Raw genomic sequence first — 115,343 nt, forward strand, 5'->3', positions numbered from 1 at the left:
GCGAATGCTGACGTCAACTTCGGCAGGCCACCATGTCAAATATTTCATCCCGTTAGCAGCTGCACTCGCTAGTGCAATCTCACTTCCAAGATCAGATGAACTATAGGAAGGAAAGTAGGACTGTGTTCCATCGGCATTAGACTTTGCACCAAGTACACTCCACTCATTCTCACGTGCATAGCCGGACTCATTACCAACCCAACGCACATCGTTACCTGAAACGGCGATAACTGCATTTGGTGCAAGATCACGAATGAGAGAATAATAGCTATCCCAATCATAGGTCTCTGATCGGTTGGCCGGAATATTTCCTTGCGAGCCGTCAAACCATACTTCATCGATTTCTCCGTACTCCGTTAAAACTTCATAGAGTTGATTCAGCATGAAGGAACCGTAATCGGTCGCAGGCAAGTTAAATGTCGGCAATGTCTGTTCCCCGGCTCTATCGTCTCCCTCAACAAGCGTTGGTATCGCTCGCTGTTTGCGTGGACTATTATTACCGAAGACGCCTTTAGTGTATTGATTATGATCGGCTGGAGATAGGTACACGCCAATTTTGATTCCGTATTTGCGCATGGAATTCACGAATTCACGAAGAACATCGCCATCCCCATCTTTCCATGTGCTGCTCGCTACACTGAAATCTGTATACCGCGAAGGATACAGCATGAAGCCGTCATGATGCTTCACGGTAAGGATCGCCATCTTAAATCCACTTTCCTTAAGCGAACGCGCCCATTGATCGGTATCTAGAGCGGTTGGTTGGAACATGTTCGGGTCTTCGTTAAAACTACCCCATTCAGCATCATAATAGGTGTTAATTCCATAGTGTAGGAATGCCGTCTGCTCATACTGCTGCCAAGTCACTTGTCGTGGATCTGGACGGACGAGAGATGCTTTGGCTGAGAGTGCAGCAGAACACTCGTTAGCAGTAATAGCGATCTGATGACCAGCCTCCAGATCATCCGGAAGTCTACATGGATTTCCAGACAAGCCTAGTAGATTGCTTCTAAAATCACCTGTTACTTTACCTAAAGCAACACCATACACCTCACCTGCGAGATTCACGCTCGCAGTTCCTGCGGCATCTCCTGCATAAATAACGGAGTTGCGGGTCGCACTTGGAAGTGCATTCAACGTGATCGTGTTACCCAACTGTTCTTGGCCCCACCATAGCTTTATCGCAGCTGTACCGTTCCCTAAGTCGTCGTATATAAGTGACATTTGGATGGAATCTCCTGTAAGTTTCCCTGTTAGATCGATTGTTGCAGTGACTGCATTACCAACCACCACTTCAACGGACTCTCCTGTAGTCCGACGTAATTTCACAGCGCCTGCCAAATCGATTAATATCGCACTCGGTTTGATCGCAGAAGGTGCAGTAGCTATTTCTGCTACATAATCTCCTGCAAGAACGCCATTCTGTAGTAGTGATGTATTCGGAGTGAACGTAATGCGAGAGTTATTCCCACTCATACTTAAACGCCCAAGTCCAGAAATTTGCCCGCCTTGTACCTCAAGATTACCGACAGCCAGTTCACCTGTAGATTTTGTGTACATATTGTCCTTCAACGTACCAAGCCCTTGCACCATTAGACTTCGTTCTACCGAATTTAACTCCATGCTCTTCAGCATCGAAGAATTAAATTCTCCCTCGAAATTGGTCACAACTGATCTCGATATGGAACCTTTGAAGCCACGAGTGAGCGCGGATGTATGAACTTCATTACCAAAACCAAATTTACTATTACTACTGCTACTAATCGCAGCGCGTCCATTGCTCGAAACCGCTGGACTTAGCTCTACGCCATCGAGGAAAGCCCGCATTATTGCACCGGTTGTAGTCGGAGCATACGCGACAGCAATCGTATGCTCCTTGTTAACCTCAGGTGCTGCAACAGTTCCCTTATACTCTGTCCATACGTTGTTGTTATTCACTGCGAATCCATATTCTACTGTGGTTGCCGACTGATATCGCACATACATGTTACCCAGGACACCGATCAACGTACCTAACGTGTTTTGAGACGCTTGTGGCTTAAACTTTGCTTCAATGATAAGAGATTTATCAAGGGTAGTAGTTCCGAACGAATTAGGAGACTCAAATTGAATCCCGTTGCTACCTCCTGTTAGGGAGACTCCCTCCCCGAAAATAAGTTGTTCGGTTCCTGTACGCCGACTTACATCGCCATACATTATTTCTCCAGTTGCTGAGGTATAGCCCAGTTCAGTAGAGAAAGCTCCACCATATCCGATATCAAGTAGAGAGTTGCTGTTTGTTGCTGCTACAGATACAGATGACGATACTGGGAAACACACAAATACCAACGCGATAGTTACCAAAATGAATAATGCCCGATTCTTCATAATCGTTTCCTCCTAGAACCCACAGTTCGAAAAAATTATTGAAGTATTTTTTGAGCAATAGATGCAAGATCTGTTATATCAATTCGACCGTCGCTATTTACGTCAGCGAATTTCACTTTCTCCCAATCTGGACTTGTTGAATCTTTACCGTAATTCGCTGCCACAATAGCGAGATCTCCGATACTCACTCTACCGTCATTATTGATATCTCCTGGGATGCCTACTGTACCAGGTGTCACTTCAACACTAAGCGACGACGGTGCTGCTTGTGTTTCCGATCCATTCTCATCTCCGAACTCTGCTATCGTAACTTTGATTGTTCCAGTTATAGCTTCAGTTACTTCCTTCGCCTTAAAGCTAAGGCCAAGTACATCAGCATTTCCCGTCACAGCATGACCGCTACCTGCGCTTGCAATAAGGAAACGAAGGCTGCCCGGTACGTTCTTGACCGTTTCAATCAAGTTGACTCCATCAATTAATGAATTAGCTGTAGTAAAATCAGCGACAGCGTGATCGTAAGTGACAGTGATATCCTGAGCGTAAACACTCTGTGTCACATTACGTAAGCCTAATTGCACATCGAATGCTTGCCCGGAAGCAACTTGACTTGCTCCTGTTAAACTTGTTGCAGCACCTTGCACTGCCGCTGTTCCTGATACTACTTGAGTATGAAGTTTGCTCGTGTCCGCTTGTGTTGAGAACTCATTCCCAGAAACACCGTAAGCTTTAAGATTTGTGCTAAATGCTACATCTAATGGGTACGTGCCTGAAGCTATCTCCGGGAATGCCGTCTCAAAGATGAACTCTGTACCCGAAGCATTTTGGCTAACCAATTGGAAGACAACCTCTGTAGTACCAATTGTCCCTTTCAAACTTCTATCACCGCTTAACATCATGTAGCTGTCGAATACCGTTTTGATCCGTAACTTATCATTCGCTTTATATCCATCCGGCTTAGAATCAGCCAACGCGATTGAGTTTAGGTTAGGTACAGAACTGTCAGTTTGACGCTGCCATTTGAGATACTTCGTATTAAATTTAATGAAGCTCATCTCTGCGCTTCCGGTCCCTTCATAGAATAGACCTATATCTCCATTGGATAGATTAGATAGACTTGAGTATGCATAAGTGCCTTCTTTGACCAATTGCGAGTATTTCCAATCAAATGTGTATTTCGTTCTACCATTCGAGTAAGTTCCATTTTCTTGGATCAGACCTACTTTTACTGTACCGTTTATTCTGCTTGAAGAGACTCCAGGGCTTGCGAATATGACCGCTTCTTTACCATCGATCTGTCCGTTATATCGAATCGCTGTCATCTGACAGTAAGCCGCAATCAATCCTTTCTCAGTTACAACCTCTGAATCCCACGTTTGCCCACCATCAAAGCTTGTAGCGATTTGGGCATATCCCGAATAATTTCTCATGAATAGCTTGAGCTGACCATCTGGCATTTCCAATACTTGTGATTCTGTAAGCTCATTGCCTGTAGATGTTCTTTCATTCATGGTTACACCATTTACTATGCGTCCTTCGTTTGGTGATTCGCCACGATGCCAGGTAGCTCCATGATCATCGCTATAGATGACTGCACTATTTTGCGAGCCGTTCTCGTTGGTGAAATATACAGGATAAACAAGTCTTCCAGCATGAGACCCCTGAATCATCTGTATCCCCGTACCCGGACCTGCACCTAGAAATGCCATCCACTCTTCCTTGAGAAGTCCATTCAAATCCGTTGGCCCTTCCCAAGTTAACCCTTCATCATCGCTGTGCCACAGCTCAAGATAAGAAGTCATATGTGCCTTTAAAGGTGAATTACTAAGGAAAATATTGCTGATCTGTACGTTGTTGTTGAACAGATTTCTTAATTTATCCACCTTGTATGTTGTTTTTACGTTTAAGTCGTCATACACTTCGCCATTCTCTCTGATCGTGTACTCTTTTTTATTTGCATCAAATAGAACCATATATCTCTTCCCATTGACTGTTTTGAAGCCGCTGCCTTTTACCGAAGTCGGGAACCCTCCACCATCTGGAAAACCAAGTACTAAAGAGAAAATTCTATTTGTCTCCCGATCTTCCAATAACGCTTGGTCAATATTCGATGCATTACCTGGATAGTTATTAATGAGAACACCATTCGTCTCCCACGTCTGTCCCTGATCCAAGCTTCTTCTTACCAACATATCAATATTCGCTGGGGAATCTCCCCCATGATTAATACGCTTATCTATACCTGCTATTAACGTTCCCGCTTCTGTGTACAACAACGCAGGAATACGGTAAGCATTAGATCCGTATAGACCGGGATAAAATACCGAAGTAGGTTGAGTAATTACGGCACCTTCCGGCAATGGATTTTGTATAGGCTGTTTTTGGGTTACTCCAGTTATGGAGATGAGATCCTGATCTGCTAGTGGACGTCCATATACCTCAGCAAAGTCGATATCACCATTAAATAAGTATTCATTTCCAGACGATCTATCCGTACGTCCTAACTCAGCAGTATTAGGAGCATAAATATTACTTAGAAATTTTCTTGCAGATGTTGTATCTGTTTTCACCAATTTCCCATCAAGAAAGTATTTATATCCTTGAGATTGGTCTACAACCATCGCAAGAGTATGAACTTCATTCGCCTTAACCGTAATGTCGGTTTTAACATGTGTATTGACACTTGTCTCCCCGGCCTTCTCATAACGGTTCTCACTGCCAATAGCTGATGGGCTGATGTACAGTTGGAAGTGTCCATTAGCCACAGTGTTATTACTAAGGGAGAATAAAGACATAATTGTAGTCCCCGTATATCGGAACCTAGCGATAATCGTCCCTTCATTTAATGCTTTTAACGCATCCATTTTATCGTTCAGATTCGTATAGTTAGCATTGTGAATTTGTTGATTATCAACTCTAAATACTAAACTTGGGTCCGTTTCTACCTGTACTTCCGGATTTGCATTCGTTGTCGTTGGAAAAATGATTATGAACATAATAATAGCTAGAAATAATGACGTTATTTTCCTCAATGAAATCTCTCCTTTGTTATTCAATGATTTTCTTAGCCACACGAGATAAGTCACCAATATCAATTGTGCCGCTACTATCGAGATCCATATGTTTGATTTTATTCCAATCTGGACTTGTGGAATCTTTGCCGTAATTAGCTGCAATCATAGCTAGGTCACCGATGCTGACTTTACCATCACCATTGATATCGCCTTGAATTCCTTGGTCTTTAGCTGTCACCTCAATGTTGATTGATAATGGTGTAACATCTGATTCCACGCCATTCTCATCGGCAATCGTCACAGGTGAAGCTTCTATCTTACCTATAGCTGGCGCAGAAAGTACCTTTGCCTTAAAACTAAGCTCTACAATTTGCGCGTCGCCTTTAAGAGCGTTACCTGCCCCTTCACTAGCCAAGAGCAACCGCAGTTTTCCCGGTGAAACGGTATTAGTATCGATCAGATTCACCCCATCGATCAACGATCGAGCAGACACAAAATCCATAATAGATGAATCAAAGTTAATGATGATATCTTGAGCGAATACATTGTTTGTCATATCGGTAATACCAAAACCTACAACGAAATCTTCTCCTGTCATCACACTACTCTTGGCGGTCAATTGAACCTGAGGCGAAGAGACCGCTTGCTCTACATGAAATACCGTAATCTCAGCTGCAGAAGCAAACTCACCTACACCCTCGGTCGCTTCTAGCTTGATATAGCCCGCTTTGATTGGGGTGAAATTAGCTTCTTTTAACAGTTTATTACGTGCCCATGATCCGCTCGTCACTTTCGTAAATGTTAGACCATCGACACTTGTGTACACGTTGTATTGGGTAATCGTCCCATTGCCCTCATCTGGTCGAGGTAAGTAACCAAGCTTGCTAATTTCGTACGTCCCACCCAGATTTACAATGATTGACTGTGGAAGTGGGTCAACGTTGAACCATTTTGTATGCCAATGCGTGTCAGGATCGCCGTCAAGTGCGAACTTTGGATCGTTACTTCCCGCTTGTGAACTTGTTGCCGAAGCACTCATCTGGCTTTGTGGGATTTCCACAATATTCGTTTGTCCCAATACAGTCACTTCACTTGTTGCTGTAAATTCACCGATCACTGTAGTAACTGTTATCGTTGTCGTTCCCTGCCCCTTCGGTGTAACCATACCGCTACTATTCACGCTTGCTACCGCAGGATTGCTACTCTTCCAAGTGAGAGTTTTATCCGTTGCATTCTCAGGCTCCACGGTTGCTATCAGCGTAACCGGCTGATCGAATACATTCAGTGTAAGTGTTGACTGATTCAATGTAACTCCTGTAGGCTTCTGTACCTCATTTAACGGAATACCAAATAATTTGAATTCTCGGATACTCGCCTTAGTGTTAGTATCTGGAAGTCCAGTTACCGTAATTCTTGCGTATCTACCACGGCTACCGAAATTATTGGTTAGAACAGCTCCAATGTCCGAATTGTTTGAGCGGTCTACGACTGTAATCCAATTCGAGCTGGCATTCTCACGAACTTCGATTTTGTATTTATACAATTTATCGCTGTGCTCAAATGAAACATCCGATGATTGAATCGAATACATACTACCTAGATCTACGTTCCAAGCATAATTCAGACTAGCATCGGCTGCTGACCAACGCGTGGCCGGATTTCCATCATTCGCGCCAGATGCCGGATATGCTGAATCCACACTATCTGCCGTTGCAGTCTTACCTTCTGATATAAGCTTCATTACTGGAGCTTCCTCTGGAGCATTATATACATCTATTTCCGCCGCCGATGCGAATCCTCCGAGGGCAACTACTGCTTCCAACTTCACATATCGAGCTGAAATAGCATCGAATACGACGTATTTCTTCAGATTATTTCTAACCCATGTTCCATTGGACACTTTCGTATAAGTCTGACCGTCTGTACTTACATATAAGTTATACGATGTAATCGTCCCATTACCCGCATCTGTACGTGGCGCATATCGGAATTGATTGATCTTATGAGCACTACCTAAATCAACAATAATCGATTGCGGCAATTTATCAGACCCATCCCATTTGGTATGCCAAGTGGAGCTGATATCTCCATCTATCGCTTTAGAGGCTTCAGCCCCTGATTGAAAGCTAACAGCTGTCGCTTTCATCTCCTTCTTTGGAATAGGTGTTGGCGCTGGCTTCGTTAGATCACGGTAAATATTAACTTCCGCAGCTGAAGCAAATCCGCCTTCACCATCAATCGCTTCCAATCGAATATAAGCAGCTTCAACTGTATCGAATGTGGCTGTTTTCTCCGATTTATTTGCATTCCAGTTCCCGTTCGTCACCATGTCGTACTTGATGCCATCTAAGCTGACATACACGTTATATCCTGTGATGTTACCGTTCGTACCACCGTACTGTCGTGGTAAGTATTTAAGCTTATTCACATATTGTTTGATCCCCAGATTCAATGTAATTGATTGAGGAAGAGCAGCACTTCCATTTAATGAAGTACTCCAAATGGTTTCAAAGTTGCCATCCAGCATATTAGTTGCTGGAGTAGAAGCGTCAGCATTCGTAACTGTCGCAACCATATCCTCTTGTGGAATCCGGCTTGGATCCGTATCCACCTCAGGTAATTCAATCTGAGTAGCATCGAGAAGAGGTGTTGTATCTGCTGTAAAGCCAGATACTGTTAATTCAAAGCTTGTATTTGTCGATAGATCCGGAGTCTTTATATAGACAATGCCTCCCTTGTCTGCTGTATCATAGAACCATCCGCTAACTGCTTCATCCCATGCCTTCTTCGTCGCTAACTCTGTGTATGGAGACGCATCAATAGCAACTGCTGAAGGCTTATTAGGCATATGAATCATAAATTGATTCGTACGAGATTCAAGCTTTCCTGTGTAATCGCCGACGCTCGCACCCACTTGAACGACTAGATTACCCGTTCCTTGTTCCGGGGCAATCGACGTAATCAACGTTTCCGCATACTTTCCATCGCGATGTTCTTTCGTTACCCCATCATCTTCATACATCGTGAAGCTTGACTTCTTATAAGGATAAATATCATAAGTAATTGGATTCGGCGGTACTTCACCGTCATATAGCGATTCTGGATACATTGGAATAATGGCTCCTGCTTTGACAAGCAGTGGAAGACGACCTAGTGGAGCTTCATATTCATCTAGCATTTTAGATCCGTAATGTTCTTTCCCTGTCCAGTAATCAATCCACTTTCCTTTAGGAAGATAAATGCCGTTTCTCGTTGTGCTATCGATATATACTGGTGCTACAAGGAATGATTCACCAGACATAAATTGATATTGCGTTAACGTCCCTTTGGAATTCGGATCATTCGGATATTCATAAATCATCCCTCTAACTAAAGGCGCCCCTGATTCGTTCGTCTCATTCAAATAGGTGTAGAAATAAGGGGTCAATTGTTGTCTTAATTTCAAAATATCACGATTGTGGCTAGTATACGGCTCCCCCCATACCCAAGGCTGTTTATCCTTTGCAGCCCAACCGGAGATACTCATCAAGATCGGGGTAAATGCCTTCCACTGTAGGTCACGTACATACGTTTTGGCGCTTCCACCAAATATACCGTCAATATCACCTGTCGAATAAGGCATCCCTGAAAGCCCCGCACCGATCATCGAAGGAATATGGAATCGAATATACTCCCAATTTCCATATTGATCCCCTGACCATACGGCGGAATACCGCTGCGTACCTGCCCAACCTCCAACGGACCAGACATACCCTCTACTATCCGAGTTATTCTCAATCCCTTGATAGGCTTGCTTACTACCATTTAAAGCGAAATCATATCCTGGTCCTACCCACGCTACATCAAGTTTGGCAAGTCTAGTACCATCAACGCCAACCTCTTGGGCAATATGCTCAACACCATTCTGAGTCCATAATCCCGTGTGGAAACCTAATTTATCCAGACCATCAACTGTTGTACCTAAATTCGAATAGCCACATCCATAACCATCATTCGGAAGTATCCAAGATCCCGGCATATCATGATCGCGATAGGCTTTACCAATCAGGTCGATAACGTCCGTTGTTGTACTAGGTGCTTTGTTATAGCAATTCGCATCCCCTAGTCCCATACCCCATCTTGGAATTAATGTTGGTTTCCCCGTAAGATCGGTATATCCTTTCAGAATATCCTTCATCGTTTCACCGTAAAAATAATACGCATCAAATCGATTTTCATTGTGAGTCAAATTGACCGTACTATCGAAATCGTAAGTACCATTTTGAAATGTATTACGAAGTACCCCATAACCGGCAGTACTTATATAAAAAGGGGAAGGATTCGATACCGTGCCGCTACCCCAATCGCCATAATTGGTACCGATCGTAATTTTGCGATCACGATGATTAAAGAAACCATTCTGCATCCCACCGCCATAGTAATATTCGTCCTCACCCCGTACGATCTTCTGAGTTGTAGCTGTGCCATTATAAGATAAGCTAGCTGCTTCTTCCCACACGACAGTCTTATTATCCTTCTTATACATTGCGAATTTCATGGGACTCTTGTAAGCACGCAATATAAATTTCCCAGTCTCCATCTTGTAATAAGAACCTTCATCAGACCAAGATACATCTACGGGTCCGAAGCTATCACTTACCACAATAGGTTCAGCTGGCTGTGCAGAAGTTTTTCCTGCTAAGCTAGTAAATTGACCTCCGACACCGAGCCATATACGTACCATATCCGCTTTGTTAAAGATGACTTTGACCTTATCGTTACCCGTCGTAATCAAAAAGGTCTTATCATCACTTTTCTCAAATTTCGTAATATCTCCCACCGCAGCCGCTTTAACTTGATCTGGACTAACTATGAACATGATGATTGCCACTAACATCATACAAGTTAACGAAATACTCCAGCGGTATTTAGACATACACCAATCCCCTTTATAAATGATTTGTTGAATATTGAAAAACAAGATGCATGTTGTAAATTGCTACATCACACATCTTGAGTTGACAGTATTAGACTTACTTTATCTACTCCAGTATTTTTCTTGCGATGAATGCAAGATCGATAATATCTACTTTATTATCCTTGTTGACATCTGCCTTTTTATATTGATCCCAATCCATATCTCCCAACTTTTTGCCATATGCTACAGCGACTTTAGCAAGATCTCCAATTGAGATTTTTCCATCTCCATTAAGATCAGCTGATGGTTCTGACGGTTCTTGGTTCGCTGAAGCGTTGAATGTATGAAGTGCAACATTCAATTCGGTAAATGCTTGATCTACCTGCTCCTGGGTAGCGTTAGAATCATTAACTACGATTTGCGCTTTATCAATTGCTGCTTGAAGTATAGCTTTACTTCCCAATGGATATTGACCAACCTCAGTACCTTCCACAGCAACACTATACTTTTCTTGCGCATTTGTGATTAATTGAATTAACGAAGCTTTATCTATGCTGTCAATAATTTGAATGATTTGAATGTCATGCGAAGTACCATCAAGCTTCGTTTCCACTCCAAGACCATTAGCGATGATCACATTAGAGAGCGAAATCGTTGCCGTTGCGGATACTTCTGCTGCTTTAGCTTTAAAACGTAGTTTCAAAATATCTCCGGATACCTTATTCCCTTGCGTATTAGCAAGAATCAATCGAACCTTGCCTAAGGTATTAACAGTATCGATTATTTGGTTATCACCATCCGCCTTATCTGCGGAGACAAACTCTAGTTGATTCGAATCGTACGTAAAGGTCAGATCCTGACCATAAGCTTCATGCGTCAAATCGCCTAAGCTATACGTCAATTCGAATTCCTCTCCCGAATTCACTTCCAAAAGCCCAGAAATATGAAGACCCTCTATCGTTTCCTCTACTTCACCTTTCACAAGCCTAGCATCGGCCCAATCTCCATGGTCTTCCGAATTCCCATCGCCATTATCGTTAACAACGAGCCTTAATTTATGAACACCTGTAACGTCCAAATTAATCTCTTTAGCCACTGTCGTAGATTTCATCATCCCGCTGTCATACGCTTTAACTCCATCAAGGAATACCTGGAATACGATCGTATTACGGTCAGCGGTTGTGCTAGTAACCTCCTGATCAACACCTACTGTTGCTAGAAAAGTTTCGAAATTCTGCTCTGTAAGATCATATATAATTTCTGAGTTGGCATGTGTACCGAGACCTTTCCCGTAGGTTACTGCTCCGTCTGGTCCACGCAAGATAATCGATTTGCTTTCTATACTCTTATCCTTCTGTACGTTCAACCAACCGGTTGTTGCACTCACCCATTCCATATCGCTCAAGTAATTATCTACGACTTGGAATTGAATTTCGTAGGTTTTAGAGACAAGTCCGTCAGCAGAGGATACTTTAATGATTGTTTTACCAGATAGATCAGCAGCAGGTGTTATTTGAACAGTTACAGTCTCACTTGTCGGTACTACTGTAACTGTCGGTACCTTATTGCTTCCACGTTTCACATTGTACGTATAACTCAGTTTCTCTGGATCAAATTTATCCAATGGTTCTCCGTTCACTTTAATGGATTGCACAAGCTGAACAGTCGAAACCGCTTTGCTTAGACTCATTAGATCAGTCGTATTAGCTGGAATTGGTCTAAGTGTATAGCTGTAGCTGTAGTCCTTATTTGAATACAGCATATATGGAGCATGAGGTGTTGCCCCCCAACTATTGTCACCCCCTACACCCATTTGCTTATAATTAAGTCGTAGCGTAATATCGTCGCGATAGTTCAATTCGTAAGGGTGTCTAGGACCATCCAAGTCATCCGGTGTGTAATGTAAGGCATTGGCTTCCATCGTCGGTGCACCGATTGCCATTAATCCTGCTCCATCTTCGTTCGTCAGGGCTACCCAGCGAACATCCGTTTTATTACCTGTTTCTGAAGGTTCGATATACGAGAAGAATTGATCATCCACAGTGCTGCTGTAATGCCCTACGTCTGATCCACTCTTGCGGTCCTGATAGTTTTCAAGTGGTCCACGTCCATACCAGTCTATGTTTTCGAACTGTTGAGGGATGGTCATAATATTTCCTACCTCTGGAATTTCAGGAAGATTTCCTGCTCCTGGCTTCATTTCATTGGCTACCTTAATATCGCCATTTCCAAAGATCGTGTACGACGTTTTAAAGGTAGAAGCTGTTGTTGTCGGCAATAGGCCTTCTACATCGATGCGTAGGACCTTTTTGCCAATCTTCGAAACGTTGACACTGGTAATACTTCTGTTCTTACCGGCATTCTTCCATGTCGCCGTTCTAGAACCATGTCCGTTTCCTTTATCATTATCGTTCGGTGCTCTCCAGAAATGAGGAGCAGGACCTTCTTCAATCAGGTCAACACCATCATAGCTGAAAGAATCAATAGTTCCTGTTGTTTTGTTAAAGATAAGATCCATATCATCAGTGGTTACCGTTACCTGCGTATCCTGTTCTTCCACAACCAATTCTGGCATCGTGGCGAGATCTTCAGCCAAGGGTGAGCCAGCCTCGATCGGAAGCTGAAATTGCTGCTTCGCGATTTCATGTCCTACCTTTGCCCACGACGTGTCTGACTTAAGCTGGAAACTGATGTTTAGCCAATACTCTACTCCCGGTTCTGCATCCGGCAAGGTGTATGGCAGTATCACTTGCTTTGTAGTCAACCCGTCAATATTCAAATGTGCAGGCTCGATCGTGCCTTGCTGGATAACGTCGTTATCCGCTTTCAGCTCCCAGGTTGCCTCGTATTCATTCACATTCGTAAATAAAAATTCGTTCTGGATCTCAACCTTTCCTTTTGCAAGATCTACCGCTTTGACATGGATGTCTTGGTAAACTTGCTTAACCTCCCATAGTTCAGGCTGTACAGTGCGGTCTGCCGAGACCAGTCCATTAGCCATAAAGTTTCCGTCATTTGGTGAATCACCAAAATCTCCACCGTAAGCAAAGTACTCTTGCGATTCAAGCACTTCCGACCGAGCGTCAACCGTGTTGAAATCCATCCACAATACTGCGTTATCGTCCTTAGTGCGAGTAGTATCGTTGAGCTCTGTCAAAGTTAAGCTCCGATTGTATATACGAACTTTATCGAAGCTCATATTAGAGGTTCGACCTAGCTGTGTATCCTTTCCAATAGCCATCTGATAAGAATTGGCAGTAATAGCTCCCGTTACAGCTTTTGTCGCAACGAATTGACCATCGAGGTACAACTTCAATTCCGTTCCATTATAGGTACCGGCAACATGATGCCAGTTATTGAGCCAATTTGCTGGTAAATCAGCGATAGCAGAGTTCCATGTTCCATTACGGTAGATGAAAACCTCCAATTTGTTCGTACCATTCATCTTTAATGAGAACTGTGAATCTCCCTTAGTGATGATTGGGCTATTCGCAACGTTCGATAAAGGCTTCACCCAAGCTTCCAGTGTTAAGGAGCCTGTGAGATTGAATTTCGAATCATTGGGTAACATAACGCTTGGGGATGTCGTATTCTTCGGCTGAAGTACGCCCATCACATCGCCGTCTGCTCCGACAACTTCCCCTGTATATTCCGCTTCAAAAGAATGATTCGTATCCGTTAAATATGTTCTTTCAGAAGGTGTTTGTGTACGAACCGCCTGATCCACCCAGTCCCAAATATAGGCACCCTGCAAATTCGGGTATTTACGAATTACATCCCAGTATTCCTGCAGATTACCTACGCTGTTACCCATGGCATGCGCATATTCGCACAGAATATATGGTCTTGGGTCGCTACTCTTCGCATAGGTCTCCACGGTCGATACACCTGCGTACATATTGCTGACCATGTCTGTTACACGGATATCATTATATCCCTCGTAATGAATAGGTCGTGTAGGATCAAGACTGCGGATATATTCCGATTGAGCAATAAAATTTGACCCCTGTCCCGATTCATTTCCTAAGGACCAAATAAGAACAGAAGGATGATTTTTATCCCTTTCTACCAAGCTCGCCGAGCGATCCTTGACGTTTTCCAACCACTCTGCTTTATTCGTAGGCACTGACCCCCACACGCCGTGAGTTTCAAGATTCACCTCATTCATGATGTACATCCCATATTTATTAGCCAGGTCATACCAGAAAGGATGATTTGGATAATGCGAAGTTCGTACTGAATTAATATTGAACTGCTTCATCAATTCAATATCTTGAACCATGAGTTCTATATCTAATGTGCGACCGGTATCTGGGCTTGTTTCATGACGATTTACACCCTTGAGTAGGATCGGCTTGCCATTCAACTTCATTTGCTGTTTATTAGTGCCATCTGACATAAGTTCAATATCGAACTCGCGGAAACCAACTCGTGTTCCTGCTGCTTCGATTACGCTACCACTTGCATCCTTCAGACTGAACACGAGTGTATACAGATTCGGGTCCTCCGCTGACCATTTCAGCGGATTCGTGACGAGCTTGGAGCTACTTACTTCAACCTCGGCATTGCCGTTAGAATTGACAGTCATTATTACTGGCTGTGCAAATACCTTTTGCTCATTCGCATCATAGAGCATAGCTTCTACCGTATGAGTACCTGGATCTGCATCTGTTACATAACTGTTGACATCAACACTCAGATTCAACTCCGCATCCTTATATTCGGAATCTAAATCTGTTACCACAGTGAAATCGCGAATATGAACCGGAGGTGTATTGACCAGGTATACATCGCGAATAATGCCACTTAGTCTCAGGAAATCTTGATCCTCCAGCCAACTGCCATCTGACCAACGGTACACCTCAACAGCAAGTGTATTCTCGCCTGCCTTTAAATAAGGAGTAATATTAAAGTCTTTAGCCGTAAAGCTATCCTCGCTATATCCGACTTTCTGACCATTTACCCAAACGTAGAATGCACTTTCTACACCTTGGAAGGAAATGAATGTTTGGCGTCCATCCCAATTCTCTGGAATTGTAAAGGTCCGTTTGTATGAACCCACTGGATTATATTGTGTTGGAGCAATGGGTGGCTGTACATTTGTACTGTTGCCGTTGCCCCAGAATGGATAGGTTACGTTGGTATAAATAGGAAAGTCATAACCCTGCAACTGCCAATCTCCCGGAACCTTTATTTCCTCCCAGGCACTCGTATTATACGAGTCCTTATAGAAATCAACTGGACGTGCTGCAGGATTGTTTGCGTAATTAAATTTCCATTGTCCATTTAACGATTGGTAATTAGACGAAGGGTTTTCCAGCATCGCTGATATCATATCTGCGCCTTTTAGTGCAGAAGCTGCGTCCCTGTAGGGAATAAAGGATGCATGCGCCTCTTCTCTATTTACCTGAAAGATATCAGGATTGTTGTTCCACTCTGGATATCCATTAGTAGGTGCCGCAAGTGAAACAGTCTCTAAGAAGCTTGCCGAAACTATTAACAGTGTTAGAAGAGATACTAAAATGCGTTTACTTGTTGTAGTGACTTTCATGTTAACCCTCCAATTTCCGATGAGATCTGTACGTTGTTTATGTACGACAAGATACATGATAAATTGAAATATGTATCATGTATCTTGTCTTCACCACCTTAGATGACTCTTTAACTATTCAAGTATTTTTTGAGCAATGAGTGCTAGATCGTTGATATCAATCTTGCCATCGCCGTTCACGTCTGAGCGCTTCACTTGATTCCAATCCGAATCAGTATTTGTTTTACCATAGTTTGCTGCTACAACTGCCAAATCGCCAATGCTCACCTTGCCATCTCCGTTAATATCTGGGGACAATTCTACAGGTACACTCTCGAATGCAATCTCAACAGAAGAAGTAGCTGCATCTGTTTCAACCCCGTTTCCATCACCAATGGAGGCCTTAACAACCGTAATTGCACCGCTAGTCGGTTGATCTCCTTGCTTCGCCTTAAAGGTAAGTGATGCAACTTCAGCATCACCGGAAATTCCGTGTAATTCACCTTGGCTAGCCAAGATCAACCGAAGTGATCCTGGACTATTCTTTGTCTCCATAATTGCTACACCATTAACCAACGAATCCGCTGAGACAAATTCCATAAGGTTTGCATTATATTGGATCGTAATGTCCTGTGCATACACAGTCTCCGCTACATTTTCAAAGCCAAATTTTACGGTAAACTCTTCCCCATACTTAACCGTACTTGGAGCAGTTAATGTTGTTGATAAAACTTCTGAAGTCGGAGCAACAACCGTAACCATACTAACCGCTGTAAAACTTCCCACTTCAGTAGTAACCGTAATATTTGCGCTACCTGCAGCAATAGCCGTTACGTTAGCTTTACCATTTACTATTTCAACCGTAGCCACTGATGTATCGCTACTCACCCATGTCACTTTTTTATTCGTCGCATTTGCTGGCAACACCGTCCCTACTAACTCTGTCGATTCTCCTATTGCCAAACTTATAGACTCCTTATCCAACGTAACACCGCTTACACTTACTTCTGAAACATTATTGGCATAGTTAATATCATCGAAAGCCGCAATCGAGGTTCCGAATACTCTTGCTCCCATTTTCCCTGCCCCAGTAGGCAAATTAGCTAACGTACCTTCAAAATAAGAAGTACCATTTACATAGAGTGTAATTTTGCTACCTTCATACTTGACTTTAACGGTCGAGGTTACATCTTTCTGTAAAGCCGCTCCCACATTTTTCGTGACCTCTCCCCATTGGTCTTGTGCATTTACCCAATACCAACCACTACCATCGAAGCCCATGGAAGCCCATGATGTTGCACTAGCGTATCGAAAAATAATACCTTCCCGGATAACCGTGCTTTTCGGCGTTATCTTAAATTCGATTTCACCATCTTTAATACTTGGAGAATTCTGATCTATGAATACGTTGTTAGTACTATTCGCTGTTAATTGCAATGCATGCTCGGTTGCATTGGCTGGTGCATTTACGATTGCCATACTTCCAGTTCCAGTGGTATGTTCCCATCCCCCAAGCGAATTATCCTCAAAGTTCTGCGAATATCTTATTGGAAGATCGACATCAGCCGCCTGTGCTGAGTTAGATTCAAGTAAACCGATCGAACCGATCATTAGCGTAAAAGCTAGCGTAAAACTTGCAATAAGTTTATTAGTTCTCAATATAATCCCTCCAAATTTGCTTTGTATTGAATGACAAGATACATAATGAATTATCATGTATCTTGTCTTTTCAGCCTTTTACAACAGATTAACTACTCCAGTATTTTTTGAGCAATGATTGCAAGATCCGTTATATCAATCTTGCCATCGCCGTTCACATCTGCCCGCTTCGCTTGATTCCAATCCGAATCGGCAGAAGTTTTGCCGTAATTCGCAGCTACAATTGCAAGATCGCCAACACTCACCTTGCCATCGCCGTTAATATCTGGTGACATTTCCACAGGTTCAGATTCGAACATAATTTGAACGGAGGAAGTAGCCGCCTCTGTTTCAACCCCGTCCCCGTCACCGATAGTGGCCTTTACAACCGTAATTACACCAATAGTCGGTTGATCTCCTTGTTTCGCCTTAAAGGTTAGCGCCGCGATTACGGCCTGATCTGTAATCCCGTACTCTCCGCCTTGACTAGCAAGGATCAAACGTAAGGAACCCGGACTTTCCTTTGTTTCGATAATACCAATACCAGCAACCAACGAGTCTGCTGATACGTACTCCATAAGGGTTGCATTATATTGAATTGTAATGTCCTGTGCATACACAGAGCCGACTACACTCCGAAGACCGTAGTTAACAGTAAAGTCCTCCCCATAGCTAACTGCACTTGGTGCAGTTAAAGTTGTGGATACCGATTTCGCTGTCGCTGGAACAACCGTTATTTTACTGACTGCTGTGAAACCTCCAACTTGGGTAGTAACCGTAATGTCGGCATTTCCTTCTTTAATAGCCGTAACAACTGCCTTACCCTTCACTAACTCAATCTTAGCCACCGATTCATCGCTGCTTGCCCATGATACTCCTTTATTCGTTGCAGCTCCTGGTACTACGGTTGCAACCAACTCCATCGTTTCTCCTTCTTGCAAACTGACGGTGCCCTTATCTAACTTAACGCCTGTTACTTGGATTTCATCCACATTATTGGCGTACAGGATATCATCAAAGATCGCCACTGACGTACCAAATACTCTAGCTCCCATTTTGCCCGCTTCAGTAGGTAAATTGGGTAAAGCACCATCATAATAAGTCGTTCCATTTACAATGAGCGTAATTTTGCTGCCTTCAAACACGACTTTAACCGTCGAAGTTACATCTTTGCGCAGCGCAGCCGCAGCGTTATTCGTCAGCAAACCGTAGCTATCTTGTGCATTCACCCAATACCACGAACCATTATCGAAGCCAATTGAGGCCCATGAATTCTTATCCGCATATCGGAAAATAATACCTTCACGTATGGCCGTGCTTTGCGGTGTGACTTTAAATTCAATTGCACCATCTTTAATACTCGGGGAATTTAGATCTGCAAATACGTTGCTAACGCCATTCGCAGTCAGTTGCATCGCATGCTGGCTTGTATTCCCCGGCCCATCCACAATGGACATACTTCCAATATTTCCGCCTGTAATTTGTTCCCATCCGCTCAGTGAGTTATCTTCGAAGTTTCGTGAATATCTTACGGGAGGCTCAACAGGGGTTACATCATTCGGGTTAGCTGGATAAACCTCGAATTCATACAAGGAATACCCGTAAGTTCCATTGCGTTTGATCCCCAACATTCGCACGTATTGTGCATTTTCAACAGCCTTGAAGCTTATGACCTCTACACCCCCAACGCCCGAGTTCGTCGAGTACACATCACGCCAAGTTTGCGCATCGTCCGAGACTTGAATCTTATAACCCGTTGCATAGGATGCTTCCCACTTCAGAATGACTTTTTTGATGTCATAACTTTTTCCCAGATCAACATAGATCCACTCGTTGTCCGTAGTTCCTGAGGACCAACGAGATGTTTTAGATTCATCCTCATCAAAAGCTAAGTTAGCTGAGAATTGACTTACTTCAAGAGAGGAAGCTGTTGCAGCTTTATGAGCCGCAATATTGACCGTCCAAGTCGGAGAACCTGCTGCTATAGCAATCTCCTTGCCTGTCAATATGCGATCGTATATCTTGAATTCATCCAACATCCCTATGAAGGATTTCGTCTCACTTCCGATCATTGCGGAAGGAAGCAACGTCGTTTCGGTTAACTTACTTTTTAGTTCCCCATCTACATATAAGGAGGTACCTGTTAGATCCCCTTGGAACGCAACATGTACCCAGCGTCCTGTCGGAATAGCCGCACTGAAATTGAAATCAAAGCCTTCCCGTGAAAACCCTGCGTTGTTGCTACCCTTTTGCTTCAGCTTAAGCGCACCATACTGTGATTCCATAAGTACAGCTTCTTCTGAATTCGAGCCTTCATCTAACTTCACCCAAGCAGCGGCTGTCCATGGGAAGCCCTTCGTCGTTAAACCTGTCGTAATATGGTCTGCGCGTCCGTCGAACACGACCGCTTTACCAGCTACTCCTGCTTCAGTCCATGACACACCATTCAAGGTACCATCATAGGCATTTCCAGATCGATCTGCTGTCGTATTAGCTGCACCTTCTTCAAAAGGATAATCAGCTACTACCTCTCCTACTGACTCGACCTCATGGAAAAGATTGACGCCAGGCCCTACACCAAGCAGACTGCTAAGTTTATCGAATTCAGCAAATGTAGAGTCACTTGATTGTCCTCTCCACATTTTTTCTGCTAGAACAGGCATCGCCTCCTTCACTCGATCATGGATATCAGCAGCGCTTACTTTCTTGCCAAGTTTATCGTTCCATACTGCAAACATTCCGCCTAGTAAGTTCGGTTCCCCTTCCTGCAAATTATTGTTTCCACCGAAATAAGTAGGTGTCCAGTTCTCATACAGAAATTTCTTATTCAAATAATCGTAGTAATAGCCTGCTTTTGGCACGATGTAGAGGTAGCCATCCACCGTATTAATAATTTTATATCCTTGTGCGACTGCATCCTTTGGATTTTGCCATCCATTATTCCAAGCATTGATGACAATATCCGTATCAACTGCCGTCGGCCCAGGGAAATTCGTTAAGCTACCCCACATTTGAGCCTTTTTACCTTTACTCTTAATAAACGCATTCATTTGATTCAGATATTGTCTGTATACATCAAAGTTCGTTCTGTCATTGCGATCAAATTCATCTGCACCGAAATGAATTGTCTCTGAATCGAACCAATTACCATCCAAATATTCGCTCCATACATCCTTCACAAAGTCGATCGTTTCTTGGCGTGTAATGTCGAGGTGATCTACAGGTAAATTATCCTTTACCAGATCCGGTCTCACTTTCGTAAAAGGTAATGCATGTGCAGGCGATTCGAATTCTGGCGTTATATTTAACCCTCGAACTGCTGCAAGATCTTGAAGCTCACGAAACTCTTGTTTCGTATAATGTCCATCCTTGGCGGTCAATTCTGGATATTTTGTGCTTTCCAGACGAAATGCAGCGTATTTACTCCAATTCTCTCTGCTATTGTCCGAGAAAATTTCATTATCGGACAGATGTATTTGGAAATCGTTCATTTTATAGTAAGACATAAATTTCACGTATTCCTTGAGATCACTCATGGGAATAAACTTGCGTGCTACATCCAGCATAAATCCGCGCTCTTGATATTTAGGAAAGTCCTTTGCGACCCCTTTAACGATGTTCGACTTTAAAGGGTCCTGCTCTAAAATTTGTAAGGCAGTCCTTGTGCCATAGAACACGCCGGTAGTCGTATTCGCGCGAATCTTCACGTAATCCCCTACTTCGAAGAAGTAGCCTTCATCACCAATCGTACCCTCAGCTGTCGGATTCTTTGTAAGTAGGAAATCACCCTTTACCGCAGAATTTCCTTTTATGATCGGAATATGTCTTCCTGTCATTTCTTTCAGATCGGCTTGAAATACCGATGCAGTCGAAGCCAGCATATTATCCATGTCTAGCACAATCCGAGAACTAGATGTCAAAGTGAATGATCCGGTTTCCCCTGTCCACTCTTGCAGACTCGGAATAACCTTTGGCTTGGCATTAACAGTTACTTCCGCAGCTTCTACGGAGTTCATTGGAATCGTAGATAGTGTCAAGAAGAAAATACAGATGAGACTAATTAATTTCCTCAATATTTAATCACCTCGAATTTTAATAAGTTACGATTAAATGAGAAAGACTAGACCCTCATGTGATGGAACAAAGTGACATGATGGGCCTAGTCTGGTTAGCATTACTTATTCAACTATTTTCTTAGCTACAATAACCAGATCCTTCAGACCAATCTCGCCATCGCCATCCACATCCGCTTTCTTCACTTGCTGCCAATCCGGACTGGATGCTGTCTTACCATAATTCGCTGCGATGATTGCAAGATCACCGATACTTACTTTACCATCGTTATTAATATCGCCTGAGATAATCGGTGTCGTAGCGATCTCAATCTCAATGTTGGAAACAGCCGCTATCGATTCTTCCCCTTGACCATTAGCTATGTCCGCTTTAGTTACCGAAATCGTACCAATTACTGATCCCGTTACTTTCTTCGCTTTGAAAGTCAGAGCAAGAACATCCGCATTACCTGTTACCGCGTTCGCTTCACCTTCACTAACGATAAGGAAACGAAGTTTACCTGCTGGACTGTTCACTGTCTCTACGATTTTCACTCCTGGAATCAAAGAGTTAGCACCTATGAACTCCATAACATCCGAATTGTAATCGAGCTCAATATCTTGCGCGTAGATGTTCTGCGTAATATTCTGTAACCCTAACTTAACTTCGAATTCCGCTTCACTAACTACACTACTAGGAGCTGATAAATTCGTAGTCGGATACAACTCACTATCTGCCTTTTCAACAGTAATCCGGCTAGTTGCAACGAATCCTCCATCAACTGTCGTTACGGTTACATCTGCTGTACCAACAGTCAATCCCATTACGATAACACGACCATCCTCCTTGACTACCGAAGCAATTGCTTCGTTGCTGCTGGCCCATGTTACATCTTTGTTCGTCGCATATACAGGCAGAATTGATGCAGTGAGCTCCGTCGTTTCACCTTCCTTAAGCGTAACTGTCGCTTTATCTAGCGCAACACCTGTCACAGCCGTTGTTTCTGCATCACCTAACTCTTCGTACACATTAATCTCTGCTGCAGATGCAAAATTACCTACACCTGCCGTTGCTTCCAATCTGATATACGATGCTGTTGTTACTCCAAATCGAGTCGTTTTGACCTTATCATCTTGAGCCCATGAGCCGCTCGTTACCAATGTGTAATTTACGCCATCTGTGCTTGCGTACAAGTTGTATTTAGTAATTGTGCCATTCGAAGCGCCTACTCTTGGCTTATAATCCAATTGATTTACCGAATAATTGCCTCCAAGATTCAGTGTAATGGATTCAGGTAAATGAGCAGGACTCCATTTCGTATGCCATATCGTCGCTGGATCACCATCAATCGCATTTGAAGGTTCATCACCAGGCTGATAGGTCGATGCTGTAACGGTCATTTGGGATTGTGGAATGAGTGTATTCTGTCCATGAACATTTATCGTAGCGGAAGCACTTAATTGACTTCCATCTTTCGTAGTAGCCGTAACGATAGCTGAACCCGTCTTGTGCGCAGTTACTTTTCCCGTTTGATCCACAGATACGATCTCAGGATGGTCAGAACGCCATTCTAAGGAACGATTAAATGCATTTGCTGGTCCAACAAGAGCCTTGATCTCCGCGGATTGACCTTTATTCAAATCTAGTGATTGTGGTGTGAATGTCACACTCTTTACGAGAACTCCTTCGGTAGGAACGATCGGACCTTCATCATCCACACGAATGTCATCGATGACGAGCGTACCTGTTAATTCTTTCGCATTATTTAATGAATTTTTGATAATCGCTAGATAAGCATCCTCTGCACCTTCCGTTGAGAATGATAGATCTAGGGTATTTACCCCATTGTTTAGTTTCTGCGAAGCCAAGTCACGTACGACACCATTCTCTTTAACACGAATAGCCGCCGTATACATATCTTGTTCGTCAGAGTTGTATTTCATGGTCAAATGATAAAGGTTATCCTCTTTCATCCGAAGAGTCTGTGGCAATGTTCTTAACCATTCGCCTGTTCCCTCCTCATTCGTTTTGAGGGACCATTTACCATCTAGTACATAGGTTTGAATCTGATTTCCGCCTTTTTCAACCAAATGAGTTCTTACTGGACCTGTTTTCGAATAGACAAATGGTCCCCATCCCTCATCAACATTCTCAAAGTCTTCATACAATACAGAATCTCCAGCGTCTGTCTTCGTTGGATTCTCCCAGACGCGTACATCGTCTAACAATACTGTCGAAGTACCTTGCGCTACTTTCAAATACAAGGTCGCCGTGCTGCTTACAGCATCAAAGGAAACATTAATACGTTGGTAACTCGTGTTGAAATATTTGTGTTGTTGGGAAAGATAAGGATGCTTTGTATCTTCCAAATAGTTATTGACGTCAGTATCACCTTGCTTCACACCGATCTCAACTTTACGTTCTCCGTCCACGTTCACCCATACGGAAGCGGAATACGTTTTGCCAGGCTCAAGCCCTGTAATAACCTGTTGAATCGTTGCATCACTCGGACCTTTCACCTGAAGTAAATCGTCCGCGTTGTTATTTTTAACAAATTGAACATGATCGGTAGAATTAGCTGTCGATGATTTCTTCCAAACATCGAAGCTTTGGCTATCAAAGCCGTTATCTTTAACTGAGCTACCCTCGCCCCATTCCATCGCATCTGCATCTGGCGCTGTCGTTTTGTAAAGTGCGTAACCCATGCCTTTTTCCGCTGTAATCGTTACTTGCCCGTTAGATACTGGAACACTTCCTACATGCTCGCGACCGAGATCCGTTAACTTATACAGCTGTGCCGTTGTAACACTGCTCCATGAATTCGGAAGTGACCAAGTCGTTGAACCGCCCGCAGGATTCCAATGATAGATTTTCTCTTCATCTTCAGGACTCCATGGAATAAAGACTGTACTATTGCTGATTTCACTGCTGTCTGTCATAATCGCGATATCTTTGCTATCTTTGCTTAGATGAATTTTTCCGTCTTGACCGCGTTGTACGACTACGTTGTTCTCGAAATCAACGCGATTATTGGTCATTTTTATAATAGGGAAATGCTGCATATATTTCGTTGGCAAGTTCTGATTAAAGAATGCCGCTGTTGTTTCTTTATAACTTGAGAAAAGTGAACTACTTTGCCAATAACCAACTCCGACCTGCTTATTTCCTTTCAACAAGGGAGTACTTAGGAATCCGTCAACCACATCGTTACGAAGGAATCGGATGATTTGGCTGCTGTTTCCTTGGTTTGGATACCCAGGATCCGTTCCCCAATGTACCCAAGCTGCTTGCTCATGTAATGGACCTGCAAATTCCGTACCTAACATCCACCCATTTCCATTAATATAATCTGAAAGTTTCTTCGCATTGTAGTCAGCACCACTGTAGACATCTACGTATACAAAAGATAAATTGTCTCCCGTATCAGCCTTCAGCATATCAAGACGACGTTTAAGCTCTCCTGATTCTACATCTTTAGTCTGATTTACATAGAAGGCTTGATCGAGCCATCCCCATCCTTTGGACAAAGGTTGATTCATGTTTTCCATTTTTGTTTCATAAGCGTCAAGCATATATTCCGTCGCGTTAATATGAACGCCTCCACGGATGTTATACTTTTTACCTTCACTTAGAACATAGTTGAAATCTTCAATTCCACCCTGCCGAATACCGATATGACCACCGAAATCCGGATGAGAATCATCATGGCCTTCGGCTTGATACCCTTTGTACAATACAATCTGTCCGAAACCATCGGTTAGATTCGAAATTTTCTTCGCATTATCAAAAGCACGAAGGAAAGGCGATGATGTTGTTGATCCAATATTCATACTAATATACGATATATTGTCGCGAATCATTTCGCTTCCATAAGGTGCCTCAGCGTTCTGGCGATACATGATTGCACCATCTTGCCAATCCACGACGCTATCATTGTTAGCATCTGGTGTTATAATAACTTCTGCCGACGGCAATGGTTCAGGATCTAGCACCGTGCTGCCACGATACGTCCAACTACCGCCTGAGAGCGTAGCCTTCTTCGTACTAATTGTCGTATCCGTTGATACTTTCACACGTACTTTATCACTGGCATTCACAACGTTCGTGACCATAGTTGCTGCTAATTTATCATTATTAAGAAATGCATACGTTCTACCGCCACTAAGATCTGCTGTTGCAGCTGCTTTGATATCGGTATATTCCTCGCTAATGGTGTTCCAAGCACCCGTTGCCAAAGCGGCCGTCTCTTGAGCTTTTGGCTCATTGGCAAGAACCGATACTAGGTCATGATTCGGGAATTCAATCGTTTTCACTTTCTCTGTTCCATTTTCTTGAATACTTACGATGTTGAAATGAAGGATGTTTGCCTTTAATTGCAACTCTACACCTAAATTTACATTAATCTCTGGAAGCTGCAGTGTATAAGCCGCAGTTTCTCCTTTAGATGCGGTTGCTGCGGTTTTCACAAAAGTAGTTGCAGATGGGTAATATGATTTTCCATTGATTTTCAATTCATTAATACCGTTTAGCTGACCGTTTATTTCTGCACCCGTGCTTTTCCAGCTATATTTCTTCACGCGTGGAAATTCTTTGTCAATTTCAACGGTCAATTGATCCGAGGCCAGTGTATCCGTGATTGTAATTGGCTTAGGCGTAACTGTACTCGTTATTACTTCCTTCACTTTAAGATCATCGATCGTGAAATTTTTATTAGCGAACCAACTGCGAAGTCCTATCTTACCAGCATTAGTTGGCACGCTTGGTAAGCTTGCTGTAAGGATACTGTTACCGTCAATCGACAGCTGTACGGTATCTTTCTCATAATGAAGCTTGAAAGTGTACTGTTGACCCGCTACAAATGTTGGACTGCCTGTAGAAACAAGGTTACCGTATGTCTCAGTCCCATTCTTCACTGCGTCCCAGCCCCAGCTGTTCGTGTCGTATTGGATAACATTATAGTTATTGCTGTCAACATATCGATATACGAGTCCAAATCGTGATGGTGCTTCATTATTAAACTTCAACTTCACTTCATAGTCACCATTCGCAAATTGTGGAGATTCTTGATCGAATAGAATAACAGCACCTGTAGTAACTGCCTTGACGGCGCCGTTATCCGCAGTGAATGTAGCTGCTGTTCCCTTGCCTGTAGCCCATCCGCTAATGATGCCATCATTGTAATCCTTAAAGTAAGCCCCATCTTGTTCAGCAGCGAATATTTCTGCCGGAGGTATACATAATTGCAATCCTAGTATCATCGTTAATAGAATACTAAGTGATTTAAAGCTTTTCTTCATTTTTATACCCCACCTTTTTTTGATGTAAATACTACTTCATCTCAACCTAAACACACTAAACACAGTGTTATAATCAGATAAAAGTGTACTTGAAGAGGTGCATTGGACTTTGTAATGTTAGGTAGACGTCATGTAATCACCTTCAATTTGATGACGATTACGCTCCTACCCATACATCACTTCCAATGCAATAATTAATTTCCCTCTACAATTATCGTTACACTAGGACCCTGCTAGTAATCTCTTAATTACAACAGCAGCCTCTGCTCTAGTTGCATGTTCCTTAGGAGCGAACAAACTTCCTGATCTACCCTCCATTAAACCCGAAGAGATGGCGAAGCCTACAGAGCCTTTTGCCCATTCGCTAATCTTGCCTTCGTCATTAAATTTCTTTAACGAAAAGTTTGGAAGCGCTTCCACTTTTGTTCCCGTGGTATATGATTTCGCTCGCATCAGCATTGTTGTCATTTCCTCACGTGTAATACTCTTGTTCGGAGCGAATACGTTACTGGAAATCCCAGTAATGATACCTGCATCATAGGCACTCTTTAGGGTGTCGTAATACCAAGCACCAGCCTTAACATCGCCAAACGGTTGTTTAGTACCTTCCTTAAGTTTTAATGCTCGAGATATCAAAGCAGCAAACTCTGCCCGTGTTACATTTTTATTTGGAGCAAAGTGATCGTTATCTACTCCTGTTACGACACCTTTAGTCACCATCTCCATAATATTCGCTTTCGCCCAATGACCTGCAATATCACTGAATATTCTTGTGAATGTCGCAGATTTATCCAGTGTAAAGCTCTGATCTTTCAAATTGTGATCCAATATTCTGAACGATGTCCATTTCACTGCAGAGGACCCCGCTTTTTTCGCTTTAAAAGTAATCTTTGTAATATCCATGTTTCCTTTTTGTCCATCCACATTTCCTATCTTGGTGTGTGCAATGGTAACCACGTTACCCTTGATTACTGGAGATACAGAAAAACCTTTGATTGTTGTTTCTGCTTTAACTACCTCCATCAAGTTGGGGTCAAAGTTAAATTTAGCTTCATATGCGTATAAATCCTTAATATTTTTCCCATTCAATGTAATCGTAAATTGCCCATTCACTGATTCTATATCAGACGTATTCATAGAAAAATCCGATACTGCTTCCGCATTGATTGTTGTGATCCATACCATCGTACAAAGCATACAAATCAATGTGCTCATCATCATTTTACGTTTCATTTACTAACCTTCCCTTCTAATTTTACACCTGAGATTGGCATGAAAGACTTAGTTAAAATTAAAGACCCACCCATATCCTAACCTCCCCCTGGTGACTTATTCTTTTATGATACAAACAATCGAAGAGGATACACATGATTTATTTTGAAGTAACAATGATCATTTTTGATTTGAATTTTAAATACTTTAGGCGTTACGCGCATTTATCTTTCAAACGCTTTACGATAGGCTAACGGACTAAGTCCCGTCACTTTTTTGAATATCCGGCTGAAATGTTCCGTGTTGACGTACCCTACTTTCTCGGCCACGTCATAAATTTTCAACCCGTTCTCCAGTCCTTCTTTTGCCTTTTTAATCCTTAAGTTTGTCAAAAATGGAATGAAGTTAATACCGATTTCTTTAGCGAATTGCTTACTGAGATAACTTTCACTAACACCAACAATCTCGCTTATATTCGATAACAGAATCTCTTCATAATAACTTTCTTCCAGTATTGCTTTTGCTTTAGCAACAACAGGGCTTAGCATGGCAACAGAGTTCTCGCGTTTGGGATGTAGTTCTTCATAAAGAGTATTTAAATATTTCTCTACCCATTGAACTGTCTCTTCCAACGTCTCCAGTTGGCGAACTTGTTCAAACGGAAAAGGAAATCTTTCGTTGAGCTTTTCCGAAAACATACCTTTCTGATAAATTAATGATCCTGCCTTCCAGATTAGGTCGCTCAAAGCGGATTTGATCTGATCAGGCGATGAGGGAAAACTCTCGGCGAGCCGCTGGAAACCATGCTGCATCTGTTGTTTCCAAAGCGTATTGTTATCTTCCTTTAACGCTTGCAGTAGTTCCGACTTGAAGAGAGACCACTCTTCCTTCCAATCTTCTGTTTGCATATTTATTGGTCGTTCTGCTTCAGGATAAAATAAAAAGTCGTACCCATTATAGTAGCTGAGGGCAGAGAGCCTTTCAGCTTGTTGGAACAGACGATTCCACTGCGTGAAGCCATTTGCGATATCACTAATACCGATAGATAGATTCAAATTCAGGAACTGACGAAGCCTAATGTTCACATCCGTCAAAATTGAATGGGTTAGGCTACGCATTGCCATCATACTTCGTTGCTCTGGAAACGAGAAAAACAAAATGTAATGCCGGTCATCATGTCGACAAACAAAGCAGTTCCTCACATGTTTGTCCTTATTCAAAACGGTCAGAATAGTCTGTGAAATGTTTCTGTGGATATGCTCGAATTGTATAGTCTTAGATAGTCTAATGAGGGCTACTCCTTGATTTTTCTCCCCCATATGTTTCCTCACGAAATTCAATCCCTGTTTCAAATCTTCATTTTTTTCATAATCTCTGAAATCAGTGCTATCTGACACTGCAAGCCGGTGCAACATAGAACAGACAGCTTCATCTTCATTCAGTGAAGGTACAGATACAGAGGCTCTTTGTCGCCTCTTCAATTCCTCTACTGTCTTTTGCAGCACTGGCGTAATATAAGCCTCGTCTAATTTTGCTTTCAGCATATAATCGAATGCACCAAGAACAAATGAGTCTCTCACGTAAGCGTAATCATTATATGCGCTAAGCATAATGATCAATGGCTCTCGAGAATATGATAATTTACGAATGGCTGTGAGAAGTTCCACCCCATTCATCCGCGGCATTTGAATATCGGCTAGTATAATATCAATTTCCTGATGTTCCTGAAGAAAGGTTAATGCTTCTTCCCCATTACACGCCTCTCCCACAACTTCAATGTCAGTTGAAGTTAATAGAATATACTCCCGAAGTGCTAATCTTGCCAAAGGTTCATCATCAACGATAATAGTTTGAAATTTCGTAATTACCCCCCCCTTTAATATCAGCTAATAATATTTATTTATGATATTTGGTAACAGATTTGATACGAATTCTATCACACCTATTTTTCTTTAACAATACGTCTTCACGCCTTTAAATTAGCGGGATTTCGGGGTTTTCAAGGTGCGACAAATAGACGTATTTTTCGAGTACTTTAGCAGTATCCATGCCCCCTTCAACTTGTTCAAATGCCTACAACTTACGACATATTATTAGCCATATCGAATGATCATATCGTCCATTTAAGAGGCTGTTAGCCGGACGAAAATAAATGAAAGAAGCCCATCGGTCAAAGCCTCAGACGAAATCGTTAGAGGTTTTGACCAATGGGCTTCTTATAATCAAGGGGAACTGTAGCATTCAGTCTTAATGATATTATTTGTCAAACAATGTTGGAATGTGAATATCTATGGATTGTAGTGCCTTACTCCAATTTTCATTCATTCTTTTTTGAATATCCTCTACCGATGCACCAGCAAAAATTTCTTGTGCCATTTTCTTCTCATCGTAATGAGCTGCTTTCTTAATGATCGCAAATTTCTGAGATATGCCATCATACATAAAAGGTTCGAAAGGATGTTTATTGTTAACTTTATTAAAGAATGCGGGACTAGAGGATACATCCGTTAGGGTTGACGAGTTCTGTGAATTGAGAATATACGACTGATAAACAGTGGGACTAAACACCCATTCTAGGAAAGCTGTCGCTTCTTCGGTGTTCTGGGAGTTTTTATTAATGGCCATATACTGATCGGGTATTGTAACAGCTTGTAATCGTTCTTCTCGCGAGGCTCTCCAAGGTAAGGCGAATGCATCTAAATCCTTATCAGTGCCTACTTTAGAGATATGATCAGAATAATACCATTGCCCTATTGCAATCATTGCCGCTTGATTATATTGGAACAATTGCGTAGCCTGATCAAAACCGATTCCAAGCGCATCAGATCCGGCAAGTTGATTGTCTCCGATCTTTTTGAGTATATTCGCAGCCTCTTCAAATGCTGATCCCTCCCCGAAGGGCTCTTTCATATTTGAGATGTTTGATAAATAATTCTCATCTCCCTTTAACATTGGGGGACCAAATTCCATAAAAGGATAAAAGGTCCAGTCATCTTTACCACCTATCGCGATGGGTATATATTTCCCATGCGATTTAATTTTCTCAAGCACACTCATAAACTCGGAAAGTGTTTGAGGTACCTCAACGCCTACCTCCTGAAAAATACTCGGATGATAATAGACGTATTCAGTGAAAGAAACAAGCGGTAAACCAAGTATTTCACCATCCAACTCTGCGGGGTATCTATTTCTGCTAGTCGCATTCAATTTATCTAATGGCTGAAGAGAGCTTTGATACGTCGGTAGATGCGTAGCCTTCAAGTAGAATACATCTGGCAAATCACTTACAGCCAAACGCACCTTCAGATATTGTCCGCTATTATCTGGAATCATTTCTACTTGAACCGTTACATTCGGTTTAATATCGGAATATTCTCTTACTTTTTTCGTCCAAAACTCGATATCTGTCTTCGTTTCCCAGATTCCAAATTTAATTTTCACTGGTTGATTAAGATTAGATACTTGTTTGGATTGCAGCATTTGAACGCTATTTATCATTTCGAATCGCTTATATCCGATGTATACTGCAAGAAAACCTATAACAATAAGGATAACAATTAAGGCGGAACCTGTCCCTACTCTCATTTTCATCAGGATATCTCCCTCGTATTATTGGCCAGTTCTTCATCATCCGGTACAATAATCAAAGGCAATCGAATCCTCACCTTTGTTCCCTGAGGATAATTAGGCTCATATTGCAATCCGTAACGTTCGCCATAGTGCAATTGAATCCGTCTATGCACGTTCCTATTTCCCATACCACTAAATTTATAAATAGGTGTGCTATCATCAGACTCAGTCATCGCATCTTCTGGCATACCTGCTCCATTATCTGAAATAGTAATGATCAAATCTTCTTCTTCCGTTTTAATGATAATATCTATTCTTCCTGGATAATTCACTTCTTTCAAACCATGAATAATACTATTTTCCAGAATCGGTTGTATCAATAGCTTCAACAAATAATGCTTAGAAAGTTCACTATCTATATCCCATTCCAACTGAATAGGTCTACCAAAACGTATCTCCATAATATAGAGGTAATGCTTTAAGTGTTCAACTTCTTCCGCTATTGTTGTGAGTAGTCCCCCCCTATTAAATGAGGAGGCCAATAAATTAGTTAGCGCATGTGTCATATTTCGAATGTTATCCGCTTTGCTGATTAGAGCCATGTATTTGATAGTATTTAAAGTATTGATCAGAAAATGGGGGTTAATTTGAGACTGAAGCGCGGCAAACTCTGCTTTTCGCTTCTCTACCTCTTGCCTCTTATGCTGATCAATTAACTCCTGAACCTGATCAGTCATCAGATTAAAGGATTGGCCTAAGCTTACCATTTCCAAGCTTCCTGAACCCGTATACCTGCTCTTTAAGTCTCCTTCGGTAACACGAACCAATTCACGGATTGGCTTGGTGACAATGGATACAAAATAAAAGGAAATGAGTACAAAAGACGAAATGATCAAAATCGCAAGAATCCATACAATTGAATTAACATTCCTGTAATTTCCCATCAAATCCGAATATGGAATAATTTGTACGATATACCAATTTGTATTTTTTACTTTAGCATAAGTCATCAATTCCTTGCTATTCTCTATATCACCAATGAAAGAGCCTTTAACATCTCGTCCAATTTCTGTACGCAATTTATACGGGATCAAATTTCCTCTAGTCGTAATTGTATTTGATGCGATAATTTCACCATTCTCATTTACAATATGTAGAACTGATTCCGAATTATCACGTGATTGCAGGATCGGATCGAATGTGCCACTTTCAAATGTAAACAGGATCATCTCCAGTTTATTCATTTGATTGGTATCACTGGGAGAGAAGGCAGTAGCCATCATATATGGACTATAATTACCGTAAATTGCATTGGGTAACATGCCCAGGAAATTCGCAATATCAGGTGTTCTTAGGGTTTCACTGTACCACGCTTGTTGACGAATCAAGGTCTGTTCATTCATTAAGTTTTTCAAATAGGAATATGTTACTCCATTATCAAAAAGAAAGTTGACCGAAAGAACACGGCCCGAAACGGATGCTGTATACTTTTCTATCACAACTTCCAACTTATTATTGGCTAATTGTTTCTCAAAACCACTCTTATTATGTACATCAGATATCGCTAATTTCACATCCTGATCCAAGCTGATCGAAGCGAACAAACCTTCCATCCGATTGATTTCCTGACTTACGGAATAAGCAACTGCTTGTGATGTCTGTAAGGATCGCCCCGTATTTTGCTGGAGAATATCTCTTTCATATATGTTTAATATGAACGTGCAGATCAAAATAACCGGTACGATAACAACTAAAATAATAAACGATCTTAATATCGTGGACATACGCAATTTTTTATGCATAATGGCTCCTTGATTCGCAGGAATGTGGCAACGTCATCGTGTCTCCTACTTGGATGCAGTCCCTTTTGTCAGTCTTCCAAACTCATACTGATTGCATTGATAATGACACCGTCTGGCAAATCTTCCTTCGACACACTAATAAGGGCCCTTACAGAGACTTGCCCTTTCATTTCTTTATCCGAATTATTTTCATTACTCACTGGAATTACCTCGATTGTTAACGTTGGATCATCCTCTGTATATACATCCGGTAATCTTAAAGATTTAATCTTAAAACCCTCTGTTACAGATTCCTTTTTTCCAATACTCACACATATGTAATATGTTGTTTGCGTTTCTTTAACAATAAATCCGCCAGGAACTGAATTCTTATAATCTTCATAATTCTTTATTATTTCTTTTGGTAGGTCTTCCACATTACTCGACTCCCAAGTAAAACGCGAAGAATACTTTGTATATACGAGTTGTTTGTAAGGAATACTCTTCATACTTTTATTAATAATCACTTCTGTTTTTGTATTTGCGGATGGATTTTCATTCCCCTTTAATTCTGTGCTACAAGCTATCTGTAAACCCAACAGAATGATGATTACACATAATCCAGGCAGTTTCTTAAACAATGACAATCCTCCTTAATATCTAACCACATTTATATTATAAGTAATACTTATTTCCGCTTCTTCCCAGCATCAATATCCTTCGATTCAAGTCCCTCCCAAATGTTAGGTAGATCGACTTGCTCAGGATGTTCAAAGACCAAAAAAGCTGTTGGAAGATATCGTTCACCATACTGAGACGATGGATTATTCACAATCTCATTATCCTTTACCAACACGGTAGAGGATCCTCCATCCAAATTGGCTGCAATCACAGCGTCGTGCTTAAGTAGAATTTGTTGCACATCATACAAGTTCGCGCCTACACTTCCCACCTGTCTTCCATCAATGACAACAAATAATATCGTCCCATCCGCGCGTTGGCCCATAGCCGTTCTTGGTGCAAACCCCCAACCTTCGCCTGCATTCTTAATAAGACCTTTCCCGTTGACTATCAAACGCGGCTGGAATGTAACTGCCTCTTGAACACCGAGTTCTGTTAATTCTTTAAGCGTGTAATTACCCGCAATCATTTTCCCTAATCTATCTAGACCTACAATCTGTGTGCTCTTCTTTCCCCCACTGCCGTTATAATATAGCTGTCCTTGCGAAATAACGACACCAATCGGCTTGAATCCGTTCCCTTTCCCATTGGGATCAGCGAATCCACCCCCATTGACTCCAGCAATCGCTCCAGTTCGCTTAACCATATCAGATACCTTTTCCCCGATACCCACTTTATTCGGTATACCTAGACGGACTTTCGTTGGATCATTGACGATCATGACATATCCGGTATATCCACTACCTGTAATATTCTCAATTTCGACTAGTGGCTTTTCCTTCTCTTGCACAACAGGTTGAATGTTATGTGTATCTACCTCATCTCCCATTTGCTCAAACCGGACATTATATTCCGTCACCCTTGTCTTCAATTCATCTTCTCCAATAATATACTTAGCCATATCACGATGTTGGGTAGTTATAAAAGTATCTGCAATCAGATAGCGTAGGTTTTGAGCTGAAGGGGCAAAATACAACCAACTACCGGCAGCAATAAGCAATATAAATACACCCAGAAACACCCTAGTTAATATATAGAAGAACGACTTTTCCTTCCTCTTTTTGTTTGTCTTCATCTGTCGGCGCACTGTTGAACGCTTGGGTAATGATGATGGTTCCACTTCTTTCTTTGCCTCCCCGTCTTCTCTTCCAGATAATCCCTAGAAAATTATGTAATATCTTTTATAGTAGACGTAATGAAGAGAAACAAAGTTTCAATATTTTAACTATTACTATTAAATTTACCTTAATAAATGAGTAAAAGGACAACGTAACACGTTGCCCTGAACTGTGACCCGAATCTTGACCTCTCATTCACATACGACATGTGCTCACTCATTGATGTCTTTCTGAGTGTTTATATATCTTTTACTTTTCCTTCCCCTTCCTATCTCCCTTTGATTATTTTTAACATAGCGTTTGCCTTTGCCTGAAACTCATAGGATGCGTCAACTTCTTCAACGATGCATCCCATGTCTTCTAGATATTTCACTAACTTATCTAAATGTTCATATCTTTTCCCTTCCAAATCCACTAAAGGAAAAATACGAATTTCTTCTTTAGTCACTCTTAATAACTCATTTAACGTTGTTATATGAAATTCATAATCTAAGCGCTCCGCATATGTAAAAAGGAAATGAGCAGATAGAAGAATATCGAATTCTCCATCTTTAAACGGTAACATAGGTAACGTTACAGGAATGTACCGCTCACTAAATTCTTTCATATCATTAGTACAATCATTTAAAGCGCTTTGACGATTGTTTCTGAGACTGTTTATATCCTTGAAATAATCCCATATATACTTTTCTTTTACGTTCTCCAAGTGTTCCATTGTATGTATTATATCTTGTAGTCCTTTATTTACTAAGTCTTCCTGAGCGTGATAATAAGCAATATCACATGCTGTAATATCTAATCCTAATTTGTTACCTATTGCTGTAAAAGAACATGCTCCTGCTGGACAATCCAGTATTTTCTTACCTTTCAACTCGTCCTCTGATAGAGAAAACATGTCTAGATATTCCTTATAACTCCTCCCTATAAAAACAATTCTTTCTATCTCTAATTTAGTCCTCTGCTCAGCTCTACTCATCTAAACACACCTCTTCATTTTATTAATAAATTCATAACTAATGATCTTTATTCTATGTCCACATGTGGACAGCGAATTCTTAATTCATTTAAGAACGTTTCTTGATCTATTGGAGATACATGAACAAAATCAAATTTGCCGTATTTAATTTCAACTCTGTGACTAGAGGTAGCCATACTCGACATCCAAGATCGAACCGGCTTCACATGAGTAATGCTGTCGTATGATATAGATTTGGTTAACGGGCCCATCCGAATGAACAATTCTGTTTCTAATAACTTATAGACTATCCCCAACCATATCCAAGCCATGAAACCAGCCATTCCCATGGAAAATAAGAAAAAAATAATTCCACCAATAATATTGGTACCCTCTTTCAAAAGTGGAAGCACACTTGCAAAAGCCAATATAGCGATACTAAACCACACGGTAATCATTAACCAAAGGTCTCTTTTCGTAATAAATTTCAAGGGAATTCCCTCCTCTTGTCTGAACCACGAAACATAGATTTTGCATAATGATTTTCTAATAATATATTAGGTTCCATTAAATGGAAACAATGAATATTATTCCTCCCTCGGTCAAACTTCCATTAACCGTGTCATTACTAGTAACTTACTTAGTGTTCTCCAATTGCGGACTGTCACCGGCCCGCCAAGTTTATGTAAATGATTCGCAAGCTTCGAGTTCCGTATACTATTACGGAATAATAAATAGACGTCTCGCCCTTCAACACAATATTCATCATTAATGCTGCTATATACGCTTAGCCCGTCAATAGCTTCTTGAACCGGTACTTCTACCAACATAGCGACATAGAGACTCTCTCCTACAGATGTTGCCTCTGCTTCCGCAAGAACATCTTCCGAGAACGGGCAATGATTGATAATCCGCTCCAATTCCGTAGCCGTTCTCAGGATCACATTGACTGAGAATCCAAAAACCGTTTCAATTTCATTTTCGATTTGTTTGACTAATGGCTCCTCTAGCTGATTGGATTGAAACAAAACATTCCCACTTTGGATATAGGTCTGAACATATTGTAACCCCATCGTTTCGAACATTTGCTTTAACACTGCCATTTTAATCATATTCTTTCCACCAACATTAATTCCTCGTAGGAACGCGATATACGTAGTTATTTGACACCCTCCTTACCCAGATCCTAATTTTCCTTCTTCACCTTGAATATCCATGTCCAATTTAAGATTTTATATTTGAAACATTAAATCAATTCAATTATACAAAACAGGGAGGGCGATATACAATACTTTGGTATCCACCCTGTACTTCAATTGTATCAACTCATTTACCATTGTAGTCATTAGTTATGACTGCTATAATATTCAAAACATTCCATTTAAAACAACATAAGGGCTATGCTTTTCTGGCAATCTCGGAGACAACCCACATGACGAATAGGGTTGTTTTTGTGTTTTGTTTTATATTGATAATGGAGGGTTTAACCATGACAATAACAAATGAGACAAGAGTCATTTTAACCAAAGCAGATCTAATCCAACAATTCAGGACCTGTGGACTAGCAGAAGGGCAGACTATATTTGTTCATACATCTTTAAAAAGTCTGGGATTTGTTGTTGGTGGCGCAGAAACAGTAATACGCTCACTTCTTGAAATCGTAGGAGAAGAAGGTACATTAATGATGCCCTCTCAGACATGGAAGAATCTCGACCCATCCACGGGCGTACATTGGGAAGAACCCATAGATTGGTGGCCTATAATTCGTGAACACTGGCCCGCCTATGATAAAGAGATTACACCTGCCATTAGTATGGGTATTGTGGCTGACATGTTTAGAAGCTGGCCTGGGGCATACAGATCTGACCATCCGGCAAGGTCAATTGCAGCTGTCGGTAAACATGCGGAATATATAACAGCAAATCATGATTTAAGCAATATTTTTGGGATCAACTCTCCTGTTGATAAATTGTATGCCTTAGATGGATATGTACTGTTAATAGGTGTCGGATATGATAAGAATACCTCCCTTCATTTAGCAGAGACAAGAGCAAACTTTGCATCAAAAATTTTTACAGATGAAAGTAGCGCGATCATGATAGACGGAAAAAGACAGTGGATAACTTATCATACTCAAGCCGTCGATGATGCAGATTTCATTCAATTAGGTCGTCTTTATGATGAAGTAAACAACATTGCAATTCATAAAGTAGGTACCGCGGAGGTACGCTTCATGAAACAAAGACCATTAATTGATTGGACTGTTGATTGGATGGAAAAGAATAGAGAGTAATTAAGGTTAAGAACAAAAAAGATGAGAATCACGAAGGATAACCTTCGTGGTTCTCATCTTAAAGATCCGAACTAACTCTTTTAGCCTCTACCGGTACTACGGAATTTTTGTGTATAGGCCTTAGCATCATTTACATTCTTGACGCGATTGCGGCTCCATTCCAGTAGAATACGGTCAATATAACGGAAATGAACCTTCCCAGCAAATACAGCCTCTTTCAAAGCCATAAGAATGAGTTCGTCAAGGTATTTGTCTTGATCTAGCCATCCCGATATCGTCTCACATTCCATCGGTGACAATGGCCGTCCAAATTCCTTCTCGAAAATGGTAAACATATTACGTTCAGCTTCAGGCTCACCTGCAGCTGATATGGTTTTTTCACGTTGAATAGACGCTTGCTTAGCCTTATTCTTAGCATCATTTGCCATACATATGCTTAACTTATCATAGAGTCCGGAGACATTATAACGTTCATATTGTATACCATTTTCTTCATCGAACTCTTCATCAATACTGAGAAATCCATCCTTCATGAGCTTCTGTAGAGTCAAAGAAATGGATCCTGTCGTTCCCCCTGCAAGTTCCTGCATATCTTCCAATGTAGGGAACTCTTTATGCTCTACCTGCTTAAAGGACATCAGATGCATTAACAATACTAATTCATTGTCACTTAGCTTCAATCTGCGGTAGTAACGAAACAGCGCATAAGGTATAACAGCTACCCCTGATCCCATTCCTGATGAAGCTCCTTCTGCCCATGTTCTCCATCCATTATTATCCATGAGCATCACCTCTTAACTTAAGGATAAAGACGATACAACGTACGTGGGAATGCAATCGTCTCACGCACATGATCAAGTCCACAAATCCATGCTACAGTACGCTCTAGACCCAGACCAAATCCAGAGTGAGGTACTGATCCATATTTACGTAAATCCATATACCATTGGTATGTCTCTAATGACAAGTTATGGTCTTTGAAACGTTCTTCAAGCAACGCTTGGTCATCAATACGTTGCGATCCGCCAATAATCTCACCATATCCTTCTGGTGCAATCATATCAGCGCATAATACGACTTCTGGTCGCGTAGGGTCAGGCTTCATATAGAATGATTTGATACCTACAGGGTAGTGTGTGATGAATACGGGTTTGTCATGACTCTCAGCGATTGCCGTCTCATGAGGAGCACCGAAATCATCACCCCAAGGAATTTCGAAACCTTTTCCATGTAGAAATTCAATAGCTTCATCATAAGTAATTCGAGGGAATGGCGCTTGAATCTGTTCCAACTTAGAAATATCTCGACCCACTGCTTCTAGCTCTGTACGGCAATTCTTAACCACAGATTGTACAACATAACTAATAAAGTTTTCTTGCACGCGTAAACTTTCTTCATGATCTGTAAAAGCCATCTCAGGCTCAATCATCCAGAATTCAATCAAATGACGACGTGTTTTAGATTTCTCTGCACGGAAAGTAGGTCCGAAAGAATATACTTTTCCTAACGCCATCGCTGCAGCTTCCATATATAACTGGCCACTTTGAGTTAAGTAAGCATCCTCATCGAAATATTTCGTATGGAACAGGTTTGTTGTTCCTTCCGCAGATGTCGGAGTAAGGATCGGTGGATCAACCAATGTAAACCCATTTGTATCAAAAAACTGACGTACCGAACGAATGATTTCCGCACGAATAATAAGAATCGCACGTTGTTTGTTAGAACGCAACCATAAATGACGATGATCCATTAAGAAATCCACACCATGTTCTTTCGGAGTAATGGGATAGTTCTCCGTGATATGTATCACTTCAATCCCAGTGACAGACATCTCATAACCAGATGCGCTACGTGGTTCTTCACGAATGATCCCTGTTACATACAGCGAACTTTCTTGTGTAAGACTCTTAGCAGCATCCCAGACTTCTTCGCTCACTTCACTCTTTACGACTACACCTTGAATATAACCGCTACCATCACGTAGTTGTAAAAATTGAATCTTCCCACTTGATCGTTTGTTATTGATCCAGCTTCCAATGGTCACTGTTTCGCCAACATGCTTAAATACATCACGAATCACACTTTTGTTGGACATGCCTTAATCTCTCCCTCATTGACTGACCTTCGATATTATATATTCAGGATAAAGAACAACTATTTCATTTCACTAACAATGCGGTACGTATCACGTGCAATAACCAATTCTTCATTCGTTGGAACAACAAGAACCTTCACTTTCGACTGATTTGTAGAGATCAATCGTGGTTCGCCTGAACGAATGGCATTCAGTGCATCGTCGATTTCCACCCCAAGATAAGTTAAATTCTCGCAGACTTTCTCACGGACAACTACGGAATTCTCACCAATTCCCGCTGTAAATACAATCACATCAACACCATTCATAGCCGCAGCATATGAACCTATATATTTACGCAAACGATATTCGTACATTTCAAAAGCAAGTATACAATTCGCATCGCCATTTGCCATACCATCTGTAATTTCTCGCATATCACTGCTAATACCAGATATCGCTAGAAGACCACTGTGTTTATTCAGCATAGAGTTCACTTCATTCACAGTTAATTCTTCTTTATTCATAACAAAAGGTACAATCGCTGGATCAAGGTCTCCACTACGAGTTCCCATCATCAAGCCTTCTAATGGAGTCATACCCATTGAAGTATCTATGGAATGTCCTCCTTGAACGGCAGTTAGACTTCCTCCGTTCCCGATATGACAAGTAATAATCTTCAGATCCTCAATAGCTTGACCAAGAAACTCAGCTGCTACCTGGCTAACATACTCATGTGATGTGCCGTGCGCGCCATATCGACGAACTTTATACTTGTTGTATAGGACTTTAGGAATAGCATACAAATAAGCCTTCTCAGGCATAGCCTGATGAAAGGCAGTATCGAACGCAACAACCTGCGGAACGCCTGGCATGTTAATTTCTGTTGCTGTTATCCCCATCATCGCTGCTGGATTGTGAAGTGGTGCTAAATCGAACAACCGGCGAATTTCGGTCTTAGCAGGATCATCAACAAGTGCAGATGCCTTAAAGGATTCTCCCCCATGGACAACGCGATGACCAACAGCCTGAATTTCATCTATCGATTTAATAACACCATGTTCTGGATCTATTAGCATCGATAATACTTTTCGAATGGCAGTATTGTGCTCCAGAATCTCTTTGACTTCCGTAACTTCCTGACCTCCAGTAGGTTTATGATTCAGTATGGAAGAATCCATCCCAATTCTTTCTACAAGGCCTTTAGCTAGTACTGACTCGTCTCTCATATCGTACAACTGATATTTCAAGGAAGAACTTCCTGAATTAATAACTAATACTTTCATACCCGGTCACCATCCTTGTCATACTTGAAGAATCCTTCACCTGTTTTAACGCCTAAATGCCCAGCACGAACCATCTTCTTAAGTATGGTAGACGGACGATATTTCAATTCACCAAATTCACGGAACATTCTTTCAAGAGCTGCAAGTACAGAATCAAGCCCGAAACGATCAGCCATTTCTAGAGGACCATTCTGGAATTGATAGCCTATACGCATCGCATCATCGATATCTTCTGCAGATGCTACGCCTTCTTGAAGAATATGAAGGGCCTCATTAATTAATAAACAAATTAACCGAGAAGAGACAAATCCAGGAGATTCGTAGATCATAATTCCCTTTTTGTTTACAATTTCTTCTACGAAACGTTTCGTTTCTAAGAAGGTAATATCCGATGTCTTCAATCCACGTATGATCTCAACTAGATCTACTTTTCCTACGGGATAAATAAAATGCATTCCTATGACACGTTCAGGATACATCGTAGTGCTGGCAAGTTCCGTCAAACTCAACGTCGATGTATTACTCGCAAGAATAATATTGTTAGGACACACTTGGTCCAATTGTGAGAATATTAGTTTTTTTGCTTCTATATCTTCAGAAATCGTCTCAATAACCATATCACAAGAGCCAAGCTCAGCGAAATGGACTACTTTTTGGATTCTGCTCAAAATAAGTTTCTTCTCAGCTTGGGTGATTCCCCATTTCTCAAGCTGTTTGTCGAGACTCGTCTCAATCATATGATAAGAATAGTTTAATTTCTCTACGGATTTCTCAACCAACAAAACTTCAATACCCTTTGCAGCAAGCATTTCCGCGATTCCTTGTCCCATCGTACCACCACCGATGACACCAATCTTTTTAAATAACATAAGGTATGCAACTCCTCTTCTGTGTCTAATATTCGCTATTGTACCCTGTCTGTCGAAAAATACGATCTTCCACTCCAACATATAATAATATCTTAGCATGGAACAAAAGTAAAAAAAAATAACCAGCATCATATTTTATGCTGGTAAACGTGAAGTTTCACGAAATAGACATCGAAATTGCTCCCCCGATAAGTTTTCCTCTGTAAGAAGAATTTCCAATGATTGATCAAAGATATGACGATGTTGCTCTAATGTAATTCGAGTACGTGTCATTAATTGTTCTAAAATGACATTATTCACTTTCATTAACTCTTCTGTCGTCACCATATCTATATTAATAATACCCAAGGAGGTTAACCCTGACTTCATCATGGTTTGTACAATATTTAGTGCCTGTTCAAAGTCATTGCTAGATCCAGTACTACGACCACCATAATATATTTCTTCCGAAGCTGCTCCACCTAATGCAATCATGATCTGTTCTTCTAGAAATTCCTTCGTATACAGGTACTGTTCTTCTTGTGGATTGTGACGAACATACCCCAAAGCCTGACCACGTGGCGTGAGTGCAACTTGACTCACACTTTCAGGTCGAACAATTTCAGCCATGATTGCATGTCCTAATTCATGAATAGCGACTCTTTTCTTTTCTTCCTGGGTAGACTCGCGATCAGTCTTTTCACCCATCATGACTTTATCAATAGCCATCGACATATGTCGTTGTTCAATTTCAACCTTTTCTTCTCTCATCATATAAATGGCGGCCTCATTCATCACACTTTCAAGTTGTGCCCCTGAGAACCCATATGATTCTTCCGCAATTTTATCCATGTTAGCGTCTTTATGAATCGGTTTATTCTTAGCATGTATATCAAGAATATGCTTGCGCCCTTTCTTTTCTGGAAGATCCACTTGAATATGCCGATCGAACCTTCCTGGACGAAGAAGTGCACTATCCAGCATCTCCTTACGATTTGTTGCGGCAATGAGGAGTATTCTTGGACTATCCGAGTTATATATGCCATCCATTTCAGTTAATAATTGATTTAAGGTTTGGTCATACTCGCGTTGTTGCCCACCTTCACGTTTACCTCCAATGACATCAATCTCATCAATGAAAATAATTGCGCTTTGTTTGTTCTCCTTTTGCGCACGCGTACGCGCATCTCTGAACAGATCACGGACTCTCCCCGCTCCCACACCTACATACATCTCAACAAATTCACTCCCTGAAGCTGCCACAAATACAGAATCAGTATAATGACTAGCCGCTCTTGCAAGCAATGTCTTTCCTGTTCCTGGTGGACCTGTAAGTAATATCCCTTTCAATGGGCGAATTCCATATTTCTGGATTTCTTCGTGTCGAATGAGAAAATTGAGTGCTTCCATCAATTCCTCTTTAGGATGGTCTTGGCCTCCGATCTCATCAAAGGTCAGCATACTAGGCCCCCCCTTCTTACGTTTACGATCAGAAGATGCACCTACCGCAATCCCACCACGCATCTTAGCAAAAATAAGAAGACCAGCCATTAATCCCCCAGCAAGGAGAACCGGAATAATATTCACTCCAATAAAAGCAAGAAAAATAAGTAATACTGGCACGAAACCAATCAATATTTCTTTTAATATCTTAGGCATTTTTCCACACCCCCAGCACGTTTGGATCACGTGGTAGAATGATGAATTTACTTCCCTCTCCATCAGTTAGACTAATATACACATTCTGATCATCCATTTCAGTTTTCACTTTTACATTTGAACCTTGTTCCATTTCTTTCAATTTATCTACAATCTGTGTATAGCGTTTATTCTCCATAGCCTCAGCAACTGGAAACATCGCCTTATCCCAGAATTCATTTATATTAGCTGTCGTATGTTCCTTCACATCTAGCTTCAATGTGCGTTTACCAAGGATCGACTTTCCTTCTGTCTTTAATTGTTGAACCAAACCGGGCAATCGAGTACCTGGTTCAACGTCTAGTTTCACAATGACCTCATCATTTGTAATGTTCAGTCGTGCATTATTAACGCCTTCGTATTCGGTTGCTATATTTTGAAGCGGGTTTTGAACCTTCACTTGCTTATAAATGAACCATCCACCAAACAAAAGCGAACCTGAGATAACAACCGTAAGTGCAATTGGCAAGATACGAAACTTCATATAACAGTCCCCTTTCGAAAGTCAGCAGGTAATTGTATACACAATAAGTACACTAATTAGTATATCATACTATCCATACTATTATATCGATAATATATGGATATTCAAATTTTCATATATATAAATAAAACCGACTTACCCATCCTAATATGAAGTGCTCCCTGTCAAGTGGACAGTGTAAAAAACAAAAATAATTAGATTCGATTCCTCAGCTCGTTTGTACAGTGCTGAGGTTTTTGGTATGCAGTTCGTCGGTATTCGTTAGGTGACAAACCACCTAAACATTCTGTATAGCGATAGTTGTTGTAATAGCGAATATATTCGCTAACGTCTTTAAGGACGTCTTCATAGGTGTGAAACTTTGTAAGATAATAGCTTTCTGATTTGTAAGTACCCCAAAAGCGTTCAATAGGTTGGTTGTCCAAGCAGCGACTCACGCGAGACATGCTTTTCATAAATCCGTATTTTACATGGAGTCGATTATACTCATGCGACGTGTACTGGAAGCCTCTGTCGCTTTGGAGGAGTGGGGTTACACTGGGGTTCTTCTCATAAGCCTTCTTCAGCGTATCCATCACGAGTTTATTGTTGTTGGAATGACTTAATACCCATGAAACAATGGCGTTATCATATACATCAATAATGGCACTTAAATAGGCTTTGCGACCATTCCCATACTTCAGTTCGGTGACATCTGTACACCACTTTGAATTAGGAGAGTTGGCGTCAAAGTTACGATTCATTATATTCTCAACGACATGGATCTCAGAGGCTTTCACGTAATGTGGTCGCTTCTGGCGGATGACTGCTTTGAGTCCGAGAGCACGCATGATTCGATAATAACGTTTTTTGTTGTAAGCCTTTTTGAGTTTGCGGTTTAATTGAGTACGCATTTGGCGATAACCAAGTATCCCTTTTCGCTTGTCATAACGAAGCTTCACTTCTTTAGCTAGCGCAAGAACTTCACGTTCCCTGATAGATGGTGTCCAATGTAACCACTTGTAATAGGCAGATCGAGCAACCCCTGCTAACGCACACAACTTTGTAATTACGTAACCTTTTTCTTTGTTCAGTTCTTGAATCGCATGATACAAGTTTACTTGTCGAACGAGGGTTAGCGAGTATTTCGTTGCTGATCTGTGCCAACTTTTTTGCGAAGGCATTCTCTATCTCTAAGTATTCGTTTCGAGCTTCCAATTCCTTAATCCGCAGCTTAAGACGTTCATGCTCATCTAATTCCTCTACAGGCTTATTGCGACCACGATTGTCCTTGAGCGCATTCTCGCTGCCTACTTGGTATCTCCGAACCCATGCATATACTTGCTGATAAGATACACCGTACTTTACGATCGCTTTCTGATAATCCAATCCATTAGCGATGGTATATTGTACAATTTCAATGCGTTCTTCAAACGTTGTTTTACGTCCTTTATTCATACGAGATAGTCCTCTTCCTTTACGAGTAGGTTTCAATTCTATCTCACTAGTATACTTGGAAATCCAATTCCGTAGGACACTCGTACTTGAAACATGGTGTTTTTTTGTTGCTGCTTCCAAAGAGCAATGACCCGATAATACATCATGTACAGCAGCAAGCTTCAATTCTTCTGAGTATGTTTTCCATGTATTTGATTTCTTTAACCCATCCAAACCATCTGCTTCATATTTTCTTATCCAGTCCTTAACAGTTCCTTTGCGAACTCCGAGCTGTTTTGCCTCATAGTTAGGATTTGACTTGTGCTCAAGGCATCGCTGTACGACATGTAATTTTAATTCTCGAGAAATTGGACTTCTTTTAGACATTAGAAAAACTCCCATCATTGTAGCAGTAGAAGTTTTTGTTTTTTCTACTGTCTACTATGATGGGAGCTTATCAATAGGAATGAGTCCGTCGGTTTAAATTGCGAATGGATAATCAAGACAAGATCATACTTCATTTTGACTTCAATTAACCATTATATTTATCGATTTGGTAAAGTATATTGTTCACCCAACTGTGTACCATCGCTGAATTTATAGAAACGATAATAATAATGATCTTGCTCCCTATAAAACAGTTGCCACACATTATTTCCGTTGAACAAACCAAGTTGCAAGCGAATCTCTTTTATGTTTGGCAGCTCATTTAGGATCTTAGCTTTTATCTGACTCTCCGATAATCCATTCTCTAATAATTCACTGTGAATGGCTCCAGATGTTTCATCAACTTTGTATTCACTGTCTTTAGCTCCAGATGTTTCATCATCTTTATAAGCTATTGTGAATGGTACCCAGACGAATAGACTTCGATCATCTTTATCTTTACCTTCGATGACCCAAACTACATTATCCCAGACAGACTTTTCAGTTCTAGTCACTTTTATTAAATCACTATGTTGTTTCGCTGCAGCGATAGCCATTTCTTCTTCGCTCCATTGATCTTGCATAGTATATATGTAATAGCGATAGAGTCCGAATAATATAACAATAAAAATTGCAATAGCCAATAAAATAATATTCTTCTTGTTCTTCAACCTGAACTTCCTTTCCTATACTCTTACCGATTTAGTAAGCCCTCGAAAGCAGATTGAGCTTCACGTCGTATTCGTTCCTCATCTAAAGTCAACAAAGCACCATTCTTGACCACTTGCTTGCCATCGACCCATACATGCTCTACATCTTTACTGCTAGCGGAGTAGATAGAATGAGAGATAAAGTCCGTATGAGGTAAGAAATGTGCCTGATCGGTATTGAGTGCAATGAAATCAGCCTTCATACCTGGTGCCAAGCTTCCTACTTTGTCTAGAAACAATGATTTTGCTCCATATGTTGTACCCATCCGAAGTGCTTCGGCAGCAGGTATAGCTGTCGGATCACCCGAAATCCCTTTGTGAATCAGTGCTGCAAGTCTCATCTCTTCAAACATATCAAGATTATTATTACTAGCTGCACTATCTGTCCCAAGTGATACTGTTACGCCAGCCTTCATAAGATCTGTTACGCGAGCAATACCACTTGCGAGCTTCAAGTTACTTCCTGGATTATGTGATACACCAACATTATGAGTCGCTAATATTTCGATCTCTTCATCAGTCAAGTGCACACCATGCGCAATAATTGACGGACGCGTAAACATGCCAAGCTTCTCTAAATGTTGCGTAGGACGAAGACCGTAATCAGCTACATTCTGTGCAACTTCACTGAGCGTCTCTGACATGTGTGTATGCATTGGAAGGTCTAGATCATGAGCTGCCTGCACAAACTTCTCAAAGAAGGCTGGAGGGCATGTATAAGGTGCGTGAGGCGACATCATCGTCGTGATCCGTCCCTCAGCCTGACCGTTCCAATCTTTAGCAAAGGTGATTGCCTCTTTAAGTTTATGCTGTTGCATCTCTTCTGAACAAAAACCGATTACGCCTCTGGTAAGAACAGCACGCATACCTGATTCTTGAACTACTTTTGCCACTTGATCCATGTGATCATACATATCTAGAAAAGTCGTTGTTCCACCCTTTAACATTTCTAACACAGATAATGACGATCCCCAATAAACATCTTCAGAAGTGAATTTCTCTTCCATAGGCCACATTTTTTCTTGCAACCATACTTGAAGTGCAAGATCATCGCCATAACCTCTTAGCAACGACATAGCTGCATGTCCATGTGTATTCACAAGACCCGGTAAGAATAATAAATGTGTCCCATCAAATACTGGAATATCATCAGAGCAATCAGGTTTATCTTCCCCGATATATGTTATTAGATCATCTTCAACAAGCATATAACCCTTCACAACGGAATGTTCATTATTCAGAACAACAAACGTTCCATTCTTAATGATCCACTTCTGTGTTTGATTGTTTAGCATCATCCAAATCTTCCTTTCCATTATCCAAATAATAAGCAAGGCTAATCATATCCGTTGTGAAATCAGCAGCATGAACGCGAACATTCGCCGGTGTTCTCAATATAATCGGAGCAAAATTCAAGATAGCTCCAATACCCGCTTCTACTAGTTTATCAGCAACTTGCTGCGCTTCATGTTCAGGAACGGTTATAATACCGATCCGTATATTGTGTTGTTGGATGGTTGTGGAAAGTTCCTCCATGGGTTGAACCTTTAATGAATTGATGAGCGTTCCAACTTTTGGACCGTAGGCATCAAATACTGCAACTATCTTTAAATTTTCTTTCAAGTACATATTATAATTTGATAACGCTTGTCCTAAGTTACCCGCGCCAATTAAAACTACATTAATTTGTTGATCAAGATTTAGGATATGACGAATTTTCTCTATAAGATATGCCACATCATATCCGATACCTTTACGTCCGAAATCTCCAAAATAAGCAAGATCTTTGCGAATTTGTGCAGGATTCAGATCAAGCTTTTGACCTAGTTCCTGAGAAGAAACTGTAGCCACTTCTCTTCGCTGAAGCCCCGAAAGATACCGCAAGTAAATGGGTAATCTTCGAACCACAGCTTCTGAAATTTTGTCAGACTTCATACTTGCTCCCCCTAATTATTAGCTATAACATCCGCTTTTAGGATTTATCGCCTTCATGTAACCACTCTGATATCCTTGAGACCATTTGATTGGTCGGCATATGTTCCATTTTTGGACCAGGCAATGAGTAAAGGAAATGTTTACCATAGTATGATTCTATCACACGCGTATCATAAACAATAACAATTCCTCTATCGTTTGCTGTTCGCACCAGCCGACCGAATCCTTGTTTAAATCGAATCACTGCCTGCGGAACTGACAATTTCATGAACGGGTTTTTCTTCTGCTGCTTGAGTAGTTCACTCTTCGCCTCCACAAGTGGATGGTTGGGAGGTTGGAATGGTAAACGAACAATCGCTAAACAAGTCAATGCTTCCCCGGGGATATCTATCCCTTCCCAAAAACTACTTGTTCCTAATAGCACCGAGGCGCTACTATCCTGGAAACGACGGATCAATTTACTGCGACTCCCACTATCAACGCCTTGGCCTAATATGGTGATATCACTTGAGGATAAGGCGCTACGTAGCGGTTCATACACTTGACGAAGCATCCGATAGGATGTAAATAACACTAACATTCGACCTTTAGTAACGATAGCCGTATCAGCCAATGACTTCACAAGTGTCTCTACGAAGAGTGCATCACCAACACTACCTTTCACACTTGGAAAGTCGCGTGGGATAACAAGCAACGCCTGATCGCGATAGCGAAAAGGAGATGGAAGCTGCACTGTCACTAATCGTCCATTATCCGACGCTTCTTGAAGCCCCAGATTCTCAATCATATACTGGAAAGATTTCTCGATAGATAATGTAGCCGAAGTGAGAATAATGCTTTTCTTTTTATCGAAAAATACTTCTTTCAGTTGCTTGCTTACATCTACTGGAACAGCATACATCTGTAGAGATTTACTTCGAAAATGGCCATTGGCCTCCATCCAGTATACATTGCCTATATCGCTTAGCGCCATGAACATGTGAAGATCTTCACGTTCATTTGCTAAATCTTTAATTAGACCGCTTATATCCGTTATTAGGCTGTCTGAGCTGAAATCATCTAGATTATCTTTAATGTCGTTTAACATTTTCTCCGCTTTACGAACTACCTCACCTAAAGTTACGTAGATCTGATTCTCAATCGCAGCTAATACATCCCAATCCTGAGGTTTCTTATTGGGCTGCAACCGTAGAACAAACTGTCCTGTATCACCAGGAGCCGCATCACTACGCTCAGGAAGTAGTGCAAATAACATATCGTTTAGTCTGTCCCAATGTTCCTTCACTTCAACCAATTCACCACATAATTTGTCGATCACAACTGCCCAATCTGAAGCTTTCTCATCACTGGAAGAACGCAATTGTTGTATTAGTGCCGGAAATTGCCCATTTCGGTTATCTTTGTAAAGTCGTGTAAGTGTATGAACCACGGTGAAGTACTTCATATGAAGCCCCAAATGTTTACCCGCAACTTCCTCTAAATGATGTGCTTCATCAATCACTAAATGTTCGTAAGCAGGTAATAACTGATGTCCAGCTTTTACATCTGTAAATAACTTAGAGTGATTAGTGATCACTACATCAGCAATTCCCGCTTCATGCTTAGCACGATGATAATAGCATTTACGAAACCAAGGACAAGCACGTCCAAGACAGGAATCGGAGTCACTTGAAACCGTTTCCCAGAAATCTCCACCACGACCACCCAGATTCAGTTCTTCATCATCGCCGGTCTCTGTTTGTGCCAACCATACAATCATTTGAGCAGCTAAGATTACATCTTCCTTGGGATTGGCGAAATCTCTCTTATTTATTTTATGTTCAAATTTTCTCAAACACAAATAATGCTGTCTCCCCTTGAAAATGGCAGCTTTAAATTGAAAAGGAACGACCTGAGTTAATAGCGGGATATCTCGTTCACGTAACTGCTCTTGAAGGTTAATCGTATGTGTACTTACCATAACTTTTGACTCACGTTTCACACTCTGATAAATCGCAGGTATTAAGTATCCTAAGGATTTCCCCGTACCCGTACCTGCTTCAATAAGTAGATGTTTATCATTCTCAAGTGCATTCATGACCTCTCCGAACATCATGCTCTGTGATTCTCTTGCCTCATAATGTGGCATAATTGCACGAAGCCGTTCTTCAATCTCTGCAAGAAATTGTGGGAAATCCATGGATTTAAGAGGATTGTCATCTTCATCATTCCGGGGTGTGGAAATATCCGACCAATCTTCAACAGCCAAAGCCAATTGACGATAAAAATTGTGAATCTCAAGGTCTTGTGCAGGCTCTTTTTCCTTCTCCCTACATAAACCGTCGAAATACCATGCCAAGTCACTATCCTCATCAGCAAATAACTCACTAAGCCTTTGGAGCGTAATAAGTGGTAACCCAATCAATTCGTCTAGGCATTTCAATAATACGTGTGCTGTTGCCAACGCATCGCTATCGGCTTGATGTGGTCGATCATGCACAATACCGAATTGTGTAGATACTAGACCTAATTGATATGTGGTTAACGATGGAAAACATATTTTCAGGAAATCTATTGTGTCTAGAATCCGTCCGCTGTATGGTAAATAACCGCATCGATCAAGTGCATTCTGTAAAAAATTAAAATCAAAAGAAACATTATGACCGACTAATACAACATCATCTAGCATCGGAACTAACTCCATCATCATTTCTTCTAAAGAAGGAGCGTTCTCAACGTCACTGTTCATGATCCCTGTTAAATTAGAAATAAACGGCGGGATTGGAATCCCTGGATTAACATATGACCCGTATACTCGGGATATCGATTGATCTTCTTCAATAATGGCAAGTCCAACTTGAATAATTTCATCGGCGGACTGGTTGCCTGTTGTTTCAAAGTCCAGTACAGCAAATTTCATAATTAAGTATTCCCTTTCGATCCAGTCTCTTTAACAGCATAACAGAAGATCAGAATTTATTCATTAATCAAGTAGAAGCAGCATGCTGACCTTTTTCAAAGTCAGAACCCGTCTCGTTAGAAACATAAGAAATAGAGTATCAATTGAAACGCATACTTGCTTATATTTCAAGTAAAGAAAAGACGATACTCGTAGCTTTCGCAGGAACGGGCATCGCCTTAATTTGAGTCATCATGCTAAATTAATGAAGTAAGCTGACTTCCATACTGGAGTTGACCGCGATTTTGATTGCAGACTTGCAGATTAATAAGTGGATCAGGCAGTGTCGGATCATTTTGCAATGACAACGTAAAATATTCCTGTGCTTTGCCCGTATCCGCAAGTTTAGCCTGTATACAGCCTAATGCATTATAGATCATGGCTCTTAGCTTCTTATGCTCTGCTAATGGAAGAATCCATTGGAAATGTTCTAAAGCTTCCGACGTCTCCTCCAGATGAAGGTGCGCCATTGCAATATACATTCGAGCAAGTAAGCTGTCAGGATAATCATAAACGATTTGGGAAAATTGCTGTATGGATTGACGATACATCAGCAACTTAAAGTACCCTTGGCCTCTAACAAATGACTCCATTCCCATTTCAGGTGTATCACCTAGAGGAAACATAGGGGGTAACACCGTATGTTCTCGGAAAGAACCCATCTTGTCTTCAAACGATAGCCATTCTTCAATAATCCCATCACTCATGGCCTTAAGCATGTTCCATCTCTGAATCAGAAGCTGCTTTTGGGACTCTTGCGCAGTTGGGTAATGCTTGACGATTTCCTCTAACATGTGGTTCATTTCAGCGAATACATGTTGAAACATGGCCTGCATCCCACCCTTAACAATAATGAAATCAGTGCGTCTACCTGTCTTCATTTTTTGTTGAATCGGAGCTTTTCATTCGCCATCCCATACATTACATATTATGATGATTTCCTTTGAACTTTTAATTAGCGAATTGTCGCATGAACTTCTTTATCCATGAATTCAACAGGCTGATTCTTCTCATCTACAAATACAACTGTAGGCTTATGGGCACTTAGATTTTCTTGAGATATGACCGCATAAGAAATAATAATAACTACGTCGCCAGGTTGAACGAGTCTGGCTGCAGCTCCATTAAGACAAATGACTCCACTGCCGCGTGGTCCAGGAATAACATAAGTTTCTAGCCGAGCACCATTATTATTATTCACAATTTGAACCTTTTCGTTCTCAAGTAAATCTGCAGCCTCCATAAGACTTTCATCAATGGTAATACTACCCACATAATTTAAATTCGCTTCCGTAACCGTTGCACGGTGAATTTTGGATTTCATGATATGTCTAAACAAGAAATACCGCCTCCTTTGGCGTAAGTAACATATTATCTATAAGTCGTGTATTTCCAAATTTAACTGCCACTGCCATGATTAATTTCTCTGTAACATCATTAAGTAGGACATCATCGTTTATACGATTTAATGTTGGAAATGTCAATACTTCAACATAATCAATAACAGCCATCGGCGAGAGTTGAATCAAGCTCATTAGCCTTTCACGAACTTCAGAAGCCTTTACAGACTCATCATTTACCATAGTCTCATTTACTTCAAAGAGAGAACGAGAGAGCACTAATGCTTGTTTACGTTCTTCTGAGCTAAGATACACATTCCTTGAACTGAGTGCCAATCCGTCTTCTTCTCTTACAATGGGACATGGTACAATCTCAACATTCATATTTAAATCATGCACCATCTGTTGAAGCACAGCGACTTGTTGTGCATCTTTCAAACCGAAATAGGCTTGATCTGGTTGTACGATATGAATCAACTTACTTACAACCGTAGTCACACCATCGAAGTGTCCCGGCCGAGATGACCCACACAACAATTGGGTGACTTCACTAACCCTAATTTTGGTCAACGTTTGAGTGGGATACATTTCTTCTACTGTGGGTATAAATACAATATCCACACCTTGGCGATCAGCCAAAGCTAAATCTTGCTCTTCATTCCGAGGATAGGTCTCATAATCTTCTCCTGGACCAAATTGTATCGGATTCACAAATATACTAAGGACAACCAGGTCACTCAGATCATGGGCACGACTCATTAAGCTCGCATGACCTTCGTGTAGGTAACCCATTGTAGGAACTAACCCTACTCTGCACTCGCCATTACTTTTCACTCTATATTGCTTCAGTTCTTGTCGGAGTTCAACAATATTCCGAATGATTTTCATGATTTATCCACCTTGTTTAAGCCAGTTCCATATAGAGAATCCAGTACATCATCCTTAGCTACAAACACATGATTCTCTGCAGGAAAGATGCGTTCTTTCACTTCTTTCACATAATTCTCTAATCCTTCTCGGACTAATGTACCGATATCACCATACGTTTTGACAAAACGTTTATTTATATAAGGCGATGCATATTGAAAAATATCATGGAATACGAGCACTTGTCCGTCACAATAACGTCCAGCTCCAATGCCTATCGTTGGAATAGACAATTCCTTAGAGATGGCTTCAGCCACTTGCTCCGTTACTAATTCCAATACGATACCAAAAGCGCCCGCTGCTTCTAGGGCTTTTGCTTCTTCCATCAACCTTTGCGCATCAGCCGCATCTTTACCCTGAATCCGATAGCCACCAATTTGGTTCACCGATTGTGGTGTTAGACCAATATGCCCAAGTACAGGGACACCGGATTTAACAATAGCTTCTACCGTAGGACATATTTCCTTGCCGCCCTCCATCTTAATGGCTTGAGCATGTCCTTCCTGCATGAGCCTTCTCACACCTCGTAAGGTCTCATCTATATTGCCGTGATACGTCATAAATGGCATGTCAGCAACAATAAAAGTATGCTCTGCCCCTCTTGCAACAGCGCGGGTATGATAGATCATATCCTCCAACGTAACTGGAATCGTAGAGTTATATCCAAGTACTACGTTACCAAGGGAATCACCCACGAGTATGATATCTACACCAGCTTCATCAGATAGCTTTGCTGTAGGGTAATCGTATGCAGTTACCATACTTAACGGTGTACCTTCCGCCTTCATTTGTTTCATTTTCACAATGTTTAGTGCTGACTTCTTTGTCATGATAATTGTGCCCCTCTCCATTTTGAAAAAAAATTCGGAATTCAAGGATAGATTCTCCCCGTTGTTGAATGTTAGATATGGAATTTCATATTTAACACAACAAAAAAACCTTTTAGCATGTTCACTAAAAAGGTCCGATAGTCAAAAAAGAGTCACTTTCGATCGTCCCTTCTGTCTCGGTCCTTTCGGCTCAGAGCAGAATCCAACGCCACTCACTAAAATAGTTAATTAGTAAGTGTAGTTTTTTGAAAAATCCTAAACTTTTGATCAAGTGCAGTTCGAGTCATGCTCGATGCCGCCTCACAAACAGTATACCAAATAAGATGGCATATTTCATTATTTAAGTTTGACATCTCCAGAGATAACAGGAACGATGTTCCCCATTCCCGTATCCACAAGCAATGCGCCACTAGGATCTAAACCGACAGCCAGACCCTCTCTGAGCCCTTGAGTGGTGTTAAATACAACTTCCTGATTGATCGTTACCGATAGTGCCTCCCATAACGATGCGATAGGTAAGAAACCCTCCTGAGCATATAACTGGTACAATGTTTCGAACTCTTCCAGAATAGCAGCGATTAATAAGCTGCGATCCACTGTAGCTCCACTTTCTGCCTTTAAAGAAGTAGCGATGTCTCGTAAATCTTCAGGGTATTCTTCTCTATCTATATTTACGCTAATCCCTATTCCAGCAATACAATAACGAACAACCTTATCCTCAACTGTTGATTCAAGCAAAATACCACATACTTTGCGTTGATTCATCAGAATATCATTTGGCCATTTGATTCCAACATCTAATCCTGTCCTTTTTCTTATCGCCCTACATACAGCCACGCCTGTAAGAAGAGTGAGTTGCGATGTAAATTCAAGCGGTTGCTGTGGACGAAGTACTAGGCTCATCCAGATTCCTTTACCGTATGGTGAGAACCATTTCCGACCCAATCTTCCTTTACCACCCGTCTGTTCTTCAGCGATGATGACAGTTCCTTCAGGAGCTCCTAATTCTGCTCGTTGACGTGCTTCCTCTTGCGTAGAGACTGTACTCTTGATGATCTCAAGGACGGAACCCATCATGACAGTATTTAGCGCATTGTTTAATGTTAACTTGTCTAAGTTATCTGGCTTGATAAGAATACGATACCCTTTATTAGACACTGCCTCAAATTCATATCCTAACGTTCTTAGCTTGTTAATCTGCTTCCACACGGCTGTACGGCTGATCGATAGTCTACGACTCATTTCTTCACCCGATACAAATCCATTGGGATCTTCAAGCAGAATATTCAACAATGTTTCCTCAGCCATGATTTATGTTCACCCGCTTTATTTCCTCAATTAAACAATTTTTATCATTTGCAACGATACCCGCTGCTACAGATAACAGTAATTGATGTAACAACTCACCCAGCCAAGAACCCGCAGCAATATTATTTATCTGCATGACTTCTCTACCTGATATATTCAATTCTTTGAGATGATGTATACACATCTGGTGTTCCCATCTAGCAAAGAGGTCTAACCATTGCAGTGGGAATACCTGTCTGTGTTCTGGAAGTGTTCTTTGTAACTTAAGCCAATTCAGTGTCGTTGATCTACCACGATCAAGAACCACTCTGATCCATAATAACCGTCGTTCTTCCGTAGAAATCTCACTATCCTGAATTCGGATAACCTGCTTCACCTGTTCGTCTAATCGCAGAATATTGCAAATTTCATCCTTATCCTGATTACTAAATGTCCATTTCCGCAAGAGTTGCCCTGCTTCGTCGGAACTAAATCCACCCGCATACAGAAGCAGAGCCCATTTAAGGCTATTGGGTTCATGCATCACATCATTTAGTCCCATGATGATATCTGAATCGAACCTCGTACATAATACGGGAACCTTAGCGAAATCCAAAAGCTGACTGCGACGAAGTAAACCAAGCCCTCTAATCGGATTATTGCCACTCATAACCTTTTCCAACTCAACCCGAATTCTCTCCAACGCAATAAATTGTAAGTTAGCACGTTGAGACAATAATCCCTTCCAGGTATCCTTAGCGATCGAGTAACCAAATACGGATGCAAAACGCACACAGCGAACCATACGCAGCGCATCCTCATTAAATCGTTCAAGAGGATTCCCTACACATCGAATAATACCCTTTTCTGTATCTTGTCGACCGCCAAAAGGATCAATATATGTACCGTCCACTGCTCTAGCAATTGCATTCATCGTGAAATCTCGCCGCTTTAAATCCTCAGAGATTTCTTTAACAAACGTAACCTCGTCAGGTCGCCGATGATTCTCGTAAGTACTCTCTACACGGTAAGTAGTGACTTCAAAAGCGTAGCCTTGTAACATTACTGTTATCGTCCCATGTTGAATTCCCGTTGGAATCGTATGTTTGAACAAACCTACGATTTCTTCAGGAAGAGCTGATGTCGTCATGTCCATATCATGGACGGCGCGCCCTATCAATTCATCACGAACACAACCTCCGACCCAATATCCTTCGAATCCTTGTCCTAGTAAGGTTCTTAGAAGGTTTTCACTTTGTTCAGCCATACCAGCTTCCGCATTATTCCACTTCACCATTTAAACAACGCCCCCACACTTTGGAACATACAGCCTACCTGCATAATTTATCTAGATGATCGGAACTCGGAACTTCTCTTCCAAGAACACGGTAATAAATGTCTTCATAATTTTTCGTAATCAACTCATCGCAGAAATTCTCGCGTGCGCGCTTAAGAGATGCATTTATGAATTTCTCAGATAAAGCTGGATCACTTAGGAGACGAATCGTATAGTCTGCCATTTGATCTACATCTCCAATGGGAGCTAAGAACCCTGTTTCGCCATGAATAACTAGTTCAGGAATTCCTCCGGCCTCAGAACCTACTGTCGGCACCCCACATGCCATCGCTTCTAACGCAACTAGACCGAAACTTTCTTTTTCAGAAGGTAGTAATAATACATCTGCCAAAGAAATCACATGAGCTATCTCATCTTGTTTGCCGAGAAAATGAACCTTATCTCCGAGTCCTAATTCATTTATTTTACTTTGTATTTTGGGTAGATCCGGTCCTTCTCCTACGAACAACAATTTGGAAGGAATCACTTTATTCACTTTAGCAAAAATATCCACAACATCCGACACACGTTTAACAGGGCGGAAATTGGAAATATGCATCAGTATTTTCTCATCTGGATTCGCAAAGTCTCCACGTAAAGAAGAAGTGTCGCGAGGATAATACACTCGCTTATCCACAAAATTATATGTCAAATCAATATCTCGGCTAATATCCAAGACATCTCTAGTTTCCCTGATTAGATCATTTGATACCGCTGTGACCGCATCACTCTCATTGATAGCTAACCGAATAAGATCCTTAAGCGATTCATCCTGTGCTAAGACTGTAATATCCGTCCCATGAAGAGTTGTAACTACCTTCAGCTTCTCTCCTACCATCTGTTTGGCAAGAAATGCACATACCGCATGAGGAACAGCATAATGGACATGGAGAATATCAAGATTCTGCATTTTGGCTACCTGTGCCATCTTAGTAGCTAATGATAAATCATATGGCGGATAACGGAATACATAATAGTCACTTACTTCCACTTCGTGATAAAAAATATTTTTTTGAAACTTCGTACCTAACCGAAATGGAATGCTTTGCGTAATGAAGTGTACTTGATGACCCTTTTCAGCCAAAATCTTACCAAGTTCTGTCGCCACAACTCCTGAACCACCAAGAGATGGGTAACAAGTAATTCCTATTTTTAATGATCGACCTTGCTCCATAACGACCGCCCCCTTTCCTTTTCACACTCACTTACCTATATTATGCATGGTAGGAGACGAAATATATAACACTGGAATTCACAAATGGTTTAACTAGTAATATAGATAATTAAAAGTGTTCAACTAAGAAAGGACTCTTCGTTGCAAATCCTTCAGCAAAGGGTACCAATCTGCGTTGACCCACCAATCTGTCTCTCGATTTCACTCGCTCAATATATCCTTGATTGAGCGGTGTGACTACCGTTTCTGTTGCTGACTTTTCAAACTGGGAACGATAACAAGACAGCGCCTTTTCCTTCACATCATATTGCTTCGAAATATCCACAATAAGATCAGCTTTCCCTAGATCGTTAATGAAATAGAAATATAATTGTTCCACATTCACAAAAGGATGCTCCGGCATATACCTCCGGAGTTTTGCATTAAACACAGCCTCTTCTACTAGCTTACTACAAGCGACATGATCTGGATGTCTATCCTCCCAGTAGGGAGCAAATATCATCCGAGGCGCACACGCACGAATTTCTTCCGTTACTGCCTTAACGTTATCCGGAGTCAAGTATAATCCACGGTCTGGAAGTCCCAGATTACTCCGTGAAGTCAACTTCAACACCTTACCCGCTTCTTCAGCCTCCTGCTTACGTGTCTCCACAGTCCCATTGGAAGACATCTCCGCAAAAGTCAAATCACAAATCCCTACACGATAACCTGCTTCAACATGTTTGTAAATCGTACCTGCCATCCCAATCTCTGCGTCATCTGCATGTGCACCGAACACGAGGATATCAAGTTGCTCTGTCATAGCTCTTCACTAATCGGCTTGTACTTATGTACGAGGTCACGCCACGCAAAATCGCCGCGATCTAATGCTTTGACCAGAATTTCCGCTGTTGCAATATTCGTTGCAAGAGGTATACCCTGAACATCGCATAGACGAAGAAGTGCATTAATATCCGGCTCATGAGGTTGTGCCATGAGTGGATCTCTTAAGAATATAATAAGGTCCATCTCATTTTGGGCTACAAGTGCACCAATTTGTTGATCGCCACCCAGTGGACCAGACATGAAGCGATGAATTTTCAAATCCGTGTTTTCCATAATTCTTAGTCCGGTGGTTCCTGTTGAATATAATTTATTACCCTCAAAAACACGTTCATAGGCAATTACGAAATTAACCATTTCTTCCTTCTTACGATCATGTGCAATAAATGCAATTTTCATAGTTTCTATCACTCCTAGTTAGTCGATGAATTGATCAAATCCGTATACTAGTCCGGTGTACTCCATAACTTTTTGAATGCCTACTTTTACCCCAGGCATATATCCAGCGCGTTCATATGAATCATGACGAATTTTGAGTGTTTGGCCATATCCACCGAATATCACTTCCTGTTGAGCAAAGACCCCTGGTAAACGTACGCTATGAATTCTAAATCCATTATAGTAACCGCCACGTGCTCCTTCAATAACTTCTTCTTCATTCGGATTTCCTTGGCGAAGCTCCTGACGATTCTCAACGATCATTTCTGCTGTTTTGATAGCTGTTCCTGAAGGTGCATCTAACTTCTGATCACCATGAGTTTCAATAATCTCAACATGTGGGAAGTACTTACTAGCTTGCGCTGCAAATTTCATCATCAAGATAGCCCCAATTGAGAAATTCGGTGCGATTAATCCACCAATCTCCTTCTCTATACACAGCTTGTCCAGATCCTTGATTTGTTCCGGTGTAAATCCCGTCGTTCCAATCACCGGACGTACCCCATGTTTAATCGCCAATAACGTATTACCATACGCTGATTGTGGTGTAGTGAAATCAACCATAACATCCGGTTTATGTTCTACAAAAGCAAGTTCCATATCTGAAGTAATTACAACACCACATGCTGGTAGTCCCACTAGGATACCAGCATCCACTTCCCCTGCAGAGCGATCCACAGCTGTAACTAATTCAAGTTCTTGATCCTCCAGAACCAACTTAACAACTTCTCTCCCCATACGGCCTCCTGCACCTACGACCGCTACTCTAATTGGTTTTGACATTGTCCCATCTCCCTCTTGTTCTTACTCAATTAATGAATCGTTTATATACTTTCTAAATCTTTTTTTTAATTGTTCTAACAATTTATCAAGACCCTGTTCTGCTGGCATGAGATAGAGACCTTCTTTTAAAGTCGAGATCGCAGCCGCATGTTCATTCAGCTCACTATAGGTTAGAGCTAACCATACGTACGCTTCAGCATTTAAAGGATCCAATGTTATAGCTTCCTTTAACAGAAACACGACTTGATAAAGATTGACAACAGAAGTACCACTCATCTTATCCATTTGTTTCTTGGACTCATGAACCAGTTGCATAGCTTTAAGATGCTGCAAATAATATTTATAAATGATTTTCCCCGGCGCAAGTTCAAGTGCTTTTTCAGCATGTTCAATACCTTTATCAATCCTGTTATTGCGGGCATAGGTAATAGAGCATTTATAATGAATCTCAGCATCAGCCGGGTTTATAGCAATGGCTTCTTCAAAAAGGCGAATGGCTTCCATGAAGTCATTTTGTAAAATACAATGATATGCCTGTTGGACATAGTCTTCCGATTTCATAGCTGTTCACACCTTCAAAATAGGTTTTACTACAGCATATGTCAAAATTATTAATCGGTGTTTTTCAAAGTCCAACGATTAGCATCACGCGTATTAAATTTATGCATGACGGAGTCATGCGCTTTACTTAGATCAATACCTAGTGAATTTGCAAAACACATCGTAATGAACATAATATCTCCAAGCTCTAGTTCAATCGAGTTATCTTCTTCACTTGGCTTCTTAGGTTTTTCACCAAATTGATGGTTCACCTCACGCGCTAATTCGCCTACTTCTTCCGACATTCGCGCTAACATAGATAATGGACTGAAATACCCTTCTTTAAATTGTGATATGTAGAGGTCCACTTCTCGTTGCATTTCCGCCAAAGATTTCTCCATATTTGAACCAATCCCCTTTAGTGAAATACTTGTGACAACATTGGATTTTCTCGTAATCATTTTACTCCAAATGAGATATTAAAGCTATTTTGAAACAAATATTTTTATTAAATAGCCTAAATAGGTATACTATAGTTGACAAATAAATCTAGGTTTTTCCTAATTATGAAAAGTGAGGATCCTATGAAATTAACCAACATCGTTACACAACTTAGAATGATCATACCTATTATTGTAGGTACCGCCATTTACGCCTTCGGGCTTCTCTACTTCATTATTCCTAACCAATTAATGGAGGGGGGAATCACAGGGGTTACAATCTTGCTTAATTATGCTTTCCAGATTCCACCTTCTTTATCTACGCTCATCTTAAATATCCCGCTATTTATACTGGGATGGATGGTCTTAGGAAAGAAACAAATGGTCTATTCTGGCGTAGGCATTTTATCTTTGACTTTTTTTCTATGGTTTTTTGAGATATTGATTCAGCGCGGTGTAATATCTCCCTTTATAACTCAATACGATTACATTCTAGCCTCCCTTTATGCAGGAGTAACACTTGGCGCAGGACTTGGAATTGTATTTCGCTTCGGGGGAACTACTGGGGGATCAGACATCGTAGCAAGAATATGCAACCGTAAATTTGGTTGGAGCATGGGTCAAGTCATTCTCGCACTGGATATCATCATCATCGGCGCATCCTTGTTCTTCATCCCAAAGGAGAAAATATTATATACCTTCGTTGCGGTATATATCGCATCGCGAGTCATAGATTTCATCCAAGAAGGTGCTTATGCTGCAAAAGCCTTCACAATCATTAGCGACCTAGCACCTGAGATTGCAGATTTGATCACGAAAGAAATGGATAGAGGCGTAACCCTTATTCCAGCGATTGGTGCCTATTCTAAGCAGGCCAAATATATGGTCTACTGTGTTGTCTCTAGACAGGAAATTCGGCGTCTAAGCCTCATTGTAAAATCTATTGATCCCAAAGCCTTTGTGATCATTAACGATGTTCGTGATGTACATGGAGAAGGCTTTAGAGAGGAATAGCACACAAGTAGAAACGGCTATTCCGTCCTTTTACAAGGGCGGCATAGCCGTTTTAGCGACAATATAAGGATCAACTTCACTGGACATCGATAACAACGCTTAGAAGTGACCCTTTTTTTACAGCTTAGGTGGTGGAAGAGCTTTCATACTACTCTGTTCCCCTCGATATTTACGATAACCAACATAGGATAGGATAGCGAGAATAAATATTGCACCGAGCCAAATGCCCTTATTGGATGTATTATATTGAATTTGAGGAGCAAACGCGGATTCGTCCTTCTTTTTGCCAAATAACGTATTAAAATGCTCTTCACCTTGTGAAATCATACTCCGTATCGTTTCTGGCTTCGAAGTTATCGTGGTAGTTACACCACCCGCGTACGATATCCATGAATCGATCATATTAACCTCAAAAGGCTTCTTTTGTATAACAATGGCGGGACGGATCAATTCATAATGGGTTTGAAGGCTATCATAGGCTTCTTTCAAACCTTCTTTATCATTTAAATTCAATTGACTCTGCATCCTACTCAGGTCCTCACGCACCACTTTATAATATTGATGCCATAAAGGTTGTTGTCTATTACTTAGACTATCTGCTGCTAACCGTAATTTCGCTATCGCTTGTAACCATAACTCAGGTTGAAGGGTTGCTTGAGCTGTAGCTATTTTCACTTCTACAATACACTCTGCAAGAGCATGAATACCCTCGACTTCAGTTAGTCCTTGAAAGGATGACGAAGTAAATAATATCTCAATCCGTTCTGTTTCAAGACGAACTTTCGTTATGTTACCATCTACTACATCACGATATAACGCCTCTACAGCCTCACTTAGCTGTCTAGCCTGCTTAGAAGGCAGTGATGATGATTCATCCGCCCAGATCATGTGATAATTAGGCATAAAGACGATGATGAAGACTACCAACATCGTTATTAGTGGATGAGATATGAATTTACGTGACATGGGACATCCCTCCTACCGTATATGTATGGTAAAAGGGATGTATATAGAACACATAGGCTCAGATTCAAATATACAATTTAAGTCATTCACCTAAGCACTAAGAGCATTCCGTCTAGCAAATCTTAATGTTATCCAAGATACAATAACACTAAAGATGGTAAGACCAATTGTGAAATTCTGAACCCCGGTAATATTATCAGTTAAAACACTAGGTAGCCATGGATATATACCATATGAATAATCAATGAAGTCATTTAACAATGTCCACGCAGCAGCGCCTATCAATGCAGTGGTATTGAACCCGAAGAAACGTACATATAGCAGTGCTTCAATTACCATTGCCGTGTGAGATACCACTAACATCCAATCTTGCCATTGGAGTACATCTCCCTGATATTGACCGGCGAATATCATGCTACTAGCCCATAATCCATACTTTACTGAAGTTACCACAGCGAGCGACTCAAATAAATAGCGGATTTGATTACCCCATATCGAACGAGGCTTGTACAATAAACATCCTATCCCAATCGTAAAGAACAAACTTGCTGTTGGGCTATCCGGAACAAACACAATTAACCATGAAGCGTAATTCTCTAATGTATATGCCATTTGATTGCCATACCATATGTATCCGTAGATCGTTCCAATCACATTACATATAAACAAGAGCCATAGAAATTTACGATTACATAGAAAAGATCGGCTCCATAAATAAGAAATCGACACCCTTTGTTCCTCCTTAAAAAGTAAGTTAAGCACTTCATTTATCATTTCATCCAAAAGGAAGTAGATTACTATCCCATATTGGCTTGTAACCATCTCTAGTGAAATACTTAGAAATAACTACCAGGAATAACGCGTTCTTTCATATCTTTTCAAAAAAAACCTGATCGTTTAACCCGACCAGGTTTTCATCTTATTATATCCTACTATTCTGCTTTTTGTTTCGCAAGCCAATCGGCTAGATGATCAACATCTTGATCTGTAAGACCAGCTGCAATAGCACTATCGTACATAGCAGGCATCTTACCATCGCCATAGCCTTCTTTAATAATGGTTAAGATTGCATCTTTGTCATGTACATCACCGATACCACGTAATGATGGGCCAGATGCACCCTTCATATCCGCAGCATGACAAGTAATACAACCTGCTTTTTTATATGTTTCCATAGCTACATCTTCTTTTTCTACAATGGCAACTTCTTTGGTTACCACTGCATTCGAAGTAGGAAGACCTTTAGCACGTTTCTCTTCTGCATCTTCCTCACGTTGGATATGCTCTGCCTTCTGACCTGTTTTTTCCATTTCACTAGTGTAATGGGTCCATGCACCATTTGTCAGATATACAATTGCCAAAATCGAAAGGATCATAAGGGAAGAAGCGATAGGTCTACGATAAAACCGTCTTTCCTTACCAGTATCTAGGAAAGGAGCGAGTAACAGTGCACCAAAGGCAACCCCCGTGACACCAATTACTCCTAAGACCACATAATCACCTGAGGCATAAGGTAGTTTCAAATATTCATAAAGAAATAAGAAATACCAGTCTGGCATCGGAATGATCGTTGCACTTGGATTTGCTGGATAGCCCAATGGTGCAGGTTCGGCAATCGTTAGGACTAAGAATCCTACTAGAAAGACCACCCCAACCATCCATTCTTTCAACAAAAAGTTAGGGATGAAAGCTTCTGATTTACCAGGATATGATGTGTAATCAGGTGGCACAACAAACCCTTTGGATTTCTTAACTCGCGTATCACCAACATAGACAATTTTTTCGTCCGATTTTTTTCCGTGCGCCATCAAAATTCCTCCCTTCTATTATAGTGGACCGGAAATCCCTTGTCTGCGGATCATGATGAAATGTCCAACCAACAGAGTTAACAGTACAGCCGGGAGGAAAAATACATGAAGGGCAAAGAACCGGGTTAACGTCTGAGCACCAACAATTGTACCGCCTTGCATTAATTCCTTCAGAACAGGCCCTAAATATGGAACAGAGTTTGCAATTTCCATCGTAACTTTCGTTGCAAAATATGCTTTGTTATCCCATGGAAGTAAATAACCTGTTAATCCCAGACCTAGCATTACGAAGAATATAAGCATACCTACAACCCAGTTCATTTCACGAGGTGCTTTGTAGGAACCCGTAAAGAATACACGCATGGTATGTAAGAACATCATTACAATTACTAGGCTCGCACCCCAATGGTGCATACCGCGTACGATTTGACCAAATGCAACCTGTGTCTGTAAATACTCAACACTGTTGTATGCATTAATAATATCTGGTACATAATACATTGTCAGGAACATACCCGACAAAATCTGAATGACAGTAATGAAAAATGTCAATCCACCGAAGCAGTAAACAAATGCTGAGAAATGATGCGCCGGGTTTACGTGTTCCGGTACTTCATGATCCGCAACGTCTCTCCATATCGGCGTGACATCGAGACGTTCGTCAATCCAGTTATAGATATTCTTAAACATCCGAAATTTTCGCCTCCTATTTCACTTCCGTATTTGGCTCAGTGCTACCTAGATAGACCCAACCGTTCTCGATCTTTACTTTGTACGTGTCGAGTGGCTTAGGAGAGACCGCTAAATTCTTACCCACGTTAGTATATCTAGCTCCGTGGCAAGGACAGTGGTACTCATCTGGGAAATTACTATTGTTATTCCATCCCACTGTACATCCCAAATGCTTACAGATGGGTGACAACGCATAAATGTTACCTGCTTCATCCTTACGAATCCATGCGACTAAGTTAGCTGTACTAGGATACCAGCCATCTTGTTGCTTAAGTTCAAAGGTGAATTCTTGTGGTTCATTGGTAATCTTGCTAATTTCTGCTACTTTTACATAATCACCATCAGTTTTCTTATGCAAAATTGGATCAACTGCAAAACGTACCATTGGCAAGATTGCACCAGCGGCCATATAAGCAGTTGCGCCTCCCAAAGTATACGTTAGAAATTGTCGACGGGACATTTCTTTACGACTATTGGGTTGGTGCTCTTCTTCATGATGATCATTTCGGTTGTTTTCCATGTCTTCAACCCCCTTTTTCAACCCATTCATACTTCATTTTCAATGATATTAATCACACAAATTACCAGGACATATTAATAATATATTAGCCTCTTGAGACCGTCAAGAATTATACACATTTTCATGTCAACAAGAAAGATTTACATAAAATAATTGTTGAAATTTTGTCACATTTGGCTCACCGTTTAGTCTTCCAGAGGCTTTCAACCTTGTCTTGAATGATAGAAGATAGCAAGTTCTGATCGTTCTCATATAATGGCGCTAACTGTTGCTGTGACAGTATTAAATCGCAATTTAATACTCTTGATTCTTCTAGTATTGTATCCGCTGTCATAATGATAACATATTTGAATCCACTTTCCTTAATTCTATGACATAATTCATTCAATGATTTGGAAATATCTTGATTCACATAATGAAAAGCTGGATAGGTTACAGTCCTGCCTTTATAACGTATTTCTACTAAATCCATGAAATCACGTAATCTTTCTAATGAAGCCGTAGCTTCAACGGGAGATTCCACACCCGTCAAACCCGTAAACGGAATTACACAGGTATCTAAATAGGGTTGTAACTCTGACCAAGACGCTTGAGATATCTCGCTGAACTTCACACTAGTCATCCTCTCTATTACTTCATACCATTTAATTTAAACTAAAAAAGAAGAAATGCATAGATGCATTTCTTCATTCTAAAGATTTAAGTTCATCTGTCAGTTCAGTAAATGCCATCTTATCTCCATTAGCTAAAGCGCTGTCAATTCCCTTATAGAGCTCTTCTCTACGATGTTTACGTATGCATTCGTCCCAGACCATCTCAGCAGCTAATCCCAACATGACTTCGTAAGTAACTTTCAACTTATCCAATTGGATGCACCTCCAAACGAATGGTTAAGAGAACCTATATTCCCTTCCTTTGGTTACATAATTAGTCATGGTCATCGCCATACGTTGCAAATCTTTCTCTGTTAGCTCGCGTACCACTTTAGCAGGCGTTCCCAAGGAAAGGGTATAGGGTGGAATGATTGTGTTCTCAGTTACGACTGACCCCGCCCCTATTAAAGCATATTCACCAATACCTGCTCCGTTCAGAACTATTGCTCCCATTCCAATTAATGTGCCTTTACCTATATTGCAACCGTGGATAATAGCCGCATGTCCTACAGAAACTTCATCAGCTAGAATAAGGGGCTGTGATGTATTAACATGTCCTACTGTGCCATCTTGAATATTACAACGACTTCCAACGATAATTGGAGCCATATCACCACGTAGTACGGCATTAAACCATATACTTGAATCCTCACCAATCTCAACTTCACCAATTATCTTGGCACCTTCAGCGACAAATACGGAGCTATGTAACTTAGGTAGCTTACTACCATATGTGATCAACATCTCTCATCACTCCTTAACTTGGGAGTGATTGTACCAATTGGTTTACACCTTGTCAATCCTCAGATCTAATTCGTCATCTTTCGCATGAAGCGTGCACTTTTCAACCATTCTGTTACCCCACACGGTCATTTTCACAACTGCACCTTCTTCAGTACTCCCTATGCGGACAAGGCCAAGGTGCATCATCATTTGAAGTATGCGTTGTTCCATAATCGATTGCGAAGTGTCATAGTAATACGGTTTAATCAGCCAACCTAAGGCCTCGTGCAAAGATGAAATCGTTATCCATTCATATGCACACTGTCCAACCCAATAGACAAGAGACGACAGATTCGGAATAGGTTGTTTATACAATCTTAACCAATAGCGAAAAATCTGTACCATACCTTCACTTTTACCTTGATCTAATCTTTCCATTCCCATGTTGGTTATCTTTAGTCTATGACCCATCTCTTCAATATAATTCATATGAAATGCATAATCATAGATCAAAGCTAACCTGCTAGGATAAGCCGTAAAGGTTCTTCCATAACCAAAGCGCCATCCTCCTTTGGAAAGAAGTTCTTCAGCAATATGGAAACTTTCCATGATCTGTTGCTGTGTTCTTCGGTACATCGTACCTTCCTGATTCATTTCAATCTCTGTGTGTTGAACAAAACGGAGAAAGAAAACTAAATCTTCTGCAACAAGACCTTGCTCTTCCCTATAAATAGTTGGTTCTTCAGTGAGAAGTATTGTACCTTTTACATAAGAACCTAGTTCCTTACGAAACCTTTCCTTTAAATCCTCTGGAACCTGAAATAAGTACCTTGTATACTGTGTCATACCATTAAATAACCAGCCACTACTTTTGAAGCGCGCAATGACCTCACGGGGACTTGGAACTTTAAGTTGCTCCTTGGATCGTTCTCCCTCAACTATTTGAAATGAGGTCTGCCTAATGATGGCAATTAACTCTTCCACGTTGAAGTAACTTCGACTGTCAAACAAGATGGCGTTCAGAAACCGTAAATCGTCTACCGAGAGACATCGAATTTGTTGTCCTATAAATTCCCTGCGATTCAAAGTCACTAAGATGCTCTGAATTAACTCGTGTTTTGAATTACGCTTGCACTCGCATTGATAGTGACTTGCAATAGTGGTCAACTGACCAATGTCAGCAAACGTGAGCATATCCGCTAGATTCATCCTTGATCGCCTCGCCGTTTTATTTCCATTATTGGTATGTTTTCGTGATTTGATACTAGGTTGCACCATTCCAATATCGATTCAGCATTTCAACAGGATCTCAAGTTAATCATTTGAATACATAGTTGACGTTTTTCACTAAATCTAAACCTAATCCATCACCTACTATAAATAAAACCAGATACAACCTATTTTTACACATAAAAAAAGCCCTATTATTTAGGACTCAAGCTGTTTTTCAAGTAAATGACGGGTACAATTGTATAGTAGTGGCGTCCAGTCCAAGTCCTTTTTCTCAAGGATAGTAAGTGACAAGTTCCCAATTCGCTCCGTAAATCGATCATTAAACATGGCTGTATATAAGACAGCTAAAAAGCCACCGTGACTAATCACAAGTATGTTCTTATCTGGATATCTAACCCACATATCTTCCACGAATGCAAGCCCTCGAGTTCGGATAGCTTCTTTCTTCTCTTGTCCAAGGTCCTGCTGGTCCCATTCTTTACCCCAATTTTTCTCACGTTCCTCCGCAGAAAGGCCTTCTACTTGCCCAAAGGAACGCTCTAATAGGCGTTTATCAGGTTCTAGAAGTGGGATGTTCAAGATATTAGCAATTATAGATCCCGTCTCTTCAGCACGCGATAGACCACTGCTGATGATATAATCCCACTTATAAGATTCTTCTCGCAGACGTTCACCCAATGCTCTCGCTTGCCATCGTCCATCATCATTCAAAGGAATGTCACTTTGTCCCTGAATTTTACCAATCATATTCCAGTCAGTAACGCCATGACGAATTAGACCTAATCTCATCCTGTTTGTCCTCCATTCAGTTAAGTAACATATCCTCAGCGACGAATGCGACCCAACCTTCTTAAAGAATATAGTGCCAATGCTACACTCAAAATAGATAAAACCATCCAATATATAGGATGTGTCGGCCCCATAGTAACCACCAAAGGTTCAATAATGCCACTATTTAACGCAGGAATGATATAATTTCCATCCTGTGGAAAAACATTAGGAATCCCTGCCACACCCGTAGGCAAAATGCCATTCGTAGGAGCAGAATTCATTGGTGGACTTGATCGATCCATCATGACTAGATAGAAAAAACTAATAAAAAACAACATCAGACAGGCTGTAATCCATAGTGATAATTTCCGTCGAGTTGCTCCAGATACCGCAAATGGCTTACCCTTATCTTGAATCAGCCAAGGAGATTCGCTATATATTCGATCCATGACTTGACGGTTCACAGACTCTGATTGTAGCTCAGTAACTTCTACACTTAAACCATGAATTAATAATTTACTCTCTTCCCAAAATTCGAATTCAGCTGAACATTCGGTACAGGTTGCTATATGTTGTTCTAACATACGCCTCTTCGGGTCTTCACTGGGAACATCCCACATTAACCCGAATAACTCCTGAGCCTCACAGCATTTCATCTGCTTGTCATCCCTTCATACTCATCATTAATGTGGTCATAATAGTAAGGTTCAAGTTGTGTCTTCACACTAGAACGTGCACGAAATAAAAGCGATTTCACAGAACTTACGCTTTGTTCCAAAATATTAGCGATTTCCTGATAATCTAATTGATCGTATTCTCTCAAAATCAAAGCAGAACGTTGTTTTTCCGGCAAGTTATTAATCGCAGTCCTTACCAGATTAACCTTTTCATTGCGAAGAATTGTTTGTTCAGGTGCAACTTCAAGTGGTGCTACCGGAACAATCCCGCATTCTTCTAATGGTATATTTCCATTGCGATGTTTACGCAGTTCACTAAGAACTGTATTACGAGCAATCGTGTAAAGCCACGTGGAAAAGCTCGCATCCACTTCTCTGAATGTATTTAGGCTGCGGTAAGCCTTATAGAAAGTTTCAGAACATAGATCTTCCGCCTGAAGCTCCATATTGGAACTCTTAAGCATATGATATACAAACGCTAATATTTTACGCTGATAACGACGCATTAATACAGAATAAAGTTCGACATTTCCCTCTTTTATCTCGCGAACCATCTGGGAGTCCGTCATATGAGTGCGACCTCCTCGCCAACCATTTGTTCCTCGCTCTAATTCAAACAAAAATCGAGCCGAACTGGCAAAAAAATTGCGGTTTAACCGCTATATAATAATAAAATCCCCAAACAACATCCTCTATGTACGCAAAAAACCACTACAATTCAACAAACTTACTTATTCATTGTAACATAAATTAAAATGATAGTCAGGTAGATTGATAGAATCCCCCTTCTTCCTTATTTAACCATGGATGACAACATTCATCAAAATTCCCTTTCATATGCCTATTGCTCCTCTCTCATTTTTTCCATATTTTATCTCTTTCTTATATGCCGTAATCCCATCTAATATTCAATTATTATCAGAAGAATTGAATTACTGAAGCAACGTCGTTCCTCCGCCCTAAATGCAACCTCGACTCAAGTAGCACCCATCCCATATACTTTACTAAACGCATAAATAGATCATGAAGTTGCAGTTCTTATGATCACAGAACAAAAAAAACCACTTTTATTTCGAGTGGCCTGTTCATAGGTTAACCGATCATATAACCGTTGTACTTCTAAATAAGTGGTTCTACTCAATGTAATAATCAAACGTAATTGTGAACTGGTCAGCACTCCCAGACTCAAAGTTAATCTCACCAAAAATCCCTGTCCATTCCCCAGTTCCAGAACCGTTCATAACCTTTCGATGTGAGGTAAGTTCACCATTCTCATATCTTCCATCATGTACTAATACCAAACTCCCTGATTTACCTTCTATGCACCCTGTGATCCGTTCTAAGCCGTATACAGTCGCAGACCCGTCTGGCAAATAACATTTCAATTCTTGAAGTACACCTTCTCCGTGCAGGCCTCCACTATACTCCATAGTAAAACATCCTTGTGTGAGTTTAGTTCCTCCTTCGATTTCACTAAAAATAACTTCATTCGCTTTTGTTAATTTAAAGTTTGCTTTGACTTGCATACTGTTGGTCATATGTATGCCTCCATAATCTATATATTAAGTATCTAACACATCATTAGTTATTTCCAAAGACAAAAAAAAGACCACTTTTTTCAAAGTGGTCCCCGCTCAAGTCAGAGCGAAAGTATTGGATAGGAGTGGAGAGAAACCATACTGTAAGTTCATTGTAATGTATCCGTTTTCATTTGTCAATTAATGTTTTATAAGTTAATGTAAACACTTTTATTAATTATATAAATACGGTGTATTGTAACTCTTGCAGTACGATCCTTGCATGTTCCATATCCTCTTCCTGACGGAATGAAAGTCGCATGACACCAGGAACATCTTCTCTACTCTCTATAATTTGAATATTACTTAGGTTGATCTGCTCTGAGCCAAGCTCAGTAGCAATCTTACCAATGATACCGGGATGATCCGGGACATTCAAATATAGATCAAATAAAGGAGCAATCATTCCTTTGCGTCCCTCGGGGAGTTCGTTACGGAAAGCATTGGCTTTCTGAAAAGCTGCTTCTATTCCTTCTCCATTGCTGGTCGTAAGCATTTCGATAAAAGAAGAAATACCCAAGTTCCAATCTCTAAGCAATCGTAGCATTACCTCATTGTTATTCAGAAGAATGTCCCGCCATATGATAGGGTCACTTGAAGCAATACGCGTGATGTCTCTAAATCCTCCCGCTGCCAACCTTCGGTATAATGAATTAGATTCGTTTAAATCACAGACTTGGTTAACCAGAGCTACTGCAATAACATGCGGCAGATGGCTAATTGCACCTACGATCTCGTCATGAAGCTTCGGTTCCACCTTCACAATCTGAGCACGCGTAAAAGAAAGTAGACGTTCTAGAGAGCCCATCGCTTCATCTGGCACATTTGATGAAGGACATAATACATAATACGCATTCTCGAACAGAAGGACTGAAGCCGCTTCTACACCCGATCGTTCTGATCCAGCCATAGGATGTCCACCAATGAAATAAACGTCTTTCAGTGCTAATGCTTCAGCGCTTGCGGATATGCTTGCTTTGGTACTTCCCACATCCGTAATGATACAACCCTTCTTTAAGGGTAGCACACTTAACTTCTCTAAATATTCTTCTAACTTACCTACAGGTACACACAGAAAAATAAAATCAGCATCACAAGCCGCTTCCTCTATCGAGAGTGTAGCCTTGTCCACAACTTCTCTGCTGATATATTTATCCATTAAATCAGGGCGGTGGGCATGGCCCACCACCGTAATTCCTGGCTTATCTTTAAAGCAAAGTGCCAATGAACCCCCGATTAATCCTACTCCAAAGATAGCTATTTTTGTAGTGTTCATGATATCTCATTTCTATTCTTAAATTTATTATTTACACTTGGGCGGATACTTGATGAAGGACTTCTTCAAGCGCTTGAATGAACACCGCATTTTGTTCTGGCGTACCTACAGTCACACGAATATAACTCGGGTATCGTTGATGCCCCGCACGAATAATGACACCCTTTCGCAATAGCCCTTGGAATATGTCACCAGATGGTTTGCGAACATCAACCATAATGAAATTCCCGTTTGCAGGCAAATAGGTTAACCCTAGACGGTCAAACTCTGCTTGTAAATACACAATTCCTTGTGCATTTAGCGTGCGGCATTGCTCTACAAAAGCTTGATCCTCCAATGCAGCAATTGCAGCAACTTGTGCGAGCCGTGACGTATTGAATGGCTCACGAACTTGATTAATTAATTTGATCACTTCAGCACTTCCTACGCCATAACCAATACGTAAAGAAGCCAAACCATATATTTTGGAGAATGTACGTAGGACGACGATATTAGGGTATTGGCTTAGCAATGTTATGCCATCTGTATATGATGAGTCTGTTACAAATTCACAATAAGCCTCATCAAGTACAACCAATACATGGGAAGGAACAGCATCTAAGAACGCAATTAACGCGTTCTCCGTTACGATAGTCCCTGTCGGATTGTTCGGATTACATACCCATACAATCTTAGTACGCTCATTGATAGCAGCCAACATTGCATCTAGATCATGCGTTCCATTCTTAAGTGGTACTTCAATGCTTAGAGCACCTTCAATATCCGCATTACTCTTATACACCGAGAACGTCTGATCAGCCATGATCGTCTCATCACCTGGAACAAAAAAAGCGCGAGTAATTAATGCAATGACTTCATCCGATCCACATCCAAAAATGATCTGGTTACTATTCACACCTAAATGATTACTTAATGCTGTAGTCAAATTCGCTGCACTACCATCGGGATAAATACTGATGTTCTCAAGTTCAGAAAGGACCGCATCTTTAATGTGTGGAGATGCTCCATATGGATTCTCATTGGATGCTAGCTTAATAACCTCAGTTAATCCAAATTCTCGTTTCACTTCTTCAGTTGGTTTTCCTGGTTGATATACAGGTAGGCTCACAATATGGGATTTAGGTTTCATAATAACACTCGCTTTCTATCTATATTATGCTTTTAATTGTGCCACAAACTCACGAATTTGTAATAGTCCCTCTTGCCTTGTACTAACATCATTTAATAACGGAATCACGGACTCAATCTCTCGAACAATGGCACTACCAACAACGACACCATCACATATTTGCGAGAAGTGCGCAACCTGTTCTTGTGTAGAGATACCGAACCCAATTGCAACTGGAATATTGGTATATTTCTTTACGGTTTGAATAAATTCTTCAACCCCTTGGTGAAATGAAGACCGCTCGCCAGTTACCCCTAAGGAAGAAACACAATACACAAAACCACTTGCATTGCTTACAATCTTCTCAATTCGTTCGTTTGAAGTTGGTGCTACCAAAGGTATAAAACTAACTCCAGCTTCATCAGCACGACGCCGTATATCCTCTGATTCCTCTATAGGAAGATCTGGAATAATAAGTCCACTTATTTCATGGGTCTGAACTTCTTTAAAGAACAGGTCCAGTCCCATCTGTAACACTGGATTGAAATATGTGAATAGTATAAATGGCATTGTGACGCCTGACTCACGAGCTTTAACGGCCGTTTCCATAACTGTACGAATCGTAACCCCATGCTTTAATGCCCGTTGAGATGCCCGTTGAATAACAGGTCCATCCGCTAGTGGATCGGAATAAGGTACCCCTAACTCTATTATATCTGCGCCAGCTGCCTCTAATTGTACTATGATTTCTACTGTCGTCTCAATATCCGGATCTCCTACTGTCAAAAACGGCATGAGTGCGGTACGATTCTGACTCTTCAACACTTCAAATGTCTGATCCATTAAATTCATGACTGAACACCTCCTGTGTATGCCATGATGGATTCAACGTCTTTGTCTCCACGTCCAGATAAACAGATAACAATAATATCATCCTTCGTTAGCTTAGGAGCTATCTTAATAACCTCAGCTACAGCATGTGCAGATTCAAGTGCAGGGATGATTCCTTCTGTCCGACAGAGCAACTGCAGTGCATCAAGTGCCTCCTGATCTGAGATCGGAACATATTTGACGCGCTCAATATCTTTAAGGTAGGAGTGTTCTGGCCCAACACCTGGGTAATCAAGTCCTGCCGAAATGGAATGAGCTTCTATTACCTGACCGTGTTGATCCTGTAAAAGATAACTCATAGAGCCTTGGAATACACCATGTGTCCCCTTAGTCATCGTGGCCGCATGGAAATCTGTATCCACACCTTTTCCTGCCGCTTCCACACCAACCATAGCAACTTCCTTATCTTCGATGAAAGGATAAAACATCCCAATCGCATTACTACCACCGCCAACTGGGGCTACAAGTATGTTGGGAAGTCGACCTTCAGCTTCAAGAATTTGGCGTCTTGTCTCATCTCCGATAACTCTCTGGAAATTACGAACCATCATCGGATAAGGATGTGGCCCAACCGCAGAACCCAAGATATAGAACGTATCATCTACATTGCTAACCCAGTATCGAAGTGCCTCATTTCCTGCATCCTTCAATGTACGCGACCCTGAAGTAACTGGAATGACTTCCGCGCCGAGCAACTTCATACGAAAGACATTCAGAGCTTGACGTTTCGTATCTTCTTCTCCCATGAACACCTTACACTCCATGCCAAGTAGTGCAGCCACTGTAGCTGTAGCTACACCATGCTGGCCAGCTCCCGTCTCAGCAATGACCTTTTTCTTCCCCATACGCTTTGCAAGAAGACCTTGAGCGATAGCATTATTGATTTTGTGAGCACCTGTATGGTTTAAATCTTCACGTTTCAAATAAATCTTCGCTTCACCTAAATGTTGACTGAGTCGTTCAGCATAATAAAGCGGGGTCTCACGACCTGAGTATTGTTTCAACAAATAGTCAATTTCCTCTTGGAAGCTAGGATCAGCTGCGTTTTGATTATAAGATTCCTCTAATTCTAGCAAAGCGTTCATCAATGTTTCAGGTACAAAGCGCCCCCCGAATTTACCGAAACGACCGTTTTCATCTGGTACTTGCGTCATATTTGTTTCACCCTTTCAGTAAAAGCTTTGATTTTCTCTATATCTTTCAAACCATTAGATTCAACGCCGCTAGAAACATCAACCCCATAAGGATGATACTTCGCAATTAATTCACTAACATTATTGGGTTCAAGACCACCTGCCACAAACAGCGGAACTCCGTGTTCTTTGCTCCAATTCTGGTAATGTGGGATTTGCTCCCACGCAAAGGTCTGCCCAGAACCACCGCCATAAATAGGGTCGAACGTGTCCAGTAACAGTGCATCAATAACACCAATATAATCATTGGCAATCACATGTGGCTCCATCAATTCCGAACCATTCTCAGTTCCCTTACTATGGACTGAAATAGCTTTAAATACTTTCACTCCGAACTTTCGCTTCACTTCTTCACAGAAAACAGCATCTTCTTGTCCATGCAACTGAATGACATCGAGTGGTGCTTGTTCCATTACTTTAGACAAAAAATCTATATCAGGGTTCACGAATACCCCTACACTTTCAGGTCGTGTCTCATGCTGCCAATCCTGGAGTTGTTCTAAAAGTATATTTGCATCTTCAGCTGTAACTTGTCTACGGCTGTTAGCAAATACGAATCCGATATAATCCACCGGTAAGTTTAACATCGATTTTAGCACTTCAACGTCCTGAAGTCCACAGATTTTTACGACTGTATTCTTCATTCTATAATCTTCCTTTAATTTCATGAAGAGGTCCCATTAGCTCATTTACAGCTATACCAACATCCTTTTGGCGCATGAAGTATTCGCCAATGAGTACACCATTTGCACCTGCTTGCTTAAGGAAGGCCATATCATTTGTACTTGAAATTCCACTCTCGCTAATGATCGTAATTCCTGATGGAATCATTTGAATGAGCTTGGCTGTCGTCTCTAGCGATGTCTCAAACGTATGTAAATTACGATTGTTAATCCCTATTAACGATGCCTGATCTAAATGTAATACACCCTCTAGTTCTTGCGCATTGTGAACTTCAATTAACGCATCTAGTCCAATCGACGAAGCTATCTTAATGAATGATGATATTTGAGCAGGCTCTAATATGCTGGCAATCAGTAGTACAGCGTCAGCTCCTAATAAACGAGCCTCATAAATTTGACGTTCATCTATAATGAAATCTTTACGAAGAAGAGGGATATTCACTGCTGCTTGGACGGCTTTCAAATATTCACCGCTACCCTGGAAATAATCTACGTCAGTCAATACAGAGAGGCAATCGGCTCCAGCTTGTTCATACGCAAGCGCGATCTCAACAGGATTAAAGTCCGGACGAATTAACCCTTTGGATGGCGAGGCTTTCTTGACCTCCGCAATTAACCCCATATCTCTATGGCGATCTGACGATACTGCTCTTAGAAACCCTCTAGTCGGAGGTAAGTTAGCAATGATTCGTTCTGTTGTTGATAAATCAAAATTCTTTGCAAGTTCCTCTACCTCTTTTACCTTGGTTGCTACGATTTTATCAAGATACATAAGACTCTTCTCCTGTCATTTGAATCAATTGATTTAATTTAGCGTACGCATTACCGTTATCTATAGCGTCTGCGGCCAGCTTCACACCTTCGAAGATACTTTCAGAAAGTCCAGATACATAAATACAAGCACCTGCATTAGCTAAAACAACATCACGATACGGACTCTTCTCTCCTTGTAGAACCCCTTGAATGATTCGGGCGTTATCTGCTGCATCGCCACCTAGTACTTTCTCAATAGGATGCATCTCAAGTCCTAAATCATGTGGGTTGATTTCATAAGTCCTTACTTGACCTCCACGTAATTCAGATACTTGAGTTGGGGCTGAGATACTAATTTCGTCCAACCCATCTAAGCTTGAGACGACCAAAGCACGCTTTAAACCGAGTTCATTCAGCACATGCGCAATTTTCTCTGTCATGTTTCGATCATAGATGCCTAGGAGCTGACGGTCAGCTCCTGCAGGGTTCGTTAGTGGACCTAACATATTAAAGACTGTTCGCACACCAAGCTCTTTACGTGATGCAGCTGCATGTCGCATAGATGGATGGTAAATTTGAGCGAACAAGAAACAAATCCCGATCTCATCTAAACACCGTTTCGCTTGTTCAGCTGTAATGTTAATATTCACTCCCAGCGCTTCCAATACATCTGCACTTCCTGCACGTCCGGATGCCGAACGGTTACCATGCTTCGCTACACGAACTGAGACTGACGAAGAAATGATTGCTGAAGTCGTTGATATATTAAATTTGTGAATTCCTGATCCACCTGTACCACATGTATCTAGTAAATGTGCACTTTCCGTCATCATACGAGTTCCTGATCCACGCATCGCTTCGGCAAAACCCGTAATCTCTTCAACCGTCTCACCTTTGATTCGAAGTGCGGTTAATAATCCACCAATCTGAGACTGTGTTGCTACCCCGTCCATGATACTCTGCATCACTTGACGAGCCTCTGATCTTGAAAGATTATTTCCTGAAATCAGATTAGATAGGCTTGATTGAATCATTTCTGTTTGATTCAATTTGTCACTCAACTTTTCTACACTATTCTCCACTATACTCATCTCCATTATATTCATTTGCATGGGTTCAGCTCTCTGTACCCCTATCCAATACTCGAACACTTTTAGAGGTTGTTTTGAATACAAACTTATGGTGTATATTCATATAAATAATCTTGATTTATCATATCGTGATCTTGCTTCGTTGGTGGAAACATCAACTCTGCCGTACGAATCGCTTTTAGTAACGCTTTTGCTTTATTAACCGTTTCCTCATACTCTTTCTCTGGAACTGAATCCCACACAATTCCTGCACCTGCTTGTATATAAGCTTTGCCCTTACGGAATATCAATGTGCGAATCGTGATACAAGAGTCCATATTCCCAGAGAAACCTAAGTATCCGATGGCTCCAGCATATGCTCCACGAGCTTCTTTCTCTAACTCTGCAATAATTTGCATCGCTCTCAGCTTAGGCGCTCCTGATACCGTTCCTGCAGGTAAGCAGGATAGAAATGCATCAAAGAAATCTTTGTCTTCAGCGAGCTGACCTGTTACATTCGAGACGATATGCATTACGTGAGAGTACTTTTCGATCTCCATAAATGAATCACATTTAACGGTTCCAAATTTAGATACTCTGCCCAGATCGTTACGTCCAAGATCGACCAGCATCAGATGCTCTGCGCGTTCTTTCTCGTCTGCCAGTAATTCTTCAGCCAAGGCGCGGTCTTCGCTTTCACTCATTCCACGAGGTCTTGTGCCTGCAATAGGTCTAGTCTCTAGTCGTCCTTCATTCACCTTCACAAGTGCTTCAGGAGACGTACCTACGATGATCTCGTCGTCCATTTTCAAATAATACATATAGGGTGAAGGATTTAATGTTCTAAGTACACGGTACACATGAAGAGGTGACACTTCTGTTTCTATATGAAACCGTTGGGACAACACGACCTGAAAGATGTCTCCCGCACGGATATATTCTTTCGCTTGCTCGACGTTTGAAATGTACTGTTCTTTGGTCATGTTAGACTTGATGTCTCCAAGTTCCACATCCTGAGGGATGCTGTGACGATTCACATTTTCACGTGGACCTTGTTCTTGTAACTGCTCAGCGATTGTCTCTAACTTACGACTCACAGCTTCGTATGCTTCAGCAATATCAAGATCGGTATCTCCGTCCTTAACATGAACATTACCTACTAATAGAATTTGTTGCTTCACGTGATCGAACACGATAATGGAATCGCAGAACATGAAACGTATATCATCCATATGGAGATCATCCACAGCATGTGCTGGTAGATTCTCATAATACTGTAGTAGATCATAACCAAAGAATCCAATGGCACCACCTGTAAATGGAGGCATCTCCTCTAGCTTAGGGCTACGGTAAGATCGTAATAACGCCTTAAGTTCCTCTACCGGTTTACCTTTCATAATCTCTTCTACGCCATTCTTTTCAAGAACAATTCGCCCTTGTTTACCTGAGACCATGAGGAATGGATCTGTGCCGATAAAGGAATATCTAGCCCACTGGACCCCACCTTCTACACTTTCCAGTAGAAATGCACGATCGCGCTGAGCATACCTCTGAAATACACGTATCGGCGTTTCCATATCAGATAATAGCCGTTTTACCACGGGAATAAGATTAAATTGACTTGAAAGTGTAATTACCTGTTCCAAACTGGGGGTCATCATGACCATCCCTCCCTGATTTAAATTAAACAAAAAACCTCTACAAAGTAGAGGTTTACTGGTCATGAAGTATATGAAAGAGTCCGGCCACAAATCTCATTCTTCATCTAAAGATCATAAACCTAATATAGCTAACGCTAAAGGAATAAGATCAAGAATCAGAAGTGATTCTGTACCGAATTTAAAATACATATGGACTCTGCTCAACTATACTCATCTCAACTAAACTGTACTCTACTCAACTAACTCAACTATACATGATTACAGTAGCCTTTGACAACCCGAAGAATGAATATATTAGTTCGATGTTGTAGAAAGATCCGGTCTTAGCTTACGTGCATCATTCAAATATACATGTTTCATTTCACGTTGGCTCTTCTCCGTATTCACCTGAATCATGAACCGGATACATTGAGGTAAGCTACCCTGAACAGGTATTTCTACCGAGCACATAAGTGGAACTAAGTCCCAACCTTCTAGTTGACGAATCGCTCTAGCAGGGAAGGTTGCATCCAAATCACCGGTCATAGTAATCCATACACTACAAATATCTTCAGGCTCAATCTCGTTACGAATGACAATTTCTTTGAGCAGCGTTACTGTCTCTTGCAGTATTTCCTGCTCGTCATTCTGTGTAACACTCGTAGCGCCACGTATTCCGCGGTTATACATCAGTCTCTCCTCCTTCTCTAAGTTGATCAATCGTTTCACGTACAAGCTGTTCGGGTACGTCCTTCACAATGCTAACAGAACCAATGGAATCTGGAATAATAAAGAGCATATGACCTTCTCTAAATTTCTTATCGTGTTTCATTGCTTCCATGATCTCATCCGTAGATAGATGTGATGACATCGTAACAGGCAATCGTAAGGACTGAAGCATACTCACCGTTTCATCATAAATGTTAGCATCACGGCCAAGTCGGACGGCTAGTCGTGCTGATCCAGCCATACCGATTGCAATGGCTTCACCATGCATATATTCACCATAGCCTGCAACAGCCTCAATCGCATGACCAATGGTATGCCCCAAATTAAGAATCGCACGCAAATCGTTTTCTCGCTCATCCCGGGATACAACATCTGCTTTGATCGCGCATCCTCGAGAAAGTCCATATTCTAATGCTTCAGGATCGAGGGCTAATAGTTCACTCGCATGTTCTTTGCACCATCTTGCAAATTCACCATCTCGAATCAAGCCGTGTTTCACCATTTCAGATAGACCTGAAGCAACATCTCGTGGCGGTAACGTTTGCAAAGTGTCTAGATCATAGAGAACCATCTCAGGTTGATGAAATGCCCCGATCATATTCTTCGCAAGAGGATGATTCACAGCTACTTTACCACCCACGCTACTATCATGCGCAAGAATGGTCGTCGGAATCTGAACGAACTTGATTCCTCGCATATATGTAGCTGCTGCGAATCCCGCTAGATCACCTACGACCCCACCACCCAGTGCAATCACTGTTGAGTTGCGATCAAGATTTCCTTTAATCGCTGTCGTCATGACTTCTTCAAGTACGGATAATGACTTAGCTGTCTCACCAGCATTGACTACTTTGGAGACTGTTGCATACCCAGCCTCCAATAATAACTGTTCTAGCAAATTTAGATAGAGTGGAGCTATATTATCATCTGTAACAATCATTAACGGACTATTCAATGATATCCCATGTTCCTTGAAATATTGACCAATATTACTTAGAAGACCAGATCCAATATAGATAGGATACGAACGCTCACCCAAATCCACATTCACTGTTCTCATAATTAATATTTCTCCAATTGAGAAAGATAATTGTTATAATTCGTCTTAATCTCTTCCATTGAATCCCCACCGAATTTCTCTAAGAATGCCTTAGCTATTTCCCAAGCTACGACATGTTCCATCACAACACTTGCAGCTGGAACAGCACATGCATCTGAACGCTCGACTTGAGCAGTAAATGCTTCTTTTGTATCAATATCGACACTTTGTAAAGGTTTATATAGTGTCGGAATAGGTTTCATAACACCGCGAACGACAACTGGCATACCATTCGTGATACCACCTTCAAATCCACCTAAACGATTGCTCGCACGGTAATATCCTTGTTCTTCGCTATATAGAATTTCATCATGCACTTGTGAACCTCTCAGAATACCTGCTTCGAATCCAATTCCAATCTCTACACCTTTAAACGCATTAATAGACATTACACCTTGAGCAATGCGAGCATCTAGCTTCCGGTCATATTGTACATAACTGCCAAGACCGATAGGAACGCCTTCTACAATACATTCAACTATCCCACCGATGGAATCTCCATCTTCTTTAATCTGATCAATATAGGCTTCCATCTTCTTCTCTGTTTCCGCATCGACTACACGTACAGAAGAAGCTTCAGTCTGTTCAATCAATTCATCAATCGATAAGTTATGTACTGGTGCTTCAATCTCACCAATTCGGATAACTTGTCCAGCAACCTTGATACCGAATTCAGCAAGGAATTGGCGAGCTATCGCGCCACATGCAACACGAACGGTTGTTTCTCTTGCGCTAGATCGTTCGAGAACATTACGCAAATCTTTCAAATTGTACTTAAGTCCACCATTAAGATCTGCATGTCCAGGCCGAGGGCGATGTACACGACGTTTCTCTTCATCTGTTCCTTCAATTGGCTCGATATTCATAATATTGCGCCAATGCGTCCAATCCTTATTCTCAACAACTAGTGCGACAGGAGCTCCTGTCGTATATCCGTGTCGAACGCCGCCCACGATTTGAGCGGTATCTTTTTCAATTTGCATACGTCTTCCACGTCCATACCCTTTTTGGCGACGATGTAATTGGAAGTTAAGTTCTTCGAAATCCAAGGTTAGATTACTTGGTAGTCCTTCAATAATTGCTGTAAGTTGGGGACCGTGAGTCTCCCCTGCAGTTAAATAGCGTAAACTCATGTTGCTTTCCCCCTTTAGACTTTCATACTGTGAATGGCTAAAACCCGATAATATCTTTGCTTATTATAGTATAGCTCTTACACTTTGACAAGAAAGGTTATAAGCTTTCAGCAATACATATTAAAAAAGCGCCGGTCCTCATAATCACAGGATTCGGCGCTTTTGACACAGGTATGACTCAGCTATTGATCGGTTGAATCTCAAGTTCACTACTCGAATGATCATCCAAAGAATCAAGTATCAATCGATTAAGTTGCACCTGTTCCAACCCTAAAATCTGTCCACATTCTTTGATGGTAATGAAACCACGTTGATAGGCTCTGATCACCTTACGTTTATCCATGCTTATACTAACCCCCACTTATCCATAATGTTCTATGAATAGTAGTATCGTGAAGAGGAAAGGATAATATACATTTTTGGCGCGATTAACCTATAACTTTTTTCGATAGAAGAATGTTTCTGTTGATTCAAGATCATATTGTGACGGTGAAAAGATCTGTTCTGTACTGCCAACGAACAAATATCCCCCTGGACGAAGACTATTTGCAAATTTGCGATATAACTTATTCTTCGCCTCTTCCGTAAAGTAAATCATAACGTTACGACACACAATCAGGTCGTAGGAAGAATCAAAGGTATCCAGTAGTAGATTCTGCCTCTTAAATTGAACGGCTTTCTTCAGAGCTTGATTGATGTTATAATGCATACCCTCCGAAATAAAGTGTCTTGCTGCTACGTCCTTAGGCACATCCTTTAATGATCGTTCGAGATACTCACCCTTCTGAGCCCTCTCTAAAGCGCCATTATCAATATCTGTAGCCATAAGTGTGGTATTCGTTAGAATTCCTTTATCTGCAAGAATCATAGCTAATGTATACGGCTCTTCACCTGTAGAGCATGCAGCACTCCATACCTTAAGACGACCTTTATTATTATTAAGTAGCTCGGGTAAGATTGCATCCCTCAACACTTCCCAACGATTGGGATTACGCCAGAATTCTGACACATTGATGGTCATTCGGTCCAGAAATTCATTAAATAAGTTCTTATTTTGCATCATAGCCTTAAAAAACAAATCAAAAGAATCATAACCATTCTTCACACGTAGTGTCGTCAATCGACGCTTCATCTGGCCTTCTTTATATTGCGAGAGATCAATTCCAGTCTCTTTTTTTATCATTTCAATAAAGTGAGCATAATCTGGATCCGTGGCTGTGATCTCTTCACTATGATTTACTGGGAGTACTAGAGATTTCATATCCATGACGAAATGATTTTATCGTAATTCACTAGTTCATGATCTTCGAAAAAATTAGCAATCTCTCGCTTACTGCTCTCTGGAGAATCTGAACCATGAATCAGGTTTTTCGGTGTATGTGCTGCGAAATCTCCCCGAATGCTTCCCGGTTGTGCTTCATTCACATTCGTCTTCCCGTTGACGATACGAGACAACGCAATGATATCGTCGCCTTCCCACACCATCGCTACAACCGGACCAGATGTGATAAAATTCACTAAATTAGGAAAGAAATCTTTTCCATCATGTTCTGCATAATGAATCTTCGCTTGATTCTCAGTCACTTGAACTACCTTGCATGCTACTAACGTAAATCCTTTGTCCTCAAACCTTGAAATAATACGACCTATTAATCCACGTTGCACACCATCAGGTTTTACCATCAAAAAAGTACGTTCCATGTGCTCACTCTCCATTTCTAATGAATCTATCATATGCAAGCCTATTTCCTTACCAATATCTGTAGTTTAACAGAAAAATAGGGCTTTCGTTAATACTTAATATGACCGTCTCGTTACAAAGTGAGCAATGTCTTTCAAGTTCCGTTTAGTTTTGTAATCAGGCAGTTCACTCAAAGCATCTAAAGCCTTGTTAATATAACGTGATGCCAGTTCCTCGGCCCGTTGAATTCCTGCACTTTTTTTAATAAGAGAAATCGCGGTAGAAACATCACATTCTCCATTCAATTCATGGATTCGGGTCAGTTCATGAAGAAGAGGACCACGAATTTCCTTGTCCTGAAGTGCATAAATAACAGGCAATGTGATGTTTCCTTGACGGATGTCACTTCCAGGTGGCTTACCAATTTGCTTCTCTGTTCCACATAGGTCAAGTAAATCATCCTGTATTTGAAAAGCCATCCCGACATTATAGCCATAACGATAAAGTTGACGACTATACTTAGGATTCGCATCAACGGCAACCGCACCAAGCTGACAACTCACAGCGATCAGTAAAGCTGTCTTACGACGAATACGCAACATATACCTTCGTACACTTTGTCCAGTATTAAAGAAATCACGGATCTGTTCCATCTCTCCAATTGACATCTCGACCATCGCTTTAGATAGAATCTGATGAATCTCAGGATTAGGAAGTTGCGTCACGATTTCCAATGCCTTTGCATATATGAAATCACCTGTATACATGGCGATTTTGTTATCCCATTTCGATTTAACCGTTAATTGACCACGCCGCGTGTCTGCATCATCAATAACATCATCATGAACGAGTGAAGCCATGTGAATGAGTTCTAGTGGAACTGCCACACGCATCAGCTTCTGCAAATCATATTCTCCGAATTTGCCACCCATCAACACAAAAACAGGACGGAGCCTCTTTCCTCCCGCTTTGAGGAGGTGTAGCGATGTTTCATGTAGTAGATCATCACCGCTAATACTGCGATAGAGTTCCTGTTCTATGTAATCCATATCCTTTTTCAATAATCCGAACATGTCTAGTCTCTTCATTCTTTCACCCGTATTCGCGTATTCTCTTCCCACATTTCCATCTTAACTTCGTGCTGGATAAGTCCAAGCTCATGAGCATAGCGTAAATAAAGTTCTAATCCTTGACGTTGCTCTTTCCCGAAGTCATAACATAAATTCTCAAAATATCGCATCCAATAGTCCTGAGTACCACCAACGGTTGTGATCGCTTCACCCACAATGGGATTCAAATCTGACAAGCTACGGTGTTTACTTGCCTGCAGTGCTTTTACAATATCCTGAATAATCTCAGGCTTGTTCTCCACAGCATCCCGATGAACAGCCCACACAGCGAAGGTCATACTATACCCTGTCCACTCTTTCCACCATGCACTGAGATCTGTCACATATAGTCCATGATCTTCCCATGAGGCCTTTATCGCGTTATCCCCAATTAAGAGTGCAGCGTCAGCCACTTCCATCATCGTCTTAAGATCAGGTTCTATGGAAAGGTACGTCGGATTTCCGTTCAACGCTTTGTTCATTAAGATCTTGAGTAAATTAATAGAGGTTGCAGATGTATTCGTCACTGCGATCGTACCATTTAATATTGTCTCAATAGGTTGACGTGAAAATAATAAAATGGATTGTACTGGTCCATTAGCACTAACAGATAGATCGGGTAATAAAAGTAACTTTTCTGACGATAGTCCATAGGCAAATGAAGATAAGGCTCCAATGTCAATACTGCCATCGTTCATACCTTTATTTAACAAAGAAGGTACCGCAGTGATCATTTCTGTAGGTTCACATAACGAATCAGGATTAAAGTAATAAAAAATAGGCCACGCATTTGTATATTGAATTTTGCCAATGATAGTCTTATTGTAGCCATGTACTCCCATCATCAACCCTCCCATCTCTTAAATAAATGATGGTCAATCCGAATCGAATCAAGTACCTTACCCACAACGAAGTTTATTAGATCGTCCATCGTTTGTGGTTGGAAATAAAAAGCCGGCATAGCCGGTATCATCTTTACACCAAGTCTCGAAAGCTTCAACATGTTCTCCAAATGAATCGCATGTAGAGGAGTCTCCCGAGGTACTAATACTAATGGACGCCCTTCTTTTAACATGACGTCCGCTGCACGTGTCATCAAATTACTTGAAGAACCATGTGCAACAGATGATAAGGTTCCCATCGAACATGGAGCAATTATCATCCCTTCCACCTGAAAAGAGCCACTAGCAATCGAGGCTCCTATATCCGCTATAGGGTGATAGACACATACCCCTGGATAACTTCCAAACTTCTCTTTTACAATACCTTCGCGGTCGGTACTTTTCCAACCTAATTCCTCGTGAAGCACTCGCCATCCCGCATTTGAAATAACCATATGTACATCTATATTAGCCGTCAAAAGTGTTTCGATGAGTCTAATGCCGTATATAGAACCACTTGCTCCAGTTATTCCAACAACCCATCTTTGTTTCTTATTCAGTTCACTCAAGTGGTCTGCACCACCAAATCAACAAACGTAAATACAAACACAATAATACTTAAAACACTGTTCATCGTAAAGAAGGACATTTGTAGCTTACTCATATCGTTAGGAGAAAGAATAAAATGCTCATAGAATAAAATACCCAGCGAAATTAACATGCCAACGAAATACCACCAACTCAGTGAAGAAGTAAAGAAGAGTGTGATAAATCCAATGGCTGTGATCACATGAAAAATACGAGCGATCTTTAAAGATGAATAAATCCCAAACCGAGCTGGGATAGAATACAAGCCTTCTTTTTTATCAAACTCCATGTCTTGAATTGCATAAATAATATCAAAACCTGCAGTCCAGAATGAAAGTGTAATATAAAATATGATTGCGCTTAAGTCTACGCTGTTCGTAACGGCTACCCAACCACCTAGTGCTGCAAGTGAGGTTGTCATTCCCAGAATAACATGACAAAGCCATGTAAATCTTTTGGTGTAAGAGTAAATCACAAGCATAAATACAGCGATTGGCAACAACTTAACTGCAAGAGGAGATAACTCCATCGCTGCCCAAAATAGAAGAATGAAAGATATGATCGTAAACACAACAACCTCAATCGTCTTTAGTAACCCTGCTGGGATTGCACGATTTTCCGTACGTGGATTCTTCTTATCAATCACCTGATCAATGATACGGTTTAAACCGAATGCTGCACTGCGTGCACCAAACAGCGCCATCACAATCCAGCCAATCTGAGCCCAAGAAGGAAGTACACCATGAACCGATACCGATCCAAGTAATGCGCCCATAAATGCAAACGGAAGTGTGAATAAGGTATGTTCAATCTTAATCATTTCAAGATAAATACTTATTTTCTTAAACATCTTAGTTCTCCTTAATCCCAATATGTAATGCTGCAATACCACCGGTTAAGGAATATGCTTCGACTTGTTGCAGTCCTACTTGCTGAAAAATCTCTGCTAGTTCATCTCTTCCTGGGAATATTGCAAGTGAATCAGGTAACCATTTGTATTGCTCATATCTTGAAGCAAATAATTTACCTAGGCTCGGTAATACCTTTTGGAAATAGAAATAGTAGATCCCTTTGAAAGGCTGCCAAGTTGGCTTAGATAGTTCTAAACAGACCACCATTCCACCAGGCTTAACTACGCGTTTCATTTCATGGAGCACCTGCACTAGATCTGGCACATTACGTAATCCGAATCCAATCGTCACATAGTCAAACCTATGATCTTCAAATGGAAGGCTCATGGCATTACCCTCAATTAACGTAATCATATCCTCAAGCTGATGCTTCTTAATCTTCTTTCGTCCAACTTCAAGCATAGCTGGACTGAAATCAAGTCCAACAATGTCTCCTGTGCCACTAGCCTCAGCTATACTAAGTGTCCAATCACAAGTACCACAGCATAAGTCAAGGGCATTCTGTCCTTGACTTATATTCATCTTAGCCATCGTAAATTTGCGCCAAGCTTTATGCCTGCGAAAGCTAAGAATATCATTCATAAGATCATATTTCGTTGCAACACTCTCAAATACAGATTGTACGAATTGTTCCTTTGGCTTATCTTTGCTAACTGTATTGGTCTGATCACCTTGTTGCTGTGTCGCATTCCGCACCATTCATATCACCCTATCCCTCTCTTAGAACTGTACCAAAAGAATTCACAAATAGTTGAAATGGTTCTACTACTTGTCCAATACCTAAGAATCTCACATCTCCTTTTAGACTTTTAAGGAGGTGTTGAATACGATCAACAGATTCACGAAGACGATTTGTCATGTGTTCCATCGGTTTATATTGATGTATCATTTTTTTCCATTCAATAGGGTCTATCTCTATTTCGTTCAACGTTAGCTTGTCTTCGACGCTCGCAAGCTCCATCATTTCCCAATAAATATATCCATATTTTAAAGGCTGACCCTCTTGTGTAAGATTAAGTTCTTGCATGACGATTTCGCATAGACTGATCTCATGAAGGAGAGACTTCCATAGATCCCTTAATGGCTCTTCTAACATCGGCGTAAAAGAAATAAACAGCTGCATATTCAGCTGCACTTTTTGCACCAAATATTGTTCTGCTGATAATTGCAAGCTCTTCATTGAGCCATACAGGTTCATCTTCATCATATTCAAATCACATATGGCTCTACTCAATAATGTGATAACTTCAATTTGTCCTCGATCGGACAATAGCTGATAGAATATGCTACTGTAATAATCACCAGCCAGCACTTTCAATTGACGAGAACGCATAAGCCCTTCAGCCTGACTACCTTGCTGTGTGTCAATGGTCTCATGTGTGTCGATCCCTATCTGAACCAAAGAGGTCACGAGCGCATAAAGTTCAGCCTGATCTAAAGTTATGCGGCTAGCACTATTTAGGAAGATATATAATAAATGGACACGAGCGTCCGGGAAAACCGGCAATTCCGTGTATTGTTCAATCATGTCATACTCGATATAGCCACTTGCAAGTTGGGGTATGCAGTAAGATTTCATCGTTAGCCTCCGAGCTGATAACTTTAACACTTATATATTGTCACAATCTCGACTATTATAGCACATGTTAAATGAGCACGCACTGTGGTTTTACTAACTTTTTTGAAGCAACATCACCTATTGAACTGATTCAGCCATAGTTTCATTTCAGTCACACGGAATGTTTCTTTCAAATGGTCTGACAGAGGTTCCTCACCATAATTTCGTAGTTCAATGGTCGCCTCTTCACTCCACGCTTGCCGACTAACATCTGCTGCCAACAGCAAATGACGTGTCTTCACCCATCTATCTTCTGCAATAATTCTCAACATCAGTCGATTCACATTGGGTGTATTCTCAAAACTAAACGAAATGGCTTCTGCCATATTTTCATAAATATCTGTAATCGTACTTTCTGCTGTTAATACTTTCATATCCAACGACAACGTTGATTTCTTCCATTCCACTTGACTGATAGGTAGTGTAAAAGGCACTGAACTGAGGGTATCTACCAGATTATCATCGGTAAGTGTCGTACTTGCATGAGGATTAAACGCGGATACGACGCCTTTCAATTGCGCAAATGAGGTTTGGAATGAGAATAACTTCGGTAAGAATATCACGGCCCCTATACATAGCAACATTGTGCATCCCATAAGAATCCATCGATTCATCAACTGTTCCCCTCTCACCGTTTCTATTAAACTCCATACCTCATTGTACAATTAAAAAAAGCAGGCTATGCCTGCTTTTTAACTCTCGCTCTCAACTTTTCCATGTTTAGTTAGAACTTCTGCCTTACCACGAATCTTTACAGCTGAGGTATGACTTGTGAATTGGGCAATAAGCACTTCGCCTTTATCCAATTTCTCGGTATGGTGAAACTTAGTATCCTGCCCACGAGTAAGCCCTATCACCTGTACACCATTTTCTTTTGCTTTTACAACGATATAATCATCATCTTTATTGTTCTCCACGAGTGGTATCCCTCCCATCTATGAGTTTATAGAAAAGAAAAGGCCGTGAACAAACGTCACGGACCTCTTTTTTAAAAATGATACTTGTTCTATGGATTTTGTAGACATCTTATTTAATTCCGTCTTTAAGCGCTTTTCCTGGTTTGAACGCAGGAATTTTGCTAGCAGCGATTTCGATTTCTTCACCTGTTTGTGGATTACGTCCTTTACGAGCAGAACGTTCACGAACTTCGAAGTTACCAAATCCTACCAATTGCACTTTATCACCACTTTGTAGTGCAGAAGCAATAGCTTCAAATACAGCATCAACTGCTTTTGTAGCGTCCTTCTTGGACAATTCCGATGTTTCAGCTACTTGGGAAATCAGTTCCGATTTATTCATATCATTTCACCTCCTCATTCAGAAATGAGATCGAATGTTATTCTTTGTTTCCGTTTTGTCGCAAAATATACTTTAAAATAGCTTTTTACAGACATAATCGCCCATTTCTACATAGAACAGTGAGCGCGGAACAAATTTATAGTAATACAGTGCACCCATAATATCAAGCGTTTTAGGTCTTGGAGCGGTTTAAAACGTAAAAAGTGATCGCTAATGCAAGTACAAGAACTACACCTTTTACAATATCATGTGTAAAATACTGCAAATTCATCATCGTTAACCCGTTGACTAGTACACCGATTAAAATAGACCCTACGAACGTCCCTATGACATTAGGTTTACCCGCTCCCAGTACAGAGAATCCTACAAAAACAGCAGCTACAGCTTCCATTAATAGGGGTGCCCCTGCATCAATCTGTCCAGAACCCACACGAGAAGCAAATAGAATACCACCGATCGAAGCAAACAATCCTGAGACAACATAAGCTAATGTTCTAACTCTATTTACTCTAATACCGGATAGTCGCGCTGCTTCTGCGTTTCCACCCGTGACATACATTTGTCTACCATACTTGGTTCGAGTTAAAAATATATGAACAAATACCACTGCAATTAGCAACAAAATAGCCGAAAATGGAATACCTAGTAATTTCCCTTGCCCCAACCATAGAAAAGTAGCATTCATTTCCCCAGGTGCCTTCGTCCCATCCGGAAATTCCATATGGTTATAAAGGGTGTACCCTTGTGTATACGTTTTATGTATACCACTAACGATGTACATCACAGCTAATGTAGCTAACAGATCTGGGATTCTTAGCTTAACAATGAGTAGCGCATTTAGCAAGCCTATGATCGCTCCTACCAATAATGATACTACAATTACCACGACTAACGGTTGCTCATACCAAATCATAAGAGAGGCCGAGACAACCGTTGTAATGGATACTGTTGAACCTACCGATAGATCAAATCCATCCACAATAAGGGATAGCGTTACACCGATCGCCACAAAGGTAACGATTGTAATCGAACCCAGAATGTCTGCTAAATTACTATAGGTAAAGAAATAGGGCAGTTTGAAGGAAAAGAATGCGATAACGCCTGTAATTACTACGACTGCACCATAACGAAACGCCAAATTCATTAATTTATCTTTCATATCCTACCTTCCCACCTCCGCTAGCATAATAAAGGAGCTTCTCAGGCGTAGCCTCCCCACGCTTGAATTCTTTGGTGATTTCACCATCACACATTACGGCAATCCGGTCACCAATCCCAATGCCTTCTGATAATTCACATGTGAAATACAGGATTCCTTTTCCTTGAGAGGCTAACGTTCCAATGATTTGAAAGATATCACTTTTCGCTCCGATATCTACGCCTTTGGTAGGTTCATCAAATACAAATATGCTTGCATCACTTTCAAGCCATTTGCCTATCGCAACTTTCTGCTGATTACCCCCACTTAAATGTTGAACTAATTGTTTACCCGAAGTAGTCTTAATCCCAAGCTGCTCAACAACCCGAGTCCCAAGACTTTTTTCTTTTTTATTGGATATAAGACCCATATTACTAAGCTTACTTAGACTTGGTAAGCTAAGATTGTGGTCGACGGAATCATGTATAAATATACCTTCCTTACGGCGTTCCTCAGGTACAGATACAATGCCATATTTGATTGCATCAGCAGGTTCTTTCATAGATATTGACTTTCCATGGATATGGATCTTGCCAGCTTCTATTTGATCTGCCCCTGTTATTAAACGGGATGTTTCTGTCTTTCCCGCTCCTACCAATCCAATGACAACAACAATTTCCCCGCTCCTGACTTTTAAATCAACCGAGCGTACCTTTGTACCCTTCCGAAGATCTTTCACCTCTAATATAATATCTCCAATCGGAGCTTCTACTTTTGGAAATTCCTCTGTAAATGTTCTGCCGAGCATATGCTCAATAATCAGGTCTGTATCTGTATCTGATGTAGAGCATGTATATACATTACGCCCATCTCTCATCACAGTAACAACATCACAATGGGACAAAACCTCCGACAACCGATGCGTGATAAAAACACAGGCAACGCCACTCTCTTTGAGCGCATGCAGAATACGAAAGAAAACTTCCGTTTCACTATGACTTAACGGTGCTGTTGGTTCATCAAAAATGATCAACTTTGCATCCTGAGCCAAGATTCGTGCTAATAACACCATTTGTTTCTCGGCTAAGCTCAGATCTCCCACTCTCTGTCGTACATTGATTTCTACACCAAGCCGCGAAAGTATTTGTTCTGATATAGCTATCATTTCATTTGGCCTGATCCACACATTTGATTCTGGCGCAGCTAGTCGATCTAACATGACATTCTCTGCCACAGTAAGTTGTGGTACAAGTGCTGCGTCTACCTCTTGATAAACACAATGAATACCGCTAGCTTTGGCATCAGCTGGTGAACCCCACTGAAATAGTCTACCATTGCCCAGAATCGTACCATCATCAGGAAGATAAGCTCCAGATAGTATTTTCATTAGTGTACTTTTCCCTGCACCATTCGCTCCCAGAAGCCCATGAATTTGTCCACCACTTACTGCGAAATTAACCGATTCCAGAGCAGGTACGCCAGCAAAATGCTTATTGATTCCCTTCATTTCAAGGAGGAAAGGTGATACCGTCATGTTGTCACTCCTAACCCTATCGTATGTTATTTGCTATATTCATTCATCCAATCTTGAAACCCTTGTTTGCTATTCCCCCATTCCTTAACATACTTAGAGAGCTCCGTTGTTGATATTTGCTCTGTTGGCAAGTGTTCTCTTGATACATAGACCGGACTCAAAACAACTTCATCCTCCGCCTTATCCCCATGTAATTTTTGATAAGCATATCTAACTTGAATTCGTCCAATATCTTTCGGATCTACAGCAGCAGATGCAACCCAAGGATTATTAGGATCTTGTATCATCTGTAAATCTTCATCGCTCATATCTATCCCATATACTTTGATCTCTGTCCGTCCTGCTTGTTGAATCGCACGTGATGCACCTTTTGCAAATTCATCCCATGCTGCCCATACTGCGGATATCTCGCCTTTTGGATATTGCTTCAAGATTGCTTCCATCTGAGTCTGTGTATCTAGAGCCGGGTTCTGTGCATTTCCGAAAGATGCAATTTCTTTAATATCCGGATTCTCACCAATGAACTTGGCATAAGAGATTTGACGACGCTCCATAGGTGCAAACCCAGCAACCCACACTTTAACGATATTTCCTTTGCCCCCAATATCCTTCTTCAATTGATCCAATGTGAGCTTTGCCATTTGTTGATCGTCCTGAGAAAGTACCGTTACGCCAGGCTCCTTAACAACGGCGTCAAATACAACAACAGAAATATTTTGTGCTAATGCCTTCTTAATTCCAGCTTGGAGAATATCTGCGTCTCCATGATCTGTTAAGATCGCGTCAAATTTTTGAGTGACAGCTGATTCTAGAAGAGAAGCCATTTTGGCCTTATCATTATTCGCTACAAATTTGGTCAACTGTCCGCCAAACCTCTCAACTTCTTCAGTAACTCCCTGTACATATTGTTGCGAAAAAGTTCCTGTATTAAATTCCATAATGAGTGCAATACGTTTACCATTCAAAGGCTTATCAACGGAACCACCTTTTTCATCCCCTGAACTTGCTGCATTGGATCCACAAGCACTAGCAATCATTGCGAATACGATAAGAAGCGTAACCAGTACTAATTGTTTTTTTCTCCATTTGAAAACCATCATTTATTTCCCCTTTCGAAACTGTTTGTGATATTTAATATAGACTCTTTCTATAATATAAATCTTAATTCCGAGTATGTAAATCGGTTTTATATAAATAATCAAAATATATACACAAATATGTATTTTTATAAGCATTCCAATACAAAAAAACCATAAACAGGGAGTTAATCCTGCTTACGGTTTTTTCCACAAAAGGATGAATACTTTAGTTATAGAATGATGGCAATTAATCCACCCGATCCTTCATTAATAATTCTTCCTAATGTTTCTTGTAGCTTATATCTAGCATTGTCTGGCATCATCGCAATTTTGCCTTGAATACCCTCACGCACAATGGAATGGAGCGAGCGACCAAAGATATCTGAATCCCAGATCTTTATCGGATCATTCTCGAAGTCTTGGATGAGGTAGCGAACAAGTTCTTCACTCTGTTTTTCAGTCCCAATAATTGGTGAGAACTCAGACTCAACATCTACACGTATCATATGGATCGACGGTGCAGTCGCTTTCAGACGGACACCAAATCTAGATCCTTGACGGATCAATTCTGGTTCATCGAGCGTCATTTCAGCAAGAGAAGGCGCCGCAATTCCATATCCAGTCGTCTTAACCATTTCTAACGCTTCAGCAAATCGATCATATTCACGTTTTGCATGGGAGAAATCCTGCATTAATTGCAGTAAATGATCTTTACCTCGGATCTCTACACCAACAACTTCCATTAGAATCTGATCATACATCTCATCTGGCGCAAAAAGGTCAATTTCAGCAACACCTTGACCCATATTCATTCCGCTAAGAGCAGCTCTGTCAATGAATTCATAATCCATAAACTGAGATACCACACGGTCCACATCACGTAGTCGACGAATATCCTTCACTGTATCACGGACTGAATTCTCGTAATTCGTACGTAACCAATGTTTCTCATTCAACACCATAACCCAACTCGGAAGGTTCACATTCACTTCATGAACTGGGAATTCATAAAGAACTTCACGTAATACACCTGTAACATCATCTTCTGTCATAGTAGCAGCACTCAGAGACATTACTGGAATATCATATTTCGCTGCTAGTTCACTACGCAATTGAAGTACCTCTTCACTGCGAGGACGTGTCGAGTTAATGACGAGGACAAAGGGTTTGCCCACTTCTTTTAATTCTGCAATGACCCTTTCCTCTGCCTCTACATATGAACTTCTCGCAATTTCTGAAATAGATCCATCCGTTGTCACGACTACACCCAATGTTGAATGCTCCTGAATAACCTTTCTTGTTCCGATCTCAGCCGCTTCCTGGAATGGAATCGGTTCTTCGAACCAAGGTGTGGAGATCATACGTGGACCATTCTCATCTTCGTAGCCTTTGGCGCCTTCTACAGCGTATCCCACACAATCCACAAGACGAACATTCACTTCCAAGCCCTCAGCCACATTAATCTGCACCGCATTGTTTGGTACAAACTTGGGTTCGGTAGTCATGATTGTTTTTCCTGCAGCACTCTGTGGAAGTTCATCTACTGCCCGAATTCGATCTGCTTCATTAGAGATGTTCGGAAGTACAATCGTTTCCATAAATCTTTTGATAAATGTTGATTTTCCTGTGCGAACCGCACCGACGACACCCAGGTATATATCACCACCTGTTCGCTCGGCAATATCCTTAAAAATATCTACCTTTTCCAAGAGAGATCCCCTCCTCATAATACTCCGAAGGAAAAATGCTTTTAAGAGCATCCGCTTCGTGTTCCATCTGAGGCCTCAACCATAGCAACGGATGAGCAGCCTTTCCATGTCGTTAGTAGTCCGCCGCCGGTCGTATAAGAATTTGCTTCAGAACGGCAAAGCGACGTTACTCGTTCGGGCATTTGGACTAGTATCATATTATGTACCTTAACAAAACAATATGACGGGTATTTTAAAAATATGGACAACAATATTTCCACTCACTTCTCCATCCCAATCAGTTATATGCGATGGCGGTTCGTGTTATGACTGAACTTCGTTACACAAATAAAAAAAAGACCCCTCCAAAGACGGGTCTACTTAAAAGTCCATTAAAAACATCTTTCAATTAATCACTAGGGTTTAATCGCAACAGGTGCTCCATTTATCCACTTATAAGGTAGTGATTTGACTGGAACATAATACGAATTATTTAGAAGATATTCTCTCAAATCCTCTTCATCCTTCGGCTTATGATCCGATTTATCAATCGCTTGCATAATATCAAATGCATAATCGACATAGACTTGTCCATTGTTATCTATGAGGAAGGCCATCTCCTCATCAGAATATACACTACTAAGCTTTATTGATGGAACACCAGCCTTCGCAAGATCTACAGTATAGATATTAGGATATAATTCTTGCGAATAAAGCAATTGATCATCGTGTTCTCGCTTATACTTATCCACAGCTTGTTGAACATCATTCACCTTTTGTACCGCTACTAGGTCCATGACCTTAATGGTTGGATCAGTCTCTTCATTTTGAATTAGAAAATAACCGCTTCCGCCCTTTTCAAACGCAGTACTCGGAATATCATCCATAAATCCCAACGTTTTCAATTTAACTAAGTCCACTCTGAATTTCTCATAACGTGGTGTATCTTGATCGGCATTTATAATAGGTAACACGCCATTTTCTTTCTGAAAATCATCAACGGCCAATTGAATCCGATTTACACTTTCGCGATACGAAACTCTAGGTGAAATGTTATCCTCAGGGTATAAACAGCCCGTCGTTACCGACATTAGCAATATAACCATCATTAATAAAGATACTATTCTAGTTTTCATTAACCCACATCATCCTTTCAGAAAATTTATATTTAAGGATTATAAATCACCATAGTTCATCTTCAAAATCCTTGTTTCTTGCAGCTTCAAGTTGTTTACGGATTGCAGCTTTTAGTCGATCTTCGGGAATGTTCACTTCGACATCACCTTGTATCAACGATTGACAAGATAGACGAATCCCTTCATTCACCAATGAGCCTAACTTACGTCTCTCTACATCGTAAATCGGAGATAGAGCTAATGAATGTTGTTCGCTCACTTCTATCTTACACATCAAACAGCCTGCCTTACCTCCACATCGTGTTGGAATATGTACTCCACAATTGCGAGCTGCATTCAGTACGCTTGTACCGTGTCTGACTTTAATATGTTTACCTACTGGTTTAAACGTTATAGTATGATCCACTACAATCACCTCCTATGCTCAATTACGATCATAAGCAACATATTGCAGTATACTGGGAAGCTCCAATAATGTGGCGATCTGCCGAATATGGTTAACTTCTAACCTGTTAGTGTCTAACAATTGTACTAATAACGGTACATGGCGACCTGGTTCCTGCCGGATAACTGTAGCTATCGCTTCATATCTATCTTTGCGGTCCCTTAGTAAATTAAATAAAAGCTCGTGGCTAAGAGGCATTAATCCCATTGGAATACCCTCAAGTTCGATCTCAGAAGCATGAGGATGAAGCTTACCTTCCACTTCAACCTTATACTGGGATCCTTTCGCAGTGATTCTAAAATCGCCTACCAACTCAATCTGAGTATCGTTTATATCATAATGACTAAGTATGGACGAATATAGTCCACTTTTGTTTAGCACTTGCTTATCTGTAGACCATTCTTCCATCGCGGTGTGTAGCATTTGTACTGAATTCATATCAGCATACAAATCAATATCCCGTGGAGGACTGAGAACTTCCACTCCCTGCAGTAGCAAGCTGCAGCTCCCCCCGACCAACCAGACTCGATTGGTTGAATTCAAGCATCTAGCAGCCATTTGTAGTGCACACTGCATTTCGGTTATGAGATGATGCATCGTTTGTCACTTCCCTTGTTCGAATACTACTACTATTTTAGAAATATGTTTTATTCCGAGCTGTAATCTGACCTGAAGTTTTCACTAGAGCTTGGCACCCTAATCGGTATCCTTCTTCCATTTCTTCTGGATCAAGACGCGCATGCTCTGCCTTTGTCGGCGCCTCCAAGTGTTCAGCACCTTCTTCAATGATACAACGACAACGAGCACACGTCCCACGCGTACACATATGCTGCCAATCAACAGCATGCTCAATAGCATGTTGGAGTATAGTTGAACCCAGTTTCGGTTCTACACTTTTTGTTACTGTTCTTCCCATAAGTTGTACAGATGATGCCATCACAAATTTCACCAACCTAATCCTGTATGATTATTATAATTTCAGTGCTAAATCAGGGAGACTACGCCACCTAGGAAACCAACTAACATAAATCCAAAAGCAATAATAGACAACAGTCCTCTTAGTATTCCCTTGGTCTTACTACGCGCATATGTAATTAAAAAAACAGAAAGTCCCATCAATAATATTCCGACGAGAGATACCCACATCTTTGTCATTGGATCCATATCATTAAAAACTCCATTCTCACTAAGGTCATATTTCGTTATTATAACATGAAACTTGTCCCAATTCGCAAAAAAAGGGCAGAACATCCTGCAGCCTACGGCTACAATATGTCATGTCCTATAGTATAGTCTTCATATAATAAAACTTAGAAATATTGAACTAAAGTATTCTGCTCTCGCCTTAGTTCAATCTTTCTTGATAAATCTATTTCTTCATCATCATTTGCATTAAAGTTTCCATACTTTGGGAATTCATGCCACTTTTCTTAACAGCATTCACAATATCCTTTATCGTATTTTCACTAACAGGTACATTCGCCATGGCAGAGACTTGCTTGATCAATTGACGCAACTGATCCTCATTCTGCATAGTCGTCGGTTTGACGGTACTTGCAAGCTTCTTAACTGCACTTTCAGTAATATTTTTACCTGTTTTTTTGTTAATAGCATTCAGTGCATCTTTGGGTATATTCTTGCTCAAATGTTATCCCTCCTCCGGCAATATCCTCACAATATAATATGAGGATAGGCCGTAAAAGGTGAATGGAATAACTTATGTGTGCCACTGTTCCCAAGTATCCAAACGCATATTCTCCATTTCGGTCTTTGGATCGCGTCCCATAAGAGTTTCAACCGCAATACGAGCATCTCGTTCTTTGAACAGTACTTGATAAATCTGATCTGTAATAGGCATCTGGACGCCATGCTTAATCGAGAGCTTGTGTGCAGCTTGAGTGGTTCTAATCCCCTCTACAACCATACCCATAGACTCTAGAACCTCATTCAGCTTATTCCCTTCACCTATTAATGACCCTGCCCGCCAATTCCGACTATGCTGGCTTGTAGCCGTCACCACAAGGTCGCCTATACCCGCTAGACCAGAGAACGTAAGAGGATTGGCTCCTAGTTCTACACCTATACGCGAGATTTCAGCAAGACCTCTCGTTAATAGAGCAGCTTTTGCATTATCACCAAATCCTAACCCATCCGACATACCAGCGCCAAGCGCAATAATATTCTTTAGGGCACCTGCTAACTCAACACCAATCATGTCCCTATTCGTATACACTCGAAAATAGGAATTCATGAATAATTCTTGAGCAGCTTCAGCTTGTACTTTATTGAGCGAGGCTACTACAACCGTAGTAGGACAACGACGAATAACTTCTTCTGCATGACTTGGACCAGATAATACAACGATATCTCCTTCAGCACAACCAAGTTCCTCAGAGATGACCGAAGACATTCGATGTAGCGTCTCTGTCTCAAATCCTTTAGTAGCATGAATACATAACATATTTTTCTTCCAATATTGCTTGAGTTCACGTGAGACTTCTCTCATAGCAGAAGAAGGAGCAACGATGACAACTGCATCTGAATTTTCTACAGCATCTTTCATGTTAGAAGTAGCTGTAATATTAGATGCTAGTGTAACACCTGGTAGATATCGACTATTCGTATGCAACTCGTTGATTTCATTAACCTGTTGCACGTTACGGCTCCATAAAGAAACATCTAGGTTATTAGCAGCGAGCACACTGGCCAGTGCCGTACCCCAACTTCCTGCAACTAGTACGGAAACTTTGTTAGACAACACGTTTTCCTCCTTTGCTGGATCCCCCTGAACCGATTTTGTTTTCGCGGTGTTGAACGATTTTCACAATATTCGTTCTATGCCGAAAGATAACAAATGCAGCAATGATAAGGCTACTCCAAAAAGTAGGTGAAGGATAGCCACCCAACAGTAACATTACAAAAGGGGTTATTGCTACGAAAATCAATGATCCTAACGAAACATATCTAGTAATCACAATGGACACTATTGCAATCACGCCAGCGATTAGAGCAGGGAAGAAACTTAAAGTAACCAAAACGCCTATCGTCGTTGCAACACCCTTACCTCCACGGAAATGAAAATAAAGAGGCCAGTTATGACCGATGATAGCAGCAATCCCACAAACCGCTGGAATCCACGCTGCGTCTCCTCCAAGCCATTTACCAAGCCATACTGCAATGATCCCTTTAAGTACATCTAAACAAAGTACGACAATAGCCGGTCCTTTTCCCAATATACGTAATGTATTGGTTGCCCCTGCATTTCCACTACCATGTTGACGAATATCAATTCCCTTCAGCATCTTAGCCAAAAGTACACTAAAACTAATGGAACCTATTAAGTAACTCATGATGAGTGAAATTATTTGCATTAACAAACCGTCATCACCTAACCTTCATCAGACTTACGCCGGGTGAATATTCTGATCGGCGTTCCTTCAAAATTAAATGCGCCTCGAATCTTATTCTCTAAATAACGTTCGTAAGAGAAATGCATCAAATCTGGATCATTCGCAAATACAACGAACGTTGGTGGTTTCGTTGCTACTTGTGTTGCATAATTGATCCGTAGTCTACGTCCCTTATCCGTCGGAGGAGCATTAGAAGCAACTGCATCCGATACGACATCATTCAACACATGTGTTGGTACACGTAGGGCATGTTGTTGAGCTGCATGCTGAACAACAGGCAGTAGTTTCTGTAGCCGCTGTTTTGTTTTGGCCGAAAGGAAGACGATAGGAGCATATGTCATAAACAAGAAGTGATCTCTAATCTTCGTTTCGAAATTCTTCATGGTCTTATCATCTTTTTCGACAACATCCCATTTATTCACAACAAAGACTGAAGCCTTTCCTGCTTCATATGCGTAACCAGCAATATGCTTGTCTTGCTCGATAATACCTTCTTCAATATTCAGAACCATAAGGACCACATCTGCTCTTTCGATGGCTTTCATGGCTCTCATCACGCTATATTTTTCAGTATTCTCATATACTTTCCCACGTTTACGCATACCTGCTGTATCGATAATAACGTAACGTTGTCCGTCACGCTCAAATGGTGTATCGATCGCATCACGAGTCGTTCCTGGAACATCACTCACGATAACTCGCTCTTCACCCAAAATAGCGTTAACTAACGATGATTTTCCAACATTTGGTCGTCCAATTAAGGCTACTTTAATGATATCATCATCATATTCTTCTTCTACAAGTTCAGGTAAGTTGTTAACAACAGCATCAAGTAAATCACCAATACCTGTTCCATGACTTCCTGAGATACCAATAGGATCCCCGAATCCAAGACTATAGAACTCATAAGTATCTTCAACTTTTTTGAGGTTATCTACTTTATTGATAGCTAGTACGATTGGTTTACCAGAACGGAACAACATTTGAGCAACTTCTTCATCCGCTAATGTAATCCCCGACTTCGCATCACACATAAACACGATAACATCTGCTTCTTCTATTGCAAGTTCAGCTTGCATACGGATCGATTTCATCATAAGATCGTCACCGTCTAATTCAATACCTCCAGTGTCAATAACACTGAAACTTTTACCATTCCAATCAGATATTCCATATATCCGATCACGTGTAATCCCTGGCTTGTCTTCTACAATAGCCATACGATCACCAATTAACCGGTTAAATATCGTTGATTTACCTACATTAGGTCTACCCACGATCGCAACTACGGGTCTTGCCATAAAGCATTCCTCCTGTCAAATCTTACGAATATCATCATAGCAAAAAACAACTCTTTTTGCTAACGTTTCACAATCTCTTATATTTGTTAATTTATATGTCATAGGTAGAGTATTGTGTCCCGCTACCTATTATTATGTGCATTTATAAAAAAATATCGGCGAACCCCACGGGAGGGTTCGCCGATTTCATGGAGCATCAGATCTCGATCATTTAAATTTATCGAGCTTATCGCCGAATAGATCGCCAAGTGTAAAGCTTAGACCCTCATTAGAAAGTGATACGTTAGGGTTGTTGAATTCCACTTTAGGCTCTCTTGAATTTCTAGGCGCTCTTGGTTTATCAGATCTTTGTTCTTGAGCCGGAGCTTCTTCTGTTTCTTTAATACTTAGGCTAACACGTTTTTCAACTGGGTTCATTTCAAGAATCTTAACTTGAACCTGTTGGCCTTCTTGTAATACTTCTTGTGGTGTAGCAATATGGTTGTGTGAAATTTGGGAAATATGAACCAAACCTTCCACGCCAGGAACAAGCTCAACGAATGCTCCGAATGCTACGAGACGTTTAACTTCACCAGTTACAACGTCACCTGTATTGAACTGACTTGCTGCTGCTTCCCAAGGTCCTGGTTGTGCAGCTTTAATGCTTAGGCTGATTTTACCTTTTTCGGAATCAACTTTAAGCACTTTCACTTTAACTTGCTCGCCTTCAGAAACGACATCAGAAGGTTTCTCAACACGGCTCCATGCGATTTCAGATACGTGTACAAGACCATCTACACCACCGATATCAACAAATGCTCCGAATTGAGTAAGGCGTTGAACTGTACCTTCAATCACTTGGCCTTCTTTAAGGTTAGCCATGATTTCAAGTTTCTTCGCTTCAAACTCACCTTCAAGTACATCTTTAGCTGACAAGATCACTTTATTGTTCTCACGATCAAGTTCTTTCACTTTCACGCGCAATGTACGACCTTTGTATTCGCTGAAATCTTCAACGAAGTGGCGTTCAACCATAGAAGCAGGGATAAATCCACGTACGCCCACATCTGCTACTAGACCACCCTTAACGACATCAGAAACGATAACTTCAATGATTTCTTGGCTCTCAAAATTCTTCACCAAGATATCCCATGCTTTCTCGATTTCTTCAGCACCACTTTTCAATATGGCTTGTTCCAATTCCTCTTGGTTTAATTCTTCTACCACTTCTTCATTCTTAATTTCTTCCGACATAACAATACCCTCCTCAATTCAAAACCCCATTTATTTAAACCTGCTAAAGCAGTGTTCAAAACACATTATGCTGTAGTATCTTTCCATAAAGGAATCTCCTTCATGCATAGATACTAATTCAATGATGGCTTACCTGTCTTTTGCATTTCATAAATACGAGACATAATTCGTTCTGTGACCGCTTCAAGTTGGTCGCCTGTACCTTCTTCCATAAACTCAGTCAAATCTACAGGAGCGCCATATATAACTTTCATTTTACGAAAAAGCTTATATTCACCAATAATAGCAGCTGGAATAACCGTTGCTTTAGAGCGAAGTGCGAAACTTGCAGCTCCCTTTTTGGCAACACCTGTTGTAGAATTACGAGTTCCCTCTGGAAAAATCCCCATAAGTTGCCCATCACGCAAGATGTTTATAGACAAACGAATCGACTCTTTACTAACCCCACCACGTTTAACAGGAAAAGCACCTAGTTGTCGAAGTAGCCAGCCAAACACGGGAATATCAAACAATTCCGCTTTAGCCATATATTTCACTTGACGCTTTAACTTAATGCCTACGGTAATAGGGTCCATCACACTAATGTGATTCGCACAGAGTAATACGCCACCTTCAGTAGGGATATGATTCTTACCTACCGTCTCCAAACGATAAAGAACTGCAAATATGAGACGTAATAGTCCTCTGCAAAAAACATAAATCATCGAATTTTCTCTCCATCCCTCTGACTTTTGCAAAATGAAACAATCGTGGTTACTACTTGTTGAATATTCATATTGGTAGTATCGAGAACAGTAGCGTCCTCTGCACAACGAAGAGGAGAAATCTCCCTTTGTTCATCCAGAGCGTCTCGCTTCGCAATATCCTTCTCAAGTTGTTCCAGTGTCATATCATCAGCATCACTCAGTTCGCTAAATCGACGAAGAGCTCGTTCCTTAACGCTAGCAGTTAAGAAAACCTTAACTTCGGCATCAGGAAGCACCGTAGTTCCGATATCTCGCCCATCCATCACGACGCCTTTACGCAAAGCCATTTGCCGCTGTAAATGTACTAAATGAGTACGCAGCCCCTCGATTTGCGCATATCGGGACACCATACTGTTCACTTGCGTAGAACGGATGTACGACGTAACATCTTCACCATCAACAAAGACCTTCTGTCCTTCAGAGCCTGGTCTTAATTCAAGCACCATGTTAAGTGTGTGTCGAAGCACCTCATCTTGACACTCAGGATCTATGCCAAGTTTCGTCATAAACCATGTGACGGCTCGATACATAGCACCCGTGTCGACATAGATGTACGACAATTCATTTGCTACTAAGCGTGCAACTGTACTCTTTCCTGCCCCAGCAGGACCATCAATTGCAATGTTAATTCTGTCAATCAATTCTGTCTGTTGCCTAACCAATGGGGTATTCCTCCCATAACATCAACTCAAGAAAAAAGCAGGCATTGCCTGCGACGTAAGAATTATACCACATATAAGATATTCATGCAAAAGGAACCGTCATTTTTCCCTTACCAATCCTTTACATTACGTTCAACCATAGGTATGCCGTCCATTCTATAAACAAATGACAAGTACACTCGTAATTGTGGAATCTGCATGCAGATCTGAAAACAAATCAACGTACATAGTAATGTCCAAAATACAAGCTTGACCACTTTTGTACTCGCTCGAAACAACTCTTCAAAAAGTGCAATGTAATGATCTAACTGTTCTTGATTCTCTTTCATTCTCATAATCTCCCGGAATTTTTTCCGTTAGTGTACCTAATCAGAGGAAATTACATACATTCATCATTATGAAATTATCGGTCTCGAAAATCAAATTGTCGCTCAAAGCAATATCGAATCAATTTCTGACGCTCCACATCAGATATACTCATGAATTTAAGCATAACGATACTCCGATGATGTTCCTGATCCTTAATACGTACAATTTCAGCGTTCAGTGGAACATGTTCCACTGAACCATTTTTATAATGGACTAGAACCCAACATGATAACGTGTCGCCTTCTGTAAGATTATATTTAGATACAGAGTAAAATGACAGTCCACCCCCACTAATATCTACTGTCGTGGAAATAAATCGTGTCGTATCTTTCAATTTCACAGCAATCTCTACTTCTGCATTCACCCGTAAGAAAGTTCGCCTCTGAATTCTCGAGATCGTCTCTGGTTCCGGCTTACGAATTCTAACCATACGAATAACATCTTCCTTAAACCCTAAAACATATGTATTGAAATAATGCTTAACGCCGTTCTCATTTAAATAATATACAGATAACTCATCGCCTACATTCAATCTCTTCAATCGACGTACGGATTCTTGCATTGGAATCTCCATCAAAATAGACTGTTCTTCAATATCTGAGATTCTGGACTTATATTCGATACTCGCTTCCATCTCGTTAGCAGAATCAATATTAATAAATAGGAGTTCATTTACTTTTGGATACAAGCTGCTCACCGCCATCGTTCGTAATAGTATCATCTGCTAGTAATTATATCATGCCTATCGCTTTGTGAAACAAAAAAATGACACCCGAGTGTTTGATCATCTCGAATGCCACTTTAATGCGTTGTATGAACAGCCCTTATTTTGACTTGATAGGCGTCTTGATCTCTTCCACTGCTTTTTCCGATCCATCTTCAGCACTAATGTAAATTCGATAGTTGGCTCCATTCACCTTACCACCAAACTCATAGCACAATACTTCGTTCGAAAGCTCATCTTCGATAAGCGACTTACGACTATAGTCCTCTTTGAAGTCTATGTTTAACTTTTTCCTAGCTTCATCTAGACTAAGTTTTGCTTTAGGGATCGGTCTTTGAGCATGGTGTTCATATACGAAATCACTTGCTTGAAACCCAGTAACCTCTCCATTATCAAGTCCTACACGGATGGTCATCTTTTCTGGGTAAATAAGAACATCATCTTGTTTACGAACATAAGTGAAGTTCCCCATGTTCCCATACTCATCAGCCATGACCGGAGTCATATTACTATATCCTTTTTGTTCAAGAAATTTATCGACTTTCCCTCGGGAAAGTTCCATATCCACTTTTTTGTCCCCGATGGTCCGTTCGTCCGTGTAGGAGATTAATATCCCTCCTTTTTGTGTGAAATCCATAGCGATAGCTGCAGAATCCTTATTTTTCTTCACTTTAGCTGTAAAGGATGCCCACTCTGTCCCTTTCCCATTCTCGGTAAGTTGGACTTCTGGGTTTGACCCTAGATCAGCAAATTTAATAGCTTTACGATGAATATCTTCTTTGGTTACTGGTACACCATCTAATTTCTTTACTGCACGTTTGTCCTTCATCGATGCTACAGAAGGACCCCAATCCATATCTGGATATTCTCCCACGGTTTTATCAACTGTCCTAAATCCATCAATAATACTATTCTCACCCGTTGATTGACTTGCTAACGCAGTTTCTACATCCATCCAACGTAGGCGGCTATCAATAACTTTGTTCTGCACACCTTGTAAATCCTTAGCAATTTGACCTGAATCTTTATACAAAACCTGTAACGTCTTAAATTCCTTATCGCTCAGTGGTTCTTTATCTAGATCGCGTATCGAAGTCTGGTAAGCTAGCTTAGATATTTTTGATAAAAATTCTTCTGTTTTGTTAAAAGGAAGCATCGTGAGGGGTAGTTGGTTGATTTCATTCTGTGCTTCACTGGTCATGCGCCACACGTTGACTAGACCTTTGCGATGCATGGATGCGGAAGTAGAGTTTACTGCTAGCGTATTTCCGATTTCGCCATGTAGTTTATCCATATGAAAAGACAAATCATGAAACGCTCGTTGATATTGATTCTCCGCTTTGATGAGGATTGCATTCTTCTCCTGATTCTCTTGATACCCCCACACCATAGCCCCAATCAACAATAACGTCATGACTGGAAATAATACACCACTTAACCTTTTATACATATGTCTCCAAGTCTCCTTTCTTGTAATCCTTGCCGTTAGTGTGACAAGAAGGAAGACGTCTTATGCATGTTGGTCACTCTTTCTTTTAGAATGTTTTGTCAATCTAAGTTCAAACAAGGTTCTCGGTCTGTTGTATCAAAAAAAATGCTCTTCAATTTCAAAGTGCTGTTGGTTATCACAAAGACACTGTTTAAAGCCCGTTTCAATCTTCCCCTGTTCCTTTTTACCACTCAATATAAAAAATTCGCCGCATTCTTGACATATAATTTTAACTTTCACACGCAAAAAAAAGACACCCCCATCTTTGAATGACATGTAGCTCGTAAACGTCATTTCATTAGATCAAGTGTGTCCAACAAATTTAAGTATTAACCTCTTCTTCCCTCTTCAGGAAACGAAAAGGAGAACGACTATTAGCACGAGTTACTTTCCCCATTCCTCCGTACCACAATATTACCATTAGAGGGATCATAAGCCATAACCAATAATCAGTTACGGTTGACAAGATTAGATCATACGTCCCGTGAAATAGTAATGGAATCAAAAGTGAATACACAAGAAACCGCTTGGTGCGCACCCCATTTGAAAAGCGAGCACGGCCAAAATAATAGCCCATAATGACCCCAAATAAGGCATGACCCGAAACAGGAAGTAACGCGCGTATAAACATGGTCCCAATTGAAGCGTGGCTGTACCAGGCGTACATGACATTCTCTACGGTTGCAAAACCCAGCGAAACCGTAACAGCATATACGATTCCATCATATGGTTCATCAAATTCCACGTGGTTATAAATAATGTAATACAAGACAATCCACTTCAATAATTCCTCAACACCCGCAGAGATGAAAAATGACTGTACAAAGGGCCCATGACCAAGCCACAACGTTAGCCCTCTCTGAATAATCATCACTGGGATGACAATTAGCAGTCCAAGTAGGAATATGCGTATCACCATATGAATGGGTTCTGCATCATATTTGTCCTTTAGATAAAAAAACGTCAATAAAGCAATTCCCGGCGCCACTGCAGACGCAATTACTGAAAATAGTAGCACCGTTTACTCCTCCGTCTCCAAACACAAATGATCTGCTGTTATTTCTGTCGAGTGAAATGATGACAAATAACTTGAACCGCATCGAATGGGATAATGACTTTCCCATATTCTTCAAGCACCGCTTCAGTTGTTGAAATCGATTCTCCGAATTCTGCTAAAACAGCAATCAATGAGGGATGCTTCAATTCGTCTAAATCTTCTGGATCCAAATACAAAACCCATTTATCTTTATAGTTATACAGCTTTCCAGCCTCTGTAATATTTCCTCGAAGTACGTGAGCCGCTTCTATTAGCACCTCAAAATCATTAAAGGCATATACAATAGAATCACTTTGTTCAAGCGTGACTTCCATTTCATAAACTTCCTCTGGAATTTCATCTTCGCCCATACTGGCGTATTGATGTTGATCGTACTTTCCTCTAGTTACGATGACGACCATACCTTGAGCAGGTAAGGCAAACACTTCGACAGCCAAAGGTCCTGTTGCATCGAAACCAACTTCATTATAGGCTTGATCCATCATGTCAGTGAACAGGTCATGCACCTTCGGTATTTCTTGCCACATGTCTTCCTTTTGGATGCCACGCTCGCTTAAATCATCAAACGTAAGGAAAATCCGTATCTTATCTGGACTTAAACGTTCTATTTTCATGACAGGATCCTCCTTTGCAAGCAATGAGATATTACAAGTTATGATGTCTCATTTTAAATGTGCTAAAAATGGTTCTTATGTAAGTATCGTATCATTTTCTATTCATAAATGCACGAATTAATAAAGTCAAAAAAAGAATCATTCAATCAGACAAACTCGCCTGATAAATGATTCTAAGGTAGGCATTTAAGTTTACAAACCAGGTATGACCGTATTTGTTTCTTTTAGAATCATATCCACTTCATATTTGACATCTGGATTTTGTTTAATAAAATCCTTCACCATCTTCATACTGGATTCCTTCGAATAGGTCTGTGTCTGAGTTCCGGATGTAGCAGGTGATTCATGTGTCGAATTGTGAGTGGAGCCACTCGTGGGACTTTCACCAAAGCTATCCCCAACAAAGTTCATTCCTGATGTTGCAAAATCCATCATTTTGCCTTTGGCTAGGTCTGCGATTTGATTCACAGAACCATTTTGGTTGTTTTTGGACATCATATTGGTAGCTGCTGCACCAATAACAATCCCGGTTAAAAGTGACGAAATATTCACATGTGTAGCCTCCTTATGTGATAGAATCATCGCTAGTATTTGCATTAATTTAAGTACTCATACGGTTAATTACAGGAAAGTGAGATGGAATAATGTCCAAACAAGCAACAGTACTATTCCTGATTTGTTCTTTTTTGCTTAGTTCATGCGGAAATTCGACATCAGGGAGCTCTAATTCAAATGTGACACCTAATCAAATTCAACAGTCTAAAGAAGAAGGTAAGGCACCTAATACCGAAGTCAGCAAACCAAACAACATACCATCAACAGAACCCATTCCAGCAGAGACAGATCCAACAACACCAAAGGCTGAGACGGATGAAGCAGCTCCAATCGAAATGAAATATCATATGAACAAAAATTACGACATCATTCCAAATGATGAAGAAACTCCTAAAAAGGTCGTTCTACTCACATTCGATGATGGACCAAAAGAAGCTTCTATGATCAATAGCATGATTGATACATTGGACAAGCATCATGCAAAAGCGATTTTCTTCGTGAATGGTTACAGAGTTAAAGAAAACCCGGATCTCCTTAAGCTCATACATGATCGCGAACAAATCATTGGTAATCATAGCTGGGATCATATTGTATTGAAAAACGAGTCAGAAACAGAAGTAAAAAAACAAATTGAAGATGTTCAAAAAGCTGTTAAAGATATTACTGGGACAACACCTGTATTCTTTCGTCCGCCTCATGGTGGAGGTGGAGATGTAGGAAAAAAGGTTGCCAAGGATAATGGACTGTTATATATGACTTGGTCAAATGGATCATTGGATTGGGAAATGAAAGCATCCGATGCTAATAAAACGACTGCCCTCATTAAGAACATTACCGATCAACTCCATTCGGGAAGCAATATTCTTATGCATGAATTGCCTTGGACAGTTGAAGCATTAGAGGCATTGTTAGTGGAACTTGAAGGAAGAGGATATTCATTCGTAGATCCTCGAAGCATTGAGTTGGAGATGAGGTAGGAATGGCTCCATTCCCTAAATCCCTAACCCGTATTCTTCAAAAATCGTGTGCGATGCCGCTACGATGACGGATTGTCCTTCCGCTTGCTGTTGCCCTCTGATTGTATTATAAAAAAAGGAATTACCTTACCAAGGCTCAGTTTATGAACCCCTGTAGGGTAATTCCTTTTTTTAAAGTATGGTTGTATTATCATCCATCCACCTTACTTGATCTTAATGTAATAAGATGCATTTCTGCAGGGCAACGTAATCTCAGCGGAAGATGACGATATCCAAATCCTCGGCTCACTAACAATGTAGCCGTTTTCACGACAGCATTTGGTTGTTTCCATTGGAACAACCCACATGCGATATGATGATATTCCTTGTCTAATGAAATAAGTCCAAAGAACGGAAGATTGATCTGACCTCCATGCGTATGTCCAGCAAAGGTAAGGTCAGCTGGTTTAACGGAAAATCGATTAATCCATGCCGGATCATGAACAAGTACGATGCGGCATGTCTCCATTTCAGTGATAGGTAACTTGGGTAACGCTGGATACGAGCGTTTGCGAAACGGAGGATAATCCATTCCTGTCAACCACACATGATCTCCATTTTTGTCCAATCGAACATTACTGTTCATTAACAATTCTATATCACATTGTTCAAGCATCTTATCCAATGAAGACGTCTTAGCTTTATAATCATGGTTCCCATGTACTGCATACACAGGAGCCACACATCTAAGAAGCTGCATATTATTCTTTACACGACTCATCGGAACATTCTTCTCCATGATATCTCCGGCAAGAAACACCCAATCCACTTGCCCTTTTAGTGACATTAATAACGTATTTGGTAACTTCCTCCGATGAATATCAGTGATTAAGAGAATACGACTTCCATCAAAAGAAGTTGGAAGTCTATCCATTTCAATTTCAATCGGAATCACTTTATTACGAAATGCCTCATTGATCATCCTGTAAATTAGAGATAATCCCACTAAAGCTACACCAGCAGAAGCCCAGATCAATGCACTCATCACCAAATCTCCTTTAACGGTGGTGCACCGATTAGCCCCCACCATACTAATCCAACTGTTAGAATTAAGAAGAGAAAGATTAATGTATTTAGAAATATTTTGCTTAATTTAACAGTATGGCTTGAATAGGTATCCGTTCGGGAAGGCACATGCTCGCTCGCATTATCACCTTCATTGTCCGATTTACTTGATCTTCTTAAGGGTTCGTTCTTGCTAGAAAGCTCTTTATGTTCTGCGGTTGTTCTATCTCTTCTTAATCCAGTACGTATTAAAGGCTTCTTCTCCTTAAGCCTACGCTTCTTGCTCGATTCTACTCTACTTAATCCACTGCTCATGTTTCCCTCCGAAATCGAATCACTAATCCAGAAATCAAATCTATAACGAAATGACAAATAATTGGGGCCCACAATGATCCGGTCTGGATGTAGATGAACCCTAGTCCATAACTACTCAGAAAAACCCAGCCTGTAGGAATCCAATGTTTCAAATAGCGAATATGAATTAGTGCAAATATAATACTGGTCCAATACGGACCTATAGCATACTGGATTGCCCCACGAAATAATAATTCTTCACAAATGGCTACCATAGCTGCTATCAATACGATGTGCCATACAGGGCGATCACTGAATAACATTTTGTTTATTCCACCGTCATCCATCGCATCTTCTGGCATAATTCTGGATACAAGGAAGTCTATCATAAGCATGACACCAGCTAACCCAAGACCCCATGCCACAAAATTGACATTTTGCTGAAATGAAAATAGTTCAATTGGATTTCTCTTCTGTAAAAAGATCCAACATATGCCGATAAGTAAAGTAAGGCCTTGAGTAAAATATAGATTGATAAGAAGGAGCCGAGTCGTTAATTGATTTGCTGACACTTGTTTAATCCTTATTTTCGGGACTTTAAATTTTATTTTTTTCATTGTGTCCTGCCTGTTCTTAATTAGTTTTATTTGACATTTGAAGGAGATATTATTATGAAAAAAGGCACTTCTCGAATTGAATTGTATTTCAGCCTAACGCTAATATCCGTTCTCATCTTAAGCGCTGCAGCTTTCTTTATGGGTGTTAAGGTTGGTGCCGACAAAGTAGAGTCCAAGTATAGCTACTTAAAGATTGCACCCGCTGAACCTGAATTCAACGATTCATACCAACAACAAGACTTGGTTACATTCTATCATACTGTATTTTTACCTTATCGAGAATTCAAATCAGAATGGGTTGCTAAAACAGAAATAATAAGTCAAACCGAAGATTCCGCTCAAGTCAAAAAGATACTCAGACAACTTCGAAATCTTGCGGATGAGAAATATAAAGCAATCACGAAGACCACCATGTATTCCTCATCTCCAATGCTACAGGAATCCCAGACAGAACTCCTGAAGAGCATTCGTCTGTTTCGTGAATCCACGGAGAACATTGCTTCGTCCTCGAATTCTAATAGCGGCGAGAAATTAATGAGAGAATTCCAACAAAATGATTTATACACGAAAGGGATAAATTATGGCCTTTCAGCTCAAAAGAAGTATTACAATTCAATGCTAAAATGGAATGCTAAAGTGGACCCATCTCTAACCTTAAAATATGATTTCTCAAAAGATCTTTCCTTCACTTCATGGAAAAAATATTCTTTAATTGTTAAAAACGCTGCCGTATCGACTATTTTGACAAAAAAATCAATCT

106 protein-coding genes and 1 pseudogene (2 of these 107 only partly in view) are annotated in these 115,343 nt (G+C 40.8%); 4 read left to right on the forward strand and 103 right to left on the reverse strand.

The window, feature by feature from the left end:
* From PBAT_RS09310 to PBAT_RS09385, 16 genes are all read right to left on the reverse strand, one after another.
* On the reverse strand, positions 1-2,367 hold the 5' portion of the coding sequence (locus tag PBAT_RS09310; RefSeq protein ID WP_068648807.1) for an alpha-L-fucosidase. The gene continues 1,425 nt to the left of window position 1, outside the view; only the first 2,367 of its 3,792 coding nucleotides appear in the window; its start codon is at positions 2,365-2,367; the stop codon falls past the left edge of the window.
* A 35-nt stretch (positions 2,368-2,402) separates the two neighbouring features.
* On the reverse strand, positions 2,403-5,396 hold the full coding sequence (locus PBAT_RS09315; RefSeq protein ID WP_068648809.1) for a sialidase domain-containing protein: 2,994 nt from the start codon (positions 5,394-5,396) through the stop codon (positions 2,403-2,405).
* Positions 5,397-5,412: 16 nt separating this feature from the next.
* Positions 5,413-10,293 (reverse strand): discoidin domain-containing protein, encoded by a 4,881-nt coding sequence (locus PBAT_RS09320; protein WP_068648811.1) that lies wholly within the window; start codon positions 10,291-10,293, stop codon positions 5,413-5,415.
* A gap of 106 nt (positions 10,294-10,399) precedes the next feature.
* A complete protein-coding gene (locus PBAT_RS09325; protein ID WP_068648813.1) occupies positions 10,400-15,826 on the reverse strand; it encodes a glycoside hydrolase family 2 TIM barrel-domain containing protein in 5,427 nt (1,808 codons plus the stop codon).
* Between the two features lie 114 nt (positions 15,827-15,940).
* The gene (locus tag PBAT_RS09330; RefSeq protein ID WP_068648815.1) at positions 15,941-17,464 is read right to left on the reverse strand and encodes a cohesin domain-containing protein; all 1,524 of its coding nucleotides are present in this window, start codon (positions 17,462-17,464) and stop codon (positions 15,941-15,943) included.
* A gap of 92 nt (positions 17,465-17,556) precedes the next feature.
* Complete coding sequence (locus tag PBAT_RS09335; protein WP_068648817.1) at positions 17,557-21,516, reverse strand: family 20 glycosylhydrolase; 3,960 nt, start codon at positions 21,514-21,516, stop codon at positions 17,557-17,559.
* Between the two features lie 105 nt (positions 21,517-21,621).
* Positions 21,622-26,793, reverse strand: a complete 5,172-nt coding sequence (locus PBAT_RS09340; protein WP_068648819.1) for an endo-alpha-N-acetylgalactosaminidase family protein — start codon at positions 26,791-26,793, stop codon at positions 21,622-21,624.
* Positions 26,794-27,015: 222 nt separating this feature from the next.
* The gene (locus PBAT_RS09345) at positions 27,016-28,026 is read right to left on the reverse strand and encodes an S-layer homology domain-containing protein (RefSeq protein WP_068648821.1); all 1,011 of its coding nucleotides are present in this window, start codon (positions 28,024-28,026) and stop codon (positions 27,016-27,018) included.
* A 203-nt stretch (positions 28,027-28,229) separates the two neighbouring features.
* Entirely contained in the window at positions 28,230-29,891 is a 1,662-nt protein-coding gene (locus PBAT_RS09350; protein WP_338045676.1) for a response regulator transcription factor, read from the reverse strand.
* 370 nt (positions 29,892-30,261) lie between these two features.
* Positions 30,262-31,596, reverse strand: a complete 1,335-nt coding sequence (locus PBAT_RS09355) for an ABC transporter substrate-binding protein (protein ID WP_068648825.1) — start codon at positions 31,594-31,596, stop codon at positions 30,262-30,264.
* Positions 31,596-33,377, reverse strand: coding sequence for a sensor histidine kinase (locus tag PBAT_RS09360; protein WP_068648827.1), 1,782 nt, complete (start codon positions 33,375-33,377; stop codon positions 31,596-31,598). Before PBAT_RS09360 ends, PBAT_RS09355 begins: the two co-directional genes overlap by 1 nt.
* Before the next feature lie 68 nt (positions 33,378-33,445).
* A complete protein-coding gene (locus tag PBAT_RS09365; RefSeq protein WP_068648829.1) occupies positions 33,446-33,997 on the reverse strand; it encodes a hypothetical protein in 552 nt (183 codons plus the stop codon).
* A gap of 47 nt (positions 33,998-34,044) precedes the next feature.
* On the reverse strand, positions 34,045-35,157 hold the full coding sequence (locus tag PBAT_RS09370; protein ID WP_068648831.1) for a phosphodiester glycosidase family protein: 1,113 nt from the start codon (positions 35,155-35,157) through the stop codon (positions 34,045-34,047).
* 266 nt (positions 35,158-35,423) lie between these two features.
* The gene (locus tag PBAT_RS09375) at positions 35,424-36,131 is read right to left on the reverse strand and encodes a class I SAM-dependent methyltransferase (RefSeq protein ID WP_068648833.1); all 708 of its coding nucleotides are present in this window, start codon (positions 36,129-36,131) and stop codon (positions 35,424-35,426) included.
* A 47-nt stretch (positions 36,132-36,178) separates the two neighbouring features.
* Positions 36,179-36,601 carry a PH domain-containing protein gene (locus PBAT_RS09380; RefSeq protein ID WP_068648836.1) on the reverse strand — a complete coding sequence of 141 codons (423 nt, stop codon included), beginning with the start codon at positions 36,599-36,601 and terminating at the stop codon, positions 36,179-36,181.
* A gap of 111 nt (positions 36,602-36,712) precedes the next feature.
* Positions 36,713-37,273, reverse strand: coding sequence for a DUF1697 domain-containing protein (locus PBAT_RS09385; RefSeq protein WP_068648838.1), 561 nt, complete (start codon positions 37,271-37,273; stop codon positions 36,713-36,715).
* A 326-nt stretch (positions 37,274-37,599) separates the two neighbouring features.
* Here PBAT_RS09385 and PBAT_RS09390 point away from each other — a divergent pair, with 326 nt between their 5' ends.
* Positions 37,600-38,403 carry an AAC(3) family N-acetyltransferase gene (locus tag PBAT_RS09390; protein WP_068648840.1) on the forward strand — a complete coding sequence of 268 codons (804 nt, stop codon included), beginning with the start codon at positions 37,600-37,602 and terminating at the stop codon, positions 38,401-38,403.
* 80 nt (positions 38,404-38,483) lie between these two features.
* Here the strand turns inward: PBAT_RS09390 and PBAT_RS09395 are convergent, their stop codons facing one another.
* From PBAT_RS09395 to PBAT_RS09510, 24 genes are all read right to left on the reverse strand, one after another.
* Positions 38,484-39,185, reverse strand: a complete 702-nt coding sequence (locus PBAT_RS09395) for a DnaD domain-containing protein (protein WP_068648843.1) — start codon at positions 39,183-39,185, stop codon at positions 38,484-38,486.
* A gap of 17 nt (positions 39,186-39,202) precedes the next feature.
* Positions 39,203-40,498 (reverse strand): asparagine--tRNA ligase, encoded by a 1,296-nt coding sequence (gene asnS, locus PBAT_RS09400; RefSeq protein ID WP_068648845.1) that lies wholly within the window; start codon positions 40,496-40,498, stop codon positions 39,203-39,205.
* A gap of 59 nt (positions 40,499-40,557) precedes the next feature.
* A complete protein-coding gene (locus PBAT_RS09405; protein ID WP_068648848.1) occupies positions 40,558-41,763 on the reverse strand; it encodes an acetate/propionate family kinase in 1,206 nt (401 codons plus the stop codon).
* A complete protein-coding gene (locus tag PBAT_RS09410; RefSeq protein ID WP_068648850.1) occupies positions 41,760-42,632 on the reverse strand; it encodes a 3-hydroxyacyl-CoA dehydrogenase family protein in 873 nt (290 codons plus the stop codon). The genes PBAT_RS09405 and PBAT_RS09410 overlap by 4 nt, the downstream gene beginning before the upstream one ends.
* 135 nt (positions 42,633-42,767) lie before the next feature.
* On the reverse strand, positions 42,768-44,270 hold the full coding sequence (locus tag PBAT_RS09415) for an AAA family ATPase (protein ID WP_068648852.1): 1,503 nt from the start codon (positions 44,268-44,270) through the stop codon (positions 42,768-42,770).
* Positions 44,263-44,793, reverse strand: a complete 531-nt coding sequence (locus PBAT_RS09420) for a hypothetical protein (RefSeq protein WP_068648854.1) — start codon at positions 44,791-44,793, stop codon at positions 44,263-44,265. The genes PBAT_RS09415 and PBAT_RS09420 overlap by 8 nt, the downstream gene beginning before the upstream one ends.
* Before the next feature lie 194 nt (positions 44,794-44,987).
* Positions 44,988-45,875, reverse strand: coding sequence for an IS3 family transposase (locus tag PBAT_RS25940; protein WP_246169148.1), 888 nt, complete (start codon positions 45,873-45,875; stop codon positions 44,988-44,990).
* The gene (locus PBAT_RS09430) at positions 45,757-46,596 is read right to left on the reverse strand and encodes a helix-turn-helix domain-containing protein (protein ID WP_084402938.1); all 840 of its coding nucleotides are present in this window, start codon (positions 46,594-46,596) and stop codon (positions 45,757-45,759) included. Before PBAT_RS09430 ends, PBAT_RS25940 begins: the two co-directional genes overlap by 119 nt.
* 158 nt (positions 46,597-46,754) lie before the next feature.
* On the reverse strand, positions 46,755-47,306 hold the full coding sequence (locus tag PBAT_RS09435; RefSeq protein ID WP_068648858.1) for a cell wall elongation regulator TseB-like domain-containing protein: 552 nt from the start codon (positions 47,304-47,306) through the stop codon (positions 46,755-46,757).
* 23 nt (positions 47,307-47,329) lie between these two features.
* A complete protein-coding gene (locus PBAT_RS09440; protein ID WP_068648860.1) occupies positions 47,330-48,640 on the reverse strand; it encodes an amidohydrolase in 1,311 nt (436 codons plus the stop codon).
* Positions 48,606-49,280 carry a redox-sensing transcriptional repressor Rex gene (locus PBAT_RS09445; RefSeq protein WP_068648862.1) on the reverse strand — a complete coding sequence of 225 codons (675 nt, stop codon included), beginning with the start codon at positions 49,278-49,280 and terminating at the stop codon, positions 48,606-48,608. Before PBAT_RS09445 ends, PBAT_RS09440 begins: the two co-directional genes overlap by 35 nt.
* A 37-nt stretch (positions 49,281-49,317) precedes the next feature.
* Positions 49,318-52,179 carry an ATP-dependent DNA helicase DinG gene (gene dinG / locus PBAT_RS09450; protein ID WP_068648864.1) on the reverse strand — a complete coding sequence of 954 codons (2,862 nt, stop codon included), beginning with the start codon at positions 52,177-52,179 and terminating at the stop codon, positions 49,318-49,320.
* A 236-nt stretch (positions 52,180-52,415) separates the two neighbouring features.
* A complete protein-coding gene (locus tag PBAT_RS09455) occupies positions 52,416-53,045 on the reverse strand; it encodes a tetratricopeptide repeat protein (protein ID WP_068649073.1) in 630 nt (209 codons plus the stop codon).
* A 128-nt stretch (positions 53,046-53,173) separates the two neighbouring features.
* The gene (gene panD, locus PBAT_RS09460; RefSeq protein ID WP_068648866.1) at positions 53,174-53,557 is read right to left on the reverse strand and encodes an aspartate 1-decarboxylase; all 384 of its coding nucleotides are present in this window, start codon (positions 53,555-53,557) and stop codon (positions 53,174-53,176) included.
* Positions 53,550-54,446: a pantoate--beta-alanine ligase gene (gene panC / locus PBAT_RS09465; protein ID WP_068648868.1), complete on the reverse strand. Its 897-nt coding sequence runs from the start codon at positions 54,444-54,446 to the stop codon at positions 53,550-53,552. Before panC ends, panD begins: the two co-directional genes overlap by 8 nt.
* Complete coding sequence (panB, locus tag PBAT_RS09470) at positions 54,443-55,315, reverse strand: 3-methyl-2-oxobutanoate hydroxymethyltransferase (protein WP_068648870.1); 873 nt, start codon at positions 55,313-55,315, stop codon at positions 54,443-54,445. Before panB ends, panC begins: the two co-directional genes overlap by 4 nt.
* A gap of 336 nt (positions 55,316-55,651) precedes the next feature.
* On the reverse strand, positions 55,652-56,626 hold the full coding sequence (locus PBAT_RS09475) for a biotin--[acetyl-CoA-carboxylase] ligase (protein ID WP_149466361.1): 975 nt from the start codon (positions 56,624-56,626) through the stop codon (positions 55,652-55,654).
* Complete coding sequence (locus tag PBAT_RS09480) at positions 56,616-57,899, reverse strand: CCA tRNA nucleotidyltransferase (RefSeq protein ID WP_068648874.1); 1,284 nt, start codon at positions 57,897-57,899, stop codon at positions 56,616-56,618. The genes PBAT_RS09475 and PBAT_RS09480 overlap by 11 nt, the downstream gene beginning before the upstream one ends.
* Positions 57,900-57,933: 34 nt before the next feature.
* Complete coding sequence (bshA, locus tag PBAT_RS09485; protein WP_068648876.1) at positions 57,934-59,112, reverse strand: N-acetyl-alpha-D-glucosaminyl L-malate synthase BshA; 1,179 nt, start codon at positions 59,110-59,112, stop codon at positions 57,934-57,936.
* 109 nt (positions 59,113-59,221) lie between these two features.
* Positions 59,222-59,914: a bacillithiol biosynthesis deacetylase BshB1 gene (bshB1, locus tag PBAT_RS09490; RefSeq protein WP_068648878.1), complete on the reverse strand. Its 693-nt coding sequence runs from the start codon at positions 59,912-59,914 to the stop codon at positions 59,222-59,224.
* The gene (mgsA, locus tag PBAT_RS09495) at positions 59,911-60,333 is read right to left on the reverse strand and encodes a methylglyoxal synthase (RefSeq protein WP_068648882.1); all 423 of its coding nucleotides are present in this window, start codon (positions 60,331-60,333) and stop codon (positions 59,911-59,913) included. Before mgsA ends, bshB1 begins: the two co-directional genes overlap by 4 nt.
* Positions 60,334-60,351: 18 nt before the next feature.
* On the reverse strand, positions 60,352-61,155 hold the full coding sequence (gene dapB, locus PBAT_RS09500) for a 4-hydroxy-tetrahydrodipicolinate reductase (protein WP_068648884.1): 804 nt from the start codon (positions 61,153-61,155) through the stop codon (positions 60,352-60,354).
* Between the two features lie 21 nt (positions 61,156-61,176).
* Positions 61,177-61,716, reverse strand: coding sequence for a tetratricopeptide repeat protein (locus tag PBAT_RS09505; protein ID WP_068648886.1), 540 nt, complete (start codon positions 61,714-61,716; stop codon positions 61,177-61,179).
* Between the two features lie 50 nt (positions 61,717-61,766).
* Positions 61,767-62,096: a nucleotide pyrophosphohydrolase gene (locus tag PBAT_RS09510; RefSeq protein WP_068590241.1), complete on the reverse strand. Its 330-nt coding sequence runs from the start codon at positions 62,094-62,096 to the stop codon at positions 61,767-61,769.
* A gap of 183 nt (positions 62,097-62,279) precedes the next feature.
* On the opposite strand from PBAT_RS09510, the gene PBAT_RS09515 reads away from it, so the two are divergent.
* Complete coding sequence (locus tag PBAT_RS09515) at positions 62,280-63,149, forward strand: YitT family protein (RefSeq protein WP_068649075.1); 870 nt, start codon at positions 62,280-62,282, stop codon at positions 63,147-63,149.
* Positions 63,150-63,266: 117 nt separating this feature from the next.
* On the opposite strand, the gene PBAT_RS09520 is transcribed toward PBAT_RS09515, so the two are convergent.
* From PBAT_RS09520 to PBAT_RS09800, 60 genes and pseudogenes are all read right to left on the reverse strand, one after another.
* Positions 63,267-64,115 (reverse strand): sporulation protein YpjB, encoded by an 849-nt coding sequence (locus tag PBAT_RS09520; protein ID WP_068648888.1) that lies wholly within the window; start codon positions 64,113-64,115, stop codon positions 63,267-63,269.
* A 90-nt stretch (positions 64,116-64,205) separates the two neighbouring features.
* Positions 64,206-64,844 (reverse strand): DUF1405 domain-containing protein, encoded by a 639-nt coding sequence (locus tag PBAT_RS09525; protein ID WP_068648890.1) that lies wholly within the window; start codon positions 64,842-64,844, stop codon positions 64,206-64,208.
* Positions 64,845-65,047: 203 nt separating this feature from the next.
* A complete protein-coding gene (locus PBAT_RS09530; RefSeq protein ID WP_068648892.1) occupies positions 65,048-65,923 on the reverse strand; it encodes a menaquinol-cytochrome c reductase cytochrome b/c subunit in 876 nt (291 codons plus the stop codon).
* An 18-nt stretch (positions 65,924-65,941) separates the two neighbouring features.
* A complete protein-coding gene (gene qcrB, locus PBAT_RS09535; RefSeq protein ID WP_068530469.1) occupies positions 65,942-66,613 on the reverse strand; it encodes a menaquinol-cytochrome c reductase cytochrome b subunit in 672 nt (223 codons plus the stop codon).
* A 16-nt stretch (positions 66,614-66,629) separates the two neighbouring features.
* Positions 66,630-67,175, reverse strand: a complete 546-nt coding sequence (locus PBAT_RS09540) for a QcrA and Rieske domain-containing protein (protein ID WP_068648894.1) — start codon at positions 67,173-67,175, stop codon at positions 66,630-66,632.
* A 178-nt stretch (positions 67,176-67,353) separates the two neighbouring features.
* The gene (locus PBAT_RS09545; protein WP_068648896.1) at positions 67,354-67,788 is read right to left on the reverse strand and encodes a DUF2487 family protein; all 435 of its coding nucleotides are present in this window, start codon (positions 67,786-67,788) and stop codon (positions 67,354-67,356) included.
* 73 nt (positions 67,789-67,861) lie between these two features.
* Positions 67,862-68,041 (reverse strand): IDEAL domain-containing protein, encoded by a 180-nt coding sequence (locus PBAT_RS09550; protein ID WP_068598407.1) that lies wholly within the window; start codon positions 68,039-68,041, stop codon positions 67,862-67,864.
* A 24-nt stretch (positions 68,042-68,065) separates the two neighbouring features.
* Positions 68,066-68,572, reverse strand: coding sequence for a gamma carbonic anhydrase family protein (locus PBAT_RS09555; protein ID WP_068648898.1), 507 nt, complete (start codon positions 68,570-68,572; stop codon positions 68,066-68,068).
* Positions 68,573-68,614: 42 nt separating this feature from the next.
* Positions 68,615-69,760 carry a hypothetical protein gene (locus tag PBAT_RS09560; protein ID WP_068648900.1) on the reverse strand — a complete coding sequence of 382 codons (1,146 nt, stop codon included), beginning with the start codon at positions 69,758-69,760 and terminating at the stop codon, positions 68,615-68,617.
* Positions 69,761-69,979: 219 nt separating this feature from the next.
* Complete coding sequence (locus tag PBAT_RS09565) at positions 69,980-70,573, reverse strand: histidine phosphatase family protein (protein ID WP_068648902.1); 594 nt, start codon at positions 70,571-70,573, stop codon at positions 69,980-69,982.
* A 35-nt stretch (positions 70,574-70,608) separates the two neighbouring features.
* Positions 70,609-71,211: an anti-sigma factor gene (locus PBAT_RS09570; protein ID WP_068648904.1), complete on the reverse strand. Its 603-nt coding sequence runs from the start codon at positions 71,209-71,211 to the stop codon at positions 70,609-70,611.
* The gene (locus PBAT_RS09575; protein WP_068648907.1) at positions 71,208-71,801 is read right to left on the reverse strand and encodes an RNA polymerase sigma factor; all 594 of its coding nucleotides are present in this window, start codon (positions 71,799-71,801) and stop codon (positions 71,208-71,210) included. Before PBAT_RS09575 ends, PBAT_RS09570 begins: the two co-directional genes overlap by 4 nt.
* Positions 71,802-72,365: 564 nt before the next feature.
* Positions 72,366-72,770: a DUF3224 domain-containing protein gene (locus tag PBAT_RS09580; RefSeq protein WP_068648909.1), complete on the reverse strand. Its 405-nt coding sequence runs from the start codon at positions 72,768-72,770 to the stop codon at positions 72,366-72,368.
* 217 nt (positions 72,771-72,987) lie between these two features.
* Positions 72,988-74,085: a prephenate dehydrogenase gene (locus tag PBAT_RS09585; RefSeq protein WP_068648911.1), complete on the reverse strand. Its 1,098-nt coding sequence runs from the start codon at positions 74,083-74,085 to the stop codon at positions 72,988-72,990.
* A gap of 31 nt (positions 74,086-74,116) precedes the next feature.
* On the reverse strand, positions 74,117-75,214 hold the full coding sequence (hisC, locus tag PBAT_RS09590; RefSeq protein ID WP_068648913.1) for a histidinol-phosphate transaminase: 1,098 nt from the start codon (positions 75,212-75,214) through the stop codon (positions 74,117-74,119).
* A 24-nt stretch (positions 75,215-75,238) separates the two neighbouring features.
* On the reverse strand, positions 75,239-76,045 hold the full coding sequence (gene trpA / locus PBAT_RS09595) for a tryptophan synthase subunit alpha (protein ID WP_068648915.1): 807 nt from the start codon (positions 76,043-76,045) through the stop codon (positions 75,239-75,241).
* A complete protein-coding gene (trpB, locus tag PBAT_RS09600; protein WP_068648917.1) occupies positions 76,042-77,238 on the reverse strand; it encodes a tryptophan synthase subunit beta in 1,197 nt (398 codons plus the stop codon). Before trpB ends, trpA begins: the two co-directional genes overlap by 4 nt.
* Positions 77,235-77,921: a phosphoribosylanthranilate isomerase gene (locus tag PBAT_RS09605; RefSeq protein WP_068648919.1), complete on the reverse strand. Its 687-nt coding sequence runs from the start codon at positions 77,919-77,921 to the stop codon at positions 77,235-77,237. The genes trpB and PBAT_RS09605 overlap by 4 nt, the downstream gene beginning before the upstream one ends.
* A gap of 1 nt (position 77,922) precedes the next feature.
* On the reverse strand, positions 77,923-78,732 hold the full coding sequence (gene trpC / locus PBAT_RS09610; RefSeq protein ID WP_068648922.1) for an indole-3-glycerol phosphate synthase TrpC: 810 nt from the start codon (positions 78,730-78,732) through the stop codon (positions 77,923-77,925).
* A complete protein-coding gene (gene trpD, locus PBAT_RS09615) occupies positions 78,722-79,747 on the reverse strand; it encodes an anthranilate phosphoribosyltransferase (RefSeq protein WP_420848750.1) in 1,026 nt (341 codons plus the stop codon). Before trpD ends, trpC begins: the two co-directional genes overlap by 11 nt.
* A 143-nt stretch (positions 79,748-79,890) precedes the next feature.
* Positions 79,891-81,444 (reverse strand): anthranilate synthase component I, encoded by a 1,554-nt coding sequence (gene trpE, locus PBAT_RS09620; RefSeq protein WP_068648924.1) that lies wholly within the window; start codon positions 81,442-81,444, stop codon positions 79,891-79,893.
* Between the two features lie 294 nt (positions 81,445-81,738).
* Entirely contained in the window at positions 81,739-82,113 is a 375-nt protein-coding gene (gene aroH / locus PBAT_RS09625) for a chorismate mutase (protein WP_068648926.1), read from the reverse strand.
* On the reverse strand, positions 82,106-83,212 hold the full coding sequence (aroB, locus tag PBAT_RS09630; RefSeq protein WP_068648929.1) for a 3-dehydroquinate synthase: 1,107 nt from the start codon (positions 83,210-83,212) through the stop codon (positions 82,106-82,108). Before aroB ends, aroH begins: the two co-directional genes overlap by 8 nt.
* 2 nt (positions 83,213-83,214) lie before the next feature.
* The gene (gene aroC / locus PBAT_RS09635; protein WP_068648931.1) at positions 83,215-84,384 is read right to left on the reverse strand and encodes a chorismate synthase; all 1,170 of its coding nucleotides are present in this window, start codon (positions 84,382-84,384) and stop codon (positions 83,215-83,217) included.
* A gap of 178 nt (positions 84,385-84,562) precedes the next feature.
* The gene (locus PBAT_RS25565; protein ID WP_169810098.1) at positions 84,563-84,727 is read right to left on the reverse strand and encodes a hypothetical protein; all 165 of its coding nucleotides are present in this window, start codon (positions 84,725-84,727) and stop codon (positions 84,563-84,565) included.
* A 90-nt stretch (positions 84,728-84,817) separates the two neighbouring features.
* Entirely contained in the window at positions 84,818-85,651 is an 834-nt protein-coding gene (locus tag PBAT_RS09640) for a CheR family methyltransferase (RefSeq protein ID WP_068648933.1), read from the reverse strand.
* On the reverse strand, positions 85,642-86,085 hold the full coding sequence (gene ndk / locus PBAT_RS09645) for a nucleoside-diphosphate kinase (protein ID WP_068648935.1): 444 nt from the start codon (positions 86,083-86,085) through the stop codon (positions 85,642-85,644). The genes PBAT_RS09640 and ndk overlap by 10 nt, the downstream gene beginning before the upstream one ends.
* Before the next feature lie 96 nt (positions 86,086-86,181).
* Positions 86,182-87,153, reverse strand: a complete 972-nt coding sequence (locus PBAT_RS09650) for a polyprenyl synthetase family protein (RefSeq protein WP_068648938.1) — start codon at positions 87,151-87,153, stop codon at positions 86,182-86,184.
* A complete protein-coding gene (locus PBAT_RS09655; RefSeq protein ID WP_068648940.1) occupies positions 87,150-88,016 on the reverse strand; it encodes a menaquinone biosynthetic enzyme MqnA/MqnD family protein in 867 nt (288 codons plus the stop codon). Before PBAT_RS09655 ends, PBAT_RS09650 begins: the two co-directional genes overlap by 4 nt.
* Positions 88,017-88,018: 2 nt before the next feature.
* The gene (locus PBAT_RS09660; protein WP_068648941.1) at positions 88,019-88,624 is read right to left on the reverse strand and encodes a UbiX family flavin prenyltransferase; all 606 of its coding nucleotides are present in this window, start codon (positions 88,622-88,624) and stop codon (positions 88,019-88,021) included.
* Positions 88,621-89,493, reverse strand: coding sequence for a UbiA-like polyprenyltransferase (locus PBAT_RS09665; protein ID WP_068648943.1), 873 nt, complete (start codon positions 89,491-89,493; stop codon positions 88,621-88,623). The genes PBAT_RS09660 and PBAT_RS09665 overlap by 4 nt, the downstream gene beginning before the upstream one ends.
* A 1-nt stretch (position 89,494) precedes the next feature.
* Entirely contained in the window at positions 89,495-90,253 is a 759-nt protein-coding gene (locus PBAT_RS09670) for a demethylmenaquinone methyltransferase (protein WP_068648945.1), read from the reverse strand.
* Positions 90,254-90,263: 10 nt separating this feature from the next.
* On the reverse strand, positions 90,264-91,133 hold the full coding sequence (locus tag PBAT_RS09675; protein ID WP_068648947.1) for a heptaprenyl diphosphate synthase component 1: 870 nt from the start codon (positions 91,131-91,133) through the stop codon (positions 90,264-90,266).
* A 113-nt stretch (positions 91,134-91,246) separates the two neighbouring features.
* A complete protein-coding gene (locus PBAT_RS09680; protein ID WP_068648949.1) occupies positions 91,247-91,786 on the reverse strand; it encodes a hypothetical protein in 540 nt (179 codons plus the stop codon).
* Positions 91,787-91,864: 78 nt separating this feature from the next.
* The gene (mtrB, locus tag PBAT_RS09685) at positions 91,865-92,089 is read right to left on the reverse strand and encodes a trp RNA-binding attenuation protein MtrB (RefSeq protein WP_068530390.1); all 225 of its coding nucleotides are present in this window, start codon (positions 92,087-92,089) and stop codon (positions 91,865-91,867) included.
* Positions 92,090-92,198: 109 nt separating this feature from the next.
* Positions 92,199-92,471, reverse strand: coding sequence for an HU family DNA-binding protein (locus tag PBAT_RS09690; protein ID WP_068590179.1), 273 nt, complete (start codon positions 92,469-92,471; stop codon positions 92,199-92,201).
* Between the two features lie 172 nt (positions 92,472-92,643).
* Positions 92,644-93,630, reverse strand: a complete 987-nt coding sequence (locus tag PBAT_RS09695) for an ABC transporter permease (protein ID WP_068648951.1) — start codon at positions 93,628-93,630, stop codon at positions 92,644-92,646.
* A complete protein-coding gene (locus tag PBAT_RS09700) occupies positions 93,620-95,143 on the reverse strand; it encodes a sugar ABC transporter ATP-binding protein (RefSeq protein ID WP_068648953.1) in 1,524 nt (507 codons plus the stop codon). The genes PBAT_RS09695 and PBAT_RS09700 overlap by 11 nt, the downstream gene beginning before the upstream one ends.
* A 26-nt stretch (positions 95,144-95,169) precedes the next feature.
* Positions 95,170-96,240 (reverse strand): sugar ABC transporter substrate-binding protein, encoded by a 1,071-nt coding sequence (locus tag PBAT_RS09705; RefSeq protein ID WP_420848748.1) that lies wholly within the window; start codon positions 96,238-96,240, stop codon positions 95,170-95,172.
* A gap of 212 nt (positions 96,241-96,452) precedes the next feature.
* Complete coding sequence (gene spoIVA, locus PBAT_RS09710; protein ID WP_068598455.1) at positions 96,453-97,931, reverse strand: stage IV sporulation protein A; 1,479 nt, start codon at positions 97,929-97,931, stop codon at positions 96,453-96,455.
* Between the two features lie 41 nt (positions 97,932-97,972).
* On the reverse strand, positions 97,973-98,128 hold the full coding sequence (locus tag PBAT_RS25240) for a hypothetical protein (protein WP_157091312.1): 156 nt from the start codon (positions 98,126-98,128) through the stop codon (positions 97,973-97,975).
* Positions 98,129-98,326: 198 nt separating this feature from the next.
* Positions 98,327-99,046, reverse strand: a complete 720-nt coding sequence (locus tag PBAT_RS09715) for a hypothetical protein (RefSeq protein WP_068648957.1) — start codon at positions 99,044-99,046, stop codon at positions 98,327-98,329.
* Positions 99,047-99,092: 46 nt separating this feature from the next.
* Positions 99,093-99,452, reverse strand: coding sequence for a 2Fe-2S iron-sulfur cluster-binding protein (locus tag PBAT_RS09720; RefSeq protein ID WP_068648959.1), 360 nt, complete (start codon positions 99,450-99,452; stop codon positions 99,093-99,095).
* 18 nt (positions 99,453-99,470) lie between these two features.
* Positions 99,471-99,989: a hypothetical protein gene (locus tag PBAT_RS09725; RefSeq protein ID WP_246168267.1), complete on the reverse strand. Its 519-nt coding sequence runs from the start codon at positions 99,987-99,989 to the stop codon at positions 99,471-99,473.
* 136 nt (positions 99,990-100,125) lie between these two features.
* Positions 100,126-100,428, reverse strand: coding sequence for a 2Fe-2S iron-sulfur cluster-binding protein (locus PBAT_RS09730; RefSeq protein WP_068648963.1), 303 nt, complete (start codon positions 100,426-100,428; stop codon positions 100,126-100,128).
* Positions 100,429-100,475: 47 nt separating this feature from the next.
* Positions 100,476-100,655, reverse strand: a complete 180-nt coding sequence (locus tag PBAT_RS09735; protein ID WP_068649079.1) for a DUF2768 family protein — start codon at positions 100,653-100,655, stop codon at positions 100,476-100,478.
* 205 nt (positions 100,656-100,860) lie between these two features.
* On the reverse strand, positions 100,861-101,136 hold the full coding sequence (locus tag PBAT_RS09740) for a stage VI sporulation protein F (RefSeq protein ID WP_068648965.1): 276 nt from the start codon (positions 101,134-101,136) through the stop codon (positions 100,861-100,863).
* Positions 101,137-101,208: 72 nt separating this feature from the next.
* On the reverse strand, positions 101,209-102,249 hold the full coding sequence (locus tag PBAT_RS09745; RefSeq protein ID WP_068648967.1) for an NAD(P)H-dependent glycerol-3-phosphate dehydrogenase: 1,041 nt from the start codon (positions 102,247-102,249) through the stop codon (positions 101,209-101,211).
* Complete coding sequence (plsY, locus tag PBAT_RS09750) at positions 102,242-102,868, reverse strand: glycerol-3-phosphate 1-O-acyltransferase PlsY (protein ID WP_068648969.1); 627 nt, start codon at positions 102,866-102,868, stop codon at positions 102,242-102,244. Before plsY ends, PBAT_RS09745 begins: the two co-directional genes overlap by 8 nt.
* An 11-nt stretch (positions 102,869-102,879) precedes the next feature.
* Positions 102,880-104,202: a ribosome biogenesis GTPase Der gene (der, locus tag PBAT_RS09755; RefSeq protein ID WP_068648971.1), complete on the reverse strand. Its 1,323-nt coding sequence runs from the start codon at positions 104,200-104,202 to the stop codon at positions 102,880-102,882.
* A 207-nt stretch (positions 104,203-104,409) separates the two neighbouring features.
* Positions 104,410-105,387 (reverse strand): annotated as a pseudogene (gene rpsA, locus PBAT_RS09760) (30S ribosomal protein S1); the annotation flags it as partial.
* A gap of 161 nt (positions 105,388-105,548) precedes the next feature.
* Positions 105,549-106,139: a lysophospholipid acyltransferase family protein gene (locus PBAT_RS09765; protein ID WP_068590162.1), complete on the reverse strand. Its 591-nt coding sequence runs from the start codon at positions 106,137-106,139 to the stop codon at positions 105,549-105,551.
* Entirely contained in the window at positions 106,136-106,843 is a 708-nt protein-coding gene (gene cmk / locus PBAT_RS09770) for a (d)CMP kinase (RefSeq protein WP_068648973.1), read from the reverse strand. The genes PBAT_RS09765 and cmk overlap by 4 nt, the downstream gene beginning before the upstream one ends.
* 110 nt (positions 106,844-106,953) lie before the next feature.
* A complete protein-coding gene (locus PBAT_RS09775) occupies positions 106,954-107,172 on the reverse strand; it encodes a hypothetical protein (RefSeq protein ID WP_068648975.1) in 219 nt (72 codons plus the stop codon).
* Positions 107,173-107,246: 74 nt separating this feature from the next.
* Positions 107,247-107,933 carry a flagellar brake protein gene (locus tag PBAT_RS09780; RefSeq protein ID WP_248912424.1) on the reverse strand — a complete coding sequence of 229 codons (687 nt, stop codon included), beginning with the start codon at positions 107,931-107,933 and terminating at the stop codon, positions 107,247-107,249.
* A gap of 103 nt (positions 107,934-108,036) precedes the next feature.
* The gene (ypeB, locus tag PBAT_RS09785) at positions 108,037-109,386 is read right to left on the reverse strand and encodes a germination protein YpeB (protein ID WP_068648977.1); all 1,350 of its coding nucleotides are present in this window, start codon (positions 109,384-109,386) and stop codon (positions 108,037-108,039) included.
* Between the two features lie 135 nt (positions 109,387-109,521).
* Positions 109,522-109,701 carry a hypothetical protein gene (locus PBAT_RS25245; RefSeq protein WP_149466362.1) on the reverse strand — a complete coding sequence of 60 codons (180 nt, stop codon included), beginning with the start codon at positions 109,699-109,701 and terminating at the stop codon, positions 109,522-109,524.
* A gap of 46 nt (positions 109,702-109,747) precedes the next feature.
* Positions 109,748-110,443 (reverse strand): glutamic-type intramembrane protease PrsW, encoded by a 696-nt coding sequence (gene prsW, locus PBAT_RS09790; protein WP_068648980.1) that lies wholly within the window; start codon positions 110,441-110,443, stop codon positions 109,748-109,750.
* Between the two features lie 38 nt (positions 110,444-110,481).
* Positions 110,482-111,096 (reverse strand): genetic competence negative regulator, encoded by a 615-nt coding sequence (locus PBAT_RS09795; RefSeq protein WP_068648982.1) that lies wholly within the window; start codon positions 111,094-111,096, stop codon positions 110,482-110,484.
* Between the two features lie 192 nt (positions 111,097-111,288).
* Positions 111,289-111,648, reverse strand: coding sequence for a hypothetical protein (locus tag PBAT_RS09800; RefSeq protein WP_149466363.1), 360 nt, complete (start codon positions 111,646-111,648; stop codon positions 111,289-111,291).
* 92 nt (positions 111,649-111,740) lie between these two features.
* Here PBAT_RS09800 and PBAT_RS09805 point away from each other — a divergent pair, with 92 nt between their 5' ends.
* Entirely contained in the window at positions 111,741-112,628 is an 888-nt protein-coding gene (locus PBAT_RS09805) for a polysaccharide deacetylase family protein (RefSeq protein WP_149466364.1), read from the forward strand.
* Between the two features lie 190 nt (positions 112,629-112,818).
* Here PBAT_RS09805 and PBAT_RS09810 read toward each other — a convergent pair whose 3' ends face one another.
* The 3 genes from PBAT_RS09810 to PBAT_RS09820 are packed head-to-tail and all read right to left on the reverse strand — an operon-like array spanning position 112,819 to position 114,583.
* The gene (locus PBAT_RS09810; protein ID WP_068648986.1) at positions 112,819-113,652 is read right to left on the reverse strand and encodes a metallophosphoesterase; all 834 of its coding nucleotides are present in this window, start codon (positions 113,650-113,652) and stop codon (positions 112,819-112,821) included.
* Positions 113,652-113,987, reverse strand: coding sequence for a hypothetical protein (locus PBAT_RS09815; protein WP_068648988.1), 336 nt, complete (start codon positions 113,985-113,987; stop codon positions 113,652-113,654). The genes PBAT_RS09810 and PBAT_RS09815 overlap by 1 nt, the downstream gene beginning before the upstream one ends.
* Positions 113,984-114,583 (reverse strand): CPBP family intramembrane glutamic endopeptidase, encoded by a 600-nt coding sequence (locus PBAT_RS09820; protein ID WP_068648990.1) that lies wholly within the window; start codon positions 114,581-114,583, stop codon positions 113,984-113,986. Before PBAT_RS09820 ends, PBAT_RS09815 begins: the two co-directional genes overlap by 4 nt.
* 54 nt (positions 114,584-114,637) lie before the next feature.
* On the opposite strand from PBAT_RS09820, the gene PBAT_RS09825 reads away from it, so the two are divergent.
* Positions 114,638-115,343: the 5' portion of a hypothetical protein gene (locus PBAT_RS09825; RefSeq protein WP_084402941.1), read on the forward strand. 215 nt of this gene lie beyond the right edge of the window; 706 of the gene's 921 nt are visible here — the first part of the coding sequence; its start codon is at positions 114,638-114,640; its stop codon lies off the right edge, out of view.

The organism is Paenibacillus antarcticus (genome assembly GCF_001637225.1).
Lineage (GTDB): Bacteria > Bacillota > Bacilli > Paenibacillales > Paenibacillaceae > Paenibacillus_AQ > Paenibacillus_AQ antarcticus.

Excerpts from the sequence above, each read along its gene's own strand:
- PBAT_RS09320 (WP_068648811.1), bottom strand. The coding sequence starts at position 10,293 with ATGTCTAAATACCGCTGGAGTATTTCGTTAACTTGTATGATGTTAGTG.
- PBAT_RS09325 (WP_068648813.1), bottom strand. The coding sequence starts at position 15,826 with ATGAAAGTCACTACAACAAGTAAACGCATTTTAGTATCTCTTCTAACA.
- PBAT_RS09340 (WP_068648819.1), bottom strand. The coding sequence starts at position 26,793 with ATGAAGAAAAGCTTTAAATCACTTAGTATTCTATTAACGATGATACTA.
- PBAT_RS09345 (WP_068648821.1), bottom strand. The coding sequence starts at position 28,026 with ATGAAACGTAAAATGATGATGAGCACATTGATTTGTATGCTTTGTACG.
- PBAT_RS09355 (WP_068648825.1), bottom strand. The coding sequence starts at position 31,596 with ATGAAAATGAGAGTAGGGACAGGTTCCGCCTTAATTGTTATCCTTATT.
- PBAT_RS09360 (WP_068648827.1), bottom strand. The coding sequence starts at position 33,377 with ATGCATAAAAAATTGCGTATGTCCACGATATTAAGATCGTTTATTATT.
- PBAT_RS09375 (WP_068648833.1), bottom strand. The coding sequence starts at position 36,131 with ATGAGTAGAGCTGAGCAGAGGACTAAATTAGAGATAGAAAGAATTGTT.
- PBAT_RS09390 (WP_068648840.1), top strand. The coding sequence starts at position 37,600 with ATGACAATAACAAATGAGACAAGAGTCATTTTAACCAAAGCAGATCTA.
- PBAT_RS09395 (WP_068648843.1), bottom strand. The coding sequence starts at position 39,185 with ATGGATAATAATGGATGGAGAACATGGGCAGAAGGAGCTTCATCAGGA.
- asnS (WP_068648845.1), bottom strand. The coding sequence starts at position 40,498 with ATGTCCAACAAAAGTGTGATTCGTGATGTATTTAAGCATGTTGGCGAA.
- PBAT_RS09405 (WP_068648848.1), bottom strand. The coding sequence starts at position 41,763 with ATGAAAGTATTAGTTATTAATTCAGGAAGTTCTTCCTTGAAATATCAG.
- PBAT_RS09410 (WP_068648850.1), bottom strand. The coding sequence starts at position 42,632 with ATGTTATTTAAAAAGATTGGTGTCATCGGTGGTGGTACGATGGGACAA.
- PBAT_RS09415 (WP_068648852.1), bottom strand. The coding sequence starts at position 44,270 with ATGCCTAAGATATTAAAAGAAATATTGATTGGTTTCGTGCCAGTATTA.
- PBAT_RS09420 (WP_068648854.1), bottom strand. The coding sequence starts at position 44,793 with ATGAAGTTTCGTATCTTGCCAATTGCACTTACGGTTGTTATCTCAGGT.
- PBAT_RS09430 (WP_084402938.1), bottom strand. The coding sequence starts at position 46,596 with ATGTCTAAAAGAAGTCCAATTTCTCGAGAATTAAAATTACATGTCGTA.
- PBAT_RS09440 (WP_068648860.1), bottom strand. The coding sequence starts at position 48,640 with ATGCTAAACAATCAAACACAGAAGTGGATCATTAAGAATGGAACGTTT.
- PBAT_RS09445 (WP_068648862.1), bottom strand. The coding sequence starts at position 49,280 with ATGAAGTCTGACAAAATTTCAGAAGCTGTGGTTCGAAGATTACCCATT.
- dinG (WP_068648864.1), bottom strand. The coding sequence starts at position 52,179 with ATGAAATTTGCTGTACTGGACTTTGAAACAACAGGCAACCAGTCCGCC.
- PBAT_RS09455 (WP_068649073.1), bottom strand. The coding sequence starts at position 53,045 with ATGTTTCAACATGTATTCGCTGAAATGAACCACATGTTAGAGGAAATC.
- panC (WP_068648868.1), bottom strand. The coding sequence starts at position 54,446 with ATGAAAATCATTCGGAATATTGTTGAACTCCGACAAGAACTGAAGCAA.
- panB (WP_068648870.1), bottom strand. The coding sequence starts at position 55,315 with ATGACAAAGAAGTCAGCACTAAACATTGTGAAAATGAAACAAATGAAG.
- PBAT_RS09480 (WP_068648874.1), bottom strand. The coding sequence starts at position 57,899 with ATGGTGAAGTGGAATAATGCGGAAGCTGGTATGGCTGAACAAAGTGAA.
- bshA (WP_068648876.1), bottom strand. The coding sequence starts at position 59,112 with ATGGAGCAAGGTCGATCATTAAAAATAGGAATTACTTGTTACCCATCT.
- bshB1 (WP_068648878.1), bottom strand. The coding sequence starts at position 59,914 with ATGACAGAGCAACTTGATATCCTCGTGTTCGGTGCACATGCAGATGAC.
- mgsA (WP_068648882.1), bottom strand. The coding sequence starts at position 60,333 with ATGAAAATTGCATTTATTGCACATGATCGTAAGAAGGAAGAAATGGTT.
- dapB (WP_068648884.1), bottom strand. The coding sequence starts at position 61,155 with ATGTCAAAACCAATTAGAGTAGCGGTCGTAGGTGCAGGAGGCCGTATG.
- PBAT_RS09505 (WP_068648886.1), bottom strand. The coding sequence starts at position 61,716 with ATGAAATCGGAAGACTATGTCCAACAGGCATATCATTGTATTTTACAA.
- PBAT_RS09510 (WP_068590241.1), bottom strand. The coding sequence starts at position 62,096 with ATGGAGAAATCTTTGGCGGAAATGCAACGAGAAGTGGACCTCTACATA.
- PBAT_RS09515 (WP_068649075.1), top strand. The coding sequence starts at position 62,280 with ATGAAATTAACCAACATCGTTACACAACTTAGAATGATCATACCTATT.
- PBAT_RS09520 (WP_068648888.1), bottom strand. The coding sequence starts at position 64,115 with ATGTCACGTAAATTCATATCTCATCCACTAATAACGATGTTGGTAGTC.
- PBAT_RS09530 (WP_068648892.1), bottom strand. The coding sequence starts at position 65,923 with ATGGCGCACGGAAAAAAATCGGACGAAAAAATTGTCTATGTTGGTGAT.
- qcrB (WP_068530469.1), bottom strand. The coding sequence starts at position 66,613 with ATGTTTAAGAATATCTATAACTGGATTGACGAACGTCTCGATGTCACG.
- PBAT_RS09540 (WP_068648894.1), bottom strand. The coding sequence starts at position 67,175 with ATGGAAAACAACCGAAATGATCATCATGAAGAAGAGCACCAACCCAAT.
- PBAT_RS09555 (WP_068648898.1), bottom strand. The coding sequence starts at position 68,572 with ATGTTGATCACATATGGTAGTAAGCTACCTAAGTTACATAGCTCCGTA.
- PBAT_RS09560 (WP_068648900.1), bottom strand. The coding sequence starts at position 69,760 with ATGAATCTAGCGGATATGCTCACGTTTGCTGACATTGGTCAGTTGACC.
- PBAT_RS09565 (WP_068648902.1), bottom strand. The coding sequence starts at position 70,573 with ATGAGATTAGGTCTAATTCGTCATGGCGTTACTGACTGGAATATGATT.
- PBAT_RS09570 (WP_068648904.1), bottom strand. The coding sequence starts at position 71,211 with ATGAAATGCTGTGAGGCTCAGGAGTTATTCGGGTTAATGTGGGATGTT.
- PBAT_RS09575 (WP_068648907.1), bottom strand. The coding sequence starts at position 71,801 with ATGACGGACTCCCAGATGGTTCGCGAGATAAAAGAGGGAAATGTCGAA.
- PBAT_RS09580 (WP_068648909.1), bottom strand. The coding sequence starts at position 72,770 with ATGACCAACAGTATGCAAGTCAAAGCAAACTTTAAATTAACAAAAGCG.
- PBAT_RS09585 (WP_068648911.1), bottom strand. The coding sequence starts at position 74,085 with ATGAACACTACAAAAATAGCTATCTTTGGAGTAGGATTAATCGGGGGT.
- hisC (WP_068648913.1), bottom strand. The coding sequence starts at position 75,214 with ATGAAACCTAAATCCCATATTGTGAGCCTACCTGTATATCAACCAGGA.
- trpA (WP_068648915.1), bottom strand. The coding sequence starts at position 76,045 with ATGAATTTAATGGATCAGACATTTGAAGTGTTGAAGAGTCAGAATCGT.
- trpB (WP_068648917.1), bottom strand. The coding sequence starts at position 77,238 with ATGACGCAAGTACCAGATGAAAACGGTCGTTTCGGTAAATTCGGGGGG.
- PBAT_RS09605 (WP_068648919.1), bottom strand. The coding sequence starts at position 77,921 with ATGAAGAATACAGTCGTAAAAATCTGTGGACTTCAGGACGTTGAAGTG.
- trpC (WP_068648922.1), bottom strand. The coding sequence starts at position 78,732 with ATGTATCTTGATAAAATCGTAGCAACCAAGGTAAAAGAGGTAGAGGAA.
- trpD (WP_420848750.1), bottom strand. The coding sequence starts at position 79,747 with ATGATTCAATCAAGCCTATCTAATCTGATTTCAGGAAATAATCTTTCA.
- trpE (WP_068648924.1), bottom strand. The coding sequence starts at position 81,444 with ATGATGACCCCCAGTTTGGAACAGGTAATTACACTTTCAAGTCAATTT.
- aroH (WP_068648926.1), bottom strand. The coding sequence starts at position 82,113 with ATGTATAACCGCGGAATACGTGGCGCTACGAGTGTTACACAGAATGAC.
- aroB (WP_068648929.1), bottom strand. The coding sequence starts at position 83,212 with ATGAGAACAGTGAATGTGGATTTGGGTGAGCGTTCGTATCCTATCTAT.
- aroC (WP_068648931.1), bottom strand. The coding sequence starts at position 84,384 with ATGAGTTTACGCTATTTAACTGCAGGGGAGACTCACGGTCCCCAACTT.
- PBAT_RS25565 (WP_169810098.1), bottom strand. The coding sequence starts at position 84,727 with ATGGATAAACGTAAGGTGATCAGAGCCTATCAACGTGGTTTCATTACC.
- PBAT_RS09640 (WP_068648933.1), bottom strand. The coding sequence starts at position 85,651 with ATGGATATGAAATCTCTAGTACTCCCAGTAAATCATAGTGAAGAGATC.
- ndk (WP_068648935.1), bottom strand. The coding sequence starts at position 86,085 with ATGGAACGTACTTTTTTGATGGTAAAACCTGATGGTGTGCAACGTGGA.
- PBAT_RS09650 (WP_068648938.1), bottom strand. The coding sequence starts at position 87,153 with ATGAAGAGACTAGACATGTTCGGATTATTGAAAAAGGATATGGATTAC.
- PBAT_RS09655 (WP_068648940.1), bottom strand. The coding sequence starts at position 88,016 with ATGGGAGTACATGGCTACAATAAGACTATCATTGGCAAAATTCAATAT.
- PBAT_RS09665 (WP_068648943.1), bottom strand. The coding sequence starts at position 89,493 with ATGTTTAAGAAAATAAGTATTTATCTTGAAATGATTAAGATTGAACAT.
- PBAT_RS09670 (WP_068648945.1), bottom strand. The coding sequence starts at position 90,253 with ATGGTGCGGAATGCGACACAGCAACAAGGTGATCAGACCAATACAGTT.
- PBAT_RS09675 (WP_068648947.1), bottom strand. The coding sequence starts at position 91,133 with ATGAAATCTTACTGCATACCCCAACTTGCAAGTGGCTATATCGAGTAT.
- PBAT_RS09680 (WP_068648949.1), bottom strand. The coding sequence starts at position 91,786 with ATGAATCGATGGATTCTTATGGGATGCACAATGTTGCTATGTATAGGG.
- PBAT_RS09690 (WP_068590179.1), bottom strand. The coding sequence starts at position 92,471 with ATGAATAAATCGGAACTGATTTCCCAAGTAGCTGAAACATCGGAATTG.
- PBAT_RS09695 (WP_068648951.1), bottom strand. The coding sequence starts at position 93,630 with ATGAAAGATAAATTAATGAATTTGGCGTTTCGTTATGGTGCAGTCGTA.
- PBAT_RS09700 (WP_068648953.1), bottom strand. The coding sequence starts at position 95,143 with ATGACGGTATCACCTTTCCTCCTTGAAATGAAGGGAATCAATAAGCAT.
- PBAT_RS09705 (WP_420848748.1), bottom strand. The coding sequence starts at position 96,240 with ATGGTTTTCAAATGGAGAAAAAAACAATTAGTACTGGTTACGCTTCTT.
- PBAT_RS25240 (WP_157091312.1), bottom strand. The coding sequence starts at position 98,128 with ATGATACTAGTCCAAATGCCCGAACGAGTAACGTCGCTTTGCCGTTCT.
- PBAT_RS09715 (WP_068648957.1), bottom strand. The coding sequence starts at position 99,046 with ATGAAAACTAGAATAGTATCTTTATTAATGATGGTTATATTGCTAATG.
- PBAT_RS09730 (WP_068648963.1), bottom strand. The coding sequence starts at position 100,428 with ATGGCATCATCTGTACAACTTATGGGAAGAACAGTAACAAAAAGTGTA.
- PBAT_RS09735 (WP_068649079.1), bottom strand. The coding sequence starts at position 100,655 with ATGGATCCAATGACAAAGATGTGGGTATCTCTCGTCGGAATATTATTG.
- der (WP_068648971.1), bottom strand. The coding sequence starts at position 104,202 with ATGGCAAGACCCGTAGTTGCGATCGTGGGTAGACCTAATGTAGGTAAA.
- PBAT_RS09765 (WP_068590162.1), bottom strand. The coding sequence starts at position 106,139 with ATGATTTATGTTTTTTGCAGAGGACTATTACGTCTCATATTTGCAGTT.
- PBAT_RS09775 (WP_068648975.1), bottom strand. The coding sequence starts at position 107,172 with ATGAAAGAGAATCAAGAACAGTTAGATCATTACATTGCACTTTTTGAA.
- PBAT_RS09780 (WP_248912424.1), bottom strand. The coding sequence starts at position 107,933 with ATGATACTATTACGAACGATGGCGGTGAGCAGCTTGTATCCAAAAGTA.
- ypeB (WP_068648977.1), bottom strand. The coding sequence starts at position 109,386 with ATGTATAAAAGGTTAAGTGGTGTATTATTTCCAGTCATGACGTTATTG.
- PBAT_RS25245 (WP_149466362.1), bottom strand. The coding sequence starts at position 109,701 with ATGTCATTCAAAGATGGGGGTGTCTTTTTTTTGCGTGTGAAAGTTAAA.
- PBAT_RS09795 (WP_068648982.1), bottom strand. The coding sequence starts at position 111,096 with ATGAAAATAGAACGTTTAAGTCCAGATAAGATACGGATTTTCCTTACG.
- PBAT_RS09805 (WP_149466364.1), top strand. The coding sequence starts at position 111,741 with ATGTCCAAACAAGCAACAGTACTATTCCTGATTTGTTCTTTTTTGCTT.
- PBAT_RS09810 (WP_068648986.1), bottom strand. The coding sequence starts at position 113,652 with ATGAGTGCATTGATCTGGGCTTCTGCTGGTGTAGCTTTAGTGGGATTA.
- PBAT_RS09815 (WP_068648988.1), bottom strand. The coding sequence starts at position 113,987 with ATGAGCAGTGGATTAAGTAGAGTAGAATCGAGCAAGAAGCGTAGGCTT.
- PBAT_RS09820 (WP_068648990.1), bottom strand. The coding sequence starts at position 114,583 with ATGAAAAAAATAAAATTTAAAGTCCCGAAAATAAGGATTAAACAAGTG.